The organism is Streptomyces sp. HM190 (genome assembly GCF_009857135.1).
Lineage (GTDB): Bacteria > Actinomycetota > Actinomycetes > Streptomycetales > Streptomycetaceae > Streptomyces > Streptomyces heilongjiangensis.
The window spans coordinates 4991858-5105743 of the sequence record NZ_CP047318.1 but is presented as its reverse complement, the minus strand read 5'-3'; the positions used below and the strand labels follow the sequence as shown (position 1 = coordinate 5105743).

The 113886-nt window shown below is 71.2% G+C and carries 99 protein-coding genes, 3 rRNA genes and 3 pseudogenes (2 of these 105 only partly in view); 39 read left to right on the top strand and 66 right to left on the bottom strand.

Annotation, left to right across the window (positions count from 1 at the left end; all coding sequences use genetic code 11):
• From mqnE to GSY65_RS21780, 3 genes are all read right to left on the bottom strand, one after another.
• Window positions 1–533 carry the beginning of an aminofutalosine synthase MqnE gene (gene mqnE, locus GSY65_RS21790; RefSeq protein WP_159771421.1) on the bottom strand. The gene continues 631 nt to the left of window position 1, outside the view, so only the first 533 of its 1164 coding nucleotides appear in the window; the start codon lies at window positions 531–533; the stop codon falls past the left edge of the window.
• A 60-nt stretch (window positions 534–593) separates the two neighbouring features.
• Complete coding sequence (locus GSY65_RS21785) at window positions 594–1049, bottom strand: Lrp/AsnC family transcriptional regulator (RefSeq protein WP_055513474.1); 456 nt, start codon at window positions 1047–1049, stop codon at window positions 594–596.
• Between the two features lie 89 nt (window positions 1050–1138).
• Window positions 1139–1882, bottom strand: coding sequence for a UbiX family flavin prenyltransferase (locus GSY65_RS21780; RefSeq protein WP_159771419.1), 744 nt, complete (start codon window positions 1880–1882; stop codon window positions 1139–1141).
• 90 nt (window positions 1883–1972) lie between these two features.
• On the opposite strand from GSY65_RS21780, the gene GSY65_RS21775 reads away from it, so the two are divergent.
• The gene (locus GSY65_RS21775; RefSeq protein WP_159771417.1) at window positions 1973–2596 is read left to right on the top strand and encodes a rhomboid family intramembrane serine protease; all 624 of its coding nucleotides are present in this window, start codon (window positions 1973–1975) and stop codon (window positions 2594–2596) included.
• Here GSY65_RS21775 and GSY65_RS21770 read toward each other — a convergent pair.
• The 3 genes and pseudogenes from GSY65_RS21770 to GSY65_RS21760 form a co-directional block, all read right to left on the bottom strand.
• Window positions 2586–3152: pseudogene (locus tag GSY65_RS21770) on the bottom strand (Uma2 family endonuclease). The gene GSY65_RS21775 and the pseudogene GSY65_RS21770 overlap by 11 nt on opposite strands.
• A gap of 47 nt (window positions 3153–3199) precedes the next feature.
• Window positions 3200–4102, bottom strand: a complete 903-nt coding sequence (mqnP, locus tag GSY65_RS21765; RefSeq protein WP_159771415.1) for a menaquinone biosynthesis prenyltransferase MqnP — start codon at window positions 4100–4102, stop codon at window positions 3200–3202.
• Complete coding sequence (locus GSY65_RS21760; RefSeq protein ID WP_159771413.1) at window positions 4099–5556, bottom strand: menaquinone biosynthesis decarboxylase; 1458 nt, start codon at window positions 5554–5556, stop codon at window positions 4099–4101. The genes mqnP and GSY65_RS21760 overlap by 4 nt, the downstream gene beginning before the upstream one ends.
• A 153-nt stretch (window positions 5557–5709) precedes the next feature.
• Here GSY65_RS21760 and GSY65_RS21755 point away from each other — a divergent pair, with 153 nt between their 5' ends.
• From GSY65_RS21755 to GSY65_RS21745, 3 genes are all read left to right on the top strand, one after another.
• A complete protein-coding gene (locus GSY65_RS21755; RefSeq protein WP_159771411.1) occupies window positions 5710–6105 on the top strand; it encodes a PLD nuclease N-terminal domain-containing protein in 396 nt (131 codons plus the stop codon).
• A 204-nt stretch (window positions 6106–6309) separates the two neighbouring features.
• A complete protein-coding gene (locus GSY65_RS21750; protein ID WP_159771409.1) occupies window positions 6310–6762 on the top strand; it encodes a nucleoside deaminase in 453 nt (150 codons plus the stop codon).
• 124 nt (window positions 6763–6886) lie between these two features.
• Entirely contained in the window at window positions 6887–7828 is a 942-nt protein-coding gene (locus GSY65_RS21745; protein WP_159776244.1) for an isopenicillin N synthase family dioxygenase, read from the top strand.
• Between the two features lie 231 nt (window positions 7829–8059).
• Here GSY65_RS21745 and GSY65_RS21740 read toward each other — a convergent pair whose 3' ends face one another.
• Window positions 8060–8548 (bottom strand): iron chaperone, encoded by a 489-nt coding sequence (locus tag GSY65_RS21740; protein ID WP_159771407.1) that lies wholly within the window; start codon window positions 8546–8548, stop codon window positions 8060–8062.
• Window positions 8549–8683: 135 nt separating this feature from the next.
• The gene (locus GSY65_RS21735) at window positions 8684–9322 is read right to left on the bottom strand and encodes a glyoxalase (RefSeq protein WP_159771405.1); all 639 of its coding nucleotides are present in this window, start codon (window positions 9320–9322) and stop codon (window positions 8684–8686) included.
• Between the two features lie 157 nt (window positions 9323–9479).
• On the opposite strand from GSY65_RS21735, the gene GSY65_RS21730 reads away from it, so the two are divergent.
• Both GSY65_RS21730 and GSY65_RS21725 read left to right on the top strand, forming a co-directional pair.
• Window positions 9480–10328, top strand: coding sequence for a hypothetical protein (locus GSY65_RS21730; RefSeq protein ID WP_236579958.1), 849 nt, complete (start codon window positions 9480–9482; stop codon window positions 10326–10328).
• A complete protein-coding gene (locus GSY65_RS21725) occupies window positions 10325–10699 on the top strand; it encodes a GntR family transcriptional regulator (RefSeq protein ID WP_159771403.1) in 375 nt (124 codons plus the stop codon). Before GSY65_RS21730 ends, GSY65_RS21725 begins: the two co-directional genes overlap by 4 nt.
• Before the next feature lie 65 nt (window positions 10700–10764).
• Here the strand turns inward: GSY65_RS21725 and GSY65_RS21720 are convergent, their stop codons facing one another.
• On the bottom strand, window positions 10765–11001 hold the full coding sequence (locus GSY65_RS21720) for a DUF7848 domain-containing protein (RefSeq protein WP_159771401.1): 237 nt from the start codon (window positions 10999–11001) through the stop codon (window positions 10765–10767).
• A gap of 178 nt (window positions 11002–11179) precedes the next feature.
• On the opposite strand from GSY65_RS21720, the gene GSY65_RS21715 reads away from it, so the two are divergent.
• Together GSY65_RS21715 and GSY65_RS34335 are read left to right on the top strand one after the other, a co-directional pair.
• Complete coding sequence (locus GSY65_RS21715; protein ID WP_159771398.1) at window positions 11180–11437, top strand: DUF397 domain-containing protein; 258 nt, start codon at window positions 11180–11182, stop codon at window positions 11435–11437.
• A 74-nt stretch (window positions 11438–11511) separates the two neighbouring features.
• Window positions 11512–12441 carry a hypothetical protein gene (locus GSY65_RS34335; protein ID WP_159771395.1) on the top strand — a complete coding sequence of 310 codons (930 nt, stop codon included), beginning with the start codon at window positions 11512–11514 and terminating at the stop codon, window positions 12439–12441.
• Window positions 12442–12577: 136 nt separating this feature from the next.
• Here the strand turns inward: GSY65_RS34335 and GSY65_RS21705 are convergent, their stop codons facing one another.
• From GSY65_RS21705 to GSY65_RS21695, 3 genes are all read right to left on the bottom strand, one after another.
• On the bottom strand, window positions 12578–12958 hold the full coding sequence (locus tag GSY65_RS21705) for a molybdenum ABC transporter substrate-binding protein (RefSeq protein WP_159771392.1): 381 nt from the start codon (window positions 12956–12958) through the stop codon (window positions 12578–12580).
• An 83-nt stretch (window positions 12959–13041) separates the two neighbouring features.
• Window positions 13042–13776 carry an adenylate/guanylate cyclase gene (locus GSY65_RS21700; RefSeq protein ID WP_159771389.1) on the bottom strand — a complete coding sequence of 245 codons (735 nt, stop codon included), beginning with the start codon at window positions 13774–13776 and terminating at the stop codon, window positions 13042–13044.
• A gap of 70 nt (window positions 13777–13846) precedes the next feature.
• A complete protein-coding gene (locus GSY65_RS21695) occupies window positions 13847–14524 on the bottom strand; it encodes a hypothetical protein (RefSeq protein ID WP_159771387.1) in 678 nt (225 codons plus the stop codon).
• A 120-nt stretch (window positions 14525–14644) separates the two neighbouring features.
• Here GSY65_RS21695 and GSY65_RS21690 point away from each other — a divergent pair, with 120 nt between their 5' ends.
• A complete protein-coding gene (locus GSY65_RS21690; RefSeq protein WP_159771385.1) occupies window positions 14645–15331 on the top strand; it encodes a Crp/Fnr family transcriptional regulator in 687 nt (228 codons plus the stop codon).
• 60 nt (window positions 15332–15391) lie between these two features.
• On the opposite strand, the gene ccsB is transcribed toward GSY65_RS21690, so the two are convergent.
• From ccsB to hemL, 7 genes are all read right to left on the bottom strand, one after another.
• A complete protein-coding gene (gene ccsB / locus GSY65_RS21685) occupies window positions 15392–16480 on the bottom strand; it encodes a c-type cytochrome biogenesis protein CcsB (protein WP_159771382.1) in 1089 nt (362 codons plus the stop codon).
• Window positions 16477–18210: a cytochrome c biogenesis protein ResB gene (resB, locus tag GSY65_RS21680; protein ID WP_159771379.1), complete on the bottom strand. Its 1734-nt coding sequence runs from the start codon at window positions 18208–18210 to the stop codon at window positions 16477–16479. The genes ccsB and resB overlap by 4 nt, the downstream gene beginning before the upstream one ends.
• A 4-nt stretch (window positions 18211–18214) precedes the next feature.
• Window positions 18215–19012 carry a cytochrome c biogenesis CcdA family protein gene (locus tag GSY65_RS21675; RefSeq protein ID WP_201452622.1) on the bottom strand — a complete coding sequence of 266 codons (798 nt, stop codon included), beginning with the start codon at window positions 19010–19012 and terminating at the stop codon, window positions 18215–18217.
• 1 nt (window position 19013) lies between these two features.
• The gene (locus tag GSY65_RS21670; RefSeq protein ID WP_201452621.1) at window positions 19014–19616 is read right to left on the bottom strand and encodes a TlpA family protein disulfide reductase; all 603 of its coding nucleotides are present in this window, start codon (window positions 19614–19616) and stop codon (window positions 19014–19016) included.
• Between the two features lie 76 nt (window positions 19617–19692).
• A complete protein-coding gene (locus tag GSY65_RS21665) occupies window positions 19693–20967 on the bottom strand; it encodes a hypothetical protein (protein ID WP_201452620.1) in 1275 nt (424 codons plus the stop codon).
• A 529-nt stretch (window positions 20968–21496) separates the two neighbouring features.
• Window positions 21497–22171: a histidine phosphatase family protein gene (locus GSY65_RS21660; protein ID WP_159771376.1), complete on the bottom strand. Its 675-nt coding sequence runs from the start codon at window positions 22169–22171 to the stop codon at window positions 21497–21499.
• On the bottom strand, window positions 22168–23487 hold the full coding sequence (gene hemL / locus GSY65_RS21655) for a glutamate-1-semialdehyde 2,1-aminomutase (protein WP_159771373.1): 1320 nt from the start codon (window positions 23485–23487) through the stop codon (window positions 22168–22170). The genes GSY65_RS21660 and hemL overlap by 4 nt, the downstream gene beginning before the upstream one ends.
• Before the next feature lie 1636 nt (window positions 23488–25123).
• On the opposite strand from hemL, the gene GSY65_RS21650 reads away from it, so the two are divergent.
• Window positions 25124–25561, top strand: coding sequence for a hypothetical protein (locus GSY65_RS21650; RefSeq protein ID WP_003974483.1), 438 nt, complete (start codon window positions 25124–25126; stop codon window positions 25559–25561).
• Window positions 25562–25628: 67 nt separating this feature from the next.
• On the opposite strand, the pseudogene GSY65_RS33935 reads toward GSY65_RS21650, so the two are convergent.
• A pseudogene (locus tag GSY65_RS33935) lies at window positions 25629–25829 on the bottom strand (site-specific integrase); the annotation flags it as partial.
• A 21-nt stretch (window positions 25830–25850) separates the two neighbouring features.
• Window positions 25851–26021 (bottom strand): hypothetical protein, encoded by a 171-nt coding sequence (locus tag GSY65_RS33365; RefSeq protein ID WP_201452619.1) that lies wholly within the window; start codon window positions 26019–26021, stop codon window positions 25851–25853.
• A 439-nt stretch (window positions 26022–26460) separates the two neighbouring features.
• On the opposite strand from GSY65_RS33365, the gene GSY65_RS21635 reads away from it, so the two are divergent.
• The 3 genes from GSY65_RS21635 to GSY65_RS21625 all read left to right on the top strand — a co-directional run bounded on the left by GSY65_RS21635 (window position 26461) and on the right by GSY65_RS21625 (window position 29108).
• Window positions 26461–26973 carry a DUF5994 family protein gene (locus GSY65_RS21635; protein ID WP_236579956.1) on the top strand — a complete coding sequence of 171 codons (513 nt, stop codon included), beginning with the start codon at window positions 26461–26463 and terminating at the stop codon, window positions 26971–26973.
• 134 nt (window positions 26974–27107) lie between these two features.
• Window positions 27108–28301 (top strand): PP2C family protein-serine/threonine phosphatase, encoded by a 1194-nt coding sequence (locus GSY65_RS21630; protein ID WP_159771370.1) that lies wholly within the window; start codon window positions 27108–27110, stop codon window positions 28299–28301.
• Between the two features lie 177 nt (window positions 28302–28478).
• Window positions 28479–29108: a hypothetical protein gene (locus tag GSY65_RS21625; protein ID WP_159771368.1), complete on the top strand. Its 630-nt coding sequence runs from the start codon at window positions 28479–28481 to the stop codon at window positions 29106–29108.
• A 202-nt stretch (window positions 29109–29310) separates the two neighbouring features.
• Here the strand turns inward: GSY65_RS21625 and GSY65_RS21620 are convergent, their stop codons facing one another.
• Complete coding sequence (locus tag GSY65_RS21620) at window positions 29311–30642, bottom strand: chloride channel protein (RefSeq protein WP_159771365.1); 1332 nt, start codon at window positions 30640–30642, stop codon at window positions 29311–29313.
• Window positions 30643–30808: 166 nt separating this feature from the next.
• Window positions 30809–31378 (bottom strand): potassium channel family protein, encoded by a 570-nt coding sequence (locus tag GSY65_RS21615; protein ID WP_159771362.1) that lies wholly within the window; start codon window positions 31376–31378, stop codon window positions 30809–30811.
• 425 nt (window positions 31379–31803) lie between these two features.
• Here GSY65_RS21615 and GSY65_RS21610 point away from each other — a divergent pair.
• Together GSY65_RS21610 and GSY65_RS21605 are read left to right on the top strand one after the other, a co-directional pair.
• Window positions 31804–32534, top strand: a pseudogene (locus GSY65_RS21610) (alpha/beta hydrolase).
• 156 nt (window positions 32535–32690) lie between these two features.
• Entirely contained in the window at window positions 32691–33086 is a 396-nt protein-coding gene (locus GSY65_RS21605) for a TOBE domain-containing protein (RefSeq protein WP_159771359.1), read from the top strand.
• A gap of 355 nt (window positions 33087–33441) precedes the next feature.
• Here the strand turns inward: GSY65_RS21605 and GSY65_RS21600 are convergent, their stop codons facing one another.
• Window positions 33442–33981 (bottom strand): ATP-binding protein, encoded by a 540-nt coding sequence (locus GSY65_RS21600; protein ID WP_159771356.1) that lies wholly within the window; start codon window positions 33979–33981, stop codon window positions 33442–33444.
• Window positions 33982–34399: 418 nt separating this feature from the next.
• Here GSY65_RS21600 and GSY65_RS21595 point away from each other — a divergent pair, with 418 nt between their 5' ends.
• On the top strand, window positions 34400–35167 hold the full coding sequence (locus tag GSY65_RS21595; RefSeq protein WP_159771353.1) for a transglutaminase domain-containing protein: 768 nt from the start codon (window positions 34400–34402) through the stop codon (window positions 35165–35167).
• 219 nt (window positions 35168–35386) lie between these two features.
• On the opposite strand, the gene GSY65_RS21590 is transcribed toward GSY65_RS21595, so the two are convergent.
• A complete protein-coding gene (locus GSY65_RS21590; protein ID WP_159771350.1) occupies window positions 35387–36877 on the bottom strand; it encodes a sensor histidine kinase in 1491 nt (496 codons plus the stop codon).
• Between the two features lie 11 nt (window positions 36878–36888).
• Window positions 36889–37647, bottom strand: coding sequence for a response regulator transcription factor (locus tag GSY65_RS21585; protein WP_159771347.1), 759 nt, complete (start codon window positions 37645–37647; stop codon window positions 36889–36891).
• A gap of 244 nt (window positions 37648–37891) precedes the next feature.
• On the opposite strand from GSY65_RS21585, the gene GSY65_RS21580 reads away from it, so the two are divergent.
• Window positions 37892–39196, top strand: coding sequence for a glycosyltransferase family 4 protein (locus GSY65_RS21580; RefSeq protein WP_159776236.1), 1305 nt, complete (start codon window positions 37892–37894; stop codon window positions 39194–39196).
• Window positions 39197–39299: 103 nt separating this feature from the next.
• Here the strand turns inward: GSY65_RS21580 and GSY65_RS21575 are convergent, their stop codons facing one another.
• Window positions 39300–40379 (bottom strand): LLM class flavin-dependent oxidoreductase, encoded by a 1080-nt coding sequence (locus tag GSY65_RS21575; RefSeq protein WP_201452818.1) that lies wholly within the window; start codon window positions 40377–40379, stop codon window positions 39300–39302.
• Between the two features lie 139 nt (window positions 40380–40518).
• Between GSY65_RS21575 and GSY65_RS21570 the strand changes: the two genes are divergently transcribed.
• The gene (locus GSY65_RS21570; RefSeq protein ID WP_159771341.1) at window positions 40519–41376 is read left to right on the top strand and encodes a helix-turn-helix domain-containing protein; all 858 of its coding nucleotides are present in this window, start codon (window positions 40519–40521) and stop codon (window positions 41374–41376) included.
• Here the strand turns inward: GSY65_RS21570 and GSY65_RS33360 are convergent, their stop codons facing one another.
• From GSY65_RS33360 to GSY65_RS21560, 3 genes are all read right to left on the bottom strand, one after another.
• Complete coding sequence (locus tag GSY65_RS33360) at window positions 41377–41532, bottom strand: hypothetical protein (RefSeq protein WP_201452618.1); 156 nt, start codon at window positions 41530–41532, stop codon at window positions 41377–41379. It lies immediately after the preceding gene.
• Window positions 41532–42308, bottom strand: a complete 777-nt coding sequence (locus GSY65_RS21565; protein ID WP_159771338.1) for an SDR family NAD(P)-dependent oxidoreductase — start codon at window positions 42306–42308, stop codon at window positions 41532–41534. The genes GSY65_RS33360 and GSY65_RS21565 overlap by 1 nt, the downstream gene beginning before the upstream one ends.
• A gap of 169 nt (window positions 42309–42477) precedes the next feature.
• Window positions 42478–43671 carry an RtcB family protein gene (locus GSY65_RS21560; protein ID WP_159771336.1) on the bottom strand — a complete coding sequence of 398 codons (1194 nt, stop codon included), beginning with the start codon at window positions 43669–43671 and terminating at the stop codon, window positions 42478–42480.
• 214 nt (window positions 43672–43885) lie between these two features.
• On the opposite strand from GSY65_RS21560, the gene GSY65_RS21555 reads away from it, so the two are divergent.
• The 3 genes from GSY65_RS21555 to GSY65_RS21545 all read left to right on the top strand — a co-directional run bounded on the left by GSY65_RS21555 (window position 43886) and on the right by GSY65_RS21545 (window position 47492).
• Complete coding sequence (locus tag GSY65_RS21555; protein ID WP_159771333.1) at window positions 43886–44740, top strand: DUF3558 domain-containing protein; 855 nt, start codon at window positions 43886–43888, stop codon at window positions 44738–44740.
• Window positions 44741–44882: 142 nt separating this feature from the next.
• A complete protein-coding gene (locus GSY65_RS21550) occupies window positions 44883–45875 on the top strand; it encodes a hypothetical protein (RefSeq protein ID WP_236579954.1) in 993 nt (330 codons plus the stop codon).
• A gap of 228 nt (window positions 45876–46103) precedes the next feature.
• Window positions 46104–47492 (top strand): DUF2637 domain-containing protein, encoded by a 1389-nt coding sequence (locus tag GSY65_RS21545; RefSeq protein WP_201452616.1) that lies wholly within the window; start codon window positions 46104–46106, stop codon window positions 47490–47492.
• A gap of 70 nt (window positions 47493–47562) precedes the next feature.
• On the opposite strand, the gene lysS is transcribed toward GSY65_RS21545, so the two are convergent.
• On the bottom strand, window positions 47563–49308 hold the full coding sequence (gene lysS, locus GSY65_RS21540) for a lysine--tRNA ligase (RefSeq protein WP_159771330.1): 1746 nt from the start codon (window positions 49306–49308) through the stop codon (window positions 47563–47565).
• A gap of 334 nt (window positions 49309–49642) precedes the next feature.
• Between lysS and argS the strand changes: the two genes are divergently transcribed.
• Together argS and GSY65_RS21530 are read left to right on the top strand one after the other, a co-directional pair.
• Window positions 49643–51430, top strand: coding sequence for an arginine--tRNA ligase (argS, locus tag GSY65_RS21535; RefSeq protein WP_159771327.1), 1788 nt, complete (start codon window positions 49643–49645; stop codon window positions 51428–51430).
• A 166-nt stretch (window positions 51431–51596) separates the two neighbouring features.
• Entirely contained in the window at window positions 51597–52427 is an 831-nt protein-coding gene (locus GSY65_RS21530; protein ID WP_159771324.1) for a DUF4253 domain-containing protein, read from the top strand.
• Between the two features lie 86 nt (window positions 52428–52513).
• On the opposite strand, the gene GSY65_RS21525 is transcribed toward GSY65_RS21530, so the two are convergent.
• The gene (locus GSY65_RS21525; RefSeq protein ID WP_159776230.1) at window positions 52514–53755 is read right to left on the bottom strand and encodes an aminotransferase-like domain-containing protein; all 1242 of its coding nucleotides are present in this window, start codon (window positions 53753–53755) and stop codon (window positions 52514–52516) included.
• A 186-nt stretch (window positions 53756–53941) separates the two neighbouring features.
• On the opposite strand from GSY65_RS21525, the gene GSY65_RS21520 reads away from it, so the two are divergent.
• On the top strand, window positions 53942–54874 hold the full coding sequence (locus tag GSY65_RS21520) for a phosphotransferase family protein (RefSeq protein WP_159771321.1): 933 nt from the start codon (window positions 53942–53944) through the stop codon (window positions 54872–54874).
• Window positions 54875–55070: 196 nt separating this feature from the next.
• Here the strand turns inward: GSY65_RS21520 and GSY65_RS21515 are convergent, their stop codons facing one another.
• Window positions 55071–56516, bottom strand: coding sequence for a helix-turn-helix domain-containing protein (locus tag GSY65_RS21515; protein ID WP_159771318.1), 1446 nt, complete (start codon window positions 56514–56516; stop codon window positions 55071–55073).
• A gap of 275 nt (window positions 56517–56791) precedes the next feature.
• On the opposite strand from GSY65_RS21515, the gene GSY65_RS21510 reads away from it, so the two are divergent.
• Window positions 56792–57604 carry a DUF4232 domain-containing protein gene (locus tag GSY65_RS21510; RefSeq protein ID WP_159771315.1) on the top strand — a complete coding sequence of 271 codons (813 nt, stop codon included), beginning with the start codon at window positions 56792–56794 and terminating at the stop codon, window positions 57602–57604.
• A gap of 188 nt (window positions 57605–57792) precedes the next feature.
• On the opposite strand, the gene hemB is transcribed toward GSY65_RS21510, so the two are convergent.
• Window positions 57793–58785, bottom strand: coding sequence for a porphobilinogen synthase (hemB, locus tag GSY65_RS21505; protein ID WP_159771312.1), 993 nt, complete (start codon window positions 58783–58785; stop codon window positions 57793–57795).
• 229 nt (window positions 58786–59014) lie between these two features.
• Here hemB and GSY65_RS21500 point away from each other — a divergent pair, with 229 nt between their 5' ends.
• Window positions 59015–60850: an APC family permease gene (locus GSY65_RS21500; RefSeq protein ID WP_159771309.1), complete on the top strand. Its 1836-nt coding sequence runs from the start codon at window positions 59015–59017 to the stop codon at window positions 60848–60850.
• On the opposite strand, the gene GSY65_RS21495 is transcribed toward GSY65_RS21500, so the two are convergent.
• The 3 genes from GSY65_RS21495 to GSY65_RS21485 are packed head-to-tail and all read right to left on the bottom strand — an operon-like array spanning window position 60834 to window position 64212.
• Window positions 60834–62759, bottom strand: coding sequence for a hypothetical protein (locus GSY65_RS21495; RefSeq protein WP_159771306.1), 1926 nt, complete (start codon window positions 62757–62759; stop codon window positions 60834–60836). The genes GSY65_RS21500 and GSY65_RS21495 overlap by 17 nt on opposite strands.
• The gene (locus GSY65_RS21490) at window positions 62756–63784 is read right to left on the bottom strand and encodes a hypothetical protein (RefSeq protein ID WP_159771303.1); all 1029 of its coding nucleotides are present in this window, start codon (window positions 63782–63784) and stop codon (window positions 62756–62758) included. Before GSY65_RS21490 ends, GSY65_RS21495 begins: the two co-directional genes overlap by 4 nt.
• Window positions 63785–63789: 5 nt before the next feature.
• Complete coding sequence (locus GSY65_RS21485; protein ID WP_159771300.1) at window positions 63790–64212, bottom strand: hypothetical protein; 423 nt, start codon at window positions 64210–64212, stop codon at window positions 63790–63792.
• 512 nt (window positions 64213–64724) lie between these two features.
• Here GSY65_RS21485 and GSY65_RS21480 point away from each other — a divergent pair.
• Together GSY65_RS21480 and GSY65_RS21475 are read left to right on the top strand one after the other, a co-directional pair.
• Window positions 64725–67277, top strand: coding sequence for a hypothetical protein (locus tag GSY65_RS21480; RefSeq protein WP_159771297.1), 2553 nt, complete (start codon window positions 64725–64727; stop codon window positions 67275–67277).
• The gene (locus GSY65_RS21475; RefSeq protein ID WP_159771294.1) at window positions 67274–68137 is read left to right on the top strand and encodes an immunity 49 family protein; all 864 of its coding nucleotides are present in this window, start codon (window positions 67274–67276) and stop codon (window positions 68135–68137) included. Before GSY65_RS21480 ends, GSY65_RS21475 begins: the two co-directional genes overlap by 4 nt.
• A 299-nt stretch (window positions 68138–68436) precedes the next feature.
• Here the strand turns inward: GSY65_RS21475 and GSY65_RS21470 are convergent, their stop codons facing one another.
• On the bottom strand, window positions 68437–68649 hold the full coding sequence (locus GSY65_RS21470) for a hypothetical protein (RefSeq protein ID WP_159771291.1): 213 nt from the start codon (window positions 68647–68649) through the stop codon (window positions 68437–68439).
• A gap of 43 nt (window positions 68650–68692) precedes the next feature.
• The gene (locus GSY65_RS21465; protein WP_159771288.1) at window positions 68693–69157 is read right to left on the bottom strand and encodes an ATP-binding protein; all 465 of its coding nucleotides are present in this window, start codon (window positions 69155–69157) and stop codon (window positions 68693–68695) included.
• A 163-nt stretch (window positions 69158–69320) separates the two neighbouring features.
• Here GSY65_RS21465 and GSY65_RS21460 point away from each other — a divergent pair, with 163 nt between their 5' ends.
• A complete protein-coding gene (locus tag GSY65_RS21460; RefSeq protein WP_201452615.1) occupies window positions 69321–70154 on the top strand; it encodes a helix-turn-helix domain-containing protein in 834 nt (277 codons plus the stop codon).
• Window positions 70151–70354, top strand: a complete 204-nt coding sequence (locus tag GSY65_RS21455) for a DUF397 domain-containing protein (RefSeq protein ID WP_159771285.1) — start codon at window positions 70151–70153, stop codon at window positions 70352–70354. The genes GSY65_RS21460 and GSY65_RS21455 overlap by 4 nt, the downstream gene beginning before the upstream one ends.
• 110 nt (window positions 70355–70464) lie before the next feature.
• On the opposite strand, the gene GSY65_RS21450 is transcribed toward GSY65_RS21455, so the two are convergent.
• The 5 genes from GSY65_RS21450 to GSY65_RS21430 form a co-directional block, all read right to left on the bottom strand.
• Entirely contained in the window at window positions 70465–72216 is a 1752-nt protein-coding gene (locus GSY65_RS21450) for a uroporphyrinogen-III synthase (protein WP_159771282.1), read from the bottom strand.
• Window positions 72213–73205, bottom strand: coding sequence for a hydroxymethylbilane synthase (gene hemC / locus GSY65_RS21445; RefSeq protein ID WP_159771280.1), 993 nt, complete (start codon window positions 73203–73205; stop codon window positions 72213–72215). Before hemC ends, GSY65_RS21450 begins: the two co-directional genes overlap by 4 nt.
• Window positions 73202–74926 carry a glutamyl-tRNA reductase gene (locus GSY65_RS21440; protein ID WP_159771277.1) on the bottom strand — a complete coding sequence of 575 codons (1725 nt, stop codon included), beginning with the start codon at window positions 74924–74926 and terminating at the stop codon, window positions 73202–73204. Before GSY65_RS21440 ends, hemC begins: the two co-directional genes overlap by 4 nt.
• Window positions 74923–75678 (bottom strand): redox-sensing transcriptional repressor Rex, encoded by a 756-nt coding sequence (locus GSY65_RS21435; RefSeq protein ID WP_159771274.1) that lies wholly within the window; start codon window positions 75676–75678, stop codon window positions 74923–74925. The genes GSY65_RS21440 and GSY65_RS21435 overlap by 4 nt, the downstream gene beginning before the upstream one ends.
• A gap of 317 nt (window positions 75679–75995) precedes the next feature.
• A complete protein-coding gene (locus GSY65_RS21430) occupies window positions 75996–76274 on the bottom strand; it encodes a glutaredoxin family protein (RefSeq protein ID WP_159771272.1) in 279 nt (92 codons plus the stop codon).
• 157 nt (window positions 76275–76431) lie between these two features.
• Between GSY65_RS21430 and GSY65_RS21425 the strand changes: the two genes are divergently transcribed.
• The 3 genes from GSY65_RS21425 (at window position 76432) to GSY65_RS21415 (ending at window position 80156) form a co-directional block, all read left to right on the top strand.
• Window positions 76432–77370, top strand: a complete 939-nt coding sequence (locus tag GSY65_RS21425; protein ID WP_159771269.1) for an HAD family hydrolase — start codon at window positions 76432–76434, stop codon at window positions 77368–77370.
• 413 nt (window positions 77371–77783) lie between these two features.
• On the top strand, window positions 77784–78614 hold the full coding sequence (locus GSY65_RS21420; protein ID WP_159771265.1) for an ECF subfamily RNA polymerase sigma factor, BldN family: 831 nt from the start codon (window positions 77784–77786) through the stop codon (window positions 78612–78614).
• Between the two features lie 306 nt (window positions 78615–78920).
• The gene (locus tag GSY65_RS21415) at window positions 78921–80156 is read left to right on the top strand and encodes a DUF5667 domain-containing protein (RefSeq protein WP_159771262.1); all 1236 of its coding nucleotides are present in this window, start codon (window positions 78921–78923) and stop codon (window positions 80154–80156) included.
• A gap of 109 nt (window positions 80157–80265) precedes the next feature.
• Here GSY65_RS21415 and GSY65_RS21410 read toward each other — a convergent pair whose 3' ends face one another.
• The 11 genes from GSY65_RS21410 to GSY65_RS21360 form a co-directional block, all read right to left on the bottom strand.
• Window positions 80266–81357, bottom strand: a complete 1092-nt coding sequence (locus GSY65_RS21410; protein ID WP_159771259.1) for a lysophospholipid acyltransferase family protein — start codon at window positions 81355–81357, stop codon at window positions 80266–80268.
• A gap of 14 nt (window positions 81358–81371) precedes the next feature.
• Window positions 81372–82439, bottom strand: a complete 1068-nt coding sequence (locus GSY65_RS21405; RefSeq protein WP_159771256.1) for an NAD-dependent epimerase/dehydratase family protein — start codon at window positions 82437–82439, stop codon at window positions 81372–81374.
• A gap of 280 nt (window positions 82440–82719) precedes the next feature.
• Complete coding sequence (locus GSY65_RS21400; RefSeq protein ID WP_003948845.1) at window positions 82720–82818, bottom strand: 30S ribosomal protein bS22; 99 nt, start codon at window positions 82816–82818, stop codon at window positions 82720–82722.
• A 168-nt stretch (window positions 82819–82986) separates the two neighbouring features.
• Window positions 82987–83199, bottom strand: coding sequence for a helix-turn-helix domain-containing protein (locus tag GSY65_RS21395; RefSeq protein ID WP_004984898.1), 213 nt, complete (start codon window positions 83197–83199; stop codon window positions 82987–82989).
• Window positions 83200–83328: 129 nt separating this feature from the next.
• Entirely contained in the window at window positions 83329–84144 is an 816-nt protein-coding gene (locus GSY65_RS21390) for a phosphatase (RefSeq protein ID WP_159771253.1), read from the bottom strand.
• 81 nt (window positions 84145–84225) lie between these two features.
• Window positions 84226–85398: an acetoin utilization protein AcuC gene (locus GSY65_RS21385; RefSeq protein WP_159771251.1), complete on the bottom strand. Its 1173-nt coding sequence runs from the start codon at window positions 85396–85398 to the stop codon at window positions 84226–84228.
• The gene (locus GSY65_RS21380; RefSeq protein ID WP_159771248.1) at window positions 85349–86569 is read right to left on the bottom strand and encodes an MFS transporter; all 1221 of its coding nucleotides are present in this window, start codon (window positions 86567–86569) and stop codon (window positions 85349–85351) included. The genes GSY65_RS21385 and GSY65_RS21380 overlap by 50 nt, the downstream gene beginning before the upstream one ends.
• Before the next feature lie 54 nt (window positions 86570–86623).
• The gene (locus tag GSY65_RS21375) at window positions 86624–87265 is read right to left on the bottom strand and encodes an HAD family hydrolase (RefSeq protein WP_159771245.1); all 642 of its coding nucleotides are present in this window, start codon (window positions 87263–87265) and stop codon (window positions 86624–86626) included.
• Between the two features lie 61 nt (window positions 87266–87326).
• Window positions 87327–87443: ribosomal RNA gene (gene rrf / locus GSY65_RS21370) — 5S ribosomal RNA — on the bottom strand.
• Between the two features lie 89 nt (window positions 87444–87532).
• A 23S ribosomal RNA gene (locus tag GSY65_RS21365) occupies window positions 87533–90656 on the bottom strand.
• Window positions 90657–90963: 307 nt separating this feature from the next.
• Window positions 90964–92490 (bottom strand): 16S ribosomal RNA (locus tag GSY65_RS21360).
• Together the 16S, 23S and 5S rRNA genes form the textbook arrangement of a ribosomal RNA operon.
• Before the next feature lie 820 nt (window positions 92491–93310).
• On the opposite strand from GSY65_RS21360, the gene trpS reads away from it, so the two are divergent.
• Window positions 93311–94306 carry a tryptophan--tRNA ligase gene (trpS, locus tag GSY65_RS21355; RefSeq protein WP_159771242.1) on the top strand — a complete coding sequence of 332 codons (996 nt, stop codon included), beginning with the start codon at window positions 93311–93313 and terminating at the stop codon, window positions 94304–94306.
• Window positions 94307–94372: 66 nt separating this feature from the next.
• On the opposite strand, the gene proC is transcribed toward trpS, so the two are convergent.
• The 6 genes from proC to GSY65_RS21325 all read right to left on the bottom strand — a co-directional run bounded on the left by proC (window position 94373) and on the right by GSY65_RS21325 (window position 99217).
• Entirely contained in the window at window positions 94373–95182 is an 810-nt protein-coding gene (gene proC, locus GSY65_RS21350; protein ID WP_159771240.1) for a pyrroline-5-carboxylate reductase, read from the bottom strand.
• Window positions 95183–95306: 124 nt separating this feature from the next.
• Window positions 95307–96113, bottom strand: coding sequence for an ABC transporter permease (locus tag GSY65_RS21345; protein ID WP_159771237.1), 807 nt, complete (start codon window positions 96111–96113; stop codon window positions 95307–95309).
• The gene (locus GSY65_RS21340) at window positions 96110–96964 is read right to left on the bottom strand and encodes an ABC transporter ATP-binding protein (RefSeq protein WP_159771235.1); all 855 of its coding nucleotides are present in this window, start codon (window positions 96962–96964) and stop codon (window positions 96110–96112) included. The genes GSY65_RS21345 and GSY65_RS21340 overlap by 4 nt, the downstream gene beginning before the upstream one ends.
• Before the next feature lie 194 nt (window positions 96965–97158).
• Window positions 97159–97956 carry a class I SAM-dependent methyltransferase gene (locus GSY65_RS21335; protein ID WP_159771232.1) on the bottom strand — a complete coding sequence of 266 codons (798 nt, stop codon included), beginning with the start codon at window positions 97954–97956 and terminating at the stop codon, window positions 97159–97161.
• Window positions 97957–98036: 80 nt separating this feature from the next.
• Window positions 98037–98543: an EamA/RhaT family transporter gene (locus GSY65_RS21330; RefSeq protein WP_159776226.1), complete on the bottom strand. Its 507-nt coding sequence runs from the start codon at window positions 98541–98543 to the stop codon at window positions 98037–98039.
• A gap of 335 nt (window positions 98544–98878) precedes the next feature.
• Window positions 98879–99217, bottom strand: a complete 339-nt coding sequence (locus GSY65_RS21325) for an SH3 domain-containing protein (RefSeq protein WP_159771230.1) — start codon at window positions 99215–99217, stop codon at window positions 98879–98881.
• Window positions 99218–99400: 183 nt separating this feature from the next.
• Here GSY65_RS21325 and GSY65_RS21320 point away from each other — a divergent pair, with 183 nt between their 5' ends.
• Window positions 99401–101590, top strand: a complete 2190-nt coding sequence (locus tag GSY65_RS21320; RefSeq protein ID WP_159771228.1) for a serine/threonine-protein kinase — start codon at window positions 99401–99403, stop codon at window positions 101588–101590.
• 175 nt (window positions 101591–101765) lie between these two features.
• Here GSY65_RS21320 and ilvD read toward each other — a convergent pair whose 3' ends face one another.
• The 4 genes from ilvD to GSY65_RS21300 all read right to left on the bottom strand — a co-directional run bounded on the left by ilvD (window position 101766) and on the right by GSY65_RS21300 (window position 106755).
• A complete protein-coding gene (gene ilvD, locus GSY65_RS21315) occupies window positions 101766–103619 on the bottom strand; it encodes a dihydroxy-acid dehydratase (protein WP_159771226.1) in 1854 nt (617 codons plus the stop codon).
• Between the two features lie 115 nt (window positions 103620–103734).
• Window positions 103735–104352, bottom strand: coding sequence for a TetR/AcrR family transcriptional regulator (locus tag GSY65_RS21310; RefSeq protein WP_159771224.1), 618 nt, complete (start codon window positions 104350–104352; stop codon window positions 103735–103737).
• Complete coding sequence (locus tag GSY65_RS21305) at window positions 104349–105170, bottom strand: sugar phosphate isomerase/epimerase family protein (RefSeq protein WP_159771222.1); 822 nt, start codon at window positions 105168–105170, stop codon at window positions 104349–104351. Before GSY65_RS21305 ends, GSY65_RS21310 begins: the two co-directional genes overlap by 4 nt.
• Window positions 105171–105822: 652 nt before the next feature.
• Window positions 105823–106755, bottom strand: a complete 933-nt coding sequence (locus tag GSY65_RS21300; protein ID WP_159771220.1) for a Ppx/GppA phosphatase family protein — start codon at window positions 106753–106755, stop codon at window positions 105823–105825.
• 71 nt (window positions 106756–106826) lie between these two features.
• Between GSY65_RS21300 and GSY65_RS21295 the strand changes: the two genes are divergently transcribed.
• Window positions 106827–107735, top strand: a complete 909-nt coding sequence (locus tag GSY65_RS21295; RefSeq protein ID WP_159771219.1) for a hypothetical protein — start codon at window positions 106827–106829, stop codon at window positions 107733–107735.
• Between the two features lie 83 nt (window positions 107736–107818).
• Here the strand turns inward: GSY65_RS21295 and GSY65_RS21290 are convergent, their stop codons facing one another.
• Complete coding sequence (locus GSY65_RS21290; protein ID WP_159771217.1) at window positions 107819–109513, bottom strand: BACON domain-containing protein; 1695 nt, start codon at window positions 109511–109513, stop codon at window positions 107819–107821.
• A gap of 246 nt (window positions 109514–109759) precedes the next feature.
• Between GSY65_RS21290 and GSY65_RS21285 the strand changes: the two genes are divergently transcribed.
• The 3 genes from GSY65_RS21285 to disA all read left to right on the top strand — a co-directional run.
• Complete coding sequence (locus GSY65_RS21285; protein WP_159771215.1) at window positions 109760–111139, top strand: alpha/beta hydrolase; 1380 nt, start codon at window positions 109760–109762, stop codon at window positions 111137–111139.
• 284 nt (window positions 111140–111423) lie between these two features.
• On the top strand, window positions 111424–112833 hold the full coding sequence (radA, locus tag GSY65_RS21280; protein ID WP_159771213.1) for a DNA repair protein RadA: 1410 nt from the start codon (window positions 111424–111426) through the stop codon (window positions 112831–112833).
• An 81-nt stretch (window positions 112834–112914) separates the two neighbouring features.
• A protein-coding gene (gene disA / locus GSY65_RS21275; RefSeq protein WP_159771210.1) for a DNA integrity scanning diadenylate cyclase DisA crosses the window boundary here: on the top strand, window positions 112915–113886 show its 5' portion. Its footprint extends 153 nt past the window's final position; only the first 972 of its 1125 coding nucleotides appear in the window; it begins with the start codon at window positions 112915–112917; its stop codon lies beyond the right edge, outside the window.

The following is a 113886-nucleotide window of genomic DNA, read 5'->3' as shown; positions in this document are numbered from 1 at the left end:
TCCGCGCCGCCGCCCGTGAGGGACTCCAGGCCCGCGTCGATCAGTTCGTCGAGGATCTCCGACGCGGACAGCCCGCTGATCGTCTCGAAGTGGTGGATCTCGGTGGCCGTGAAGGCCTTCAGCGAGACGTTCGGCAGGGCCGCCTTCAGCTCCCGCAGCGAGCGGGGGTAGTAGCGCCACGGCAGGTTCGGGTGCAGCCCGTTGACGATGTGGAGTTCCGTGAGGTTCTCCGACTCCATCGCCTTGGCGAGCTTCACCGCCTCCTCGATGCGCATCGTGTACGCGTCCTTCTCCCCCGGCTTGCGCTGGAAGGAGCAGTAGGCGCAGGAGGCCGTGCACACGTTGGTCATGTTGAGGTGGCGGTTGACGTTGAAGTGGACGACGTCGCCGTTCTTCCGCGTCCGCACCTCGTGTGCGAGCCCGCCCAGCCACGCCAGGTCGTCCGACTCGTACAGCGCGATGCCGTCCTCACGGGTCAGCCGCTCGCCGGAGCGGACCTTCTCCTCCAGCTCGCGCTTGAGCCCGACGTCCATGCCTCCGCCTTCCCTCAGTGTTCCCTCGATGACAACCCCGCCACCGTACTCCCCCGGGGTCTACTGCTCCTCGGGCAGCTCTCCCACCCTGTTCTCCCACTTCGTGGAGAGCACGATCGTGGTGCGGGTCCGGGAGACGCCCTTCGTGCCCGACAGCCGGCGGATCGTCTTCTCCAGGCCGTCGACGTCGGTGGCGCGCACCTTGAGCATGAACGAGTCGTCGCCTGCGATGAACCAGCAGTCCTCGATCTCGTCGAGGTCGCGGAGCCGGTTCGCCACGTCCTCGTGGTCGGCGGCGTCGGAGAGCGAGATCCCGATGAGCGCGATCACGCCGAGGCCGAGGGAGGCCGCGTCGACGGTGGCGCGATAGCCGGTGATGACACCGGCGGCCTCCAGCCGGTTGATGCGGTCGGTGACACTGGGTCCCGACAGGCCGACGAGGCGCCCCAGCTCCGCGTAGGAGGCCCGGCCGTTCTCCCTCAGGGCCTGGATGAGCTGCCTGTCCACCGCGTCCATGCGATCGGTTGCCTTCCGCTGAAGAGTTGCACTGAAGATTGCTCGGTGAGATGGGTGGTGCGCGTACGTGCGGGGTGAGCGGATGCCGCTCAGGTGACCGTGGGGGCCGTCGTGCCGGTGGTGCCGGTGGTGCCCGTGTCGCCCGTCCCGGAGGGGCGGGACCCTCCGATCTCGCCCTTCCAGCGCCGGTACAGGGTGTGCGGGACGCCCGCCGCGTCCAGTACCCGTCCGGCGACGAAGTCCACCAGGTCCTGGATGTGCGTGGCCCCCGCGTAGAAGGCCGGGGAGGCGGGCAGTACGGTCGCTCCCGCGTCGTCCAGGGTCACCAGGTGCCGCAGGGTCTGCCCGTTCAGCGGCGTCTCCCGTACGGCGACGACGAGCCGGCGCCGTTCCTTCAGGGTGACGCTCGCCGTCCGTTGCAGCAGGTCCTTGCTGAGCCCCAGGGCCACGCCCGCGACGCACGCCGTGGACGCGGGCACGATCAGCATGCCCTTGACGGGGTACGAGCCCGACGACGGTCCGGCGGCCAGGTCGCCGGCGCTCCAGTACCGGACGCGGTCGCCGTCGACGTCCACCGGGAACGTGCCGGGCTTGCCGTCGGCACCGCGTGACAGCCATTCCCGCAGGTCGTCACGCCAGTGCGCGTCCCGGAACGCGATGCCTGTCTCGTCCAGCAGGGTCAGCCGCGAGGCACGGGACACCACGAGGTCGACGCTTTCGCCTGCGGCGAGGAGCGCGCGCAGCACTGCGGCGGCGTATGGGGTGCCGGACGCGCCGGAGACCCCTACGATCCAAGGCGTACGCGCCGTCTCTCCTGGCTTGACTTGGTTCACGACACCGAGCCTATCCGGCGCCGCGGGGCGGGAACCGGTCAAGGGGGCACGGCCGTTTCCCTGAGGGGACGAGTTGAGTCGGGGGTTGACATGGCAGGTGGAGTGCACGGGGCGTCGAGCCCTGATCGGGAGTGGTCGCGCGGGGACCGCGCGAAGGCCGCCGCCAAGCTGATGGTGGGCTGGGTGGCCCTGCTGTGGATCCTCGAGGTGATCGACGTGGCCGGCGGGCACGCGCTGGACGGCTTCGGCATCATGCCGCGGTCGGTGCCCGAACTGGTCGACGTCGTGCCCGCGTCGTTCATCCACTTCGGCTTCGGCCATGTCGCGGCCAACAGCGTGCCGCTGCTGGTGCTCGGGTTCCTCGCGGCGCTGGGCGGGCTGCGGCGTTTCGCCGCGGTCTGCGCGCTGATCATCGTGGCGGACGGTCTGGGCGTGTGGCTGATATCCCCGGACCACACCAACACGGCGGGCGCCTCGGGCGTCGTCTTCGGGCTGTTCGGCTTCCTCGTCGCCAGCGGCTTCGTCGAGCGCCGCCTGCTGGGGGTCGGGGTGGGGGTGCTGGTCGCGGCGATCTGGGGCGGCGCGATCCTCGGCGGGATCGCCCCCACCGCGGCGGGCGTCAGCTGGCAGGGCCACCTGATCGGGTTGGTGACGGGGGTGGTGGCGGCGTTCCTGTTCCGGCGCCGCGAGCCCCGCGCGGCGCTCACCCCGTAGGGCGCGCCTTCGGGTCCACGGGCAGGCGGCCGGTGGCGATCGTGAGCTTGCCGAGAGGAAGGCCGACCGTCAGGTCGGGACCGTAGGGGATGGTGTCGCGGCCCTGGTATCCGTCGGGTCCGGGATTCCACATCGTGACGGCGTGGCCCTTGAGCGGATCCAGGATCACCTAGTGGGTGATGCCTCGGGACGCGTACCAGTGAGGCTTGATCTCGTAGTCGCGGCGGACGCTTTCCGGTGACACCACTTCTGCCACGAACTCGATCAGGTCGGCGGGATACGAAGTGCGGTTCTCCGCCTCCGCTGGGATGACCGCGATGTCCGGGCAGAACTCATTGGCGTCGTCGAAGGGGAACGCCACATCGCTGACCAGGGCCCAGTCCGGCGGAAGCTGCTCCTCCAGATTCGCCGACACCCGCAGGATGGTCTTCCCGTGGAACGGCCTGACCGGGTTCATCACGATGCTGCCCTCGACGATCTCCGTCAGATAGCCGGGGAACATGTCCTCCAGCCTGCTGAGCTGCGAGTGCAGGCGGTCGATGCCCGAGACGGTCACGCCGGCCTCCCTGGGGGTTCTGCACCCGACGGTGGGCCGCACCGTCTTCACACGGTCAGACCCCGAACCAGAAGATCGAGCAGCGCGCACACGAACAGGGCGATGCCGATGAAACCGTTGACGGAGAAGAACGCGCGGTTCAGCCGCGACAGGTCGTGCGGGCGCACGATCGTGTGCTCGTACACGAAGGCGGCTGCCACGATCAGCAGGCCCAGCCACAGGAAGGCTCCCGCGTCCGTCGCCAGCGCGTACCAGACGAACAACCCCGTCGTCAGGGCATGGCAGACGCGTGCCGCCCACACCGCCGCCGGGATGCCGAAGCGGGCCGGGACCGACAGGACGCCGGTCTCACGGTCGGAGTCGACGTCCTGGCAGGCGTAGATGAGGTCGAAACCGCCGATCCAGACGCCGACGGCCAGCCCCAGGATCACCGCGTCCCAGGACCACTCGCCGGTGATGGCGAGCCAGCCGCCGACCGGGCCCATGGCCTGGGCGAGGCCCAGGATGGCCTGGGGGTAGTTCGTGAAGCGTTTGCCGTAGGGGTAGACCACCATAGGGATCACGGCGACGGGGGCGAGCGCCAGGCAGAGGGGGTTCAGCAGCGCCGCCGCGCCGAGGAAGATCACCAGGGCGATCAGGGCGCCGGTCCAGGCGTGCTGGACCGAGACCGCGCCGGTCACCAGTTCGCGGTGGGCCGTGCGCGGGTTCCGCGCGTCGATCTCCCGGTCGATGATCCGGTTGGCGGCCATCGCGAACGTGCGCAGCCCGACCATGCAGACGGTGACCAGCAGCAGCCGCACCCAGTGGACGTTGCCGTCCAGCTGGAACATGGCGGTGAGCGCCGCGATGTACGCGAAGGGCAGCGCGAAGATCGAGTGCTCGATCATCACCAGCCGCAGGAACGCCTTCGTCCGGCCCGGCTGGGGGATCGCCGCGGAGGCGCTGGTCACAGGCCGTACTCCTTCCAGCGCCGGTCGACGAGCGCCGCCGTCGCCGGATCCGACTCGACCATGTCGGGCCAGCCGCCGTCGCGCGTGTAGCCCTCCTCGATCCACTTCCTCGTCGCGTCGATGCCGGCCTTGCCGCCCCAGAACTGCTGGTAGGAGGCGTGGTCGAGGTGGTCGACCGGGCCTTCGACCACCGTGAGGTCGCGGGCGTAGTCCGTGTTGCCGAGGGCCCGCCAGGCGACCTCGTGGAGGTCGTGGACGTCGCAGTCGGAGTCGACGACGACGATCAGCTTCGTCAGGGACATCATGTGGGCGCCCCAGATGGCGTGCATGACCTTCTGCGCGTGCTTCGGGTACTTCTTCTCGATCGAGACGATCGCGCAGTTGTGGAAGCCGCCGGCCTCGGGGAGGTGGTAGTCCACGATGTCCGGGACGATGATCTTGAGGAGGGGCAGGAAGAAGCGTTCCGTCGCGCGGCCCAGCGGGCCGTCCTCCGTCGGTGGGCGGCCGACGACGATCGACTGGAGCAGCGGGCGCTTGCGCATCGTCACGCAGTCGATCGTCAGCGCGGGGAAGGGCTCCTGCGGGGTGTAGAAGCCGGTGTGGTCGCCGAAGGGGCCCTCCGGGAGCGTCCTGCCGGGCTCCAGCCACCCCTCGATGACGACCTCGGCGTTCGCCGGCACCTGCAGCGGCACCGTCTTGCAGTCGACCATCTCGATCCGCTTGCCCGCGACGAACCCGGCGAACATGTACTCGTCGATGTCGCCGGGCAGCGGCGCGGTGGAGGCGTACGTCACGGCGGGCGGGCAGCCGAAGGCGATGGCGACCGGCAGCCGCTCACCGCGCCTGGCGGCCACCTGGTAGTGGTTGCGGCTGTCCTTGTGGATCTGCCAGTGCATGCCGATGGTGCGCTTGTCGTGGCGCTGGAGGCGGTACAGGCCGAGGTTGCGGACGCCGGTCTCGGGGTGCTTGGTGTGGGTGAGCCCGAGGTTGAAGAAGGAGCCGCCGTCCTTGGGCCACGTGAACAGCGCGGGCAGCTGCTCCAGGTCCACGTCGTCGCCCTGGAGCACGACCTCCTGCACGGGGGCGCTGTCCGCCTTCACCTTCCTCGGCGGCACGTGGGTCATCGCGCCGAGCTTCCCGAACGCCTCACGCACGCCCACGAAGCCCTGCGGCAGCTCCGGCTTGAGCAGGCCGCCGATCTTGTCGCTGATGTCGCCGTACGACTTCAGCCCGAGAGCCTTCAGCAGGCGGCGGTCGGTCCCGAAGACGTTCATCGCGAGCGGCATGCTCGACCCGCGGACGTTCTCGAAGAGGAGGGCGGGACCGCCGGCCTTGTTGACCCGGTCGACGATCTCGCCGACCTCCAGATACGGGTCGACCTCGGCCTTGATCCGCTTGAGATCGCCCTCCCGCTCCAGAGCGCGGAGCAGGGAGCGAAGATCGTCGTAAGCCATGGGATCCAGTATCCCCGAGGGGCTACCCTGACCCCGTCACGGGGCCCGGCGTAAGGTCGTGGCTTTCCGCCGCACAGGGTCGGCGCCGCACGGCCCGCCGGTCACCACCGGGTCCGGCGGACGGGCCCACCACCGCTTTCCAGGGGGCGTTCCATGCTCAGGGTGTTGATGTACCTCGTGCCGTTGGCGCTGACCATCTACGCGTTCATCGACTGCCTCAACACCCCCGAGGACGAGGCGAAGCACCTGCCCAAGATCGCCTGGGTGTTCATCATCCTGCTGTTCTGGATCGTCGGGCCGATCGCGTGGCTCGTCGCGGGGAAGCTGCGCCACGTCCCCGCGAACGGGCGCACGCCCTCCGAGTGGCACCGCGGGCAGCGCGCGCAGTACGTCGCCCCCGACGACAACCCCGAGTTCCTGAAGTCGCTCTCCGCGGAGAACAAGAAGGACGAGTCGCTCCTGAAGAGCTGGGAGGCGGACCTGCGGCGCCGCGAGGAGGAACTGAAGCGGCAGGAGAGGGAGAAGCGGGAGAAGGACGGCGAGGAGTAGGCGCGTCAGGTCGGTGTGACCGGGGGCGCGCGCCTGAAGGCCTCGGCCTCACCCTGGACGGTCCGAACCTCGGCCTCGGGCACGCTGAACCTCGACCTCGGGCCCCTGGGCACCCTGCTTCCGCCGTGATCCCCCTCCGCACAGGTGGCCCGCATACGTGGGCCCGCATACGTGGGCCGGCCCGTTCCGGGGCAGAGTGAGCGCATGGCTGAGGAAACGACGGCACGGGCGTGGCTGGCCACCGCGGTGGCGGAGGCGCGGGCCGGTCTCGCCGAGGGCGGCATCCCGATCGGCGCCGCGCTCTACGGCGCGGACGGCACCGTCCTCGGGCGGGGGCACAACCGCCGGGTCCAGGACGACGACCCGTCGATGCACGCGGAGACGGCCGCGTTCCGCGCGGCGGGCCGGCAGCGGACGTACCGCGGGACGACGATGGTGACGACGCTGTCGCCGTGCTGGTACTGCTCGGGGCTGGTACGGCAGTTCGGTATCGCGCGGGTGGTGATCGGCGAGGCCGAGACCTTCCACGGCGGTCACGACTGGCTCGCGGAGCACGGCGTGGAGATCGTCCTGCTCGACGACCCGGAGTGCGTGGCACTGATGCGCGACTTCATCGAGAGGAACCCGGCTCTGTGGAACGAGGACATCGGTGAGTAGCCCCGGCGAGCCCCACGGTCCCGACACCCCCGACGGGCCCTGCCGCCCCGGCAGCCCGCCCACCCCCAGCACCCCCCGCGCCCCCGGCGGCCCGCGCGTCCCCAGCAACCCGCGCGTCCCCACCATCGACCTGGCCCCCTGGTTCGACGGTGACGCGGAGGACCGGGCCCGTGTCGCGCGTACCGTCGACGCGGCCCTCCGGACCGCCGGGTTCCTCCTGGTGACCGGGCACGGCGTGGACCCGGCGCTGCGGACGCGCGTCCGGGAGGCGGCGCGGGCCTTCTTCACGCTGCCCGCGGAGCGCAAGAGGGCGTACGAGGTGAAGGTCGGCGGGCGGGGGTGGCTGGGCCCGGGGGCCGAGGCGAACGGCTACGCCGAGGGGACCGAGACCCCGCCGGACCTGAAGGAGTCGCTGACGTTCGCGACGCACGAGCCGTTCGAGGACCCGGTGGTCAACGCGGAGTGGTACCGGCCGAACGTCTGGCCGGCGGAGGTGCCGGAGCTGCGGCCGCTCTGCGAGGAGTACCTGGCGCGGATGGCCGGGCTGGAGCAGCAGCTGCTCACCCTGCTCGGCGACGCGCTCGGCCTCGAACGGGACTTCTTCGCCCGGCACATGAGCCATCCGACCTACGGCTTCAACATCAACTGGTATCCGGGCCGGGACGTCCTCGGCGACCCCGCTCCCGGCCAGTTCCGGATCGGCCCGCACACCGACTTCGGCACGGTCACGATCCTCGACCGGCAGGCCGGGAAGGGCGGGCTGCAGGTGTACACGGACGCGGGCGGCTGGGAGGACGCGCCCTACGATCCGGCGGCCCTCACCATCAACATCGGCGACCTGATGGCCCGGTGGACCGGTGACCGCTGGCGCTCCGGGCGGCACCGCGTGCTGCCGCCGCCCGCCGACGAGCCGGCCGAGGAGCTGATGTCGCTGGTCTACTTCGGTGAGTGCACGCCGGGCACGGTCGTCGAGTCGCTGCCCGCCCCGGTCGGACGGGTGGCGTACCCGCCGGTCGACTCGCACGTCTACCTGCGGGAGAAGCTCGACGCGATCACCGTGGGCTGACCGGGGCCACCGTCCCGCCCGGCCGCTTCGGCTCACGGGCGGGACGGGGCGTCCGGGATCCGGCGGGCCCGTCGGCGGCAGCTCGGCCGCCCGAGCCGGTGAGCCGGGACGTGGACCCATGGAACCAGCCGGAGATCAGAACAGGATCGGAGCACGATCGGAGGGGGATCAGAGCGGCGGCGGAAGGGGGACGGTGCTGGAGTCGTCCTGAGTCGTCCACCCCCGCCGGGCTCAGCGCACCGCCTTCTCGACGAGGGCGGTGATGACCTGTTCGTCGGCCGCGGTCAGCTCCTTCAGGGCGTAGGCGGTCGGCCACATCGTGCCGTCGTCGAGTGCCGCCTGGTCGCTGAAGCCGAGCGTGGCGTACCGCGTCTTGAACTTCTCCGCGCTCTGGAAGTGGCAGACGACCTTGCCGTCCCTGGCGTACGCGGGCATCCCGTACCAGAGCTTCGGCGTCAGCTCGGGAGCGGCGGCCTTGACGATCCGGTGGATGCGCTCGGCGAGGACCCGGTCCGCGTCCGGCATCTCGGCGATCTTCGCGAGCACGTCCTGCTCCGCCGCCGCCTCCTTCTCCGCGCGGGACGCACCGCGCCGCGCCGCCGCCTTCTTCTGCTCCTGCGCGTGCTCCTTCATCGCGGCCCGCTCCTCGGCGGTGAATCCGCTGTACTTCTCGTCGGTGGTCGTGCCGGAGTTCTCGGAGGAAGGCTTCGTGGACGGCATGGCGGTTTCCTTTCGTGCCAGGTGGGACTCGTGCCAGGTGGGACTCGTGCCAGGTGGGACTCGTGCCAGGTGGGAGAGGGCGGTGCCGGTACGCGGGGTGGGCGGTCAGGACGGCGAGGGGCCGAGCGGGGCGGGCTACGCGGCGGTCTCCCAGGCGAAGCCGTCCGGGTCGGTGAAGGTGTCGGCGGTGCCGCCGAGGACGACGCGGTGCGAGCCGGCGCCGTCGGCGGGGACGCCGAGGTCCTTGGCCAGGCCGCGGCGCTTGTACAGCGCCAGCTTGACGGGGCTGGACGCGCCGGAGGCGAACTCGGCGTACTTGCCGCCGAAGCTCTTGGCCACGGTCAGGCCCCGGTCGACATAGAACTGCCGGGTGGCCTTCACGTCCTCGACGCCGAGCAGGAGGACGACCTCGTCGATCTCGCGGGTGGCCGGGCCGGTGTCCTTCCTCGCCGAGGTGGCGATCTTCCAGATGGTCCCGTCGGGGGCCTGGACGACGCCGCCGTAGCCCCACAGCGACTTCGCGGCGGGCTTCAGCAGCGTGGCGCCCGCGTCCACGGCGGCGGCGACGAAGCCGTCGACGGTGGCCGGCCCGGACACCGTGAGCGCCAGGGTGAAGCCGCGGAACCCGGTGGAGGGCGCCTCGGACGCCCGCAGGCGGATGTACGCGTCCACGCCGAAGGCGGAGTAGAAGCGGCGGGCGGCGTCGACGTCGGCGACCTCAAGGGTGACGGACGCGAGGGACGTGCGGGCTGCGGTGGAAGCGGTGGTTGCCATGACCACCACGCTAGGGGCGGGGCGGTGCTCGTGGCTTCTCGAATCCTGACCGGTCCGGAACCAGGGCTCCGCGTCCGGTCAGGTGTTTGACACCAGGCGCCGGCCCGGCCATCTTGTATCTACTACTTGATACAAGATGATCCGGGGGGATCTCCACATGCTCGACAGCGTGCCGCTGCCGTACCGGCTGCTCGAACACGCCGACCACGTCGCCCGCTGGTCCGGGCTGGCCGTCGGCATCGTCGTGGCGCAGGCGGTCTCCACGCTGGGGGACGGCGACGTGGAGTTCGAGCAGCGTGTGGTGTTCTGCCTCACGGCCTTCGGCCTGTGCGCGGTGGCCGGTGTCCTGCTCGCCGACGCGCTGACCCTGCGCCCGCAGGAGGCTGTACGGACCGCGAGCCTCGCGCCCCGCCTGGTCAGAGACCATGTGCCGCCGCGCATGGGCCCTCTGATCGCCCTCCAGGGGGTCTCCCTCGTGGCACTGCTGGTGATCACCGCGGCCACGGCCGCCCTCGACTCCGGCGACGTCCTGAGCTGGGGGAACACCGTGCACATCACCTGCAACGGGATGCGCGCGAACCTCGGCCCGTGGCCCGGTCTCTCCTACGGCCTGCCGATGTTCGGCGCGCTCGCCGTAGCCACCCCCACCTGTGCCTGGGCGCTGCGCCGCATCGCCCACGGACCGGGCGAGGACCAGCAGCGCCGCGACCGCGCGTGGGCGGTCACCGGGGCCTGGGGCCTGCTGGTGTCGAGCCAGCAGCTGTACGCCGTGCTGATGGTCTCCGTCGCGCTGACGGAGACCGGCTGCGCCGGTGTGGTGGGCGTGCTCACCTTCTGGGTGTTCTACCCGCTGGCCCTGCTGAACCTGATCACCGTGGTCTGGTCCCTGGTCACCGTCGTGGCCCCGAGGGCGGTCGAGGACGAGAAGTCCCTCGACGACCCGGCGGCCATCGGCGCCACGGCGCCCCTCGACGACGAGCGCGCCGAGGGGACGCTCCACCGATGAACGATCCCGCCGTCCGCGTCGACACCACCAGCCAGGTACCGCCGTACGAGCAGATCCGCGCACAGCTGGCCGCGCTGATCCGCACCGGCCGGCTGGCCGAGGGCGAACGGCTGCCGACGGTACGCCAGCTCGCCGCCGACCTCGGCCTCGCGCCGGGCACGGTCGCCCGCGCCTACCGCGAGCTGGAGGCCGGTGCGCTGATCCGCACCCGCCGGGGCGCGGGCACCCGGGTCGCCCCTCTCCCCAGCGGGCCGCGCACCCACGACGCCGACCGGCTCACCACCCTCGCCCGCGACTTCACGTCGGCGGCGCGGGCGCTGGGCGCCGACACGGAGGACATCCTGACCGCCGTCCGCGACGCCCTGACGTGACGGCTTGGCGTGACGGCGTGACGGCGGGATGGCCCGGCCTGACGGCACGATGGCGCTACGGCGCGTCAGGGCGTCCCCTCGCGGGGCACGTCCTCCTGCTCCTCGAACACCGCGTAGTCGCCGAAGGTGCGGCGGTAGCGCCGGTGCCCCGTCTCCTGCGTGCGCCCGCGCAGCCACTCCTCCACGTCCTCCGGGCCGCTCCGCACACCCGACCCCGCGCCGCACTCCGTCTCGTCCCCCGACACGCACCGCGCCCCGCACTCGGGTTCCGCCGCCGGGTCCTGCGCGAGGACGTACGGCACGCACCGGAAGACCCGGCGGGGACGGGGGCGGCTCCGCCGTGGTCGCGCCGCTGGTGGTGGCGGAGCAGGACGGCGTACGCCCGTTATAGCCGTACCCGTGATGTGCTCAGGGCAGACATCCTGTCAGCTGACGAGTCCGCCGCCCTGATCAGCGACGCGATGGAGGGGTACGAGCAGCATGGACAGCTACGACCTGAGCGCGGCGATCTGGATCAAGAGCAGCTGCAGCGGCAACGACGGCGGCGACTGCCTGGAAGTGGCGACGTGGATCAAGAGCAGCCACAGCGGCGACAACGGCGGCGACTGCATCGAGATCGCCCCCGGTATCCCCGGCGTCGTCCCCGTCCGGGACAGCAAGAACCCTGACGGGCCCGTACTGATCATCAACCGGTCCGCCTGGGCGCACTTCGTGGACGTCGTCCCGACACTCCGGTAACACGAACGAACACTCTCCGCCCTACATCGAAACAACCGCCCCTTTCGCCACGGCTGTTGATACCCACAGCTGCTATGACGCACGCGAAGGATGAGCCGTTCGTGGTGCTGGCGGATGCCCGGGGTCCGGGCAAGAGCACGGCGCTGCGGGAGCTGCGGGACGCGTACGAGGGCCGTAGCCCCGTCGCGTTGATGGACGGCGAGGAGACACGGTTCGAGCGGCCGCCGCCGGGCCGCCCGGCCGAGTCGTGGTCGCCCGTCTACGAGGCGCTGTCGACGATCGCGGAGCAGCTCGCCGCGCCGGTGGCCGGGACGGGGCGCGTCGCGTTCCCCCGGCTGGCGTGCGGTCTGCTCGCCGTCGCGGCCGGTGGATGGAGTGACCGGGAGGCGGGCCGGCTGCGGGAGGAGGCCGAGCGGGCGCTGCTGCTGAGCGGCACGGGCGGTCCGCCGGGGAGACCGGCGGGCCGGTGGACGGGCAAGGTGGTCGCGCGGCTCGTGTCGTCCGTGTCGACGTCGGCGTCGGGGACGGGGACGGGGCCGGTGGTGGAGGCGATCGTCGAGGCGGCGCTGGAGGCGTTCACGGAGGGGATGTCGCCGTCGTACCGGCGGCTGCGCAGGGGCGCGGTCTGGTACCGGGACTACCCGTGCGCGGCCGGCAGCCCGAAGCTGGGGCTGGTCCTGCTGGCCCGGCACTTCCGGGCGGGCGGGGACGCGCGCGCCCACGCCGAGCGGCATCTCGTACGGGCGTTGCTCGCGGACCTGGGGGACGCGGGGGCCGGGGGCGGGCGGCCGGTGATCCTCATAGACAACGTGCAGGAGGCGGCGGGGCTGCGGGTGATGGAGTCGGTGCTGCGGGACCGGGCGGCCGGGATAGCCGACCGGGCCGTGTTCTACGCGGGGTTGCGGGGGCGGGACCACCCGGCGCTGCGGCACGCGACACGGACGAGCGACTGGGTGCCGGGGCGGGCGCCGTCGTCGCGGGCGCTGCTGGTGTCACTGCCGTAGCGGCACCACGGGGCGCGGGTTCCGCTCGTGCGGGTACGCGACGGTTCCCGCGCCCCCGTTCTCCATACCGAAGGCCGGTTCCCTGGACCCGCGCACAGGTGACCGGCCTTCTGACCGCGCGGTCGCGGCGTGAACGTCAACCGCTCGGAAAGGTCTGGCCGAGTCCCAGGGGGTGGCCGCACAGAGCGGCGATGCTCTGGGTGGAGTTGGAGAGTTCGTTCGTGTCCGTCTCGTCGGCGTCCGAGATGTCGTCGAGCCGCTCCGCGTCCGCCGAAAGGTCCTCGGGCCCCTCGTACCGCTCGGCGACGTCGGAGAGTTCCCCGGCGGCCCAGAACACCGGATCGCCGATCACTCCGCTGATTCCCGTGAGCCGCTCGCCCAGGGCGTCGTACTTGTCGCACACCTCCTTGCGGGACGTCGGTCCCGTCGCGCAGGAGGTGGCGGTCAGCGCGAGCAGCCCGGCCGCAGCGACGCACAGGGCCGTGCGCCGGACGCGTGCTGTCGGGTAGTACCTCATGCGGTCGTCCTCACTCGTCGTTCCCTTTCGTCCTCGTCCCAGGTCCTCGTTCTCGGTCGTCGTCCGGTCCGGCCCCGGCTCGCTCACCGCCCGCCGCGCCACCAAGGTGAGCGCGGCGGCGCGGTCATGTGGGTGTCCCGGCCGCTGATCACCGATCCGTCGAGGCGGAGGTCGCCCGCCGCGCGCAGGGACACCCCGTGCGGCGACTCGGCGTCGTCGTTCCGCGCCGCGGCCGCCTCCGCCACCCGGCGGGCGCACGCGTTGTCCCCGGCCACGTGGAGCCACGCTCGGGCCCGGGTCTCCTTCACCCGGACGGGCACGGCATGGAACGTCGTCGGGTCCACGCCCGGCAGACCGGCGCGCACGGAGGAGTCGCGGACGACGTCCGACACCAGCAGCGCGGTGTCGGAACGGGCCTCGTCGAGCGCCTGCCGCAGCACCTCGCCCTCGCAGAGCCGGAAGACGTGGTTGACGGCGTTGCCCGCGAAGCCGTGGCCGTCGGTGTGCACGGACCCGGCGTGCACGGCCATCCGCAGCCGCAGCAGCGGATCGGTGCGCCGGCGCTCCCCCAGCCCACGCTCCAGCCTGGGCATGACCTCGGTGAAGAGGGCATGGGTGAACACGGCGTGACGCATCACCACGAGGACGGCGTCGCCGCGGTCCTCGTGCGCGCACAGACGCCACAGTTCCTCGGAGAACGCCGCGCGCAGTTCGTCGTACAGATCCTGGCGGCTGCGCAGCTGCTCGCGGTCGCTGAGGGTGCTGAAACCCTTGATGTCGGCGAGGAGGAGCTGGGAGTGCTCGGGGTGGGCGGACATGGTGCCTCGGTCTCTCGTGCGGGTGCGGGTGACGGGGTGCGGGTGCCGGGACGGCGGACGTCTCGGCGGATCAGGAGGCGGGAAGCTTGAACGGGCCGCACTTCGCCTCCTGGTTCTGCGCGTCCACCAGGGAGAGGAAGACCCCGGCACCGCAGAGCTTGAACAGCCCGTAGTCGCTGGAGGCGAGCTGCCAGCGGCCTCCGGTCCACACGAGGCTGACGTAACCCTGGTCCCTGTCCTCCCAGCGGAGCTGTATGCGCGCTCCCCCGTCGGTCTTCTCCGGCTCGCCGAGTCCGACGTCGTCCACCTGTTCGCGGTAGGACGAGGACTTGGCGCCCAGGGCGGCGGACATCGTCGTGGCGCAGGCCCCGTCACCGGGCTGCGCGAGCCGGCACCATGCCTCGGTGTCCGCGACGCGCTCGGCGACACGAATCTGCTCCAGGGTGTCGCGGGCACCACCGAGACCTCGCTGGTTGACGACCGAGAGGTCGACCTCGGGGTCATCGGGCGTGAGCACCGCGGTGCCGACGCCGATCGTGCCGACGAGCACCGCGCACACCCCGACGGACAGCAAGGGGTTCGCCACGGCCCACTTCCTGACCTTGATGGCGACACTGTTGTCGATGTGGGTGTCGCGACCGCTCATGATCCCGCTGTTCACGATGTCGCCGCCCGCGTGAAGGCTGTTGCCGTGCGGCTCCTGACTCCGGCGTTCGTCGTCGCCCGGAGGGTCCTGCTGTCCTGACATTTGTCACACCTGTCTACTCATGTGCTCAACGTCCACATCAGAGCAGCAGGAAGCGGGTCGGATTGCGGCAACTACCGCATAAGAGCTGACAAGTTCGGGGGGACTGGGCAGACTTCGGCCGTGGAACACGAGACGTTCTGGAGCACCCTCGACGCTCGCGAACGCGAGGCGTTGCAGACGGCGGGCCGGGTGCCGAAGGAGCCGTACTTACCGGGTGACCAGCTCTTACGGCAGGACGAGGAGGCGGACAGGGCCGCGCTGATCATCACGGGTCGCTGCCGGGTCCTCTGGCAGGGCGAGGCCGGCCGTACGACGTATCTGGCCACCCGCCGGGACGGCGACCTCATCGGCGAGATGGCCCTGCTGGACGGCGGCCGACGGAACGCGACCGTGCGGGCGCTGACGAAGACGTACGTCCGCTGGTACTCACGTGAGGTGTTCGAGGGCCTGCTCACCCGCCACCGCGACATCATGCGGAAGCTCCTCAGGTCGGCCAACACCCGCCTGAAGGAGTCGGATCACCAGCAGATCGCCCTCACCTCGGCCCCGCCCCAGGTCCGGTTGGCCCGGCTGCTGCTGCGTCTCGCGGAGGCGGAGGGGACGACCGAGGAGCAGGGTACGGAGATCCGGGACGTGTCGCGGCAGGACCTCGGCGACTGGACCGGCATGGGCCGGGACGCGGCGGGCCGGGCGATCACCCGGCTCCGGGACCTGGGCCTGATCTGCCCCTCACGGGCGAGGCGCCGCATCGTGATCACCGATCTGGACGGCCTGCGGCGCCACGCGTTCGCTCCGCCGGACGACTGAGGCCGACCGGGCCGGGGCCCGGTCGGCCGTGGCGGTTCTCCCCGTCGCGCCCGGCGCGGGTCAGACGCCCGCGTAGGAGTGCTTGCCGCTGACGAAGATGTTGACGCCGTAGTAGTTGAACAGCCAGCAGGCGAAGGCGACGAGCGCGATGTACGCGGCCTTGCGGCCCTTCCAGCCGGCGGTGGCGCGGGCGTGCAGGTAGCAGGCGTAGGCGACCCAGGTGATGAACGACCAGGTCTCCTTGGGGTCCCAGCCCCAGTAGCGGCCCCACGCGTCGCCCGCCCAGATGGCGCCCGCGATGATCGTGAACGTCCACAGCGGGAAGACGGCGGCGTTGACGCGGTAAGAGAACTTGTCGAGGGACGCCGAGGCGGGCAGCCGCTCCATGACGGAGGTCGCGAACCGGCCCGGACGGCCGCCGCTCGCCACCTTGCTCTCGTACGAGTCCTTGAACAGGTACAGGATCGTGCCGACCGCGCCCACGTAGAACACGGCGCCGCAGAAGATCGCGGTGGAGACGTGGATGTACAGCCAGTACGAGTGGAGGGCGGGCACCAACTGGTCGCTGGCGGTGTACAGGACGGTGACGGCGAGACCGAGGTCGAGGAGGACCGTGGTGATCAGCGGCAGGCCCAGCCAGCGCACGTTCTTCTTCAGCGCGAGCAGCACGAGGTACACCCCGACGGCCACGGTGGAGAAGGTGATGTTGAACTCGTACATGTTGCCCCACGGCGCCCGCTGCACCGACAGGGCCCGCGCGAGCACACCGGCGGCCTCGACGGCCCACGCCAGCACCGTGAGGGACACGGCGATACGGCCGTACAGGTCGCCCTGCTCGTCGCCGCCGTGGGCGCCCGGCCCGTCCGGCACGTCCCGCGCGCCCGCGGCGGCCCGCACGACCACCTTGGGCCGCTCCAGCACGGAGGTGCCCCCGGCCGACTTCACGGTCACGGCGGGCGCGGCCGGCTTCTTCGCCGCGCCGTCCTGGGCGGTGAGCGCGGCGGCCGTCCGGCCCACCTTGCTGCGGCTGCCGAACAGCCATTCGGCGATGTACGCGAAGAAGGCCAGCGTGTACACGGCCATCGCGGAGTAGATCAGCGTGTTGCTGATGTTCGCGAGATTCTCGTTGGTCGCGGCGGCGAGAGTCACTTCTCAGCCCCTTCGGCAGTGACGACTGGGGGTTCGGAGTCGGAGTCGGAGTCGGGGTCCGTTTCCGGGTCCCGGTCCGGATCGGGGTCGTGGTCGGTGGCGGTGGGGGCCTCGTCGTGGATCACCCCGGCCAGGGCGCCCAACTCCTCCGGCACCTTCGCGGACTCGCTGCGGCCGAGGCCCGCCATCTCGACCACGGTCACCCCGTCGGGCCCGGCGACCGCGCGGACCCACACCCGGCGGCGCTGGATGAAGAGGGACCCGGCGAGACCGAGGATCGCGGCGATGGCGCCCGCGAGGGCCCAGCCGCTGCCGGGCTGCTGGGTCACCTGGAAGCCGGCCCACTCCTTGACCCCGTTGAACGTGATGGTGCCCGCCCCGTTCGGCAGGGTCATGGACTCGCCGATCTCCAGGTTCTCCCGCACCTGCGCGCCCTTGTCGTCGCGGAACGCCTTCAGCTTCGACTTGTCGAGCTGGTACACGCTCTGCGGGAGGCCCGCGTTGACCCTCAGGTCACCGTGGTACGGCGTCAGGTTCAGCCGCGGGTTCAGCAGCGCGGGGAACTGCGAGACGACCGCCGAGTCCTTGCCGCCGTACGTCGGGAGGAAGAACGCCTGGATACCGAGCTGGTCCCACTTGCCCTTGCCGTCGCGGTAGCCGTCCATCACCTTGATCGCGCCGGTGGAGGTGACGTTGGCGTCCAGCGGCAGCAGCGGCACCGCGTCCTCGTAGACGACCTTGCCCCGGCCGTCCTTGATGGTGATGACGGGCGCGTAGCCGTGGCTGACGAGGTAGACCTTGGAGTCGTCGATCTCCAGCGGCTTGTTGACCTCGATCCGCGTGGTCTTCTCCGCGCCGTCCGCGCCGACGGCGTAGTCGACGGTCGCCTCGAACACCCGCGGGGTGCCCCGGTTCGGCCCGGTGGCCTCGTAGGTGGCGCGGAAGTTCTTGAGGTCGAAGCTGAACGGGTTGAGGTCGTCGGCGGTGAAGAGGTTGCCGGACTTGAAGTCGTCGTACTGCGTGAGCGTGTTGGCGAAGCCGTCGCCCTCGACGATCAGCTTGTTGCCCTCGGACTTGTAGAGCTGGCCCCAGGCGAAGGCGACGAGCATCACGATCAGCGCCAGGTGGAAGGCCAGGTTGCCGGCCTCCCGGAGGTAGCCCTTCTCGGCGGCGACCGCGTCCCCGGCCACGTGCGCCCGGAACCGGCGCCGCTTCAGGGCCTTCAGCGCGACCTCGCGGACCTGTTCCGGGGTGGCCTCCGTGCGCCAGGTCGCGTACGCGGGCATGCGCGTCAGCCGCTTCGGCGCGCCCGGCGGGCGACCGCGGAGCTGGCCGACGAACTGCCAGGTGCGGGGCACGATGCAGCCGATGAGCGAGATGAACAGCAGGATGTAGATCGCGGAGAACCACACCGAGCTGTACACGTGGAACAGCCCGAGCTTCTCGTAGAGCGGCCCCAGGGTGTCGTGCCGGTCCATGAAGTCGGCGACGCGGGTCTCGTCCTGTCCGCTCTGCGGGATCAGCGAGCCGGGGATCGCCGCGAGCGACAGCAGGAACAGCAGCAGCAGCGCGACCCGCATGGAGGTCAGCTGCCGCCAGAACCAGCGGGCCCAGCCGATCACCCCCAGCTGGGGCACGTTGAGGGTGTCCTCCTGCGGGGCGGTGGACAGCCGCGAGCCGACGACGTCGAGGTCGCTGTCGTCGCGCTTGCCGGAGTCGGTCGTCGTCATTGGCTCAGATCCCAGGGGTGAAGCCGGTGGACCAGACCTGCATCTCCTGAACGATGCGGTCCCAGGCGCCGGTCAGCATGAGCACTCCGATGGTGATCATCATGCCGCCGCCGATGCGCAGCACCCACGCGTAGTGCCGCTTGACCCAGGCGAACGCGCCGAGGGCCTTGCGGAAGGCCACCGCGGCGAGCACGAAGGGCAGGCCCAGCCCCAGACAGTACGCCACCATCAGCAGCGCGCCGCGCACGGCGCTGCCCTCCTGCATCGCGAGGACGTTCACGGCGGCGAGGGTCGGGCCGATGCAGGGCACCCAACCTATGCCGAACAGCGCACCGAGGACGGGGGCGCCCACGAGGCCGGTGGCCGGCTTGGTGTGGAAGCGGAACTCGCGCTGGGTGAGCCAGGGCATCAGCCCCATGAAGAAGAGACCCATGAAGATCATGAGTCCGCCGAGCACCTTGGTCAGCACCTGCTGGTGCTCCAGCAGCGTCGTGCCGAAGTACCCGAACAGGGCACCGCTGGAGACGAACACCGCGGTGAACCCGAGCACGAACAGCCCGGCCCCGGCCGCCATCCGCCCCTTGCGGGCGTCCGCGAGGTCGGTGCCGCCGACGCCGGTGACGTACGACAGATAGCCGGGGACCAGGGGCAGGACACAGGGCGAGAAGAAGGAGACGAGACCGCCGAGCAGGGCGACCGGCAGCGCGAGCAGCAGGGCCCCGCTGGAGACGGTCTCGGTGAGGCCGGCGGCGCTGGTGGTGACGGCGGTGTTCAGCACGGTCGCGGTCGTCGTTCCCGGCACGTCACTTCTCCGCCAGGACAGGCTTGATCATCTTGCGCAGCAACTCCTCGGTGAGGGGCGTCTGCGCCCGCGCCGCGAGCTTGCCCTCCCGGTCGACGACGATCGTCGAGGGGATCAGCTGCGGGTTGAGCGTGCCCTTCTCGAACCGGAGCAGCAGCTTGCCCGTGGGGTCGTACAGGCTCGGGTAGGTGACCTTGAACTCTTCCTCGAAGGCCTGCGCGGGGCGGGTGCTGGTGTCGCGGGTGTTGATGCCGACGAACTGCACGCCCTGACCGGCGAGGTCCTTGGAGACCTCGACGAAGTTGGGCGCCTCGGCGCGGCACGGCGGGCACCAGGAGCCCCAGACGTTCAGGACGACGATCTTGCCCTTGTAGGCCGCGGCCACATCGAGTTCGCCCCCGTCGATGGTCCGGCCGGCGAGCTTGGGCGCGGTGTCCCGCTGCCCCTTCTTCACCGTCGCGATGCCGTCGGAGCCGGCCACGAAGCCGGTGCCGCCGCCACCACCCTCGATGCCCCCGCCCGAACAGGCGGACAGCACCAGCGCCAGGGCCGTGGCCCCGGCGGAGAGCAAAGCGGCACGACTGCGGCTCGTACGGACACTCATGTGAAAAGTTTCGCATGCCCGTTTCGTCGACCTGCGGCGGGGTCGAGCAGGCCGCCCGGCCGCGTGTCCACCGAGGTCAGGCGGTCGAACCGGCCTTCAGGAAGTCCTTCCAGCCCCCGGCCGGCTCCTGCCCGACCCCGAGGGTCCGGAGCTTGGCGAGGACCTCCGGCCGCTGCGCGTCCATCCAGTCGACGAACTGCCGGAAGGAGACGATCCGGATCTCGCCGTCCGCGGCCTTCTCCTTGGCCCGCGCGATGTGCTTGAGGGCGCCCTCGACGGCATCCATGTAGACCCCGCCGTTCCACTCCTCGAAGTGGTTCCCTATGAACAGCGGCGCCCGGTTCGTCTCGAACGCCCGCTGGAATCCGGCCACGTAGGCGCCGGTGGCCTGGGTGCGGTAGGCGGGGTGGTTGGCGGGCGGGGCCTGGGTGGAGTTCTGGGACTGGTTGTACATGATGTTGTAGTCCATCGACAGGACCTCGAAGCTGCGGCCCGGGAACGGCACGGACTGCAGCGGCAGGTCCCAGACTCCCTGCTTCTTCCGCGGCCAGACCTGGAGGCCGCCGGGCGAGGAGGAGTCGTAGCGCCAGCCCAGCTCACGCGCGGCGGGCAGCAGGTTCTGCTGGCCGAGCAGACACGGGGTGCGCCCGCCGACCAGTTCCTTCTCGTAGTCGAAGGGCAGCGGGTCCAGGTCGGTCCAGCCGCTGTTCGTCTTCCACTCCGTCACGAACGACTTGGCCTGCTCTATCTCGCTGCGCCACTGCTTGGGCGTCCACCGGGCGACCGAGCCGAAGCCGTCGCCGCAGAAGTGGCCGTTGAAGTGGGTGCCTATCTCGTGGCCGTCGAGCCACGCCGTCCGCAGGTGCCCCAGCGTCGACTTGATGTGCGCGTCGGTGAGGTAGCCGATGTCGGAGGCGCCCGGGGCGTTGTTCGGCGGGAGGTACCTGCGCTTCTTCGACTCGGGTAGGAGGTAGATCCCGGAGAGGAAGAACGTCATGTGGGCGCCGTGGTCCCGGCCCGCCTTGAGGAACCGCTCGAAGAGGCCGTTCCCGACGTCGCCGGCGCCGTCCCAGGAGAACACCACGAACTGCGGCGGGGCCTCGCCCGGCTCCAACGCGCGCGGCTTCTCCGGCTGGTTCGGCTGCCTGCCGGTACGGGCGGTGGAACCGTCCCCGATCGGCGTCACCTTCTTCTCGGGCTTCCCCTTGCCCTTGCCGCCGCCCCCGGACCCCCCGGAACCGCCGGCCCCGTGGGGCCCGCCCCCGAGCCCCGTGCCGCAGCCGGTCAGCCCCAGCCCGGCGGCGGCACCCGCCCCGAGCCCCAGCACTCCCCTGCGCGAGATGTGGCGCATGACGTCCCCCCCATGTTCCGGTCACGCCCCTCTCGGCGTGAAGCACACCGTTTGAGAGGTCAGGGGAATCGCCGGGGTTCCGGCGATCTGGCACATATTGCAGAGCCTTTGACCGAAAACGGTTGTATGCGCCCTTCGTACGCCGCACACCGAAGCGCACGCCGGGGGCACGGACGTAGGCAGCGCCCCCGAACAACAGAGCACGCCTCATAGGACAGACGTACGGACCGAAGGGTTCCTGTCGATCAAGACCAAGGAGCACGAAGGAGGACGCGAGGGGGTGGGTTCCGTCACCGCCACGGGCACCGCACGCTCGTCAGGGGCGCGCAGGACGACGGGGTCCGCGACCGCCTCAGGGCAACCGCACGCTTCTCAGGGGCGCACACAGGGCGATGGGTCCGTCCCCGCCACGGGCAACCGCACGCTTCTCAGGGGCGCGGGGAACTGCGCGACCAGCCGCGACGGCCCCGCAGTCACCCACGAACCTCAGTCACCCACCCACCCCGGCCCCCCGCCCCCAGCGGAGCGCTCACGCTCCGAAGGCCTTGTCCTTCCCCTTCACCGGCTTGGCCCCCGCCAGCAGATGCGGCGGCACCAGATCCCGCGCCGGCTCGCTGTACCCCACCGACACGATCTTGTCCCCCTGGTACGTGAACGTCGTCAGGGACGCGAGCGTGCACTGCCGCCGCCGCGGATCGTGCCACAGCCGCCGCCGCTCGACGTACGACCGGACGATCCAGATCGGCAGCTGGTGCGAGACGAGCACGGCCTCGTGACCGCGCGCCGCGTCCTTCGCCGCGTCCAGCGCCCCCATCATCCGGACGACCTGGTCGACGTACGGCTCACCCCACGACGGCCTGAACGGGTTCACCAGGTGCTTCCAGTTCTCCGGCCGCTTCAGCGCCCCGTCGCCGACCCCGAAGGTCTTGCCCTGGAAGACGTTGTCCGCCTCGATGAGCCGTGCGTCGGTCGCGAGGTCGAGGCCGTGCGCCTTCGCGATCGGCGTGGCCGTCTCCTGGGCCCGCTCCAGCGGCGACGCCCCGACGTGGGTGACGTCACGGGTGGCGAGGTGCTCGGCGACCCGTTCGGCCATCCGGCGCCCGAGGTCGGAGAGGTGGTACCCGGCGAGCCGCCCGTAGAGGATCCCGTCCGGGTTGGCGACCTCGCCGTGCCGCATCAGGTGGACGACGGTGATGTCACTCATGCTGCCGTGGCCTCCGCTGCCGCTCGCGCCGCCGCCGGGAGGGCGTCGGCGATTCTCTGGACCGCCTGCTCGTCGTGTGCGGTGGACACGAACCACGACTCGAACGACGACGGCGGCAGATAGACGCCCTGCGACAGCATCGAGTGGAAGAAGGCGTTGAACCGGAAGGACTCCTGTGTCCTGGCGTCCTCGTAGTTCCGTACCGGGCTGTCCGTGAAGAACACGGAGAACATGTTGGAGGCGTTCTGCAGCGTGTGCGCGACCCCCTCCTTGGTGAGCGCCTCCGTGACGAGCCCTTGGATCTGGAGGGACACCGCGTCCACGACGTCGTACGCCGCGTCGTCGAGCAGCCGCAGCTGCGCGAGCCCGGCGGCCGTGGCGACGGGGTTCCCGGAGAGCGTGCCCGCCTGGTAGACGGGCCCGGCGGGCGCGAGGTACGCCATCACGTCGGCCCGGCCACCGAAGGCCGCCGCGGGGAAACCGCCGCCCATGACCTTGCCGAAGGTCATCAGGTCGGGGACGACGCCGTCGATCCCGAACCAGCCGGCCCTGCTGGTGCGGAAGCCGGTCATGACCTCGTCGGAGACGTACAGGGCCCCGTTCTCGGCACAGACGTCCTTGAGTCCCTGGTTGAAGCCGGGCAGCGGCGGCACGACGCCCATGTTCCCCGGGGACGCCTCGGTGATCACGCACGCGATCTCGCCGGGGTGGGCGGCGAAGGCGGCGCGCACGGCGTCGAGGTCGTTGTAGGGGAGGACGATGGTGTCGCCGGCCTGGGCGCCGGTGACGCCGGGGGTGTCCGGCAGCGCGAACGTGGCGAGACCCGACCCGGCGGCGGCGAGCAGCGAGTCGACGTGGCCGTGGTAGCAGCCGGCGAACTTGACCACCTTGGTCCGGCCGGTGAAGCCGCGGGCGAGCCGGATCGCGGACATGGTGGCCTCGGTCCCGCTGGAGACCAGCCGCACCTGCTCCAGCGGCCCGACGCGGTCGACCATCTCCTCGGCGAGCGCGACCTCGCCCTCGCCGGGGGTACCGAAGGACGTGCCGCGCGAGACGGCCTCCTGAACGGCGGCGACGACCTCGGGACGGGAGTGACCGAGGATCATCGGTCCCCACGAGCACACGAGATCGACGTACTCGCGGCCGTCGGCGTCGGTCAGGTAGGGACCGGTACCGGACACCATGAACCGGGGCGTACCGCCCACGGCGCGGAAGGCGCGCACGGGAGAGTTCACGCCGCCGGGCGTGACGGCCGCCGCGCGCTCGAAAAGAGTCTGCGAAACTGGGGCTTCGTACGGATAGCTCACACAGGCCATGGTGTCAGAGGCTCCGAAGATCCCGCCGACTGGTGTTTGCGCGCACGTTTCGGCGGGCGGTCGCGGGGGAGGTCACTGACACGATGATCGGGTTGCGCGGCGGGGATCACGTGGCCCAGAAATGCGTTCGGGTGGAGATATGCATCGCGGTGGCGGACTGGGCGACGGGACCGGTGACCTCGGTCCTCGTCGTGCCCGGCGGGGAAGGCACCGGCGCGACGCGGAGGAGACTGCGGAGACCTCACGACAGGAACGAAGCGGGTCCGGCACGTCCGGATCGGCGACCGCGTCCGGCCCGTCCGGCACCGCGTCGGGCGGGAGCAGCGCGGGCGGACCGGCCGGACCGGCCGGATCAGGCGGCCCGAGCGCCGGCGGTGGACCGAGCGGACTGGGCGCGCTGAGCAGGCTGAGCGGACTGCGCCCCGGCGGAGCGGGCGGAACGGGCCGCCCCGCTGGATCGAACGGATCGGCTGGGCCGGGTGGATCGAGCGGTTCGACCGGGTCGAGCACGCCGGCCGGTGGGGCAGGTGCGGCCGGCCCGCTCGGCTCGACGGACACGCCTGGCACGACCGCCGGCCCGACCGGCGGGACCGGTCCGGTCGGCGCGGGTACGCCGTCGTCCGGCCGCGGCGGTGTGACCGGCCCCGGCACACAGGACGGCCCGAGCGACCCGAGTGGCCCCGGCGGCCACGGGGGTGGGCGCGGCCTGAGGGCTCGGGGCGGAGCCACGGGCGCCGAATCCGCGGACAACGGAACCGCGGGCCCCATAGGCCCCACAGGCGCCGCAGGTACCACGGGCCCCACAGGCCCCACCGGCCCCCTGCGCGGTCTGGGTCCCCTCGGTTCCCTCGGGGCGCTCGGCTCCCGGTTGCTCGGCGGGCAGGGGGCGCAGGGATCACCGGGCGCGCAGCCCGCGTCCGGCGCCCCGTCGGCGTCGGGCGGCGCGCAGCCGCCGTCGGGCCCCCCGTCGCAGCCCCCGCTCGACGGCATCCCGCACTCACCCCGGTCCTCCCAGTCCCCCGGCTCCTCCCAGTCCCCCGGCTTCCCTTACTCGTCCCGGTCCCCCCAGTCGCCTGCCGCGCCGTCGTCGCCCACGGGGTCGCCGGGGTCACAGCCCCCGTATCCTCCACGGGGCCCGCGGGGCGTGTACGGTCCGCAGGGTGCGCACGGCACGTACGGGACCCAGGACAGCGACGCGAACCCGGCCGACGGGTCCCTCGGCGTGCCCGGGCGGGACGGAGCGGACGACCCGCAGCAGGAGAGTTCACGCTTCCCGCGCCGCCGCCGCGCCGCACACAACGGTTCCGACCACTTCGAGGGTGTTTCCGACCGCACCGAGACCGGTCCTGACCGGCCGGAGAACGCCTCCGACCGACTCGGGCGCGGCGGTGCCGACCCGATCCAGGGCGGCGGCCCTGAGCGGATCGGGCGGCGCAGCCGTATGGAGGGTATGGACCGTATGGATCGCGCCGAGCATGTGGATCGTGTCAGTGGTGACGGAATGGATCAGACGGGCCAGACGGACCGGCCTGACGCCGTCGGCCGTGAGAGCCGTGCGGCGCGCAGGCGCCGTACCGACCGCCTCGACCAGGTGGTCAACCGGCTCCACACGGCCGGGAGCAGGAATGGTGGTCGGGTGGGGGTGACGTACAAGTACTTCGGCGCGCCCGACGGCGCGACCGCGGCCCGTGTCCCGATCTCGATGCGCCCCGAGGAACTCGGCGGCGACGAGCTGGGCATGAACGGCATGTTCACCAAGATCAAGCCGGAGACGATGGCCGCGATGGTGCTGACCGGCATCGAGGGCGTCCCCCTGCACAAGGTCCCGCCCCTGGAGCTGGTCGTCCTGCACCCCGACTACGCGGTCGTGAAGCTGCCGATGACCGTCGTGGACCCGCTGCGCGGCATCGGCGAGGAAGCGGTCGGCGCGGCGGCCTTCATCTGGTCCACGGTCCCGGACCGCGGCGGCCCGCGCGACGCGTTCAACGTGTACCAACTGCTGCACGAGTGGCAGGACTTCAGCCATCGGCTGCATGAGGCGGGGCATCAGCCTTATTGCCTTGTGTGGCCCTGAGCTGGGGTTTCTTGCGGATCGGGCGGGGTCTTCGGGCCTCGCCCTTTTGGGCGCCGGAGAGGGGCCGTCAGGCGGCCAGGGCACATTGAGGGCACATTGGTTTCGCTGGGGGCGCTGATGTGCCCTGGGTTGCGGCCGGGCCGCCGTCGTCTTCCGCTTCCGCCTCGGCTTCCGTTTCCGTGAAGGCGTCGTCGATCGCCTTGCGGGTGCAGGTCTCGCTGGACGGCAGCAGGTGCGTGTACGTCCGGAGCGTGAAGCCCGGGTCCGAAGTTTCCCGTGCACGTGATCGTTATGCCGCGAGGGCGTGCTGATGCCGCTGCCTGGTCTCGGTCGGGGTGAGGTAGCCGAGGGTCCGGTGCTCTCGCAGGCGGCGGTCGTAGAAGGTCTCGATCTCGATGAAGGAGAAGAGGCCCACCCGCACGTTCAGCACCGCGACATCGCCCGCTGCCTGCAACAGCATCTGCTCACAGACCTGCACTCCTCCCTCGGGATCACCCTGCCGCCCCCTGCCGAACAGGCACGACAAGCCGCCTTCTCGTCCTGGGGCCGGCAGAACATAGGGGAGCTCGTCGGGCTGCCTGGCTCCGTCGCCCCATGCGTGTTGACTCTGTCCCCCGGAGGGCAGCCCTCGGCACGCCGATGACATGGCAGAGGAGCGATGAGCGTGCGGTCGTACCGGCCGGGGCGGTCACGTGACCCGTCATCCGCCGTACCGAGGTACCTCCGCACGATGGCTGCCTGCTTCTCGGCGCGATGGCTGCGCACCACGCCACCCGCCACGGCTGGGAGTAGCGTGGCAGGTACCGAGAACTTTCCGGGCGCACGACCACGGCGGCGCCGTTCCCGGCGAGTGACTGACACGGGCAGCCGGAAGGCAGCGCCCGGAACAGGATCGCACGATGAACGCCCTCACAAAGCCCGCCGAAGGTACCGCGCGAGGTTACGGACACTCCTACCGGATGCCCATGCCCCGGCTGCGCCTCACGCCGGACGTCAGCCACGGCCCGCTGGACGGCGCATGGTGGCCACGCTGCGACGCACTCGAACTCGAATTGCCCGCGCTGGTCGGTTCCCTGGATCCGAGCAGCGGCACCGTCACCCGCGTGACGGTGGGGACCGCCGTCTGGCCCGATGCCCCGCAGGAGGTGATCGCGCCCGGCCACGTGATCGAGGTGGTCCTGACCGATTCCGCCGCCGAGGCGCATGCCATCACCGTGGACTGCGGCACCGTGGGACGCTGGGAACTGCTGGTGATCCCTCCGGATGAGCCGGCCGGAGTAGCCACCCGGCTGCTGACCGCCGCCGCCGACCCCGGGAACCCACTGTCGGCTCCGCGCCTGCTGGCACTCGCCGAGAGCGACCTCGACGGACAGGACGCCTGGGAGTCGGAAGGCGGAGCCGGACCGAGATGAGCAGCCCGACCCGGCCGACTCCGTGTGACCGGCAGGCCGGGCGTCCACGACCCCGTGATGGAGCCATGGCACCGACAGACCCTTCGTCATCCTGGCCCGCCCCCACACGAAGTGTGACCGCGGCTGGTGAGGGGATGACGGCAGTACAGCGTACGGACCGGTCCGAAAGCTTCGGGGAAGCTCTCCTGGGAACGGTCCTCGACAGCGCGCACGAACTGCCGCCCCATCTCATCGGTCCCCTGGTCGCCGACGTCGTGGAGCGGCTCGGTGGCCGCCGTCCGCAGGTGCTGTTGCAGGACTACGGCCAGCTGCTGCTCGTACCGCTGCCCGGTGAGGGCCTCGCCGGCGGGGAACCGCAGGTCATCGACGACTCCGACGCGGGTCGCTGCTTCCTGGACGCGGTCCCCGTGGAGGTGCCCGAGGAGGACGGCTTCCGGATCCACCTGCCCCTGCTGGACGGCGGTGACCAGGTAGGGGTCATGGCGGTGACGCTGGACAGCGTCGATGACGACGACCGCCGCCTGCTGCTCAGGATCTCCGGGTTGGTGGCCGACCTTCTGGTGACCAAGCACGGCTACTCCGACCTGTTCTTCGACGTCCGACGCGGTGAGGCGATGAGCGTCGCAGCGGAGATCCAGTGGTCACTGCTGCCACCGCTCGCGATGATCATGCCCCGGGTCGCCGTGGCCGGGATCCTGGAACCCGCCTACGACGTGGGCGGCGACAGCTTCGACTACGCGCTCAACCACGACGTCCTCCACGTGGCCATGATCGACGCGATGGGCCACGGACTGGACGCGGCCACGATGGCCACCGTGGCCATCGGCGCCTACCGCCACGCCCGCCGCGCCGGCATCGGACTGTCGGAGACCTACGCGTTCATGGACCGCGCCGTGGCCAGGCAATTCGGTCCCGAGCACTTCGTCACCGCGCAGATGATGCAGCTGGACACAACGACGGGACGGGTGCAGTGGGTCAACGCCGGACACCCGCCGCCGATCCTCGTCCGCGACCACCGCGTCGCACAGCGTCTGGCCGCCCCGACGACCCTCCCCGTCGGCCTCGGTGGTTCGGAGCCCCGGATCAGCGAGCTGGGGCTGGTGCCCGGGGACCGAGTCCTCTGCTTCACCGACGGAGTGGTCGAGGAGCACAAGAGAGGTGGTGAGGAGTTCGGGGAGGGCCAGCTGATCGACTGCGTGAACCAGCTGGAGAGGACCGGCCGCGGCATCCGGGCGGTGACGCGCTCCCTGTCCCACACGCTCAAGCAGGCACGGGGCGGACAGACCAGCGATGACGCAACCCTGCTCATGGTGGAATGGCGCGGCTGACCTCCCGCCCCCCGACACCGTAATTGAAGGCAGCTCTGACTGCATCCGCACTGCGACGCGTGCACGCCCATGTGGCGCTCTCACGGGCCCGGATGAACGGCCTGGCGTCCGCAGCGGCATTGCCGCCCATCCCGCATCGACGAGGAATCGACCCGCCAGCTCATCGCCTACCTGCGGATGGCGAAGGGGCCGAAGGCCGTCATGCTGGGCGGACGGATGGACCCCCTGGCGCGTTATGTCAAGGCCGTAGGCCATCTCAAGCAGGTCATCGAGGAAGTCCCCGGAACTGCCCTGCTACATACGGACCTCGCCGCGTTCGGTGCGCCGGCCTTCGGTGCCGCCTTCACAGCCTTCGGCGCCGGCAGCCGCTGCCGGCACATCATCGCCCCGGGCGGGAAAGCGCAGACCAACACGAGCATCCCCGTCCAGTCACCGCACGTCCTCTTCCCCGACCTGATGGCCTTCTTCCTCGGTGAGACGATCGCCGAGCGTTACGGTGGCGCTGAAGCTCCGCTCTGCTTCTGCTCGGCCTGCGCCGACAGGCTCGCACCGGACGCCTTCACAAGCAACCGCGGCGAGCTTCCCGCCGCAGCGGCGCCCCACAACGTTGCGGTCCTCATGGAGTGGCTGCGCGCAAACGGTGTCGACCGTGAGAACCAGCGGGACAAGTTCCCGCAGGTCAACACACGCTTCACTGAGAAACCCCAGGTCAGCGTCCACCACCCCCACTCGCTGCACGAGTGGCAGGACTTCAGCCATCGGCTGCATGAGGCGGGGCATCAGCCGTACTGCCTGGTGTGGCCGTGAGCCGGGGTTTCGGGTGGGGTTCTGGCCCAGCCCTCGTCATGGGCCGAGAGGCGGGCGGGCGAACGGGCGGTGACTACGCGCCGGTTCCACCGGGGGCGCTGACGTGCCCCCGGTTGCCGGGCCGGTCGTCCTCGTCGTTCGTCTCGGCTTCCGTGATGGCGTCGTCGGTTCACGGGTGCTCGTGGCCTGGCCGGCGGACCGGCTACGGTCGGGCCGGTTCAGGGGCAGGAGGAGGGGTGAGCCAGGCCGTCGCGACGTACGAGACCACGACCGCGACGATCACCAGCGGCATGACGGTGAGCCCCTCCGCCCCGATCAGCAGGGTCGCGAGCAGGACGGAGACCAGCGGAAGTCGCAGCATCGCCGCGCTCATCGCTCCGATCCCCATCGCGAAGCCCGCGACCAGGCTCAGCCCCGGCAGGTGCGAGAGCAGGATGCCGACCGCAGCTCCCACGAACATCGCGGGGAAGATCGGGCCTCCCCTGAAACTGCTGAGCGACACGGAGTAGGCCAGCCCCTTGCACAACACCAGCAGCAACAACGCTCCCACCGTATACGCGTCGTTGTGCCTGAGGAGTGGATCCAACGCCGTCTGCCCGGAGTACAGCACGTCGGTCGCTGGTTTCCCGGTGCTCTCGGCGTAGGCGATCGCCAGGCCCGCCACGACCAGGCCCATGAGCACCGTGGCCGGCACCCGTCGCCGCTCGACGTGCGTCCTCAGCAGGACGGCGAGCCGGCGGATCCCCACGCCCGCGAAGGCGACCGACAGACCGATGACCAGAGCCCAGCCGAACTCCGCCGCTGTCGGGGGCGAGGCCTTGGGGACGTCGTGCAGTGCCAGGGAGTAGGTGCCCAGCCCGGACCAGTTTCCCAGTCCGACGAAGATGAGCGCGCCGATACCCGATGCCAACAAGCCGGGCACCAGCACCAGCGTCATCATCGCCCCACCCAGCCCGGACGCCTCCATCAGCAGGAACGCTCCGAGCAGGGGGGATCCCAGGAGGGAGCTGACGGCCGCGAAACTGCCCGCCGCGCCCAACACCGCGCTCACCTGCTCCGGGGGGTCGCGTTTGACCATGCGCACGGCGCCGGCGGCGAGTCCCGCGCCGAGCGCCAGCAGAGGGGCCTCGGGCCCGAGGACCGCGGCGAAGCAGAGCGTCGCCAGGGCAGCGAGGAAGACGCCGGGCAGCTCGATGGGGGTGGGCACGCGGGTGGTCTTGAACCCGGCCGTCGGTTCGTGGCCGCCCTGTCCCGGCAGGTACTGGATCGCCAGTCCCGCGAGCAGTCCCCCGACGGCGAGCAGCGGCAACGGCCACCACACGGGGGTTCCCTCGAAACCCAGCGCCTCGGGCAGATCCGTGTAGATCAGTGGCTGGACCTCGCCGACCAGCGCCAGGAAGCCGAACGCCGCCGCCGACACCGGCGCTCCGATCAGCGCGGCCAGCGCCAGGAGCACCAGGTACTCGCGGCTCCGGAGAAGAGTCTGCGGGTCCAGGGGCGACGCGGCCCCGGATCCGGCTTCGGCGACCGGCATCGCATTGCCTCCTCGCGAACGCGGACCTGGTCGGTGGTCTCACCAGCCGCATGAAGCGCACCTGGAACGCCCTGCCACCTGATGCGAGAGGCGTGGTTCCGAGCCTGGCACGCCGTTCCCCCGCAGGCATGCCGGTGCCGCCCAAGGAGGTGACGCCACCGGCTCCTCACTCGTCGCCCACAGCCCCCGGGGACTCGCCGGAGCCGGCCGCCCGGGCTTCCTCCGCGACGCGGACGGCGCCGAGGAGGATCCGCGCGACCATTCCCACCAGGACCACGTCGGCCAGCATCTGGATCATGGTCAGGATGCGTGCCGTCTCCGTGACCGGGACGATGTCCCCGAAGCCGACCGTGGCGAACACCGTGACGGTGAAGTACAGGGCGTTGGTGCGCCCGAACACCTCCGAGAACGAGTCGGACCGGTTCTGGGACAGGATCACGTAGGCCGCCGCGAAGATGATCAGGAAGGTCGGCCCGGCGGTGGCGAGGGTCTCGCCGGCACGCAGCCGAGGATAGTCGGACCGTTTGATCATCCGGATCTGCCAGGCGAGCGCGCCGGTGAACAGCACGAGACTGACGGCCAGCGCGATCGCCGTACCGAGGTCGAGCCCCTTGTCCAGCGGCAGCAGGTAGTAGACGACGACCGACAGGACCACCGTCACCGAGGATCGGGCCAGCGAAAGCAGCAGTCGACGGCGCGGGACGCGGAAGGGCTCGGCCTGCCGGGGTCTGTTCATGACGTCACCAGGTGCGCAGGTAGGTCGTGCTCATGCAGGTCTCGGGTCTGTCCGGGCTCGTTCGGGCGTTACGTCCGCAGAGCCTCCCACTATCACGGCTGGGGACTCCGAAAACGCTCTGGACGCCCTCCGGAGCGACTCCGGCCACCCTTTCGGAGGGACGTCTCAGCAGGGTCGGCGGGGCGGACAGGGGCGGCGGGGCAGGCGCGGCGGGGCGGCAGGGTGGGCAGGAAAACCCTTGGGCCGTCCGGGGAGGACGCTGCTACGTTCCCTGAGGCCGTGCGAGAGAACGAGGAGGTGGTACCCGTGAACGCTGTATCGACATGGGTGCTCCCCTCCCGGGTCACGGTCGGACGACAGGTCGTCCGGGAGCGCCGTTTAGCGCACTCCCGAAAGGCACGACCATGCACGACAAAGACACGACCGTGCACGTCACGTCCGAACAGCGCCTCGACGACGGTGTCCTCGAACGCGAGTTCATCCTCGGCGGGATCCCCGGCACCCTGTGGACGCCCGGGTCCGCCGAGTCCGCAGCGCCGGTCCCGCTGATCCTGACGGCCCACAACAACGGCCTGCCCAGGAGCGACGCCCGGCTGGTGGCCCGGGCGCGGACATCCGCAGCGTACGGCCACGCGGTGGCCACCATCGACGCCGCCGGATGCGGCAGCAGGCCCCATACCGCCTCCGACGAGCTGGCGCGCGCCGACCTCCGGCGGGCGATGCGGGCCGGTGAGCCGGTCGACGAGATCTTCGAGTCCCTCGTCGGCCCGCTGGTCGAGGGGGCGGTCCCGGAGTGGCGGACCACCCTGGACGCCCTCCTCGCGCTGCCCGGGATCGGCGGCCCGGTGGGGTACTCGGGGTGGGCGGCCCTCGGCATCCGGCTGGCCGTGGCCGAGCCCCGGATCAGGGCCGCCTCGTTCTTCGCCGGGGGGTACGTGCCCTGTGCCCAGCGCGAGGAGGCGCGGCTGGTCACCGTTCCGCTGCTGCTCCTGCTGCAGTGGGACGACGAGGGGAACCCCGGCAGCGGGCCCTGGACCTGTTCGACGCCTTCGGCTCGCGCGAGAAGACGCTGCACGCCAACCTGGGCGGGCACACCGGCACCCCGTGGTTCGAACTGGACGACGCGAACCGCTTCTTCGGCCGCCATCTGAGGTGACGCCGGTCCGGCCCCGTACCTGCGGGGGTCGTTCCGGGGGCGGCTGGAGAGACGGTTCCGGCCAAGTTCCGCGACGCGTGGGGGCGTTGGTGAAGCCGACCGCGATGTGTCACGGAGAGCCGGGCGCCGAGGCCGACCGGCGCCTATCTTGACCCCATGCAGTCCTACACGATCGGTCAGGCCGCGCGGTTGCTCGGGGTGAGCCCCGACACCGCGCGGCGGTGGGCGGACGCGGGCCGGGTGGCGACCCGGCGCGACGACAGCGGGCGTCGGCTCGTGGACGGCCGGGATCTCGCGGCGTTCTCCGTGGAACTGGCCGCGGACGCCGCCGCCGAGGACGACGTCCCGTACACCTCCGCCCGCAACGCGTTCCCCGGCATCGTCACCGCCGTCAAGCTCGGCGACGTGGCCGCGCAGGTGGAGATCCAGGCCGGGCCGCACCGCCTGGTCTCCCTCCTGACGCGGGAGGCCGTCGAGGAGCTGGGCCTGGAGGTCGGCATGGAGGCCACCGCCCGCGTGAAGTCCACGAACGTCCACATCGACCGGACCTGAGCCGACGGGTTCCCCCGTCACCGACTCCCGCACCGCACCGGTCCCCTCGCCCGCCCGCCACCGCTCAACACGTCTCCCGGTACGGCAGGTCCGGCAGGCACGTCCTCCGCTCCTGCTCGGTCAGCCCCCCCGGCGCGGGCGCAGCCGCGTTCGGCGAGGCGGGCCGGGGTGAGGTCGTACCTCTGGAGAGGCCTGTGCGCGGCGGACGCGTACAGGGTGTCGCCGTCCGGGCCGAAGGCGGGGGCGAGGAGGGTGACCTCCCCGCTGAACGCCATGAGGTCGACGCACGGCGCCAGGTACCGCAGGACGGCCGGGATCCCGCCGTCCGGGCCTTCACCGGGCCTTCACCGGGTCATCATCGACACGGTCCGGCGGCGGGGCGGCACGTCTTGGTGCTTGCCGCAAGGTCGAACCAGACCGCCTTGCCGTCGGGATGGACCAGGCCGCCGGCACAGGGGAGGGCTGCGGCCGTTCCCCAGTGCCCCTCGGTGAGGGCGTCCACGAGGTACAGGCCGCGCCCGCCCTCCTCCCACCCCTCGGGGGTCAGGTCCCGCATCACCGGGGGACTCTCGTCACCGTCGTAGACGATCACCCGGACCCGCCAGCTCTCCACCGCCAGCCACAGGACCGACCCTTCGCCCTTGGCGTGCACACAGGCGTTCGTGACCAGCTCGGAGGTGCACAGGGCAGCCGCGTCCACGAGGTCGTCCAGGCCGAGGGCGCGCAGCACCGTGGCGACGAAGTCGCGGGCGATGAGGGGGGAGGTGTCCAGCGGCGGACAGAACAGCGTGTAGGTCGTCGCCGCGGGTGAGATCCAGGGGGTGACGGACGAGGGCCTGGCGGACGGGGGCCGGGGAGAGGGAACGGCGGGGAGGTTCGGGTCGGTATCGGGCATGGCTGACCAACTCCATCGCGACGAGAAAGGGAGGGCGTGGGTCCCTACCGCGTCTGGCTCCTCCTCGGGTGTCGACGGCCCGGGGCGCGCTTTCAACGGGCGGTACTCAGGGGCGAACTGCGGGATCGTTGCGCTTTGTACATCAGTCGAGCACTCTCCGTGAGCGCAGGAACGACCGTAGTCGGCATATTTGCACCGCCGCAATGGGGTCGCTGGAAGTACTACGAAAGCGCGGCGGGGTGCCGGGGCAGGGCCCGGGGGGCGCGGGCGGGACACCCGCCCCACGGGAGGGGGACCGGCGCGGCCGCGGGCACGCCCCGTGTGAGGATGGACGCAGGGCATGCCGGGTACGGGGTACGGGCGGGGCCCGTACGGGGAACGGCGGAACAGCGGGACACGCGGGGAGACGGGGACGGACATGACCAGTCGGTTGCTCATGGAGTACGGCGCGCGAAACAAGCGGGCCGGGGCGCCGGTACGGGGCGCGGACGACGTCCGTGGATCCACGCGGGCCACGCCCGTCCTGGACCACGACGACCCGCTGGTGCGGGCGATCGCGGGCCGGGTGGTGAGCGAGGCGACCCCGCGGGAGGCGCTGCGCGCCGCGCACCGGATCATCGCGCGGAACGTGCGGCCCGTGTACTCGGTCGAGGACCGGCGTCGGGTGTCCCGGACGCTGCGGCTGGGGCGCGGCTCGTGCAGTCAGCGGATGGCGGCGCTGGAGGCGGTCGCCCGTGCCGTCCGGGTGCGCACGAGGGTCCGCGGACTGCTCGTCGACGGCGCGTTCTGGTATCCGCGCTTCCCGCGGCTGAAGCCGTTCGTGCCGGCGCAGGTCCTGCTGGCCTGGCCGGAGTTCCGGGTCGACGGCGCGTGGCTGCCGATCGGCCAACTGTTCACGGGGCCCGCCGCGGGCCGCCACTACGCCAACGACGGCGGGGAGACCCTCTTCGACGCGGTGGCCCGCACCGGCATCGACTGGGACGGCGGTCCGCGCGCCGGCGCGAACGCCTGCGCCGCCGACGAGGGCTCCTGCGACCTGTCCGCCCAGGTCGTCGCGGACCTCGGCCACTTCGACGACCGCGACACCCTCTTCGACCGTCACGGCCAGACCCTCTGCCGCACGGCCCGCACCCTGACCGAGCCCGTCCTCGGCCGCTGGACCCCGTCCACCCGCACCCCGCCCTGAGCCCTCGGGGGCCGGCCGCCCCGCCGGCCTGACGCACGGCGCACGCTCGCCGCCCCGGCCTGACCCACGGCCCACGCTCGCCGCCCCGGCCTGACCCACGGCCCACGCTCGCCCCGGCCGCCGCCGAGACCCGCCTCCCGCCGACGGTCCGTCAGCTGCCGGTACGCCAGTCGTCGTTACATCAGTCGCCGGTACGTCAGTACGTCAGTCGCCCGCACGTCAGTCGCCGGTCCCCCGCACCGTGAAGCCGATCACGAGGCCGCCGCCGTCCCGTCGGAAGGCGAACGGGGTGCCGCCGTGGGCCGCCGCCACCGCGCGGACGATGGACAGGCCGAGGCCGGAGCCGGGCAGGCTGCGGGCGTCGGCGGCACGGTAGAAGCGGTCAAAGATGCGTTCGAGGTCGCAGTCGGCGACGCCGGGACCCCGGTCCAGGACCTCCACCCGGACCACCTCCGGCCCCACGCCCTGGCCCGCCTCGTCGAGGCCGACGAGGTCACCGCCGCACCGCACCGGCCCCCGCGCGACCACCATCTCGATCGCCCCGGTCCCGGTCCGGTCGAACTTCGCGGCGTTCTCCACCAGGTTGGACACGGCCCGCTGCAACGCCCCCGCCCGCCCCTCGACGGTCGTGTCGCCCTCGACCCGTACGCCGATCTCCCGGCCGGTGCGCCGCCGCGCGGTCGCCGCGACGTCCTCGGCTATGTCCGCGAGCTGCACCCGCTGTGCCGGCTCGGTGCTCGACTGCCCGGCGGCGAGGTCCACCAGCTCGTTGACCAGGTCGGTCAGTTCGCGGGCCTCCTGGGCGAGGTCGTCGACCAGTTCCTCCCGCACCCGGGCGGGCAGTTCGTCGATGCGTCGCAGCAGCGAGATGTTCGTCCGCAAGGAGGTCAGCGGTGTCCGCAGCTCGTGCCCCGCGTCCTGCACCAGCCGCCGCTGGTCCTCCTCCGACTGGGCCAGCCGCACCAGCATCCGGTCGAAGGAACGCCCGAGGCGCCCCACCTCGTCCCGCCCCGCGACCGGCACCTGGATCCCCAGGTGCCCCGTCCTCGCCACGTCCTCCGCCGCCCCGGCCAGCTGCACCAGACGCCGGGTCTGCCGCCGCGCCAGCCACCACCCGAACAACCCCGCCGAGACGACGACACCCGACACGAACAGCAGGGTCCGCTGCTGCAACTCCCGCAGCAGGTCCTCCGTGTCACTGAACTCCTGGGCCACCTGCACGGCCCCGCGGCCCCCGCCGAGCGCGACGGTCGCCACCCGGTACCGGCCGCCGCCCACCTCGACCCCGCCGTGCTCGACCACCGTCCCGGCGAACCGCGCCCCCGCGACACGGCGGTCGGCGGCCCACACGGGCAGCGCGGGGTCGCCCTTGTCGAGGACCTGCCCCTCGGGGCCGAGGACCTGGACGTCCGTACGGCCGGAGCGGATCAGGTCGTCACGGGGGCCGCCGCTGTCCGAGGGCGCGAAGTCCACCGGCCCCAGCCGGTCCTGCTCCACCAGCTCCCGCAGATCACGGACCACCTCGGCGAACACGGTCTGCTGGTCCACCCGCACCAGCCGCGCCGCCGCGCTGTAGCTGAGGATCCCGACGAGCACGGTGACCACGCACGCCACCGCTACGAACGACACGGTGAACGTCGCCCGCAGCGACGGCACCGGACGCAGCCGGGCCGGCACCCGCGACAGCAGCCGGACGAGACGCGGTGGCACCGCCCGCCGCCTCAGTCTTCCCGCAGCGTGTACCCCACACCCCGCACGGTGTGGATCAGCGCGGGCGCCCCGGGCTCGTCGAGCTTGCGCCGCAGATAGCCCACGTACACGGCGAGGTTCTTGGAGCCGGGCCCGAAGTCGTAGCCCCAGATGCGGTCGTAGATGGTGGCGTGGTCGAGGACGATGCCCGCGTTGCGCACGAGCAGTTCCAGCAGGTCGAACTCGGTCCGCGTCAGCTCCAGCTCCCGCGACCCCCGCCACGCCCGCCGCGCCTGCACGTCCATCCGCACCCCGGCGGCCGACACCAGCCCGGGGTCCGGCGCGGCACCCGCGGCACCCGCAGGACCCGGCGCGGCCGGGCCCGACGCCTCCGGGGACGGCTTCCCGGCGAGGTCAGCGGCGTTGCCGGTCCGGCGCAGCAGCGCGCGCAGCCGGGCGAAGACCTCCTCCACGTCGAACGGCTTGACGACGTAGTCGTCCGCGCCGGCGTCGAGCCCGGCGATCCGGTCGGCGGTCTCCACCAGCGCGGTGAGCATCAGGATCGGCGTCCGGTCGCCCTCGGCGCGCAGCACCCGGCACACCTGGAGACCGTCTATGCCGGGCATCATCACGTCGAGGACGAGCACGTCGGGCTGCCTGCGGTGCGCCTGCGCCAGCGCCTCGACGCCGTCGGCGACCGCCGTCACCTCGTAGCCCTCCAGCGTCAGCGCCCGCTCCAGGGCATGGCGGATGGCGCGGTCGTCCTCGGCGAGCAGCACGTTCTGGGGCACCCCACCAGTCTGCCAAGGTCACGGCCGCCCACCACCTCGCCGAGTGCGCCCGCGCACCCCTTCTTACCGGCCTCTCACCCCGACCACACGGCCGGCTCACCCCGCCGCAGGACGGTGTTCGTGAGACACCGGCCCGCAAGGGAACCCGGGCGGAGCGGGTGGATGCAGTAAAAAGGGTCCGAACCCGCCCCAATTCTCCGATACATCGCCAATACCGTCGGGAAGGTAGTGCATGAGCCGCCGGATGAAGATCGTGTTCCTGCTGCACAACGCGTACGCCATCGGCGGCACCGTCCGAACGACCCTCAATCTGGCATCGGCACTCGCGGACCACCACGACGTGGAGATCGCGTCGATGTCCCGCCACCGCGACGAACCCCGCTTCACGGTCGACCCCCGGATCACCCTCGTGCCCCTGGTCGACATCCGCGCGAACAGCGCCGACCTGCGCGATCCGGCCCAGATGCAGCCCGCCGTCGACTTCCCGGCCGCCGACAAGCGCCACCGCCAGTACAGCCGCCTCACCGACCGCCGCGTCCGCGCCTACCTGGCCGGCTGCGACGCCGACGTCGTCATCGGCACCCGCCCCGGCCTCAACGTGTACGTCTCCCGCTTCGCGCCCCGCCGCGCCCTGCGCATCGGCCAGGAACACCTGCGGCACGACGCCCACTCCAAGCAGCTGCGCACGGTCCTCGCCCGCCACTACCGCGCCCTCGACGCGGTCGTCACGACCACGGCCGCCGACGCCGAGGTGTACCGCGCGCGGATGAAGCTGCCGGGCGTGCGGGTGATGTCCGTGCCCAACATCGTCCCCGCGCCCGGCATCGCCCCCTCGGACGGCACCGCCCCCGTCGTCGCCGCCGCCGGACGCCTCGCCCGCGGCAAGCGCTTCGACCTCCTGCTGGAGGCGTTCGCCAAGGTCGCCGCGAAGGAACCCGACTGGGAGCTGCGCATCTACGGCGGCGGCAAGCAGAAGGACCGGCTGCAGACCCTGATCGAGGAGCTGGACCTCGCCGGCCGCGCCCATCTGATGGGCCCGCACACCCCCATCGAGGACGAGTTCGCCCGCGCCTCCCTCGTCGTCAGCGCCTCCGACGCCGAGTCCTTCGGCATGACCCTCGTCGAGGCCATGCGCTGCGGCGTCCCCGTGGTCAGCACCGACTGCCCGCTCGGCCCCGCCGAGATCATCACCGACGGCGTCGACGGCCGCCTCGTCCCCGTCGACGACCCGCACGCCCTCGCCGACGCCGTCCTCGGCCTCATCACCGACGCCGCCCTGCGCCGTGCCATGGGCCGGGCGGCTCTGAAGTCGGCCCACCGCTACGATCCGGCCCCGATCGTGACGCGGTACGAGGAGCTGTTCGCGGAACTCCGCGCGACCCGGCTCCGGCGCACCTGGGAGAGCTGGACGACGAGGGCGGGCGCCTGGCTGCACCGCGGGGCCGCCGCGGGGAGGCGGGCGGCCCTGTCGTCGTGGCGGGGCGCGCGCCCGTCCCCGGTACGCCTGAGCCGCGCGGCCGCGGGCGGCCACGGCCGACGCGCGGCCTGAACCGCACCGCGCACCCCCGGCGGCCCTCGGCCCGTGGCGCGGCGGCGCCCCTCAGCCCTCGGCCCCGGCGGCGCCCCTCGGCCCTCGGCCCCGGCGGCGCCCCTCAGCCCTTGGCCCCGGCGGTGGTCAGCGTCCTGTGGGTCGGCGCGTCCGGGACACCGGCCGGCCGGCCCTTCGCGAACTCCTCCCGCAGCACCGGCACGACCTCCTCGCCCAGCATGTCGATCTGCTCCAGCACCGTCTTCAGCGGCAGTCCGGCGTGGTCGACGAGGAACAACTGGCGCTGGTAGTCGCCCGCGTACTCACGGAAGGCCAGCGTCTTCTCGATCACCTGCTGCGGCGACCCGACCGTCAGCGGCGTCTGCTCGGCGAAGTCCTCCAGGGACGGCCCGTTGCCGTAGACCGGCGCCACGTCGAAGTACGGGCGGAACTCCCGTACCGCGTCCTGGGAGTTCTTCCTCATGAACACGTGTCCGCCGAGACCGACGATCGCCTGCTCCGGCGTGCCGTGCCCGTGGTGGGCGTACCGCTCCCGGTACAGCTCCACCATCCGCCGGGTGTGCTCGGCCGGCCAGAAGATGTTGTTGTGGAAGAAGCCGTCACCGTAGAACGCGGCCTGCTCGGCGATCTCGGGTGAACGGATCGACCCGTGCCAGACGAACGGCGGCACCCCGTCCAGCGGCCGCGGCGTGGACGTGAAACTCTGCAGCGGCGTGCGGAACTTGCCCGCCCAGTTGACGACGTCCTCGCGCCACAGCCGGTGCAGCAGGGCGTAGTTCTCGATGGCGAGGTTGATGCCCTGGCGGATGTCCTGCCCGAACCACGGGTAGACCGGCGCGGTGTTGCCGCGCCCCAGCATCAGGTCCACCCGGCCGTCGGCCAGGTGCTGGAGCATCGCGAAGTCCTCGGCGATCTTCACCGGGTCGTTGGTGGTGATGAGGGTGGTCGCGGTGGAGAGGATCAGCCGCTCGGTGCGGGCGGCGATCCAGCCCAGCATGGTGGTGGGCGACGACGGCACGAACGGCGGGTTGTGGTGCTCACCGGTGGCGAAGACGTCGAGCCCGACCTCCTCCGCCTTCAGTGCGATCTCGACCATCGCCTTGATGCGCTCGCGCTCGGTCGGTGTACGGCCCGTCGTGGGGTCCGGCGTCACGTCACCGACGCTGAAGATCCCGAACTGCATCATCGTTGCCACCCTCTCAGGTTGTTTATGATTCAACCATACCGCCAAACAGGTGCTCCACCTCCACTATTCCGCCGGCTCCCGGCACGGCCTCCCCGCGCGCCCGCAGAATGTCAGTCCCCGTCCCTACCCTCTCCCCATGGCCGCCCCACGCCGTGACACCCGAGGGATCGTGGACGCCGCGGAACTCTTCACGCGCGTCCGCTTCCGCCGCCGCGCCCCCGCCGCACCGATCCGCCCCTACCTGGAGCACTACTGGCTGATCGACTGGGACCTGCCCGAGCCGTACGTCTCCCAGGTCGTCCCGCACCCCTCGGTCAACATCGTCTTCCAGCGGTACGAGGGACAGGCCCCCTTCGCCGAGGTCTCCGGCGTCGGACTCGGCCTCTTCACGCAGAAACTGGAGGGCAGGGGCCGGGTCTGCGGCATCCAGTTCCGGCCCGGCGGCTTCCGCCCCTTCGCCCCCGGCACCCCCGCGTCCGACTGGACCGGCCGCCGCGTACGGCTCCCCGAGGTGTTCCCGGACGCCGACCCCGACACCGTCCTCGCTCCCGACGACGAGGACGCCCGCGTCGCCGCCCTGGACGCGTTCCTCCTGGGACTCGGCCCCCGCCCCGATCCGCAGGCCGACCTCGCCATGACCCTCGTCGACCGCGTACGCACCGACCGCGCCATCCGCCGCGTCACCGACTTCGCGCGCGCCGAGGGCATCTCCGTACGGCTCCTGCAACGCCTCTTCGCCGCGTACGTCGGCGTCGGCCCCAAGTGGGTCATCCTCCGCTACCGCATCCACGAGGCCCTGGAACGCGCCGAGGCCGAACGCGCGGTCGACTGGGCCGCACTCGCCGCCGACCTCGGCTACGCGGACCAGGCCCACCTCGTGCGCGACTTCACGGCCACGGTGGGCGTCCCGCCGACGGCGTACGCGGAGGCGGTGGCCCGTCCTCGGCCAGTCCGTGAACCCGTCAGGCCCCCCGCGCCGCCCGACCCCGCCTGATCACCCGGCGTGCATGACCGCGTAGATCATCACGAACGCCACGAGGTGGATACCGAAGAGGAAGTACGCGAGGTACCACCACACATACCGCTCGTTCTTCTTCTCCTCGGCGAGCCGGCGCCGCTCGGAGTCGAGGTCCCGCTGCTCGGGCGGCATCACAGCTCCCGGTGGACCTTGGTGTTCGACGCCTGGGCGCGGGGGCGCAGCACCAGCAGGTCGACGTTGACATGGCTGGGCCGGGTGACCGCCCAGGTGATCGTGTCGGCCACGTCGTCGGCCGTCAGCGGCTCCGCGACCCCCTCGTACACCCGCGCCGCCTTCGCCTCGTCGCCACCGAACCGGGTCAGGGCGAACTCCTCGGTCCGCACCATGCCCGGCGCGATCTCGATCACCCGCACCGGCGTCCCCACGATCTCCAGCCGCAGCGTCTCGGCGAGGACGTGCGCCCCGTGCTTGGCGGCGACATAGCCCGCGCCGCCCTCGTACGTCCCGTGCCCCGCCGTCGACGACACCACGACCACCGTGCCGTCACCGCTCGCGGTCAGCGCGGGCAGCAGCGCCTGGGTGACGTTGAGGGTGCCGATGACGTTCGTCTCGTACATCTGCCGCCAGTCGGCGGGGTCGCCGGTGGCCACCGGGTCGGCGCCGAGCGCGCCGCCCGCGTTGTTCACCAGCACGCCGATCGTCCGGAACGCCGTCGCGAACTCGTCCACGGCCGCGCGGTCCGTGACGTCCAGCGCGTACGCCGTGGCCCGGCCGCCCGCCGCGTCGATCTCCTCCGCCAGCGCCTCGATCCGGTCCTTGCGGCGCGCCGTCAGCACCACGCGGTACCCCGCCTCGGCGAGCCGCCGCGCCGTGGCGGCGCCGATACCACTGCTCGCACCCGTGACGACGGCGATACGGGAGGCGGCGGACGGTGCGGCGGTGGCCATGAGCTGCTCCTGATGCACGACGACTGAGTGGCCCGGCCAGGATAGGCATGCGGCACGACGACGAGACGCCCCGGAGGGCGAACCGGACCACCGGCCACCGGCTGCGCTTCACCGACTGCGCCTCCACCGACCGGAGTTCCTCAGCCGGCTCGGCCCGCCGCCCCCTCGTTCACCCCTTGACGCAGACGACCTGCTTCAGCTTCGCCACGACCTCGACCAGGTCCCGCTGCTGGTCGATGACCTGCTCGATCGGCTTGTAGGCGCCCGGGATCTCGTCGACGACACCGGAGTCCTTGCGGCACTCCACGCCCCGTGTCTGCTCCTCCAGGTCCTTGGTCGAGAAGCGGCGCTTGGCCGCGTTGCGGCTCATGCGCCGCCCCGCGCCGTGGGACGCCGAGTTGAACGCCTTCTCGTTGCCGAGGCCCTTCACGATGTACGAACCGGTGCCCATGGAGCCGGGGATGATCCCGTAGTCGCCGGAGCCTGCACGGATCGCGCCCTTGCGGGTCACGAGAAGGTCCATGCCGTCGTAGCGCTCCTCGGCCACGTAGTTGTGGTGCGCGCTGATCTCGGGCTCGAAGGTCGGCTTCGCCTTCCGGAACTCCTTGCGGACGACTTCCTTGAAGAGCGCCATCATGATCGAGCGGTTGTACCGCGCGTACTCCTGCGCCCAGAACAGGTCGTTGCGGTACGCCGCCATCTGCGGGGTGTCCGCGACGAAGACGGCGAGGTCGCGGTCGACCAGGCCCTGGTTGTGCGGCAGCTTCTGGGCCACGCCGATGTGGTGCTCCGCGAGTTCCTTGCCGATGTTGCGGGAACCGGAGTGCAGCATGAGCCAGACAGAGCCGGTCGAATCGGTACAAAGTTCAACGAAGTGGTTTCCGCTGCCCAGCGTTCCGAGCTGCTTCCGCGCCCGCTCATGACGGAACTTGACCGCTTCCGCCACGCCGTCGAAGCGCCCCCAGAAGCCGTCCCACCCGGCCGAAGCGAAGCCGTACAGCTGCCCCGGGTCGACGGGCTCGTCGTGCATCCCCCGCCCCACCGGAATCGCCTGTTCGATCCTCGACCGCAGGCGGGAGAGGTCGCCCGGCAGGTCGTTGGCGGTCAGGGACGTCTTCACCGCGGACATGCCGCAGCCGATGTCCACTCCCACCGCCGCGGGGCACACCGCGCCCTGCATCGCGATGACCGACCCGACGGTCGCGCCCTTCCCGTAGTGGACGTCCGGCATGACGGCCAGCCCCTTGATCCAGGGGAGGGTCGCGACGTTGCGGAGCTGCTGGAGGGCGACGTCCTCCACCGACGCGGGGTCGGTCCACATCCGGATCGGCACCTTCGCGCCCGGAATCTCTACATACGACATATCGACCTCATCCCCCGTCATTCCTGCAAAAGTCCCAGAACGCAAAACCGGCGCCAAGGTCAACGAAAGGGATGCCGGACCGGCGTCCGCGGCAGTGCGTGCGATACACATGGTGCCCGGGGGTCACCCCCGGTCGGCAAGTGAAATACGCACAGGCCACAGGACAGAACCGCCCAGGCGTCCCCCAGGGACCCCGTCGAGAGGAGCCCCCACGGTGCAGCGGAAGGCGTACGTACCCGGCGTCGCCGTGCTCCTCGCGGCAGCGCTGACCGCGTGCACGGGATCGGGCGACGACGGCACCACGGACGACCCGCGCCCCGGTGAGGTCACCGCGTCCGCCTCGACCGCGCAGCCCGGCCGCTACGACACGCTCCCCGAAGCCTGCGGCTCCATCGACGACGACACCCTCGAAGCCCTCCTCCCCGGCCTCAAGCAACTCCCGGACGCGGAGCAGCGCGAGGAGGCGTACGAGGGGCGGGCGACGCTCACCTACGACACGGACCGGAAGGCCGGCTGCCGCTGGAAGGTGGAGTCGCCGACCGCCACCGACTACCTGTTCGTCGACTTCGAGCGCGTGGTGTCGTTCAGCGGCGCGGTCAGCGACGACAGCAAGGCGCAGGAGGTGTACGGCGGCAAGGTGGCGGCCGCGGACCTCCCGGAGCCGTCGCCGAGCACGACCGAGGGGGAGGCCGACGGCGACTCGTCGGCGAACCCGTCGCAGAGCGCCGCGCCTTCCGACTCCGCCACGTCCTCCGCATCCCCCAAGTCGCCCGATTCATCTGGTTCTTCCGGTTCTTCCGATCTGTCGGGTCCCGTCACCGCGTCCTCCGCTCCGGCCTCCCTCCAGCCCCGCACGCTCGACGGTCTCGGGGACGAGGCGTTCCTGGACGACGCGCTCGGGACGAGCCGGCAGCGCACCGTGACTGTGGTGTTCCGCACGTCGAACGTGATCGTGACGGTCGAGTACGAGGAGCAGCCGGCGACGACGACGGACGTGCCGGACAGCGAGGAAATGCAGGACAAGGCCCGGAATCTGGCCGAGTTGCTCGCGGAGGCGTTCGACGAGTGAGCGGTTGCCGGGGGTGCGGCGGGCGGCCCGCTCAACCCCCTGATGCAGGACCGCGCTTCCTCCTCACCGCGTACCGTGGCCCCTCGGACCCGATCCGAGCGCAGGAACCACGAGCGTGATGAACGTCATGAGTGAAGGAACCATGCAACGAGCCGCAGAGTCAGGTCAGCGTCAGCAGCAGTCGCGTACCGCGCGGGGTACGGGCGTCGTCCGTGCCGGGCGTCCGGGGCGGGCACGGGTGCTCGTCGGCGCCGCTGTCGTCCCGGTGATGCTGCTGGCGGTCGGCTGTTCGTCGGACTCCGGCTCCGACGGTGCGTCGGGGGACGAGCCGTCGGCGTCGCCGACCTCGGCGCCGGCGAAGTCGGCGACGCCGGAGGTGGTCGAGGCGGCGTACGCGGTGCTGCCGGACGCGTGCGAGGTGTTCGCGTCCAAGACGCTGAAGTCGCTGGTCCCGCAGGGCGCGAAGTCGGGGAAGGCGATCAACACGGCCGAGGAGAACGTGACCGGCGACTGCCGCTGGACCAGTCTCGACAACAACGGTGTGGACGGTTCGCAGTACCGCTGGCTGAGCGTGTCGCTGCACCTGCTGGCCTCGGACGCGGCGAACGGTCCCGGTGAGGACCGGGCGCACGAGGCGTTCGAGTCGAAGGTGACCGCCGCGAAGGCGGTGGACGGGGCGAAGAACGTCAAGACGGAGCCGGTGACGGGTACGGGCGACGAGGCGACGGCGGTGCGCTACGACCTGAAGAAGGACGGCGACACGTTCAAGCAGCAGACGATCGTGGTGCGCACGGAGAACGTGGTCGTCACGCTCGACTACCACGGCGCCGGTCTGGCCGGTGACAAGACCCCGGACCCGGCGGCGCTGCTGAAGTCGGCGAAGTCCGCGGCGAAGGAGGTCGTGGAGGCGGTCGAGGACGCGAACGACGGCGACGGCGGCGGGTCGTCCCCGTCGGCGGGCGCGTCGAAGTCGCCGTCCAAGTCCGCGTCGAAGGCGCCGTCGAAGGAAGCCACGAAGGCGGCGGGCTCGGGGTCCGGCTCGGACCTGGGCACCGGTTCCGACGCCGACGCCGATTCCGACTCCGGTTCCAAGAGCTCGACGAGCGGCTCGTCGGCCACGAAGACCTCGCGGTAGCGGGCGCGCGCGACCGGTCGGCACCGGGCCGTTCCAGCCGAGGCGGTCCAGCCGGGGCGGCGTAGTGCCCAACTCGTAATGCGCGGCGGGTGACGCCCGCCCCCACCAGGGATTTCGTCCGGGCCCGGTCCGCTCGTGGGCCGGGCCCGAGGCGGACCGGCAACCCGTTTGCCGTACATATGTGCCACCCTGTTGCGCGCAACAACACGCAAGGGGAGGGGAGTACGGGTGGCCGCGCCAATGCAGCTGACTCGAATGCACCGGGTTCTCATCGGCGTGGTCGTGTTCGGCGCCGTCATCATCGCCGGGATCGGCTTCGCGGGTTCCTATGCGGCGGTGCGGGAACTGGCCCTCCAGAAGGGCTTCGGGAACTTCTCCTACGTCTTCCCGATCGGTATCGACGCGGGCATCTGTGTCCTGCTGGCCCTGGACCTGCTGCTGACCTGGATCCGCATCCCCTTCCCCCTGCTGCGTCAGACGGCGTGGCTGCTGACGGCGGCGACGATCGCGTTCAACGGCGCGGCGGCGTGGCCGGATCCGCTGGGTGTGGGGATGCACGCGGTGATCCCGGTGCTGTTCGTGGTGTCGGTGGAGGCGGCGCGGCACGCGATCGGCCGTATCGCCGACATCACCGCGGACAAGCACATGGAGGGCGTGCGGCTGACGCGCTGGCTGCTCTCGCCGATCCCCACGTTCCTTCTCTGGCGCCGGATGAAGCTGTGGGAGCTGCGCTCCTACGACCAGGTGATCAAGCTGGAGCAGGAACGTCTCGTCTACCAGGCCCGCCTGCGCTCCCGCTTCGGCCGGGCCTGGCGCCGCAAGGCCCCGGTGGAGTCCCTGATGCCGCTGCGGCTGGCCCGCTACGGCGTGCCGCTGGCGGACACGGCCCCGGCGGGTCTGGCGGCGGCCGGCATCGAGCCCGCCCTGCTGCCGCCGGCGGCGCAGGTCGAGGTCGGCCCGGCCACGGCGGATCGTGCCGCGGACGCGCCCCGGGCGGGGGTGGCCGCGCCGGCCGCCGAGCAGCGCCCGCAGCTGGAGAGCGTCCCCGCGCAGCAGCGGCCGGAGCGCCCCGCGTACGCGCAGCAGGAGTACGCCGAGCAGGAACCGCCGCCCGATGAGAGCCCCTGGCTCCACGCCCGCCATCCGCAGGAGGTCCCCTACCAGGGCGGTTACGACCCGTCGTACGACCCGGAGGAGGAGTACGAGCGGTGGTACGAGGAGCAGGTCCCCGAGCAGTACCAGGAGGACCAGTACCCGGCCGAGCAGTACCCGGCGGCGTACCCGCCCGAGCGGTTCCGGCAGCGGTTCGAGGAGCCGGAGGCGCCGGAGGAGGAGCCCTCGCCGGAGGAGACCGGCAGTTTCCCGATTCCGGCGGGTCCGGGCCGCACCCGTGAGCTGGGTGAGGGCGGCGGTACTCCGGAGCCGGACGAGGAGGCGTACTACCAGGTCTTCAAGCAGTCGATAAGCCCTGGCAGCGGTTACCCGACCCCCCGTGAGTTCAGCGACAACATCGAGATGACCTACGGCGTCACCGTTCTGGACGCCGAGGCCAAGCGCATGGTGCTGCGGTTCCAGAACCGCCACACCGCGGAGCTGGAGGACGACCACATCGCGTGAGCGGCGTGAGACGCGAGGAGGGGGCGCCCGGTGGTGATCACCGGGCGCCCCCTCCTGCTGTGTACGGTCCCTACTCCCCGAGCAGTGCCCGTACCCGGTCCTGGCCCACCGCGAGGAGCAGCGTGGGCAGGCGCGGGCCGGTGTCGCGGCCGACGAGCAGGTGGTAGAGCAGCGCGAAGAACGACCGCTGGGCGGTCTTGATCTCCGGCGGGAGCTCCTTGGGCGTGGCGTCCGCGGAGAACCCGGCCTGGACCTTGGGCACGCCGTAGACGAGGTGCGTGAGTCCGTCCAGGGACCAGTGGTCGGCGAGCCCGTCGAGCAGCAGCCTGAGGGAGCCCTGGGCCTGCTCGTCGAGGGACTTCAGCAGCTCGGCGTCGGGTTCGTCGCGCACGATGGTCCGCTGGTCGGCGGGGACGTGCGTGTTGATCCAGGCCTCGGCCTTGTCGAGGCGGGGCCGTACGGCGTCGAGGGAGGACAGCGGGTCGGTGGGGTCCAGCTCGCTGAGGATGCGCAGGGTCTGGTCCTCGGCGCCCGCGGTGATGTCGGCGACGGACGCGAGGGTCCGGTACGGCATCGGGCGGGGCGTGCGGGGCAGCTCACCGGCGGCGGTGCGCACGGCGCGGGAGTGGGCGGCGACGTCGGCCGGCAGCGCGGAGCCGTCGGTGACCTTCGCGTCGAGCTTGTCCCACTCGTCGTAGAGGCGCTGGATCTCCTGGTCGAAGGCGATCTTGAAGGACTGGTTGGGGCGGCGGCGGGCGTAGAGCCAGCGCAGGAGCTGCGGCTCCATGATCTTCAGCGCGTCGGCGGGGGTGGGCACGCCGCCCTTGGACGACGACATCTTGGCCATGCCGCTGATGCCGACGAAGGCGTACATCGGGCCGATGGGCTGCCGGCCGCCGAAGATCCCGACGATCTGCCCGCCGACCTGGAAGGACGAACCCGGGGACGAGTGGTCGACGCCGCTGGGCTCGAAGACGACGCCCTCGTACGCCCAGCGCATCGGCCAGTCGACCTTCCAGACGAGCTTGCCGCGGTTGAACTCGTTCAGCGCGACGGTCTCGGCGAAGCCGCAGGCGGTGCAGGTGTAGGACAGCTCGGTGGTGTCGTCGTCGTAGGCGGTGACGGTGGTGAGGTCCTTCTCGCACTGACCGCAGAAGGGCTTGTACGGGAAGTACCCGGCGGAGCCGGAGCTGCCGTCGTCCTCTGCGGCGGCGCCGGAGCCCTCGGCGGCCTGCAGCTCCGCCTCGTCCACCGGCTTCTGCGACTGCGGCTTCTTGGCCGGGTCCTTCTTGGTGCGGTACTGGGCGAGGATCGCGTCGATGTCGCCGCGGTGCTTCATGGCGTGCAGGATCTGCTCGCGGTACGCGCCGGAGGTGTACTGCTCGGTCTGGCTGATGCCGTCGAACTCGACGCCCATCTCGGCGAGCGCGTCGACCATCGCGGCCTTGAAGTGCTCGGCCCAGTTGGGGTGGGCGGAGCCGCGGGGGGCCGGGACGGAGGTGAGGGGCTTGCCGATGTGCTCGGCCCAGGTGCCGTCGACGCCGTCGACGCCGTTGGGGACCTTGCGGAAACGGTCGTAGTCGTCCCAGGAGATCAGGTGCCGGACCTGGTGACCGCGCCGGCGGATCTCGTCGGCGACGAGGTGCGGCGTCATCACCTCGCGCAGGTTGCCCAGGTGGATGGGGCCGGACGGGGAGAGCCCGGACGCGACGACGACCGGTTTGCCCGGGGCCCGACGCTCCGACTCCTCGATGACCTCATCCGCGAAACGGGAGACCCAGTCGGTGGTCTCGGTGCTCTGAGCCACGATCGGCACGTCCTCTTTTTCTGAGTGTTCTCCGGGGCCGACCGGTACGGTCCCCGGCCGACAGGGCCCATTCTCCCAGCTCTGGCCTTAACCACGAAACCGCGTTTCGAGGGGGCCGGGCGCCATGTGGCCCGGGGGTGCGAGTTCGTCGGCGGCTGCGGGTGGTGTGCGGTTTCTCGCGCGGTTCCCCGCGCCCCTGGGGGCATGGGCGTGCGGCCCGGCCTTCATCGGGCGGCCCCGCGCTGCGAGGCGCCCCTCCCCCGCTCAGCACGAAAAACCCCTTTACCCCCGTGGGATACTGAACGACATCCATCCGTACCCCGAGGAGAACGGCTCCCCTCTCATGGCCCCGGTCACGTCCCTCACCGCCTCCGTCCACCAGCGCCTCGCGACCGCCCTCTCGGCCACCCTGCCGGAGGCCCCCGCGGACCCGCTGCTGCGACGCAGCGACCGGGCGGACTTCCAGGCCAACGGCATCCTCGCCCTGGCGAAGAAGGCCAAGGCGAACCCGCGGGAGCTGGCGACACAGGTCGTCGCGAAGGTCGAGTCGGGGGTGGCCGCCGATCTGATCAAGGAGATCGAGGTCTCGGGTCCCGGCTTCCTCAACATCACCCTCACCGACGCGGCGATCACCCGTAACCTCGCGGAGCGCTACGCGGACGAGGCCCGCCTCGGCGTGCCGCTCGCGGAGCACCCCGGTACGACGGTCATCGACTACGCCCAGCCGAACGTGGCGAAGGAGATGCACGTCGGTCATCTCCGTTCCGCGGTGATCGGTGACGCGGTCGTCCAGATCCTGGAGTTCACCGGCGAGAACGTGGTCCGCAGGCACCACATCGGCGACTGGGGCACCCAGTTCGGCATGCTGATCCAGTACCTGCTGGAACACCCGCACGAGCTGGACCACAAGGCGGACGGCGAGGACACGGCGGTCTCCGGCGAGGAGGCCATGTCGAACCTGAACCGCCTGTACAAGGCGTCGCGGGCGCTGTTCGACTCCGACGAGGAGTTCAGGACGCGGGCCCGGCGCCGGGTGGTCGACCTCCAGGCGGGCGAGCCGGAGACGCTCGCGCTGTGGCAGCGGTTCGTGGACGAGTCGAAGATCTACTTCTACTCGGTCTTCGAGAAGCTGGACATGGAGATCCGGGACCCGGACATCGTCGGCGAGTCGGGCTACAACGACATGCTGGACGAGACGTGCCGGCTGCTGGAGGAGTCGGGCGTCGCGGTCCGCTCCGAGGGCGCGCTCTGTGTCTTCTTCGACGACATCAAGGGCCCGGACGGCAACCTGGTCCCGCTGATCGTGCAGAAGTCGGACGGCGGCTACGGCTACGCGGCGACCGACCTGTCCGCGATCCGCGACCGGGTCTTCCACCAGAAGGCGAACACGCTGCTGTACGTCGTGGACGCCCGGCAGTCGCTGCACTTCAAGATGGTCTTCGAGACGGCGCGCCGGGCGGGCTGGCTGAACGACGACGTGAAGGCGCACCAGCTGGCGTTCGGCACGGTCCTCGGCAAGGACGGCAAGCCGTTCAAGACCCGTGAGGGCGAGACGGTCCGGCTGGAGGACCTGCTCGACGAGGCGGTGCAGCGGGCGACGGCCGTGGTCCGGGAGAAGGCCGGGAAGGTGGGCCTGGCCGAGCAGGAGATCGTCGAGAACGGCCGGTACGTGGGCATCGGCGCGGTGAAGTACGCCGACCTGTCGACGTCCGCCGTACGGGACTACAAGTTCGACCTGGACCAGATGGTGTCGCTGAACGGCGACACGTCGGTGTACCTGCAGTACGCGTACGCCCGTATCCAGTCGATCCTGCGGAAGGCGGGCGAGACCCGTCCGGCCGCGCACCCGGAGCTGGAGCTGGCCCCGGCGGAGCGGGCGCTGGGTCTGCACCTGGACCAGTTCGGCGAGACGATCGCCGAGGTCGCCGAGGGGTACGAGCCGCACAAGCTGGCCGCGTACCTGTTCAAGCTGGCGACGCTGCTGACGACGTTCTACGACCAGTGCCACGTGCTGTCCCCGGACAACGCGCCCGAGGTCGTGGAGAACCGGCTGTTCCTGATCGACCTGACGGCCCGCACCCTGCACCGCGGCATGGCCCTGCTCGGCATCCGGACCCCGGAACGCCTCTGATCCGGACCCCGGAACGACTCTGATCCGGACCCCGGAACGACTCTGATCCGACCGGGCGCCTCCGCCCGCACCGGGTCTCTTGGGGCACTGCCCTCAGGGGCACGGCGGGGCGGTGGTGCGCGGGGCCCGGGGGCCCGTTGTCAGTGTCCGGTCCTACAGTCGCGGCATGGCGACACTTCCCAATCCGCTGCCCCTGCTCGCGACGGACCCGACCGGCCGCTCCCTCGGGCTGGAACGGCCCCTTCCGCCGGGGCGGTTGACCGGCACGACGGACGCGGGGCCATGGCACGAGCCGCTGTTGTGGTACGCGGACGTGCCGGCCGTGCCCGGCACCTGGGCGGCGGTGCGGCCCGCCCTGCGCACGGCCGGTCTGCTCCCGGTGCTGCTGGACGTCGGGGACGGCCAGGGCGGCCCGGAGGGGTGGGAACTGATGCCGGGTGAGATGTCGTACCCCGGGGACCACGACCCCGAGGAGGTCCTCGCGGAGCTCTGGACCACCGTCACGCCGGACACCGACGCGGCCGGGGGCGAGGCGGGCGCCGGTGACTGGCCGGGGCTCGCGGGAACCGCCGGTCCGGCCGCCGAGGGCCCCGACCCGGACGCCCTCGCCGCCGAGGTCGCCGACTCGCTCGTGGCCGGCCGCGCGCGCCTGGGGGAACCCCGCCTCGCGCTGGTCCCGGCCCGCCGCAGCGCCGACGTCCCGGCGGCCATCGGCTGGGGCGGCCCGTTGAACCACGAGAACGACGTGGCCCGGCTGTGCGCGGTCCTGCGCTCCTGGGAGGACCGCTTCGGCGTACGTGTCGTCGCCCTCGGCTTCGCCCACCTCGTCGTGTCCGTGGCCGCCCCGCCCGCCACCGAGACCGAGGCCCGGCATCTCGCCGCCGAGCACCTCGCGTTCTGCCCCGACACGATCCGGCAGGGCCCGTACGAGATGTCCCGCGACACGTACGCGAAGACGCTGGTCGGGGCCGACCGGTGGACGTTCTGGTGGGACTGAGGGAACCGTCCCCGCGGGCGGGTGGGGACTGCGCGAGCCTCCCCACCCGCACCCGCCGAACGAGCAACGAGCAACGAGCCCCCGGGCTACCGGACGCCCCCCAGCCCCTCCGCCAACCCCTCCCCCAGCCTCCGCAGCCCTTCCCGGATCTCCCCCGGCCCCTGCGTCACGAAGCACAACCGCATCGTCGAACGGTCGGGTTCGCCCGCGTAGAAGGGCGCCCCCGGCACGTACGCGACGTCATGCCCGACCACCCGCGGCAGCAGTGCCGTCGTGTCGTAGCCGGCGGGCAGGCGCGCCCAGAGGAACATGCCGCCCTCGGGGCGGTTCCAGACGGAGCCCTCCGGCAGGGCGCCCGCGAGCCCGGCGAGCATCGCGTCGCGGCGCTCACGGTACGCCGCCGCGACGCGGCCCACGTGGGCGTCGAGGTCCCGGTCGGCCAGGTAGCGCGCCGCGGCGAGCTGGTTGACGGTCGGGGTGTGCAGGTCGGCCGCCTGCTTGGCGACCGCGCAGGCCCGCCGCAGCGGGGCCGGTGCCCGCAGCCAGCCGAGCCGCATGCCGGGCGCCATCACCTTGGAGAAGGAGCCGAGCAGCGCCGTACGGTCCTCGGCACCGGGACAGGCGGCGATCCACGGCACCCGCTCCCCCTCGAAGCGGAGTTCACCGTACGGGTCGTCCTCGACGATCCACAGTCCGTGCCGGGCGGCGACGGCGGCGACGGCCGCGCGCCGTTCGGCCGGCAGGGTGCGCCCGGTGGGGTTCTGGAAGGTGGGCACGGTGTAGAAGAGCTTGGGCCGGGTCCGCGTGACCAGTTCGGCCAGCGCGTCGGGGTCGACGCCGTCCCCGTCGCCGGGGACCGCCAGCACCCGGGCCCCCGCGAGCCGGAACGCCTGGAGCGCGGCCAGGTAGCAGGGGTCCTCGACGAGGACGACGTCGCCCGGTTCGAGGAGCGCGGTGGCGAGCAGCGACAGCGCCTGCTGCGAACCGGTGGTGACGAGCAGCCCGTCGGGGTCGGTGGGCAGCCCGCGCGCGCCGTACCGGGCGGCGAGCGCCTCGCGGAGCACCGGCTCGCCCTCGGTCGTCGCGTACTGCAGCGCGCGTCCGGCCGCATGGGCGAGCACGTCCCGGTAGGCCGCCGCCATCCCCTCGATGTCGAACAGCTCCGGGGCGGGCAGACCGCCCGCGAAGTTGACGACTTCGGGCCGTGAGGTGACGGCGAGGATGTCCCGTACGGGGGAACCCCCGACGGTGGTGACGCGCCCGGCGAGGGCCGGCACGGGCGCCGCTGCGGCCCCCTCCCACCCGGTGCGCACTTCGCCCGGAACCATCGAACCCCCGACAAATCCCGCGTCGTTCATGACCCGTGCAGCATCCACAGCGCCCACCCCACACCCGTAGTGGCATATTCAGGGCGGTTCCACCCCCGCCCACCGCTCACTCTAGAGAGATGCATGCCCCTTACATTCACCGGTTTCGCCATGCGGACGCGCCCCCGTACCCCCTAGGCTGCGCGCATGCTGCCCAGCGTGGACACGAACGACGAACTCGAAGAAGTCGTCGGTGACGAGGCACTGCTGCGACCGGCCGCGCAGGATCTCTGTGCTCAACTCGGTCTCGCAGGCGCGCGAATCGTGCGATTCCCCGAGGGTTCGTTGCCGGTGTACGCGGTCGGCGACTCCCTCGTCCTGAAGCTCTATCCCGGTTTCGAGGCGTCGGAAGCCGTACGGGAGGCCCGGCTGCTGTCCCACCTGTGGGGGCGGCTGCCGATCCCCACCCCCCGGTTGCAGGCAGCCGACCAGTACAAGAACGGCTGGCGCTACGTCCTGATGTCCCGGCTGCCCGGCGAGGACCTCAACGAGGCGTGGCCGCGCGTCCCGAGGGCGGACCAGGAGCGGATCGTCGCGGAGACCGCCGAGTGCCTGGCCGCCCTGCACGCCCTGGATCCGGGCCCGGTGTCCACCGTGGTCGGTCCGCCCGACTGGTCGCGGTTCCTGGCCGGTCAGCGGGCGTCCGCGGTCGAGCAGCACGCCGCCGGGGGCCTGCCGGAACCGTGGCTGGAACAGATCCCCGACTTCCTGCGCTCGGTGCCGCTGCCCGCCCCGGCCCGGCCGGTGCTGCTCCACACCGAGCTGATGCGCGAGCACCTCACCGTCGACCCGCACGACGGCTGGCGCCTGACCGGACTGTTCGACTTCGAGCCCGCCATGATCGGCGCTCCGGCGTACGACTTCGTCAGCGTCGGCCTGTTCCTGACCGCCGCCGACCCGACCCTCCTCAAGGTCTTCTACGAGGCGTACGGTCAACCCCCGTTCGATCCGCGGGAACTGATGGCGTACACCCTCCTGCACGTCTACAGCGACCTGAACTGGTACCTGCGCCGGCTCCCGGCCCCGCCCCGCAACGACCTCGACGCCCTGGCGGAGACCTGGTTCGGCACGGGGGGCTGAGCCGAACGGAGGCGGTGGGGCGGGCGGCCGCCGGCCCTTCCCGCCGGTGGCCGCGTACACGTTGAGCCCGCGTCGGTGACGTCGTCGGTGTCCCGGTGGCGGACCTTGTCGATGTCGTCCAGCGCGGCGAGCGTGTGCGGCTCCAGCGCGGGAGGCGGCGGCGCGCCCTCGTCGAACCGCCCCCCGCCCGGTCGGTTCAGCTGTCGCCGCCGAGCGTCGTGCCCTCCCTCACCCACGTCTTCCCGTTCAGCGGGTACTCGTAGGCCGGGCGCCCGTTGTTGCCGCTGGTGCGGAACGGCTTGCCGTCGTCCCCCACCGTCAGCGTGCCGCTGCGGGAGCCGGAGGTCCACTTGACCTCCAGGTACCAGCTGACGTCGTAGACCGACGCGTCGGCCTCGACGAAGTACACCTCCGGGTCGGACTCGCTGACGGAGTAGGGGAAGTCCCTGCTCCCGGCCGCGGGGCTGACGACGGGCCGCGCGGCGTCGAGGGCGACCGTGAACGACCGGGTCGGCACCCCGGCCCCGCACCCGACACCGGGGTACCCCATGACGTAGTCGTTCCACGGCAGGGGCTGCCGTTTGGCGACCGTGCGGACCGTGAGGCTGTTCACGACGACCGTCTCCTCGCCGGTGCCCTGGACGGTGAGCGTCAGGTACTGCCCGCCCGACGAGACCGCCCCGTTCCTCGCCACCCAGGAGGCCGCGTCCTGCTCCGACGGCGGCTCGTCGACGTCCGTGGGCGGCCGGTTCACCAGGTACCGCTGGGAGCACGGGCTCTCCCAGGTGTACGGCTCCGCCTTCACGGACAGCGGCGGGTCGAGGGACGCGGAGTCGCCGCCGCCCGCGCCGGAACCCGTCGGGGAGGCCGCACCGGCGGACGCGGGCGCCCCCTTGCCGTCGCCCTGCGCTTCCCTGCCGTCCTTCGCGCCCCTGCCGTCCTTCGCGCCCTTCCCGTCCGGCTCTTCGCTCCCGGAGGGCGAGGGCGAGGTGGTGGACGACGGTGGGGAGTCCTTCTCCCGCCCCGCCACGTCACCGGCGGGCGCGTCCGCGAGGGAGCGGCGACCGCCGTCACCCCCGGGCTCGTCCGACGGCAGGCTCACCGCGAGCGTGACGGCACCGACCAGGGCGGCGACGGCCACAGCCGCGACCAGGGCGACCCGGGCCCGCCCCCGCGGACGGGGCACCGCACGGAGCGGCGGGGCGTCCGGCCCGCCCTCGACGACCCCACTCTGGACGACCCCGTCCTCGACGACCGTCTCCTCGGCCCTCGCGGCCCCGGCGGCCCCGGCGGACACGGCGGCTTCGGACGGGGGCACGGCCTCCGTCGACGCCTGCGTCGGCTCCTCCGCCGGCTCGTCCGCCGGAACCGGCGTTCCCTGCGCGACCGGGTCGCCGCCCTTGCGTCCGCGCGTCGCGTCCGCGAGCACCCACTTGCGGTGCAGCTCGACCAGTTCTGCGGGGGTGGCCCTGCAGAGGCGGGCCAGCCGCTCCACGGGCGCGTAGTCCGTCGGTACGGCGTCCCCGTTGCAGTACCGGTGCAGCGTCGACGTACTCATGTGGAGCCGCTTGGCGAGCGCCCCGTAGCTCAGCCCGGAGCGCTCCTTCAACTCCCGCAGTTGTTCCGCGAATCCAGCCGCCATGCCGTTCCCGGCACCGCTCCCCGACACGTTCTCTCCGTCCCCTCACGTCACCGGCGTCCCGTTCCGCGTTCCAGGGAAGGGATGTTCGCCCAGGTCACAGGCGTCGGGAGCATTCCAGCGTCCCTGATCGTCCGCCGGATGTGGCGGCCGGGACGGATCACCCCGCACGCTCTGGTCATCCAAACACGCCGCTCCCGAAAGTCCGGTAGAGCGGCGCGCGTTCGACCACTGGTTCTCAGCCTGCTCCACCGGCTTTGTCCGAAAGGGACTCCGTCATGCGTACGTACCGCACCGCCCGCACCGCCCGCGTCTCCCGCCGCTCCCGTCTGCTCGTCGGGGCGGCCGGAGCGGCCCTCGCGGCGCTCTCCCTCACCGCGTGCGGCGACGGCACGGGCACGAAGGACGAGGGCTCCGCGCACCCCTCGCTGTCGGCTGCGGAGGGCTCCCGGCAGACGGACGCGGACAAGGGCACGGACAGCGGCGCTCGCACCGGTGCCGGCACCGGCACCGGCACCGGCGGCACCAAGACGTCCCCGGACGGGCGGACGGACGCCGAGAACTCCGCGGCCGGGGGCCCGCAGGGCGGCCGGAGCGCGGGTCAGGGCAAGGGCGCCGTGGACCAGGCGTCACGGAAGGGCGGAGACCCGTTCGACCCCGCGAACCGGGTGACCTGCAACGGGTCGAACACCGCCGTGACCATGCAGCCGGTCGCCCGCCCCCTCAACCACATGCTCATCACGGTCAAGAACACCGGCTCGAAGGTCTGCGACCTGTACTACTACCCGACCGTCCGCTTCGACCAGGTGCAGTGGGCCCCGCGGATCGTGGAGGAGTCCCAGCCGCAGGCCGTGGTGACCCTCGCGCCCGGTGAGTCCGGCTACGCGGGCGTCCTGCTCTCCGCCGCCGACGGCAGCGGGGAGAACGGCGCCACCGCCAGGAAGGTCACCATCCGCTTCCAGGGCAGGAACCCGGGCAGCGACGGCGGCGCCACCGCGTCCCCGTCCCTCCCCGCCAAGGGCGTCCACTACGACAGCACCCTGGCCGTCACCTACTGGCAGTCGACGATCGACGACGCCCTCATGTACTGACGCGGCGACAGCTCACAGCGCACGGCTCACGAACAGCGAACAACGCGTCGCGCAGCACAAGTCACGCGTCGCGCATCGCAGGGCGCCGGTCACTGATCACCAGCCACTGCGCCCCCGGACGCCGAGCGGCCCCGGCCGACGCGCGTCGCGTCGGCCGGGGCCGCCCCACCGCTGCGGGACTCCGTCCCTCAGCGCACCATCCGGGCGGCCTCGACGGCCCAGTAGGTGAGGATGTTCTGCGCGCCGGCCCGCTTGATGCCGGTCAGCGTCTCCAGGATCGCCCGCTCCCGGTCGATCCAGCCCTTCTCGGCGGCGGCCTCGACCATCGAGTACTCACCGGAGATCTGGTACGCGGCGACCGGCACGTCCACGGCGTCCGCGACCTTGGCCACGATGTCGAGGTAGGGGCCGGCCGGCTTCACCATCACCATGTCGGCGCCCTCCTCCAGGTCGAGGGCCAACTCCCGCAGCGACTCGCGGACGTTGGCGGGGTCCTGCTGGTAGGTCTTGCGGTCCCCCCGGAGCGAGGAGGCGACGGCCTCGCGGAAGGGCCCGTAGAACGCGGACGCGTACTTCGCGGTGTAGGCGAGGATCGCCACGTCCTCCCGCCCGATCTGGTCGAGGGCGTCACGGATCACGCCGATCTGGCCGTCCATCATGCCGCTGGGCCCGACCACGTGCGCACCGGCGTCGGCCTGCACCTGCGCCATCTCGGCGTACCGCTCCAGCGTGGCGTCGTTGTCGACACGGCCCTCGGCGTCCAGCACCCCGCAGTGCCCGTGGTCCGTGGTCTCGTCGAGGCACAGGTCCGACATCACCAGCAGTTCGTCACCGACCTCGGCGCGTACGTCGCGGAGCGCGACCTGGAGGATCCCGTCCGGGTCCGTGCCCGGTGTGCCCAGGGCGTCCTTCTTGGCGTCCTCCGGCACCCCGAACAGCATGATCCCGGAGACCCCGGCCTCGACGGCCTCGACAGCGGCCTTCTTCAGACTGTCGCGCGTGTGCTGCACGACCCCCGGCATCGCGGCGATCGGCACCGGCTCGCCGACCCCCTCCCGGACGAACGCGGGAAGGATGAAGTCCGCCGGGTGCAGCCGCGTCTCGGCGACCATCCGGCGCATCACGGGGGAGGTGCGCAGCCGCCGCGGCCGCGTACCGGGAAAGGATCCGTACGTCGACATGCCTCTACGCTACGCCCGCCCCGGTACCCCCTTTACCGACGTACCGTCGGCGCCGCCGCCGCTCCGCCCGGTGACGATCGGCGGCCCGCGCGGTAACGATCGGCGCCCCGCACGGTAACGATCCGTGCCCCCGCGCGATGACGATCGCGGCATTCCGCTCACCCGGTGTGTCCACGCGTGCGTAACCTGCGAGGAGGGCACTTCGTGCCGGTACTCAGGTCAGAGGGGGATGACGTTGGGTCGTACGGGGGAGCGGGACCTCGCGTGTGAGAACACGGCGGAGGCCGCGGACGAGCGACGCCGTCTGTCCACGCTCGACCTGGTCGGCCTGGCCGCCGGGGGTGTGGTGGGCTCCGGGTGGCTGCTGGCGGCGGGGCCCGCCTTCTGGGGGCTCGGCGCGGACGCCATATGGGGGTGGGTGGCCGGCGGGGCGCTGATGCTGCTGATCGCCGCCGTGATGGTCGAACTGGGCATCGCCGTCCCCAAGACCGGCGGGCTGATCTTCCTGCCGCTCCAGGCCGCCGGGCCGCTCGTCGCCACCGTCGTGGCCACCGGCCTGTGGATCGTCTACGCGGCGAACCCGGCGAGCGAGGCGGCGGCCATGGTCCGCGGGCTGGCGTACGCGTACCCGTGGCTGCTGGAGAACGGGAACCAGCTGGCGCAGGCCGGCGGACTCGACCGGAGCGTGCCCCGGCCCTACGACCTGTCGACCAGCGGTCTGCTGTGCGCGGTGGCGTTCCTGGCGCTGATCATGGCCGTCAACCTGCTGCCGCAGCGCCGGCTGATCCGGCTGAACCTCGTCGTCACCGTGGTGAAGGTGCTGATCCCGGTGCTGATCGTCGTCTGCCTGTGGCGCTACGCGCTCGACACCGCGCACACCTGTGCGCCGGAGGACGTCTGGTACCTCAGCGGGCGGGAGAACAGCAGGGCGGCGCTCCAGGAGCGGGCCGGACGCCCGGAGCTCCAGCACTTCCTGTACATGGTGCTGGGCGGCAGCATCATCTACGCGTACATCGGCTTCCAGGCCCCGCTGGACTTCGCGGGCAACGTCAAGCGGCGCGGCCGGGGCGAGGCCGCCCGGCTGCGGTGGGCGGTGTACGGCACCCTCGTCGGCGCGTTCGTGCTGTACACGGCGCTCCAGTGGGTCTTCGGCGGGCTCTGCGGTGAGCTGACCGGCAACATGCTGGCGTCCCCGTACGCCCAGTTCGCCACGGCCCTGGGCGGGATGTGGCTGGTCTGGCTGATCCGGCTGAACGCGGTGCTGTCCCCCATGGGATCCGGGATCGTCTTCACCCACGCCCTGACCCGCGAGGTCGCCGCCCTCAGCCGCGCCCACCTCACCCACCGGGGGCTGCAGACGGCCCGGCGGGCGTCGTTCCGGTTCCGGGGGGCCGAGATCGACGCGTTCTGGATGATCCTGCTGGTCAACTTCACCATCGGCCTGGTGATGCTGCTGCTGGTCAGGGGCAGCTGGGAGGACCTGGTCGCGCTCAACAGCGTGCCCGCGCTGGTGGTGTACGCCATGCCGGGCGTGGTCCTGGTGGCGTTGAAGCCGCCGGGGTTCCCGGGCGCCCGCCGGGTGCTGCACCTGGTGCTCTCCTCCACCGCGTTCGTCGCGATCGCCGTGGTGATCCACGAGGCCGGGTGGGGCAAGGTGTGGCGGGGTATGGCGGCCGTGGCGGTGGGCTCGGCCCTGCTGCTCGGGCTGCCCCGGCTGGCCCGGCTCGACCTGCCCTTCCTGGGACGTCTGCTGCGCCGCTACGACGCCCGGGACCACGTCTCCCGCTTCGCGCGTCCCGACGACCCCGCCCGACGGCCGGCGCTGCTCTTCCTCACCCATCTGGCGGTGCTCGTGCTGTGCACCGGGGTGCGGGACGCCCTGGACGAGAGGTTCAGGGACGTGGGCCTGGTGACCCTGCCCGTGGCCGCCCTTTCCGCGGCCGTCCTCTTCCCCCTGCTGGTCACGGCCTGCCGCCGCTACATGAACGCCGTGCCGCCGACCCTGCCCGGTCCCCGGCGCGAGAGGGAGCCGGAGCCCAAGGCAGCGGTCACCGCAAGGACTTGATGACCCACTCCGCCGCCTCGCGCCGCCCGGCGTCCCGCAGCGCGGTCACCGCGTCGTCGCGGTGACCGACGTCGGACCAGCGGCCCACGGTGGCGCGCAGCAGCAGTTCCGCGTCCGGCAGCGGCAGCGCGAGGACCCCGCCGACGACCTCGACCACATCGGCCGGGGTCACCAACTGCTCGTTCTCCAGGAGCCGTTCGAGCAGGGTCCAGGCGACCTTGTGCAGCCCGGCGCGGTGCAGCCGGCCTGAGATGTCGGCGACGAGTGCGGCGTCGACCGTCAACGCGTGTGTGGGGTCGGACAGTTCACGGCACGCGGCGCGCACGGCGACGGGGTACCGGGCGACATGCAGGGCGCGCAGGCAGTCCACGAACCGGTCGCGGTCGGCGTCCGGCCGCATCACGGCCATGGCGAGCCGGCGCCCCAGCGTGTCGGCGGCGCGGGTCCGGTCCCCGCTGCGGACGATCCGCCCCAGCAGGGTCACCAGGTCGGCGCCGGACCGCCCCTCCTCATGGACGGCGGCCACCTGGCGCAGCATCCGGGAACACTGCGGGTCGGCGTCCTCCACCGACAGCCACTCGTCCAGCCGCGTCAACTCCTCCACCGTACGGGGCACCACCACCCCCGAGCCCTCGGCACCCGCCGCCGGACCACCGGCACGCGCCGCGGAAACACCGGCACGCGCCGCGGAATCGGCGGCGCCCGCCGCGGAATCTTCAGTACCCGCGGCGGAGTTGTCACGCCCCAACGCACCATCATGGGTACGCGACGCACCATCATGGGGACCGGCCGCACCATCGTGGGGATGGGCCGCCGCGTCGTGGGGACCGGCCGCCAAGCCCTCGGCACCCGCCACGATGTCCGCCAGCAGCTCACGGGTCGTGCGCGTCAGGGCGGGCTCCTTGTGCCAGAACGTCACCATCACGGCCAGCTCCTGCACGTTCGTGCGCGCGGCGGCGTACCGCCGTACCAGGGCGCACTTGGCGGGGGACGCCGAGTCGCCCCTGGCGAGCAGCGCGCACAGCTTGACCACGTGGCGGGGCTGCGCGGTGCGGCCGATGTGCTCGGCGAGAGCGTCGTGTCCGGCGCCGCGCCGGGCGATCAGCCGCGCCACCAGTTCCCTGGTGCGCTGCACCTCCGTGGCGTCGGAGCCGTTCAGCCGCTCGTCGACCCAGCGTTCCAGGACCCGCCCGACGGGGCTGAGGTGCTGGAAGGCGCCCGCGAGGTCGGCCATCTCCTCGTCCTCCTCGGCCGCCCCGCCTGCACCGCCTGCCTCGGCCGCCCCGTCCGGCCCGGCGGCGCCCGGCGGGCTGTCGGCGATCGCCCGCAGGGTCAGCCCGAGAAGCCGGTCGGCCTCGCGGTGGCAGCCCTCGTCGCGCAGCGCGGTGTGCAGCAGCGCCTTGTCGAGGTTGGTGCGACCGGAGCCGGGGCTCGCGAACACCTGCACCGTGCGCTGGGCGAGGATCGGCCGCCGCCGCTCCAGGACCCGCACGAACACCGCCACGTCGAACGCGGTGCGCTGGCAGGCCACGTCGTGCACGATGCTCGCGGTGATCGGGGCGCGCTCGCCGCCCGACTCCGCCTCGTACTGCATCAGCGCCAGCTCGGCCGCCTCGCCGACCGGCCGGGACAGGGCCGCCGTCGCCATCAGCATCACGGCGTCCCGCCCGTCGAAGTGGTCGGCGAGCCGGACCAGTTCGTCGACGGGGCGGCGCAGCGCGAAGGCGTGCAGGGCCCGCATGGCCATGGCCTCGCGGTGCTCCTCCCGCATCCGGCTCAGGATGCCCACGAACTGGGCGACCTGGATCCGTGTCACCCAGGCGTACGCCTCGTTGAGCGACTCGGCGAGGTCCGGCTGGAACAGGTGCTCGGTCCGGCGGCCGGTCCCCCGGCCGTGCGTGCCGCTCATCCGCCGCCCAGCATCGCGGGTTCGATCTCGCCCCAGTACCGGACGAAGTCGACCGGGTCGGGCAGGAGTTCGGCGGCCCGCCGGTCCACCCGGTGGGCCAGTTCACGGCTCTGCTCGTCGCCCGCCTTCAGCCGGACGACGACCCGGCCCGCGAGGTCGGGGCGGCGCATCAGGTCGGGAAGGTTGCGCTCCCCGTTGAGGAGCAGCTCACGGACCCAGCCGTCCACGGTGTCGAGGACGCGTGCCCGGGGCCGTCGGCCCTTGGCGTGGTTGGTGAACAGGGTGGCCGCCTCGGAGGCGTCGTTCAGCAGCATCCGGGGCGCGTGGTGGACCCCGCAGCCCTGCATGCTCTCGTCGATCCCGGCGCGGAGCGCCCCGAGCGTGAGGTCGTCGGGGTGGTCGGGCATGCCCTCGCCGAGGACGTTCAGCAGGTGCCCGCTGAAGGGGGTGCAGGTGTCGAGGGGGCTCGGGAGGTTGGCGCAGGCGTCGGCCCAGGCGTTGTGGACGGTGCCGCCGACCGCCGTGAGGACGCAGGTGCCCTGGTGGCGGGTGCCGAGGGCACCCGGCAGCACGGACTCGGCACCCAGGTGGGGCAGCATGTTGGAGTAGCAGCAGTCGGCGATCAGTACCTTGAGGCCGGCCCGGCTCTTCCTGATCGCCCGGTACACGTACCAGGCGGACAGCCAGGTCCAGGGTTCGTTGATCCGGGACGAGCCGACCGCGAAGTGCACCTGGCCGCCGGGCACGTCCTGCCAGTAGGCGCCGTGCCCGACGTACACCACGAGCAGGGTGTCCTGGGGGCCCTCCCCGGCGGCGGCCGCGTCGTGGAGGGCGCGCATCACCCCGTCCGCGGTCCGGGTCCGCTCCGGCGCGAGGACCGGGTCCCCGGCATCCGCGCCCCACTGCGGGTCCCGTGCCAGCGCCGCCCCGTACGCGCGGGCGCTCGCCTCGATCGTCGGATACCCGTCTATACCGGAGTCGTCGTCGTACGACCCGACGCCGATCACCAGGGCACGCGAGGCCATGCCCGTCAGCTCCCTTCGGGGGTGGCGGGCCCCACGGCACCACCGGCGTCGTCACCGGGACGCTGCGGCGGCGCGGGGTCCTGCGGCGGATCGGGCGTGCCCGTACCCCCAGCGCCCTCTGGCGTCTGCGTCTGCGTCTGCGTCTGCGTCTGCGTCTGGACGATGATGGTGACCGTCGGCGGGTCGAGCCGCCGCCCCCGCCAGGTGTCGACCGCCCGCTGCGCGGCGACCCCCATGGCGGCTCCCACCGCGCCCTCCAGCAGCGCCTCCAGCAGCGAGTAGGCGAGGTCGCCGCCCAGCGTGCCCTTCTGCCCGACCCTCTCCAGCCGCCAGTCGAGCCCCGTCTCCCGCCCCAGCTCCTCCAGGAGCTCCTGGGGCTCGTCCAGCCCGACCGGCCCCTCGACCTTCACCGAGATCATCGCTGTCATGCTCCCGTGCCTCCCCCGTCGGCCCGCGCGGTACACGTCCACTCTGCCAGCGCGAACACCACCTCCGCGAGGGCGAACTGACGCACGCCCCGACCTTCTCACGCCCCCTGGACGCCGCCTCCTCGCGTACGGGTGCCTTCCTCGCCCCTGACGACCCGCGAAGGGCTTCCCGCCGGGCGCTCAGACCGCCCGCCCGGAGACGGCTTCCACCTCGGCGGTACGACGGTCGCGCTCGGCCCGGCAGTCCCGGCACCATGTGCCCGCCGGCTGGCGGAAGCTCATCGGGACGGAGCACTGCGCGAAGTCCTTGAGGGTCGCGGGTGGGGCCGGGTACCCCCGAGGGGCAGGCTTTGGCCAGAAGTGCATGGGATCGCGATCGCAATTTTGGTACAAATGATCGACTGACTGCTCCTCACACGTTCATACGTCGGAGCGTCAGACGTGCGGTCAGGGGCCCCACTTGAGGGCAGTGACCTGCGAACGAATCCGCGAGGGCGTCCACGGGGGTAGGCGTGAGCGAGGACAGGCCCGTTGTCTCGGCCGAGATACCGGAGTTCACCGGGAATCTGGAGCAACTGGAGACCGACGCCGGGGACATCGCGTTCGACGGCATGGCGATCGGTGCGGCGGGTCTGCTGATCGACGCCAACTTCAACCTGCTGGAACCTTTCTACAAGGCCCCCGAGGCCGACCAGCTCTTCGCGACGACGGCGCCGGTCGCGTCGGCCGGCAACGACCTGCACACCGAGCTGGGCACGGTCTCCAAGGCACTGCTCGACTACGCGGCCGAGGTCCGCCCCCTGGTCGACCGGCTCAACACGCTCCGCGAGGAGGCGGCGGCGTTCGAACGGCGCGTCGCGGACGACGACGACTGGGTGGCGGACGGCGACCTCATCGACGAGAACACGGCCCGCCGCAACGCGGTGAACGCGGCCTGGTCCGCCTTCCAGGCCGCCGAGCGGGCCTGCCACAACAAGATCGTCGCACTGGTCGGCGGGGATCCGCTCGTCGTCGACGACGGCTCCGGCAAAGAGAACATGTACGGCTACCGGGGCGAGGACCTCAACAATGCCGGAGGTCTGCCGTGGGGGGACCCTGTCGAGGAGTCCAACCCCTGGTACTACTTCCACGAGCACGCCTGGGACTTCACGGTCGGCTTCGTCGTGGACGGCGTGTGGGGCACGATCAAGGGCCTGGGCACACTGGTCGGCTTCAACGGCTGGGACGCGGCCGGACAGGCCTGGGTCGGCCTCGGCAAGCTCGCCACCGGCGTCCTGATCACGGGAACGCCGCTCGGCGCCGCGTACTGGCTGACCCCGGCCGACAGACTCCCCTCATGGCTGCGTGACTCCCGTACGGCGGTCGTGGAGACCGGCAAGGCCCTCATCGCGTACGACGAGTGGGGCAAGAACCCCTCACGCGCCGCCGGGGCCGTCACCTTCAACGTCCTCACCACCGTTTTCACGGGTGGGACGGGAGGCGCGGTGGCGGCGACCGGCAAGGCCGGTGCGATCGCGAAGGCCCTCTCCTTCGCGGGCAGGGCGGGGCGGATCGTCGACCCGATGACGTACATCGCGAAGGGCATCGGCGGGACCGCCGTGAAGATCGGTGACGTCATGGCCGGGCTGCGGGGGATCACGAACGGCACGCACATCAGGCTCGGCGAAGGCACGTATCGGATAGCCGACACCCCGAACATCGCCGACGATCTCCCCGCCGGTCTCACGCCCGAGAACTCCGTCCGCATGACCACCCCCGAGGGCGAGGTCGTCTACCTCGACACCAAGACCCTGGTCATGCACAACGCGGACGGGACGGTACGGGAGTCCTTGGACGCCATCCGGCACGAACGGACGGCGGAGCAGCGCGCCGGGGAGACCGTCGGGCGAGGGGAGCCCACGCGGGAGCCGGCGGGCGTACGGGAGACCACGGCAGTCGGGTCCCGCGTGGGGGACGGTGCCGAGGCAGTCGGCCGTGGGGGAGACGGCATCACCACGGGCGGCGGGCGGGGCGGCAACGGACTGCCACACCAGTCAGGTGGTTTGGGCGGGTCCGGCTGGCTCGACGGTCTGGGGCGATCCGGTGACGAGACGGGGGGACTCGGCGACGAGGCGGCCGCAGGCGGCAGGACGGACGAAGGAGCCGCTGGCGGAGGCGAGCCGCATCCGGGACGTGCCGACCCGTCGGACCCGCGTGCCGTCATGCAACGGCACGTGGACCTCGCCAACAACGATCCGCGCTGGTTCAAGGACCATTACCGCTCCAACGGTTACCGCAGGTCCGCCTCGGTCGAGGTGTTCGGACAGCGTCTGCCCATTCTGGTCCGCGATCCGGCGGACCCCGCCAAGTGGATCTCCAAGAGCGATCTTCCGCCCGCGATCCAGGCACGCTACCTGGACCCCAATCCGCACGGGACGGGGGTCCGGACGAGTGTCGACAGCGGTGTGCTGGAACGTCTCGACGAATGGGCGGCCTCGCGCCGCGACGCCATCGTGGCCGACAAGGCGGCCGAGAAGACGCTGACCGCCGCCGAGAAGGAGTACCTGAAGCACCGAACCGCCGAGGCGGAGGCGGCGATGGACGCCGCCGAGGCCGCGCACTCCCCGTTGCACGGCGACATGCTCAAGCAGAGCGAGTTGTTCGGTGAGCGGGTCGCGGAGTACCACGCCATACCGGAGCGCTATCCGGGAGCACGGCGCGTGGACGACGGGGCCTTCGGGAACAACCGGTTCGATCAGATCTATCAGAAACCGGACGGAAGCTTTGTTGTCGTTGAGGCCAAGGGGTCACTCAAGGCAAGAATCGGCGAACGTACAAGCTATCTCGGCAACAGAGTCCAGCAGGGAACTCGAGAATACTTCGAAACAATCCTGGACCAAATGCAGGAAAGGGCAAGAAAAGCGAAAGATGCCGAGGAAATGAAGCTTGCGAGAGATCTCCGGAAGGCTCTCGTCAGGGATAGGGTGGATTACGTACTGGTCAAGGCGGACGCCACACCGGACGGCAAATATGCTGGCTACGACATGGAGCAGTTCAACATCAGTAATCCCGGGAGCAGCCGATGACCACACACGTGCCGCGCGAGGACGAACCACCCTCCGAGGATCCGACGAGCTTCATCGAGTCAAGTGATCGGGGCCTGCTTGAGGATGTCGAGGAACTTTCAGAGTATCCCGAGGGCTTCGGCCTGACCTTCAGCAGTGCGTTGAGCGCCGCGCAGTTGCACTGTCTCCACGATCCCACCGCCGACAAGTCCGAGACCTGGGAAGCCTGGGTGGCGGCGATGCAGGTCGGCTCCGCCCTGTTCGCGGCGGCCACGACCGCGGAGGAATCGGTGGAGTGCCAGATTGCGCATGAGAAGCGCACGATTCCGGCCATCGGCGCGCAGCATTTCACCGACGCGGGAAACTGGATTAGTGCGTTCTGGCTGGCGATCGTCTGCCGTGACCAGGAACGGATGACGCGGCTCTGCGACGTGCCGATCGATCTGCTGCGCGCCTCCGGCGCGGTGTACGACGAGTACGTTTACCACTGGGTCGACGCGTTGCAGGCCTACTGGATGGAACGCCCCGACCTCGGCGACAAGTTCACCGCGGCCTTCCATGGCACCGACCCGGACCGGCTCCGGGTCGCTCCCCGCGAGCTGATGCTGAAGCTCCTCTATCCACCGCTCGACCTGTTCCTGCAGTTCCTCAAGCGTGACGAGGAGCAGTTCAACGCCACACTCGTCCAGGCGCTACGGCTGCACAAGGAGTACTGGAACGCGGACAAGGACCGACGGGAGTCCATCAGCGGAACCGTCGCCCTCGGCCCCCTCGCGGTCGCCTGCCTCGCCTACGACGCGGGCATGCCCATCAATGTCGAGTCCGAGTACCTCCCCAAGCACCTGCTGGAGCGTTCCTGGGTGGGCGAGTTCGAGACGTGATGCCCACCCGAGGCGCTGTCAGGGCGGCTTCGTTCGGAGACGAGGTCGACTGTGAGCCGACCGTTGGCGACACCGCCAACCAGGCGCGAAATCGTCAGAGCTTCGTCTTCCGGCAGCCGGCTCAGGGATACCCTCACCAGTTTTCCGGACCTGCTGAGAAGCAGATCGGGAATCTCGTCCTCGTAGAACCGGATCTGGCCGATAACGCCTTCCGTAGCGGAGTGGAATGCCAACACTTCGATCAAGGCGTCGATCTGCGCCATGGATTCGGCATGCACTTCTTGACGGACCGTCAAGGCTCAGCCCTGGTCCGTTCTGATCAGCTCGCCGACCAGGACACCGCCGATGCGCCTGGCGGGACCGCGGGCGGCCCAGACGGGGTGGTCGTCGGACTCGTCGGCCAGACCGTCACCATCCTCATGGCCGAGGTGTCGGCGCAACTCGGAGAGCACCGCGTCCGGCACCGTAGCCGCCAGGTTCAGGGAGACGTCGACTGCGCAGAGGTCGGCCATACGGTCAGAGTACTGACGCCGCTGACGCCCCACCGAAGCTACTTCAGCGCCTGAGATCCAGCTCGGCCCAGACGGTCTTGGACGGCACCGGCCCGGCCACGACACCCCACCGATCCGCCAGCTCCTCCACGAGCCACAGCCCGTAGCCGCCTTCGGCCGGGGCGCCACCGGCCACCGGCGCACGCACGGGCAGACGATCACCCCGGGAGTCGGTCACTTCGATACGCAGCACGCCGGGCGGAGTGACTTCGAGCGCGAGGCGAAAGCTCCGGCCGAGGACCCGGCCATGGGAGGCCGCGTTGGCGGCGAGCTCGGCGACGACGAGCCGCGCGGGATCCAACGGCAGCCCCCACGAGCGCAGTTGCTCCGTGGCCAGAAGTCTGGCCAGGCGGGCTCCGCGACGCGTGGCGGACAGCGGTACCGAGAACCGGTGGGGCGGGTCGGCAACGGCGGCGGGCGCGGAGGGCGCGGTAACGGAACTGCTGGTTCGGGTGATCCGATCGCTCATGTCACACAGAGTGGTTGCGCGTGCATAGCCTGTGAAGGGACGGCGCCCGTGCGGAGAGTGGCTGTCCGGGTGCGTGCCGACCGTTGTCCGGGCCGCACCGGGGTGACGCGACGCGGGCGACGGAGTTGGGCGAGTGGTGGCGTGACGGAAGGCGGCGGACGACGTGGGCGACTGGGACGCGGGGCCGGAGGACGACGAGGCCGGGGCGGTGATGAAGACGGTTGCCCGCCAGCTGAAGCTGTGGCGCGAGGCGGCGGGTCTCACCCAGGCGGAGTTCGGGGCGGCGATCGGGTACGGGGAGGAGCAGGTCTCCTCGGTGGAGCGGGGGCGGCGGATCCCCCGGCCGGAGTACCTGGACCGGGCGGACGGGGCGCTGGGCGCGAACGGCAAGATCATCGCGATGAAGCGGGACTTGGCGGAGGTCCGGTATCCGAAGAAGGTGCGGGACGTGAAGCGACTGGAGGCCGAGGCCGTCGAGATCTGCTCCTACAACAACTCGGTCATCGACGGGCTGCTTCAGACAGAGGAGTACGCCCGCGCGGTGTTCGGCTCACGACGGCCGCCCTTCAAGGAGGACGAGCTGGAGCAGAGGGTCGCCGCGCGCCTGGCACGACAGGAAATCATCGAGAGCCCCACAACCCTTCCCGTTCTCAGCTTTGTCCAGTGCGAGTCGACACTGCGACGCCCCTACGGGGGCAAGATGGTGATGCGCAGGCAGCTCCAACGGCTCTTGCACCTGGGGGAGTTGCGGAACGTCGACGTACAGGTAATGCCGCTGGGACGTGAGGGAAACGCCGGGGTCGACGGCCCGTTCCGAGTGCTCAGACTCAACGACGGCTCCACCGTGGGTTACAACGAAGTCCAGCTCATCAGCCGTGCGATCACCGAGCCGAAACTTGTTCAGATCCTCGATATCCGCTATGGGACCATCCGGTCACAGGCTCTCACGCCCCACGAGTCGCTGGCCTTCATCGAGAAACTGCTGGGAGACACATGATCCGCAAGCCCGACGGGAACGAGACGTCGCTGGAGTGGATAAAGAGCAGCCACAGCGGCGCCGACACTCCCTCCTGCCTCGAAGTCGCCACCACCCCCGCCACCATCCTCGTCCGCGACTCGAAGAACCCCCGAGGCCCCCGCCTCGCCCTCACCCCCACCGCCTGGGCGACGTTCCTCCCCTACGCCTCCGGCCACTGACAGCGCGACCGCGGAAGACACACAAGACGGCGGGGCGGCGGTCCCAAGACCCGCCGCCCCTCCCGTACGACCCGTACGACCCGTACGCCCCGCACGACCGGCCAACCCGCTCAGGTCGTGCTGCGCCTCCGCCGTGCCCCCGGCCGCCGCTCGCTCGGCCGCGTCACGGGATCGCCCGCCTCGACCGCGGCCGCGCGCCGCCGCATCCCGAAGTCCGCGAGCGCCTCGGCCAGCTTGTGCACGGACGGCTCGGGAGCCATCACGTCCACCCGCAGCCCGTGCTCCTCGGCGGTCTTCGCCGTCGCGGGCCCGATACAGGCGATCACCGTCACGTTGTGCGGCTTGCCGGCGATGCCGACCAGGTTCCGCACCGTGGACGACGACGTGAACAGCACGGCGTCGAAGCCACCGCCCTTGATCGCCTCACGGGTCTCCGCCGGCGGCGGCGAGGCCCGCACGGTCCGGTAGGCGGTCACGTCGTCGACCTCCCACCCGAGTTCGATCAGCCCGGCGACCAGCGTCTCGGTGGCGATGTCGGCCCGCGGCAGGAACACCCGGTCGATCGGGTCGAAGACGGGGTCGTACGGCGGCCAGTCCTCCAGCAGCCCGGCCGCGGACTGCTCACCGCTCGGCACGAGGTCCGGCTTCACACCGAAGGCGACGAGCGCCCTGGCGGTCTGCTCGCCCACCGCGGCGACCTTGATCCCCGCGAAGGCACGGGCGTCGAGCCCGTACTCCTCGAACTTCTCCCGCACGGCCTTGACCGCGTTCACCGAGGTGAAGGCGATCCACTCGTACCGCCCGGTCACCAGGCCCTTGACCGCGCGCTCCATCTGCTGCGGGGTGCGCGGCGGCTCGACGGCGATCGTCGGCACCTCGTGCGGCACGGCCCCGTAGGACCGCAGCTGGTCGGAGAGCGAGGCGGCCTGCTCCTTGGTGCGCGGCACCAGGACCCGCCAGCCGAACAGCGGCTTGCTCTCGAACCACGACAACTGGTCGCGCTGGGCCGCGGCGGAACGCTCACCGACCACGGCTATCACCGGCCGGCCGCCCTCCGGCGAGGGCAGCACCTTGGCCTGCTTCAGCACCTGCGCGATCGTGCCGAGCGTGGCGGTCCAGGTCCGCTGCCGGGTCGTCGTACCGGCGACGGTGACGGTCAGCGGCGTGTCGGGCTTGCGGCCGGCCGCGACCAGTTCGCCGGCGGCGGCGGCCACGGTCTCCAGCGTCGCCGAGACCACCACGGTCCCGTCGGACGCGCCGACCTCCGTCCAGCACCGCTCGGACGCCGTGCGCGCGTCCACGAAGCGCACGTCCGCGCCCTGCGCGTCCCGCAGCGGCACACCCGCGTAGGCGGGCACGCCCACGGCGGCCGCCACACCGGGCACCACCTCGAACGGCACGCCCGCGGCGGCGCACGCCAGCATCTCGCCGGTGGCGTAGGTGTCCAGGCCGGGGTCCCCGGACACCGCACGGACGACCCGCTTGCCGCCCCGCGCAGCCTCCATGACAAGATGTGCCGCATCCCGCACAGCGGGTGCACCAACGGTTGTCGACGCGCCGTCAACAACCGTCAGCTGAGGCGTGCCTGTGCCCGAAAACGTATCCGCTGAAGTAGCCGCGGAAGAGGCCGAGGACGTCACGGCAGCGGGCGACGGCGGGCCCGTGTCGGTGTCCAGTACGGCGACGCCCGGACGGGCATGCGCGCGCACCACGTCGAGCACGTCGTGCTCGGCGACGAGGACGTCCGCGTTCGCCAGCGCCTCCACGGCGCGCAGGGTCAGAAGTCCCGGATCCCCGGGTCCGGCACCGAGGAAGGTGACGTGACCGTGGTCCGGACCGGCGGAAAGGGTGGTGGGGCTCAATGTGCTCGCTCCCCCATCAGACCGGCCGCGCCCTTGGCGAGCATCTCGGCCGCGAGTTCACGGCCGAGCGCCATTGCCTGGTCGTACGTCCCGGGCACGGGACCGGTGGTGGACAGCTGCACCAGCGTCGAGCCGTCGGTGGTGCCGACGACGCCGCGCAGGCGCATCTCCTTGACAGTCTGCCCGTCGGCCAGAAGGTCGGCGAACGCGCCCACAGGTGCGCTGCAACCGGCCTCCAGGGCGGCGAGCAGGGACCGCTCGGCGGTCACGGCGGCCCGTGTGTACGGGTCGTCGAGTTCGCCGAGCGCGGCGACCAGCGAGGCGTTGTCCGCGCCGCATTCGATCGCCAGTGCCCCCTGGCCGGGGGCGGGCAGAACGGTGTCGACCGACAGGAAGTCGGTCACCTCGTCGATCCGGCCGATCCGGTTCAGTCCGGCGGCGGCCAGCACGACGGCGTCCAGCTCACCCTTCCGCACGTATCCGATCCGGGTGTCTACGTTCCCGCGGATCGGCACCGTCTCGATCGTCAGGCCGTGGCTGCGCGCGTACGCGTTCAGCTGGGCCATCCGCCGCGGCGAGCCGGTGCCCACGCGGGCGCCCTCCGGCAGCTGGGCGAAGGTGAGGCCGTCACGGGCGACCAGCACGTCCCGCGCGTCCTCGCGCACCGGCACGGCGGCCAGTGCCAGCTCGGCGGGCTGCGCGGTCGGCAGATCCTTGAGCGAGTGCACGGCGAAGTCGACGTCGCCGCGCAGCAGCGCCTCCCGCAGCGCGGCGACGAAGACGCCCGTGCCACCGATCTGCGCCAGGTGCTCGCGCGAGACGTCGCCGTACGTCGTGATCTCCACGAGCTCGACGGGCCGCCCGGTCACCTGCCGGACCGCGTCCGCCACCAGCCCGGACTGGGCCAGGGCGAGCTTGCTCCGCCTGGTCCCGAGCCGCAGCGTCCCACCAGCCGGCCGCTGGGGCGCCTCACGTGCCTGCTCACTCATGATCGCCCTCGGTTCTCGGCGTTCTCTTGGCTGTCATCGGCCCGGGACACGGCGGCGACCGTCTCCTGGTCCAGGTCGAACAGGGTCCGCAGCGCGTCCGCGTACCCGGCGCCGCCGGGTTCGGCCGCGAGCTGCTTGACCCGTACGGTCGGCGCGTGCAGCAGCTTGTCGACGACGCGCCGCACGGTCTGGGTGATCTCGCCGCGGTGCCGGTCGTCGAGGCCGGGCAGCCGGCCCTCCAGGCGGGCGATCTCGCTCGCGACGACATCGGCGGCCATGGCGCGCAGCGCCACGACGGTGGGGGTGATGTGCGCGGCCCGCTGGGCGGCGCCGAAGGCGGCCACCTCGTCCGAAACGATCCTCCGCACCATGTCCACGTCGGCGGCCATCGGCGCGTCGGCGGACGCCTCGGCGAGGGACTCGATGTCGACCAGGCGGATGCCGGGCAGCCGGTGCGCGGCCGCGTCGATGTCCCGCGGCATGGCCAGGTCCAGCAGCGCGAGCACGGGCTCGGGCCGGGGCGCCTCGGCGACCGGCTCGGGCCGGCGCAGTTCGGTGATCCGGCCGGTGACGGCGAAGGTCGCGGCGAGCGCGGCGATCAGCTCGGCGTCGGCGGCGGGCGTACGGCGGGCGGCGGTGCGCCGGTCGACGGTCGCGTTGTCGACCCAGGCCGCGTGCTGCTCCAGCGTCGCCGCGTCCATCCCGGCGACCGCGGCCTCGCCGTGCACGGAGAAGCCGCCGCCCTGGACGGCGGGGAGGTCGAGCGGGCAGTCGTCGTCGGTGCCCGGCGACATCGGCGGCAGCACGGGCCGTATGTCGTCCCGCGCGTCCGCGCGGTGGTCGTGTCCGGCGGCGGCCGTGCCCGCGGGCACCCGTCCCTCGATGGCGGCGGCGACGGCGTCGGCGGTCAGGACCAGGCCCGTCGCACCGGTGCAGGAGACGACGACATCGGCACGTGTCAGCTCGGAAGGCACCGATTCCATCGGTACCGCGCGGGCCAGCACGTCCGTTTCGCCCTTTTCGCCCTGCTCGCCGAGGATCTGCGCGAGCCGCTCGGCCCGGTCGTACGTCCGGTTGGCGACCACGATCTCGGCGACTCCGGCCCGCGCCAGCGTCGCGGCGGCCAGCGACGACATCGACCCGGCGCCGATCACGACGGCCCGCTTGCCCCGGGCCCACGCCTCGACGGCGCCACCGGCGGTGAACTGCTCCAGACCGAAGGTCACCAGCGACTGCCCGGCCCGGTCGATCCCGGTCTCGGAGTGCGCCCGCTTGCCGACCCTGAGGGCCTGCTGGAACAGGTCGTTCAGCAGCCGCCCGGCGGTGTGCAGCTCCTGCGCACGGGCCAGCGAGTCCTTGATCTGGCCGAGGATCTGCCCCTCGCCGACGACCATGGAGTCCAGCCCGCAGGCCACCGAGAACAGATGGTGGACGGCCCGGTCCTCGTAGTGCACGTACAGGTACGGCGTCAGCTCGTCGAGCCCCACCCCGCCGTGCTGGGCGAGCAGCGTGGACAGCTCGGCCACACCGGCGTGGAACTTGTCCACGTCGGCGTACAGCTCGATGCGGTTGCAGGTGGCGAGCACGGCGGCCTCGGCGGCCGGCTCGGCGGCGACCGTGTCCTGGAGCAACTTGACCTGCGCGTCCAGGGACAGCGCGGCCCGCTCCAGCACACTCACCGGAGCGCTGCGGTGACTCAGCCCGACGACCAGGAGACTCATGCCGGCATCACGGCGGGGACATCCCCGTCGGGTCCCTTCCCGGACTCCTTGGGAGCCAGCGGTACGGCCCCGGGCTCACCCGCGGCCTCCTCGCCGGCCTTGCGCTGCTCGTGGAAGGCGAGGATCTGCAGCTCGATCGAGAGATCGACCTTGCGCACGTCGACACCGTCCGGCACGGACAGCACGGTGGGCGCGAAGTTCAGGATGGAGGTGACCCCGGCGGCGACGAGCCGGTCGCACACCTGCTGGGCGGCGCCGGCGGGCGTCGCGATCACACCGATGGAGACGCCGTTGTCGTCGATGATCTTTTCCAGCTCGTCCGTGTGCTGGACCGGGATGCCCGCGACCGGCTTGCCCGCCATCGCCGGGTCGGCGTCTATCAGCGCGGCGACCCGGAACCCACGGGAGGCGAACCCGCCGTAGTTGGCCAGGGCGGCGCCGAGGTTACCGATACCGACGATCACGACCGGCCAGTCCTGCGTGAGACCCAGCTCACGGGAGATCTGGTAGACGAGGTACTCGACGTCGTAGCCGACGCCCCGCGTCCCGTACGAGCCCAGGTACGAGAAGTCCTTGCGGAGCTTCGCGGAGTTGACCCCCGCCGCGGCCGCCAGTTCCTCGGATGAAACGGTGGGTACCGAGCGCTCCGACAGCGCGGTCAGGGCACGGAGGTACAGCGGAAGCCTGGCGACGGTGGCCTCGGGAATCCCTCGGCTGCGGGTCGCCGGTCGGTGAGTTCGGCCAGTTGCCACGGTGCTCCTGCGGGTAGAGCGGGGCTGCGGGCGGTCATGCGTCCCCAGACCGCCCCGTGCAAAGCAGGCTATGTCTTTGTGAACGCGTGCACAAAGATGGTGTCCGATTTGCCCGGCCAACGTGACCGGGGTCACGCGCGCTCGACGGGCGCGCGTGGAACCGACACCCACGTGCCTTCGTTCCTCACGCGACACCCAGCCCGGCGCCTTGCTCCACGGGGGCAAAACCGCACACTCTCCTCACGAATCCCGCCCCCGAGACCAATCAGCCCGTCGATCCTAAGCGACTTTCTGGACCACTTGGACTGGTCGGTCAGTCACATCTGTGTAAGGGCTTTGCGCAGACGCGCCTCGTCCACCCGCCAGAACGTGTGCTGCGCGCCGTCCACCAGCACGACCGGGATCTGCTCCCAGTACGCGCGGTGCAGCTCCTCGTCCTGGGTGATGTCCTGCTTCTCCCAGGGCACCCCGAGCTCCCCGCACACCTTCTCGATCACCGACTGCGCGTCGTCGCACAGATGACACCCTGGCTTGCCGATCAGTGTGACGATTCGCTCCCCCGGCTCACGCGACCGTCTCCGAAACATGGCACTCATGCCGCCATTGTCGCAGCGCCGGACGCGCCGCCTCCGCCTCCGTCACCCACCCGGACACGCCGCGCGGACCGCTCTTTTAACGACGCGTCGCGGAGAGTTCACATCGTGCGAACCTCTCGACTCCGGAACCGCCGAACGGACTGGCTATGCTCACGACATGGCCGCACTAGGATGGCTCACTCCTCGTAGGCGCTCCGCCACGGCACGGAGTGTGTTGGCAGGCGAGGCCTCAGCCGAGGCCGCGCGCAAGTCCTCCCGGGAACTGGAGGACATCGCTCCCGCGCCCGACACCCCTGCCGCCGAGCCGGAGTTCCCGGTCCTCGGCGACGAGAAGGCCGCCGCCTTCTTCGACCTCGACAACACGGTCATGCAGGGCGCGTCGCTGTTCCACTTCGGCCGGGGCCTGTACAAGCGGAAGTTCTTCGAGACCCGCGACCTCGCCCGATTCGCCTGGCAGCAGGCATGGTTCCGGCTCGCGGGCTCCGAGGACCCCGAGCACATGCAGGACGCCCAGAACTCCGCGCTCTCCATCGTCAAGGGTCACCGCGTCGCCGAACTGACCATCATCGGCGAGGAGATCTACGACGAGTACATGGCCGAGCGCATCTGGCCGGGCACCCGCGCCCTCGCCCAGGCCCACCTCGACGCCGGCCAGAAGGTGTGGCTGGTGACGGCCGCACCCGTGGAGATCGCCCAGGTGATCGCCCGCCGCCTCGGCCTGACCGGGGCGCTCGGCACGGTCGCCGAGTCGGTCGACGGCGTCTACACCGGCAAGCTGGTCGGCGAGCCGCTGCACGGCCCCGCGAAGGCGGAGGCCGTCCGCGCCCTGGCCGCCGCCGAGGGCCTGGACCTCTCCCGCTGCGCCGCCTACAGCGACAGCCACAACGACATCCCGATGCTGTCCCTGGTCGGCCACCCCTACGCGATCAACCCGGACTCCAAGCTCCGCAAGCACGCCCGCTCCATGGACTGGCGGCTGCGCGACTACCGCACCGCCCGCAAGGCGGCCAAGGTCGGCCTCCCGGCCGCGGCCGGGGTGGGCGCGGTGGCCGGCGGCACGGCCGCCGCGATCGCGCTGCACCGCCGCCGCCGCTGATCCGTCCGATCACCCACGTCACTCACACCTTTTTTCGACCGCACTTCTTTCGAACGCCGGAAGGGCCGGGACGCCGGCCCCTCCGGCGTTCGGCGTTCCCGCACGGCGATCCGCATTCCGGCTCTCCTACCCCCCTCGCGCGCCCCTCAGTCACCCCGTGCGCACCCGACCACAACACGCCCCGCACCCAGACGGAACACGAACCCAATCGATCAACAACCGATCACACACAGGCACTTGAGCAGCCGTCAATCGGTAACGGAAGCGACGTAATCGATGATTTGAGCAACTGGGTGTAGCAGTGCCTGCACGAAGCGTTATTCTCCTCAAACGCAAACCGGTACCCCTCCGTCGCTACGACGGGTGAATGGTTCCGCACTGCACGTGATGGAAGCTCTGCCTCTGGGAGTCCCGTGTACCCACACGTCGGGGTTGACGCCTCGGGCCTGGCTACGCTGCGCGCGACAGTCAACAACCTGTTGCGCGGCTTCGTCCCCACCGCGTACGCCGTCCCCGCCCTCGCCTCCGCCGCCGCGCCCGTAGGCCCGTGCTACGCACTCGCCGACGGCATTGAACAGGGGTCGGCGCGCAGCGCCGTCGTCGGGGGGCGGAGGTCGGGTGACGGGCGGGAAGTGGGCAGACGAGCCCGTTCGGGATCCACCGCCACCACCACCCGGCGTCCCGCCGCGGACAGCGACAGCGCCCGCATGATGGACCTCGTCGAACGCGCCCAGTCCGGCGAGGCCGACGCCTTCGGCCGCCTGTACGACCAGTACAGCGACACCGTCTACCGCTACATCTACTACCGCGTGGGCGGCAAGGCGACCGCGGAGGACCTCACCAGTGAGACGTTCCTGCGCGCCCTACGCCGCATCGGGACGTTCACCTGGCAGGGCCGCGACTTCGGCGCCTGGCTGGTCACCATCGCCCGCAACCTCGTCGCCGACCACTTCAAGTCCAGCCGCTTCCGGCTGGAGGTCACCACCGGCGAGATGCTCGACGCCAACGAGGTCGAGCGCTCCCCCGAGGACTCCGTCCTGGAGTCCCTCTCCAACGCCGCCCTCCTGGAGGCCGTACGCCGCCTCAACCCCCAGCAGCAGGAGTGCGTCACCCTCCGCTTCCTCCAGGGCCTCTCCGTCGCCGAGACCGCCCGCGTCATGGGCAAGAACGAGGGTGCGATCAAGACCCTCCAGTACCGCGCGGTCCGCACCCTCGCCCGCCTGCTGCCGGACGACGCCCGCTGACCCGCCCGCCCCGGCAGGGCCCACCCGGCGAACCAGCGCCGACCCCGCGCCGAGCCCGCACCGAGCCCCGCGTCCGGACACGCTCGGCTACCTCCAACTCACGCTCGGTCGCCTTCCGTTGACTTCTTCGCCGGTTCATCCGCCGTCCGTAACCCAAGTGCCGCACCACTCGTTGAGCGGGATACAGGCTCCCTGTGGTCACGGCCCGGCCGACATCGATCACTCGATCGTGTGCATCGGTCCGGGGCGTGCAACCCTCAGGACCCCCTGGGGAGTCGACCGTCATGACGAGAGGAGGTGCCGCCAGTGATCGCGAACGTATCGGCGCACCGGCGGGCGAACGCCTTCGCCCAGGCCCTGGAGGAGCTGTCCGACCAGGGCACGGCGGCCGAGCAGCCCGAGGGATCGGCACCGGCCCCGGCAGCGGAACAGACCGATCAGGGACGCCTGCTGACCCTGGCGACCGGTCTCGGCGAGCTGCCCAAGCCGGAGCTTGACCCCGAGGTCAAAGTGGTCCAGCGCGCCCAACTGGTGGCCGCGATGGAAGCCATGCTGCGGGACGGCACGCTGGCCGGGCGCGAGGCGAAGGACTCTTCGGTGCCCGAGCAGCGATCCGGCAAGGCGCGGGGCGCCCACCGGGCGAGCCCGCTGGGCAAACTGCGACCACGTTCACGGCTGACGAAGGGCCTCGCCGCAGGCGGGCTCAGCGTCGGAGTCGCCGCGGGAGCCTTCGGCGGGGTGGCCGCCGCCAGCTCGGACGCCCTTCCCGGCGACTCGCTCTACGGCCTCAAGCGCGGCATCGAGGACGTCAAGCTCACCCTGGCCGACGACACCGACGACCGGGGCCGGCTCTATCTGGACCAGGCGTCCACCCGGCTCAGCGAGGCCCGCCGGCTCATGGAGCGCGGCCGCGGCGGACACCTCGACCACGAGTCCCTGGGCGACGTCCGCCGGGCCCTCACCGGCATGAAGCACGACGCCGCCGAGGGCCACCGCCTGCTGCACGAGGCCTACCAGCGCGACCCTGGCTCCCTCGGCCCGATCCAGGCCCTGTCGGCCTTCTCCCGGTCCCACCGGGACGCATGGGGCGCCCTGCGCGAGCGGCTGCCCGTCCAGCTCGGGGACGTCAGCCAGCAGGTGTCCTCGGTCTTCGACGCCATAGACGAAGAGGTCGCCCCGCACCGTTCACTGCTGCCGCAGCCCCCCGCACCGGACGGCGACGACAAGCAGCGGCGCTCCCCGGGCTCCCGCGCCCCCGGCTCGGCCGACTCCGGCCGTCCGGCGCCCAGCGAAAGCGGCGGCGGCACCGCGGGCAGCCAGGACAGCGACGGCAAGCCCGACCCGTCCGCGTCGGACAGCGGCGGCGAGAGCCTCGTCGGCGGCGCCACCGGCGGCCTGCTCGACCCGCCCCAGGAGGGCACCTCCAGCACCTCCCCGTCCACCGGCAGGAGCACCCCGCCCCAGGACCCCGAGGTCACCCTCCCGCCCCTCCTCCCGGGCCTCCTGCCCGGCCTGGGCATCAACGGCGACACCTCGGACTGACCACCCGGCACGACGACGGGGCGCCCTTCGCTCGAAGGGCGCCCCGTCGTCGTACGTCCCCGTCACACGCCGGCCGGTGCGGCGGGCCGCGCGCACCGGCCGGCGTGCCTCAGAAGAACACCGACCGCCGCTGCACCAGCAGCTTGTACAGGGTGTGCTGGATCTGCTCCCGCACCTGGTCCGTCAGGTTGAACATCAGCATCGGGTCCTCCGCGGCCTCCGGCGGGTAGCCGTCGGTCGGGATGGGCTCACCGAACTGGATGGTCCACTTGGTGGGCAGCGGGATCGCGCCGAGCGGGCCGAGCCAGGGGAACGTCGGCGTGATCGGGAAGTACGGGAAGCCCAGGAGACGGGCGATCGTCCGGGAGTTTCCGATCATCGGATAGATCTCCTCCGCGCCCACGATCGAGCACGGGATGATCGGCGTGCCCGCGCGCAGCGCGGTGGAGACGAAGCCGCCTCGCCCGAACCGCTGGAGCTTGTAGCGCTCCCCGAAGGGCTTGCCGAGGCCCTTGAAGCCCTCCGGCATGACCCCGACCAGCTCGCCCTGCTGCAGCAGCCGCGAGGCGTCCTCCGCGCACGCCAGGGTGTGCCCCAGCTTGCGGGCCAGCTCGTTCACCACCGGCAGCATGAAGACCAGGTCCGCCGCGAGCAGCCGCAGATGGCGCCCGGCGGGGTGGTTGTCGTGCACGGCGACCTGCATCATCAGGCCGTCCATCGGGAGCGTCCCGGAGTGGTTGGCGACGATCAGGGCGCCCCCCTCCGCCGGGATGTTCCCGATGCCCTTCACCTCGACCCGGAAGTACTTCTCGTACAGCGGCCGCAGCAGCGACATCAGCACCTGGTCGGTGAGTTCGGCGTCGTAGCCGAAGTCGTCGACCTCGTAGTCCCCGGTGAGCCGCTTGCGCAGGAAGGCGAGACCGCTCGCGATCCGTCGCTCCAGCGCACCGCCGTCCACTGCCCCGTCCAGTGCCCCGGCGGCCTCCTGGGACGGCTCCGGCTTCTCCCGTGTCACAGGAACATCCTCCGTGCTGCCCGCCAGTCCGGGGAGGGCCTGGACCTCACCGGATTCCCGGGCGTCGCGGACGACCGCGTTCTCGCCCGTGCGCCGGCTCCCCGCGTTCCGGCGGCGCGACGGGCGCTGCGCGGCGCCCCCACGGGTCCGGTCGTCGTCGAACGGAATGACCTTGGCATCCGCCATCGTTGATGCGCTCCTCAGTTGGCGCTCTGCGTCGGGGTGCGGCCGCCGCCCGGAGCGGGCACCGCGAGTGCGGCGAGCCGGTCCACGGCTCCCGCGACGGCCTCGGGGGGCAGCAGGCCGGGTCCCCTGCCGCGCGCGAAGTCCGCGAAGGTCTCCGCGGTCGTGCACCGGGCCCGGTAGCCGAGCGTCTCGCGCATCTGGTTCGTGGACACGACCCGGCCGTGGGTCAGCAGCCGCAGCTGCTCCGGCGAGAAATCCGTCACCCCCAGCGTACGGACCATCGAGCCGACCCAGGCGACCGCCGGCATCAGCAACGGCACCGTCGGCCGGCCGAGCCGCCGCGCGCACTGCGACAGCAGCAGGACCCCGTCGCCGGCGATGTTGAACGTGCCGCTGTTGAGGGTGCCGCGCGCCGGCTCGTGCGAGGCGATCCGCAGCACCTCGATCACGTCGTCCTCGTGCACGAACTGCAGCCGCGGGTCGTAGCCCAGCACGGTCGGCAGCACCGGCAGCGAGAAGTACGAGGCGAGCGGCGAATCGGCGCTCGGCCCGAGGATGTTGGCGAACCGCAGCACGCACACGGCCACGTCGGGCCTGCGGCGCGCGAAGCCCCGCACATAGCCCTCGACCTCGACGGTGTCCTTCGCGAAGCCGCCGCTCGGCAGGGACTTGGGCGGCATGGTCTCGGTGAACACGGCCGGGTCGCGGGGCGCGGAGCCGTAGACGTTGGTACTGGACTTCACGACCAGACGCTTGATCAGCGGGGACTTCTGGCAGGCACCGAGCAGCTGCATGGTGCCGATGACGTTGGTCTCCTTGAGCGTGGTCCGGCCGCCGCTGCCCAGGGGGGTGCCCGTGACGTCCAGGTGCACCACGGTGTCGACGTTGTGCTCGGCCAGCACGCGGGCGATGGCGGGATGGCGGATGTCGGCCTGCACGAAGTCCGCGCCGCCCAGATGGTGCTCCGGCGGCACCGCGTCCACCGCGATGACGCGGTCCACGTCCGGGTCACGCTGGATCCGACGTACGAACCGGCCGCCCAGCTGACGGGCCACCCCGGTCACGAGCACGACCTTCCCCAAGATCAGCGCCTTCCTTCCCAACGTCGGCGCCCGTAGGCGTATCCCTGCTCGTCTCGTCCCTGTGCCGCGTTCCCCGTGTGCGGCCACGTTAGCGGGTTGTTGTTGCGCTGTGATGACTGCGACCCCGCCAACGACCGGCAAAAACACCGAGACCCCCCACCGGAGTCCGGTGAGGGGTCTCAGCAACGCGCTCTCCACAGCGCTCGCACAAGCGTGCAAGGCGTACGGCGCCCGTACGGGACGGGCGTCCGCCGGGCCCCGTCTCAGGGGCCTGGCCGCCCTACTTCTTGTTGCGACGCTGAACGCGGGTGCGCTTGAGCAGCTTGCGGTGCTTCTTCTTCGCCATCCGCTTGCGCCGCTTCTTGATAACAGAGCCCACGACTACCCTCGCTCACTTCTCATCACTCGGTGTTTGGGCGCCATGGGCCCATACGACCTACGAGGGGCCAGCCTACCCGTCCGAGCGCTGAGGTCGTAATCGAGGGGGAGCCAGGGGTATCCGGGACCCCCCGCGGGGCATCCGGGAGCCCCCTGGACCCGATGACCGTCAGGCAGTCTCCACCCCCACGTAGCTCTCGCGGAGGTACTCGTGAACCGCTTGCTCCGGCACCCGGAAGGACCTGCCCACCCGGATCGCCGGCAGATGACCGCTGTGCACCAAGCGGTACACGGTCATCTTCGACACTCGCATCACCGAGGCGACTTCCGCCACGGTCAGGAACTGAACCTCGTTCAGAGGCCTCTCGCCAGCTGCAGCCATGACACACCTGAACCTTCCGCACTCGACGGCCACCGGCTTCCCCTTCCGGTGACTCTTCGTCGCTGCGTGCTCACTCCCCAATGTAGGGGCGGGTGATGCGAGTGGGGAAGAGGGGATGCCATCGGCGGCCTACGGTGACAGACACGCCCGATTGAGTACGTAGCGGGTCAGCGGTCGGTAGTAACCGGACCGCACACCGTCATCAAGGGGCACCACGACGGACACCCGCCCCTCGGCCTCCCCCACGAAGGGCGCCGGATCGTCCGTATCGGCCAGCCCGATCGCCTCGAACCCCAGCTGACCTGCCCCGCACACCCACCCGTGGTCCCCGACGACAAGTTCCGGGAGCGGCCCGCCACCCTCCGCGGCGGCCGCCAGAACGGTCCGGACCGGCAGCGGCGAATGCGTGTGCACGCCGGTCGCACAACGGGAGCGCGAAGCGGTCGCCTCCCGGACGACGGAGACACCTCGTACGTAGTCGAGGGCGTACGTGCGTAGACCGAACCGGGTCGTTATGTCGACACGTCTACCCGTCGCTGGGGTGAGGACCTCACATCCCGCCGCCGACAAAGCGTCCGCGAGAGCGCCGTAGAAGCCGAGCAGCCGATGCGGGTGACCGGTGCCGAGAAGCACCGGCCCACCACGGCGAGCGACCGCCGCGAGCCGCTCCGCGAACCGGTCCAGCGCCGCCAGGGTGCGCCGCGGGTCGATCACATCCTGCCCGGTCGTGCACCCCGGGTCGGCCGAAACGCCGCACTTCTGGGCCATCAGACCGAGCACATCCCGCTGCCGCCAGGCCATTTCGGGATCAAGCCCGATCAGGAAGCGGGGGTCGCGGGCCGCGAACAACCGGTAGCTGCGCAGGCTCGACTCCCGTGAGGTGGCCACCCTCCCGGCCAGCCCGGCCGCCACCAGATGAGCCCGCAACGCCCCCGCACTCCGCACCCCCCGATGCTGACGCACCCGTCCCGCGCCACCACCGCGTTCCGCGGCCGAACCACACCGTTGGCCTAACCGCCGCCGCCCCTACGGCAGCAGCCCGCGCAGCGGGAAGACCGCCTTGCGCGTCGCCAGTACGGCCTGGTCCAGCCGGTCCGCGGGGTCGTACCCGGCCTCCCAGCCGGCCCACTCGACGGGCCACCGCCCGTCGGTCATCCGCACCGGCGCCAACTGCCGCGTCCGGGCGAAGACCTGCTGCCGCCACTCCTCGGGGATCATGGTCTCCGGCGCGATCTCCCGCCCGGCCACGATCCCGACGAGATGCGTCCACGACCGCGGCACGACGTCGACCACCGCGTATCCGCCGCCGCCGAGCGCGACCCACCGGCCCTCGGCGTGCTCGTGCGCCAGGTCGTGCAGCGCCACCTGCACCGCCCGCTGCGCGTCCAGTGACACCGCGAGATGCGCCAGCGGGTCCTCGAAGTGGGTGTCGGCGCCGTGCTGGGTGACGAGGACCTGCGGCCGGAACTCGGCGAGCAGTTCGGGTACCACCGAGTGGAACGCCCGCAGCCAGCCCGCGTCCCCGGTCCCGGCCGGCAGCGCGACGTTCACGGCCGACCCGGGGGCCGTGTCCGCTCCCGTCTCCTCCGGCCAGCCGGTCTGCGGGAACAGCGTCCGGGGGTGCTCGTGCAGCGAGATCGTCAGGACCCGCGGGTCCTCCCAGAACGCGGCCTGGACCCCGTCACCGTGGTGCACGTCCACGTCCACGTAGGCGACCCGCTCGGCGCCCAGTTCCAGCAGCCGGGCGATGGCGAGCGAGGCGTCGTTGTAGATGCAGAACCCGGAGGCGCCGCCCGGCATGGCGTGGTGCAGACCGCCCGCGAAGTTCACGGCGTGCAGCGCGTCGCCGCGCCACACGGCCTCCGCCGCCCCCACCGACTGTCCGGCGATCAGCGCGGACACCTCGTGCATCCCGGCGAACGCCGGATCGTCCATGGTGCCGAGCCCGTACGAGCCGTCGGCGCCACCGGGGTCGGCGGACGCGGCCCGCACCGCCGCCACGTAGTCCTCCCGGTGCACGAGCCGCAGGGTCGACTCCCCCGCCGGCTTCGCCGAGACGACGTCCATCTCCCGGTCGAGCCCGAAGGCGTTCACGAGACTCCGGGTCAACGCGAGCCGGACCGGATCCATCGGATGGTCCGGGCCGAAGTCATAGCCCGTTACTGCCTCGTCCCACATCAGCTGTGCGCGGCCGCTCATGCCCGCCACCGTATCGGTCCGGTTCCGCCTCGAACGACCGGGCGTACACCAGTGTCACCAGCACCAGGGCCATCGGCACGAGCATCGCCCCGCGATAGCTCCAGGCGTCGCCCAACGCCCCCACCAACGGGGAACCGATCAGAAAACCCACGTAGTTGAAGATGTTCAACCGCGCCACGGCCGCGTCCGAAGCCCCGGGGAACAGCCGCCCCGCCGCCGCGAACGTCTGCGGGACGAGCACGCACAGCCCGAGCCCCAGCAGCGTGAACCCGAGCATCCCCACCCAGGCGCCCGGCGCCCCCGCCACCACCGCGAACCCGGCGGCCGCGATCACCGCACCGGCCCGTACCACGGCCGCGGCCCCGAACCGCCGCACCCCGAAGTCCCCGATGGACCGCCCCAGCAACGTGGTGACCATGTAGACGTTGTACGGAACGGTCGCCATCTCGTCGGAGCTGCCGAGGACGTCCTGCAGGTACTTGGCGCTCCAGTTGGAGACGGTCGAGTCGCCGATGTACGCGAAGCACATCACCAGACACAGCGGCAGCAGCAGCGAGAAGGCCACGCGTCCGCCCGCGGTACCGGTGTCCCCGGCGGCCTCGTCCCCGGGCCTGCCCCCGTCGACGTACCACCGGCTCCCGACCAGCGCGGCCGGCAGCAGCACGAGGACCACCGGCAGGTACGACACCAGCAGCGGCAGATCCCAGTGCGCTCCCACCCACGCCAGCGAGGCCCCGGATATCCCGCCCAGGCTGTACACGGCGTGGAACCCGAGCATGATGCTGCGGCCGTACGACCGCTGCAGGCTCACCCCGAGCATGTTCATCGAGGCGTCGAGCGCCCCGACCGCCAGCCCGAACGCGGCCAGCGAGATCCCGAGCTCGACCATGTGCTCGCCGGCTCCCACGCCCAGCAGCGCCAGGAGCACGACGGGCTGCGAGCACCGCAGCACCTGGCTCGCCGGGATCTTCTTCACCAGTTGCTCGGTGCAGACGCTGCCGACACCGGCCAGTACCGGCACCGCGGCGAGGAAGGCCGGCAGCAGCGCGTCGGAGACCCCGTACCGGTCCTGGATGGCCGGAATCCGCGTCACGAGCAGTGCGAAGGCGACGCCTTGGGCGAAGAAGCTGAACGCCAACGCGGCCCGGCCGCGCCGCAGCACATCTGTCATGGCGGAACAGTAGGGGTCGCCTGCTACTCATGGGTAGAGGAAGTTGAAGATTGCTCAACTAAGCAGGGAGAGCAGCTCCGCCATGTCCGAGAAGTGCCCTTGGACCCCGGGCAGCTTCTCCGCCGGTGTCATCGCCGTGAACCCGTACACGTCCATGCCGGCCGCGACTCCCGCCCGGACGCCGAGCGGGCTGTCCTCGACGACCGCGCACCGTTCCGGCGCGACTCCCATCCGCTCGGCCGCGTGGAGGAAGAGATCGGGTGCCGGCTTGCCCCGCCCCACGTCCTGCGCGCTGAACACCAGCCCGTCCCCGAACCACCGGTCGAGCCCCGTCGTCCGGTGCCCCACCCGGATCCGCTCGTGGCTCCCGGACGACGCCACGCAGTACGGCACCCCCTGCGCCACCAGCTGCTCCAGCACGTCGAAGACCCCGGCGATCGGCTTCAGTTCCTGCTCGAACGCCGCGAACACCCGCGTGTGGAAGACCTCGTCGAAGTCCTCGGGCAGCCGCCGCCCCGTCCGCTCGTGGATCAGCTCGTGAACGCGGTGCATGGCGGAGCCCATGTAGTCGCGGACGGACTCCTCGTACGAGGTGGGGTGCCCGATCTCGGTCAGGTAGGCGGCGAGGTGCCGGTTGGAGATGGGCTCACTGTCGACGAGCACACCGTCGTTGTCGAAGATCACGAGGTCATACATACATCGAGCCTAAACGCAGAAAGCCCCCGCCGGTTTCCCGGCAGGGGCTTTCTCAACAATTGTTCGGCGGCGTCCTACTCTCCCACAGGGTCCCCCCTGCAGTACCATCGGCGCTGTGAGGCTTAGCTTCCGGGTTCGGAATGTAACCGGGCGTTTCCCTCACGCTATGACCACCGAAACACTATGAAACAATCAACCGCACCACGCTCTGTGACAAACGCGGGGTTGTTCGTGGTTTCAGAACCAACACAGTGGACGCGAGCAACTGAGGACAAGCCCTCGGCCTATTAGTACCGGTCACCTCCACACGTTACCGTGCTTCCAGATCCGGCCTATCAACCCAGTCGTCTACTGGGAGCCTTACCCCATCAAGTGGGTGGGAGTCCTCATCTCGAAGCAGGCTTCCCGCTTAGATGCTTTCAGCGGTTATCCCTCCCGAACGTAGCCAACCAGCCATGCCCTTGGCAGAACAACTGGCACACCAGAGGTTCGTCCGTCCCGGTCCTCTCGTACTAGGGACAGCCCTTCTCAAGACTCCTACGCGCACAGCGGATAGGGACCGAACTGTCTCACGACGTTCTAAACCCAGCTCGCGTACCGCTTTAATGGGCGAACAGCCCAACCCTTGGGACCGACTCCAGCCCCAGGATGCGACGAGCCGACATCGAGGTGCCAAACCATCCCGTCGATATGGACTCTTGGGGAAGATCAGCCTGTTATCCCCGGGGTACCTTTTATCCGTTGAGCGACGGCGCTTCCACAAGCCACCGCCGGATCACTAGTCCCGACTTTCGTCCCTGCTCGACCCGTCGGTCTCACAGTCAAGCTCCCTTGTGCACTTACACTCACCACCTGATTGCCAACCAGGCTGAGGGAACCTTTGGGCGCCTCCGTTACCCTTTAGGAGGCAACCGCCCCAGTTAAACTACCCATCAGACACTGTCCCCGATCCGGATCACGGACCCGGGTTAGACATCCAGCACGACCAGACTGGTATTTCAACGACGACTCCCCCTGAACTGGCGTCCAGAGTTCACAGTCTCCCAGCTATCCTACACAAGCCGAACCGAACACCAATATCAAACTGTAGTAAAGGTCCCGGGGTCTTTCCGTCCTGCTGCGCGAAACGAGCATCTTTACTCGTAGTGCAATTTCACCGGGCCTATGGTTGAGACAGTCGAGAAGTCGTTACGCCATTCGTGCAGGTCGGAACTTACCCGACAAGGAATTTCGCTACCTTAGGATGGTTATAGTTACCACCGCCGTTTACTGGCGCTTAAGTTCTCAGCTTCGCCCACCCGAAAGTGAGCTAACCGGTCCCCTTAACGTTCCAGCACCGGGCAGGCGTCAGTCCGTATACATCGCCTTACGGCTTCGCACGGACCTGTGTTTTTAGTAAACAGTCGCTTCTCGCTGGTCTCTGCGGCCACCCCCAGCTCACCGAGTAAATCGGATCACCAAGCGTGGCCCCCCTTCTCCCGAAGTTACGGGGGCATTTTGCCGAGTTCCTTAACCATAGTTCACCCGAACGCCTCGGTATTCTCTACCAGACCACCTGAGTCGGTTTAGGGTACGGGCCGCCATGAAACTCGCTAGAGGCTTTTCTCGACAGCATAGGATCATCCACTTCACCACAATCGGCTCGGCATCAGGTCTCAGACTACATGCCAGGCGGATTTACCTACCCGACGTCCTACACCCTTACCCCGGGACAACCACCGCCCGGGATGGACTACCTTCCTGCGTCACCCCATCACTCACCTACTACAAGTCTGGTTCGTCGGCTCCACCACTCCCCTTCACCCGAAGGCTCCGGGGCGGCTTCACGGACTTAGCATCGCCTGGTTCGATGTTTGACGCTTCACAGCGGGTACCGGAATATCAACCGGTTATCCATCGACTACGCCTGTCGGCCTCGCCTTAGGTCCCGACTTACCCTGGGCAGATCAGCTTGACCCAGGAACCCTTGGTCAATCGGCGCAAACGTTTCTCACGTTTGTATCGCTACTCATGCCTGCATTCTCACTCGTCAACCGTCCACAACTCGCTTACACGGCTGCTTCACCCGGCAGACGACGCTCCCCTACCCATCACGATCCCCGTTGGGGGTACATATCGCAATGACACGACTTCGGCGGTACGCTTGAGCCCCGCTACATTGTCGGCGCGGAATCACTAGACCAGTGAGCTATTACGCACTCTTTCAAGGGTGGCTGCTTCTAAGCCAACCTCCTGGTTGTCTCTGCGACTCCACATCCTTTCCCACTTAGCGTACGCTTAGGGGCCTTAGTCGATGCTCTGGGCTGTTTCCCTCTCGACCATGGAGCTTATCCCCCACAGTCTCACTGCCGCGCTCTCACTTACCGGCATTCGGAGTTTGGCTAAGGTCAGTAACCCGGTAGGGCCCATCGCCTATCCAGTGCTCTACCTCCGGCAAGAAACACACGACGCTGCACCTAAATGCATTTCGGGGAGAACCAGCTATCACGGAGTTTGATTGGCCTTTCACCCCTAACCACAGGTCATCCCCCAGGTTTTCAACCCTGGTGGGTTCGGTCCTCCACGAAGTCTTACCTCCGCTTCAACCTGCCCATGGCTAGATCACTCCGCTTCGGGTCTTGAGCGTGCTACTCAAACGCCCTGTTCGGACTCGCTTTCCCTACGGCTACCCCACCCGGGTTAACCTCGCAACACACCGCAAACTCGCAGGCTCATTCTTCAAAAGGCACGCAGTCACGACGTTGAGTGCAAGCACTCAACGCGACGCTCCCACGGCTTGTAGGCACACGGTTTCAGGTACTATTTCACTCCCCTCCCGGGGTACTTTTCACCATTCCCTCACGGTACTATCCGCTATCGGTCACCAGGGAATATTTAGGCTTAGCGGGTGGTCCCGCCAGATTCACACGGGATTTCTCGGGCCCCGTGCTACTTGGGTGTCTCTCAAACGAGCCGCTGATGTTTCAGCTACGGGGGTCTTACCCTCTACGCCGGACCTTTCGCATGTCCTTCGCCTACATCAACGGTTTCTGACTCGCCTCACAGCCGGCAGACTGTGAAAGAGAGATCCCACAACCCCGTATACGCAACCCCTGCCGGGTCTCACACGCATACGGTTTGGCCTCATCCAGTTTCGCTCGCCACTACTCCCGGAATCACGGTTGTTTTCTCTTCCTGCGGGTACTGAGATGTTTCACTTCCCCGCGTTCCCTCCACTTGCCCTATGTGTTCAGGCAAGGGTGACAGCCCATGACGACTGCCGGGTTTCCCCATTCGGACACCCCCGGATCAAAGCCTGGTTGACGACTCCCCGGGGCCTATCGTGGCCTCCCACGTCCTTCATCGGTTCCTGGTGCCAAGGCATCCACCGTGCGCCCTTAAAAACTTGGCCACAGATGCTCGCGTCCACTGTGCAGTTCTCAAACAACGACCAACCACCCACCACCCCGAACCACCCGGTTCGAGTTCACTGGGGCCGGCACCGAAGGGCGACCATCACGGCCGCACCCTCAGACACCCAACAGCGTGCCCGACACGATCAGTCGATGAGCTTCGCGTTCCACGCCGAAGCAGTACTAGCGCTCTCATCCATCCCGACCGTGCCGAATAATCAACGTTCCACCCATGAGCGTCCAGCATCAGACATTCGCTGATGTTCTGGCGTCTGGACCCCCCGAAAGAGGCCAGGTGCTCCTTAGAAAGGAGGTGATCCAGCCGCACCTTCCGGTACGGCTACCTTGTTACGACTTCGTCCCAATCGCCAGTCCCACCTTCGACAGCTCCCTCCCACAAGGGGTTGGGCCACCGGCTTCGGGTGTTACCGACTTTCGTGACGTGACGGGCGGTGTGTACAAGGCCCGGGAACGTATTCACCGCAGCACTGCTGATCTGCGATTACTAGCAACTCCGACTTCATGGGGTCGAGTTGCAGACCCCAATCCGAACTGAGACAGGCTTTTTGAGATTCGCTCCGCCTCACGGCTTCGCAGCTCATTGTACCTGCCATTGTAGCACGTGTGCAGCCCAAGACATAAGGGGCATGATGACTTGACGTCGTCCCCACCTTCCTCCGAGTTGACCCCGGCAGTCTCCTGTGAGTCCCCATCACCCCGAAAGGCATGCTGGCAACACAGAACAAGGGTTGCGCTCGTTGCGGGACTTAACCCAACATCTCACGACACGAGCTGACGACAGCCATGCACCACCTGTACACCGACCACAAGGGGGCACCCATCTCTGGATGTTTCCGGTGTATGTCAAGCCTTGGTAAGGTTCTTCGCGTTGCGTCGAATTAAGCCACATGCTCCGCTGCTTGTGCGGGCCCCCGTCAATTCCTTTGAGTTTTAGCCTTGCGGCCGTACTCCCCAGGCGGGGAACTTAATGCGTTAGCTGCGGCACCGACGACGTGGAATGTCGCCAACACCTAGTTCCCACCGTTTACGGCGTGGACTACCAGGGTATCTAATCCTGTTCGCTCCCCACGCTTTCGCTCCTCAGCGTCAGTAATGGCCCAGAGATCCGCCTTCGCCACCGGTGTTCCTCCTGATATCTGCGCATTTCACCGCTACACCAGGAATTCCGATCTCCCCTACCACACTCTAGTCTGCCCGTATCGAATGCAGACCCGGGGTTAAGCCCCGGGCTTTCACATCCGACGCGACAGACCGCCTACGAGCTCTTTACGCCCAATAATTCCGGACAACGCTCGCGCCCTACGTATTACCGCGGCTGCTGGCACGTAGTTAGCCGGCGCTTCTTCTGCAGGTACCGTCACTCTCGCTTCTTCCCTGCTGAAAGAGGTTTACAACCCGAAGGCCGTCATCCCTCACGCGGCGTCGCTGCATCAGGCTTTCGCCCATTGTGCAATATTCCCCACTGCTGCCTCCCGTAGGAGTCTGGGCCGTGTCTCAGTCCCAGTGTGGCCGGTCGCCCTCTCAGGCCGGCTACCCGTCGTCGCCTTGGTGAGCCGTTACCTCACCAACAAGCTGATAGGCCGCGGGCTCATCCTTCACCGCCGGAGCTTTCCACGCACATCGGATGCCCGAGCGCGTCGTATCCGGTATTAGACCCCGTTTCCAGGGCTTGTCCCAGAGTGAAGGGCAGATTGCCCACGTGTTACTCACCCGTTCGCCACTAATCCACCCCGAAGGGCTTCATCGTTCGACTTGCATGTGTTAAGCACGCCGCCAGCGTTCGTCCTGAGCCAGGATCAAACTCTCCGTGAATGTTTACCGGTCATCCGGTGCACACACACGAGAGCGGAACCACCGGAGGAATGATCCGATGGTTCACAGCGTCCTCGCTGTGTTTATTTCAAAGGAACCTCGCCCCGACCAACCGGCCGGAGACGGGGTATCAACATATCTGGCGTTGATTTTTGGCACGCTGTTGAGTTCTCAAGGAACGGACGCTTCCTTTGTACTCACCCGAGCAACTTCTCGGGCTTTCCTCCGGGCGCTTCCCTTTGGTCTTGCGTTTCCGACTCTATCAGATCCTTTTCCGATCCGATTTCCTCGGTGCTTTCCAGGTTCCCGCTTTCGCGTTTCCCTTTCCGGCGGTTCTGACTCTACCAGATCCTTTCGGGCCTGATTCCCAGTCAGCGGGATTTGTCTTTGCGGCTGTTGGGCCGTTCCGACGAGTGAGACTTTAGCGGATTCCCGGCCCCCGAGCTAATCGGGGGCTGCGTCCATTCGAACGCGGATTCCTCATTCTGCACGTACGCACGCCAATGGCACGACGACGGATCGTCGATTGCTGGTGTTTACCTGCGGAATGGCTGTCCGGGGACCGACCGGAGTCGGCGCTCACGTCGGACAACCCGGAGAACAGTACGGACGGGCGCAGGGCGTGTCAACTCGCTGCGGGAACGGTGCCCGCCGCGTAGCCTGACCCGCATGACTACGCGTACGTGTCACCAGCAGTGGTGGGCCGCCTGACGGCGGCCGCGCTCACGTACGCACTCGACGGCCGCCGCCCCCGGCGGCCGTTCTCGTTTCTCCCTCCAGGGGCGGCCGGTGGCGGTGGTTCCGACCAGGAGGATGAGAGATGACGCGGGTCTTCAGCGGGATCAAGCCGACCGGGCATCTGACGCTCGGGAACTACCTGGGCGCCGTCCGGCGGTGGGCCGAGGTCGATCAGCACCGGACGGACGCCCTGTTCTGTGTGGTCGACATGCACGCGTTGACCGTGGACCACGATCCGGCACGGGTGCGCAGGCTCAGCCGGCAGGCGGCGACGCTGCTGCTGGCGTCCGGGCTGGATCCGGAACGGTGCACGGTCTTCGTGCAGAGTCAGGTCGACGAGCACGCGCGGCTGTCGTACGTGCTGGAGTGTGTGGCCACCGACGGTGAGGCGCGGCGGATGATCCAGTACAAGGAGAAGGCCGTACGGGAGCGGGACCGGGGTGGGAGTGTCCGGCTGTCGCTGCTGACGTATCCGGTGCTGATGGCGGCGGACATCCTGGCGTACGGCACCGACGAGGTGCCTGTCGGCGACGACCAGACGCAGCACGTGGAGCTGGCACGGGATCTGGCGGTGCGGTTCAACCAGCGCTACGGGCAGGCGTTCGTGGTGCCGCGGGCGACGCATCCCGAGGTCGGGGCCAGGGTCATGAACCTGCAGGAGCCGACGTCGAAGATGGGGAAGACCGACGACGTGGGGCCGGGCATCGTCTATCTGCTGGACGAGCCGGACGTGGTACGGAAGAAGATCATGCGGGCCGTGACGGACAGCGGGCGCGATGTCGTCCACGACCGGGTGGCGCGGCCGGGGCTCGCCAACCTGCTGGAGATCCTCGCCGCCTGCGAAGGCGGGGACCCCGGGGAGCTGAGCGGTGCGTACAGGTCGTACGGAGCGTTGAAGAAGGACACCGCGGAGGCCGTGGTCGAACTGCTCAGGCCCGTACAGCGCAGGCACAAGGAGTTGTGCGCCGATCCCGCGTACGTGGACGGGGTGTTGCGGTCGGGGGCGGAGAAGGCCAGGGGGATGGCGCGGCCGAGGGTGGACGCGGCGTACCGGGCCATCGGTTTGTCGGCCGGTTGACCGTGGTGCCGGGGGTGTGACGGCGGGGTCCCGCCCCCGGCGCTGCGGCTCCGGCGATCGGCCGGGTCAGCTGTTGCCGGAGGCCAGTTCGCGGCTGCGGTCGCGAGCGGCCTCCAGCGCGGCGATCAACGCGGCGCGGACGCCGTGGTTCTCGAGTTCGCGGATGGCGCTGATCGTGGTGCCTGCCGGGGAGGTGACGTTCTCGCGGAGCTTGACGGGGTGTTCGCCGCTGTCGCGGAGCATCGTGGCCGCGCCGATGGCGGACTGGACGATGAGGTCGTGGGCCTTGTCGCGGGGCAGCCCGAGCAGGATGCCGGCGTCGGTCATGGCCTCGACCAGGTAGAAGAAGTACGCAGGGCCCGAGCCGGAGAGGGCGGTGCAGGCGTCCTGCTGGGACTCGGGGACGCGGAGGGTCTTGCCCACGGCGCCGAAGATCTCGTCGGCGTGCGCGAGGTCGGCCTCGCTCGCGTGGCTGCCGGCGGAGATGACGGACATGGCCTCGTCGACGAGGGCGGGCGTGTTCGTCATGACCCGGACGACCGGGGTGCCCGCCGCCAGGCGCTCCTCGAAGAAGGAGGTGGGGATGCCTGCCGCGCCGCTGATGACCAGGCGGTCGGCGGGGGTGTGCGGGGCGAGTTCGTCGAGGAGGGCGGCCATGTCCTGGGGCTTGACCGTCAGGATCAGGGTGTCGGCCGTCTTCGCGGCCTCGGCGTTGGTGACCGGGGTGACGCCGTAACGGGTGCGGAGTTCCTCGGCGCGCTCGGCGCGGCGGGCGGTGACCAGGAGGTCCGCGGGGGCCCAGCCGGCTCGGATCATGCCGCTGAGCAGGGCCTCGCCGATCTTTCCGGTGCCGAGGACTGCGACTTTCTGGGTCATGGTGCGGGTGCCCTCCAGGGGTGCGTCGTCCTGGGGGCCATCCTCCCATCGGGGGTGCGGGTCCGGGGGGCGTGTCCGGTGGGCGGGACGCGGGACGCGGGGGCCGCCGGGACCGCGGAGGGGATCACCTCGTCCGGCGCCTCAGGGTGGCGGCTCCCAGGATCAGGACCAGGAGGGCGCAGCCGGCGACGATCGAGGCGTCCCGGACGAAGGCGGCCGTCATGTCGGTGTGGCGGAGGACCTCGTTCATGGCGTCGACGGCGTAGGACATGGGGAGGGCGTCGGAGATCGCTTCGAGTGCGGGGTGCATGTTGGCGCGGGCGGTGAACAGGCCGCAGAGGAGGAGCTGGGGGAAGATCACGGCCGGCATGAACTGGACGGCCTGGAACTCGGAGGAGGCGAAGGCCGAGACGAAGAGGCCGAGGGCGGTGCCGAGGAGGGCGTCGAGGAGGGCGACGAGGAGCAGCAGCCAGGGCGAGCCGGTGACGTCCAGGTCGAGGAACCAGACGGCCAGGCCGGTGGCGAGGGCGGACTGGATGATCGCGAGGGTGCCGAAGGCGAGGGCGTAGCCGGCGATGAGGTCGCCCTTGCCGAGGGGCATGGCGAGGAGGCGTTCGAGGGTGCCGGAGGTGCGTTCGCGGAGGGTCGCGATGGAGGTCACCAGGAACATGGTGATCAGCGGGAAGATGCCGAGGAGCGAGGCGCCGATGGAGTCGAAGACGCGTGGGCTGCCGTCGAAGACGTAGCGCAGCAGGAACAGCATCAGGCACGGGACGAGCAGCATCAGGGCGATCGTGCGGGCGTCGTGGCCGAGCTGGCGGAGGACTCGGGTGGCCGTGGCCGTCGTACGGAAGTAGGAGAGTGCCCTCGGGTGGGGTGCGGCGGTGGTGGCGTCACGCGGCGCGTTCGGGGTGGGGAGCGTGGGGGTCATCGGTTCCGTTCCTTCTGGGGTGAGGCTGTCGTGGCGGCCTCGTCGACCAGGTGCAGGAAGGCCGCTTCGACCGTGTCGGTGTGCGTGCGGGTGCGGAGGGCCTCGGGGGTGTCGTCGGCGAGGATCTCGCCCTCGCGCATCAGGAGCAGGCGGTGGCAGCGCTCGGCCTCGTCCATGACGTGCGACGAGATCAGGAGGGTGGCCCGGCGGTCGGCGGCAAGGGAGTGGAAGAGGTCCCAGAGGTCGCGGCGGAGCACCGGGTCCAGGCCGACCGTGGGTTCGTCGAGGACCAGGAGTTCGGGGGTGCCGAGGAGGGCGACGGCCAGGGAGACACGGCTGCGCTGGCCGCCGGAGAGGGTGCCGGCGAGGGCGTCGGCGTGGCTGGTGAGGTCCACGTCGGCGATGGCGCGGGCGACGTTGTCGTGCCGGCGGTCGGCGGCGGCGCGGCCCGGGTCGAGGATCGCGGCGAAGTAGTGGAGGTTCTGGCGGACGCTCAGGTCGTCGTAGACGGAGGGTGCCTGGGTGACGTAGCCGATGCGGGAGCGGAGGGTGGGGGCGCCCGCCGGGTGGCCCAGGACCTGGAGGGTGCCGGTGACCTTGTCCTGGGTGCCGACGATCGAGCGCATCAAGGTCGACTTGCCGCAGCCGGAGGGGCCGAGGAGGCCGGTGATCTGACCCTGCGGGACGTCGAAGTCGAGGCCGCGCAGCACCGTGCGGGGGCCTCGGACGACGGTGAGGTTCTCGGCGTGGATGGCGGGGGCGGACTGCGTGCCCGGGGCCGGGGGGCTCGCGTTGTCTGTCGCGGGGTCGGGGGGCGGGGACGCCGACTTCCCGGGCGGGTAATTCATCATGCGATGAATAGTGCTCCGGGTGGGTACGGGCGTCAAGGCGCTCGGAGGGCGCGTCGGGCATGAAGCAGGGGGACGACGGGCGGCGGATGGTGGGCGGCAGGCGTCAGGCGGCGGGTGACCGTGGGCAGGGGCGGACGGCGGGCAGCGGGCAGCGGACGGCCGGCGAGGGGCGGCGGGCGGCGGGTGACCGTGGGTCAGGGGCGGGTGGCTACCAGGAGGTCCACGTCGTAGGTCTCCTCGATCCGCTCGTCGGGGAAGAGGGCCCGGAGGCGGGCTCGTTCCTCGGTGACGAAGGTGGTCCGGGTGGCCTCGTCCAGCACCAGGAAGCCCGAGTGGCTCGCGATGTTGGCGAGGTGGGTGTCCAGGGAGACCCGGCGGCTCCAGCGGATCCGGCGGCGGGCGCAGTCCAGCAGGCCGGCGGTGGCCTCCAGCGCGGCGGGGGCACCGGTGGTGCCGGTCTGCTCCATGGCACCGGTCTGCCCCATGGGCGCGTCGGCGTCCGGGCCGAGGAAGCGGCGGATACGGGCGGCGGCGTCGGCGATCCAGGGGACGTCGAGGGCGTCGGTGTTCCACCACAGGGCGAGGGCGCCGCCGGGCCGCAGTACGCGGAGGGCTTCCGGGACCGAGCGGGTGGGGTCGGTCCAGTGCCAGGACTGGGCGTAGGTGAGGAAGTCGACGGAGGCCGTGGCGAGGGGGAGGGCGTCGCCGTCGCCCCGGACGAGGGGGATGCCGGGGTGGGTGCGGCGGAACTGCGCGGCCATGCCGGGGCCGGGCTCGACCGCGAGGACATGGGCCCCACGGGCATGGAGGAGCGCGGTGGAGATGCCGATGCCTGCTCCCACGTCGACGGTGGTCGAGCCGGAGAACGGGCGGCCTGCCAGGTCCTCGACGGTGGGGAGGAGGGCGGGGGGATAGGAGGGGCGGCTCGCCGCGTACTGGGCCGCCGCCCTGTTGAAGGAGTGGGCTCGGGACCCACGTCGGGGGGTGTCCATGGGGACATGGTGGTGGTTCCGGGGCGGTTCGAGGAGGGGGCGTCCACGCCCCCCGCACGCCGCGAAGGGCTTGTCCTGGCTCAGCCCCGCGGGCGGCGCTTGGCGGGATTGCCGGTTCGTCTGCTGGTGCGGCGGGTGTACTGGGCCAGGGCTGCCTCGTGGGTCCGGCGGTGGAGGGACTCGCCGGGGGCCTCCTTGAGGGAGCGGAGGAAGTAGGCGGCGAGGGAGCCGATGAAGCCGATGGTGAGGAGGCCGCGCAGGGACGACTGGCGGTCCGGGTCCGGGCGCCGGGTGAACGAGCCCCAGGTGTGGCCGAAGGCCAGGGCGCTGCACACGGCGAACATGACGACGACCGTGATCGAGACGAAGCCGCCGACCGCCGCCAGTCGCAGGCCCTCGTAGGCGAGGCGCAGGACGAGGCAGGAGGCCGCAACGGCGGCGAGCGAGCCGAGGGAGACGGTCACGCGGCGGGCGGTGTAGTTGCCGTCGTGGTTCAGCCAGGTCGTCCCGAAGAACCGGATGGGTTCGGGGAGGGGGCCCTTGGGCGTGGTGGGGGCCTTGGCGGCCGCCGGGGGCGTGGAGGCCACGGACGCCTTTGCGGGCTGCGGCTTCGCCCCGGTTCCGGTCTGCTGGTCGCTCACGGGTCGATTATCGCTCCGGTGCGCGCGGCGGCCACGGGCCGGGGTGCCGGCGGCCACGGCCGGTGCGCTCCGGGCCCGCGTCGGTACGCTCCGGGCCCGCGTCGGTGCACTCCGAGGCCGTAGGCCCGTGCGCTCCGAGGCCGCGAGCCGTCGCGCTCCAGGGCCGTTCCAGGGCCACGGCCGGTGCGCTCCGCACACCACGCCACACGGGTCGCCCCCGCCCGGTCCGCGGGCGGGGGCGACCCTCTCGTCTCGTGGCGGTTGCCGTTGAGGCGGGTCGGTCAGCCGCAGCGCCCGGCCACGTAGCCGTCGGCGCCGGTGTAGACGTAGGCGTCGGAGATGTAGTCGCCGTCGCCGATGTTGTCCCAGATGTTGGTGGTGCCGTAGGGGCCGGAGATGGTCTGGCCCGGGGTCTGGCAGAAGATCGGGACCCTGGCGCCCTCGGGGAGGACGCGGACGATGCCGTAGCTGGTGCTCGGGCCGCTGCGGACGTTGAGGCGGACGCCGGGGGCGACCGAGTAGTAGCGGACGGCCGCCGCCACCGTCGCGGCGGTCGCGGCCGTGGCCGTCGGCTCCCCCTCGCCGTCGCCCGTGGTCTCTTCGACGTGGTCGATGGTCATACGAAATCTCCCCCCGTTTCACCCCATGACAGCCATGGGGACCCTTTGATACCCCTGAATCAAGACACGCACACCTGTGCTTCGTTCGCACGTGGAGGCCAGCAAGCCGCCTCTGTGTCGTACGTGTCATCGACTAGGCTCCGTGCGTCGCGCGAGCGGCCGGAACAGCACGGGGGTGTGCCCATGGCGCCACAGCGGGACACCGGTTCGGGAGCGGAAGCGGAACTTCCCGAGTACGCCGGTCAGTACCGCCTGGAGTCATGCCTCGGGTCCGGCGGCATGGGGGTCGTCCACCTGGCCACCTCGACCTCCGGGCTGCGGCTCGCGGTGAAGGTGGTGCACGCCGAGTTCGCCAAGGACCCCGAGTTCAGGGGGCGGTTCAGACAGGAGGTCGCCGCCGCGCGGCAGGTGAGCGGCGCGTTCACGGCACCGGTCGTCGATGCCGACACCGACAGCGCCCGGCCCTGGATGGCCACCCTCTTCATTCCCGGTCCGACGCTCGCCGAGCACGTCAAGCGGAACGGGCCCATGCCGCCGGGGCAGTTGCGCCGGCTGATGGCGGGGCTCGCCGAGGCGCTGCGGGACATCCACCGGGCGGGCGTGGTCCACCGGGACCTCAAGCCCAGCAACGTGCTTCTCGCCGAGGACGGTCCCAAAGTCATCGACTTCGGGATCTCACGCCCCAAGGACAGCGAACTGCGCACCGAGACGGGCAAGTTGATCGGCACGCCGCCGTTCATGGCGCCGGAGCAGTTCCGGCGGCCGAGAGAGGTCGGTCCGGCCGCCGACATCTTCGCCCTCGGCTCGGTGACCGTCCATGCGGCGACCGGGCGCGGGCCCTTCGACTCCGACAGTCCGTACGTCGTCGCCTACCAGGTGGTCCACGACGAGCCGGACCTCACCGGCGTACCGGAGAACCTCGCCCCGCTCGTGCGGGACTGCCTCGCCAAGGAGCCCGAGGACCGGCCCACGGCGGACGAGCTGATGCACCGGCTGCGGTCCGTGGCCGCCTCGTACGACACCCAGGCGTTCATACCGGCCCAGCGCGAGAAGGGGCCGGGGCCGGGCGGGGAGCGCGCCGTGCGGGATTCACCGGCCGAGAAGACCTCCACGGGCCCGGACGGTACGACCGCGGGCGAGAGGGACGGCGGGCAGGCGGACGCCGCCCCGGGGCGGGGTGAGGCGGGTCGGCCGCGCCGGCGGGTCCTCGTCGTCGCCACCGCGCTGGTGCTGGTCGCGGGCGGGGTCCTCGGCTCGGTGCGGTTGCTCGGCGACGACGGGGACACGGCCGCCGACGGTACGGCCACGCCCCGGGCCACCGTGGCCGCCGCCCCCGCGCTCGAGGCGTGGGCGACGAGGCCGGCGCCGAAGAAGTCCGGGGCGCCGCAGTGCGCGTACGGGGCGGGGGCGCTGGTGTGCGCGCAGCCGGGGCTGGTGTCCGCGTTGGATCCGGCCGACGGCCGGGTGCTGTGGCGGCACCCCGTCACCGGCGACACCAGTGAACCGCCCGTCGTGTCGGGCGGTCTGGTGCACGTCTCGACGGACGGCGGCGGACGGTCGCAGGCCCTCGACCCGGAGACCGGCGAGGTCCGCTGGGAACGGGACCTCACGGCGTACGGCGGCCGCCGGTTCGTGGGCGGTGTGCTCCTGCTGACCTCGGCCGACGGCACCGTCACCGGCCTGGACGGCGCGACCGGCGACACGCTGTGGAGCCGTGCCGTCCCCGGGCAGCGGGAGGCGTACTTCACCTCGTTCGGCGGGGGCGGGCCGGCCTATGTGGCGAGCGTCACCGGCACGGGGACGGGGGCGCGGACGCGGGTCACCGCGGTGGATCCCGAGACCGGGGACGTGGAGTGGGACGCGCGGCTGGACGGTGATCTGAAGCCGGTGGGGGCGAGTGGCAGCGCCCTGTTCCTGCTGGCCGGCGGCGGGGTGTACGGCGACACGGTCGGTGTCGTCCGCCACGACCCCGCGTCCGGGACTACGGACCGGCTCACGCTGCCCGTGCGGCTGGAGCAGGCACTCGCCGTCGTGCGGGGCGACCGCGTCTGTCTGCTGGGCATCGGCGGTGCGCTCGTGACCGTCGACATGAAGGCGGGCAGGCAACTGTGGCGGGCCGAGACGGGGGTGGCGCAGGGCTCGGCGCCCGTGACCGACGGCCGGTACGTGTACTTCACCACGGCGGACGGCCGGCTGCTCGCGCTCGACGCGCGCGAGGGCCGGCTCGCCGGGCAGACTCCCCCACGGCTCGGCGACACCGACCGGGTCGTCGCCGCGCTGCCCACGCCGGTCGTCGCCGACGGACGGGTCCTCGCGGGCGCCCCCGACGGCACGGTGTTCGCGGTGGACGCGGGCGCCCCGGCCGGCTGGTGACCACCCGGCGGACGTGACCGCGGCGGGCCCGGGGGGGTACGTGGCCGGTGGCCGGACCCGCGGTGGACCGGACGCACGGAGGGCCGGACGCACGGAGGGCCGCCGCCGGGGTTCCCTCCCGGCGGCGGCCCAGCGTCCTGGATCCGTGGGGCCTTGGGGCCTTGGGGCCTTGGGGTCAGCCCAGCTTGGAGACGTCGCGCACGGCGCCCTTGTCGGCGCTGGTGGCCATCGCGGCGTACGCCTTCAGCGCGGCGGAGACCTTCCGCTCGCGGTTCCTGGGGGCGTAGACGCCGTTCAGGGCCTGCTCGCGGCGGGCCAGTTCGGCGTCGTCGACGAGGAGTTCGATCGTGCGGTTCGGGATGTCGATGCGGATGCGGTCGCCGTCCTCGACGAGGGCGATCGTGCCGCCGGCGGCCGCCTCGGGCGAGGCGTGGCCGATCGACAGGCCCGACGTGCCGCCGGAGAAGCGGCCGTCGGTGATCAGCGCGCAGGTCTTCCCGAGGCCGCGACCCTTGAGGTACGAGGTCGGGTAGAGCATCTCCTGCATACCGGGGCCGCCCTTGGGGCCCTCGTAGCGGATGACGACGACGTCGCCTTCCTTGATCTCCTTCAGCAGGATCTTCTGGACGGCCTCCTCCTGCGACTCGCAGACGACCGCCGGGCCCTCGAACGTCCAGATCGACTCGTCGACACCGGCCGTCTTCACCACGCAGCCGTCGACCGCGAGGTTGCCCTTCAGCACGGCGAGGCCGCCGTCCTTGGAGTAGGCGTGCTCGGCGGAGCGGATGCAGCCGTTCTCGGCGTCGTCGTCGAGGGAGTCCCAGCGCTCCGACTGGGAGAACGCCTCGGCGGAGCGGACGCAGCCGGGGGCCGCGTGCCACAGCTCGACCGCCTCGGGCGAGGGGGAGCCGCCGCGCACGTCCCAGGTCTTCAGCCAGTCGGCGAGGGAGGCGCTGTGGACGGAGTTCACGTCCTCGTTGAGCAGGCCCGCGCGGTGCAGTTCGCCCAGCAGGGCGGGGATGCCGCCGGCGCGGTGCACGTCCTCCATGTAGTACGTGCGGTTCTTCGCGACGTTGGGCGCGACCTTCGCCAGGCAGGGCACACGGCGGGAGACCGCGTCGATCTCGTTCAGGCCGAAGGGGACTCCCGCCTCCTGGGCGGCGGCCAGCAGGTGCAGGATCGTGTTGGTGGAGCCGCCCATGGCGATGTCGAGGGCCATGGCGTTCTCGAAGGCCGCGAACGAGGCGATGGAGCGCGGGAGGACCGTCTCGTCGTCCTGCTCGTAGTAGCGGCGGGTGATGTCCATGACCGTGTTGGCCGCGTCGACGTAGAGCTGCTTGCGGGCCGTGTGGGTGGCCAGGACCGAGCCGTTGCCCGGGAGGGACAGGCCGATGGCCTCGGTCAGGCAGTTCATCGAGTTGGCGGTGAACATGCCGGAACAGGAACCGCAGGTCGGACAGGCGTTCTCCTCGATGCGGAGGATGTCCTCGTCCGAGATCTTGTCGTTCACGGCGTCGGAGATCGCGTCGACCAGGTCGAGCGTGCGGACCGTGCCGTCGACGAGGGTGGCCCGGCCGGACTCCATGGGGCCGCCGGAGACGAAGACCGTGGGGATGTTGAGCCGCAGGGCGGCGTTCAGCATGCCCGGGGTGATCTTGTCGCAGTTGGAGATGCAGATCAGGGCGTCCGCGCAGTGGGCCTCGACCATGTACTCCACGCTGTCCGCGATCAGGTCGCGGGAGGGCAGGGAGTACAGCATGCCGCCGTGACCCATGGCGATGCCGTCGTCGACGGCGATCGTGTTGAACTCGCGGGGGATGCCGCCGGCCTCGCGGATCGCCTCGCTGACGATCCGGCCCACCGGCTGGAGGTGGGTGTGGCCGGGCACGAACTCGGTGAAGGAGTTGGCGACCGCGATGATCGGCTTGCGGCCGATGTCCGCGCCCGGTACACCGGAGGCCCGCATAAGGGCGCGGGCGCCCGCCATGTTGCGGCCGTGGGTGACTGTGCGGGACCTCAGCTCGGGCATCGTCGCTCGCCTCGCTCCTTCGGAGAGTTATGACTGAAGTCGAGCGTACGCCGGTTATCCAGTGGGCGGACACATCGTCCGGATGACGGGACGGGCGTCTCGGTTTCCGGTGTCCTCAGGGGGATGCCGTCAGGTGGGCCTGCACGACGGGAGCCACTCGTCTGATGATCTGCTCGGGGTCCGCCGACGCCAGGGGCTCGACCTTGATCACGTAGCGGACCATCGCGATCCCCACCAGCTGCGCCGCCGCCAGCTCGGCGCGCAGTTCCGCGTCCGGGGTGTCCAGCCGGCCGGCGATACGGCGGAGCACCTGGGTGGCGATGATCCGCCGGAACACGGCGGCGGCGGTGTCGTTGTTCACGGCCGACCGCACGATCGCGAGCAGGGGCGCACGGGTCGCGGGGTTCTCCCAGACGCCGAAGAAGAAGCGGGTGAGCCGTTCGCCGACGGCGTCGAGGGGGCCGTCCTCGACGGCTCTGGGCGCCTCGACCGCCGGGGCGAAGGAGAGCGTGATGGCCGCCTCGAACACCTGCTCCTTCGTGCCGAAGTAGTGGTGCACGAGCGCCGAGTCCACCCCGGCGGCCTTGGCGATCCCCCGGACCGACGTCTTGTCGTAGCCCCGCTCGGAGAACTCCTCGCGGGCCGCGGCGAGGATGCGGTCGCGGGCGGCGGGAGCGTCGGCCGCTTCGGTACGAGGGGGCCGTCCCCGGCGGCGCGGGGTGGCCGACGTCACGGCCGCGGGACCTTCGCGGAGGAGGCGAGGTGCAGCCGGGTGAACGCGAGGGCCTCGGCGAGGTCGGCCTCGCGCTCGGCGCCCGACATGGCCCGGCGGGTGTTGACCTCGATCACGACGTGGCCGTCGAAACCGGAGCGGGCGAGCCCTTCCAGCAGCGCGGCGCAGGGCTGGGTGCCGCGGCCCGGCACGAGGTGCTCGTCCTTGGCGGAGCCCCGGCCGTCGGCCATGTGGACGTGGCCGAGGCGGTCGCCCATGCGGTCGACCATCTCCAGCGCGTCGACGCGGGAGGTCGCGGCGTGGCTGAGGTCGATCGTGAAGTGCCGGTAGTCGTCCTTGGTCACGTCCCAGTCGGGGGCGTAGGCGAGCATCTCGCGGTCGCGGTAACGCCAGGGGTACATGTTCTCGACGGCGAACCGTACGTCCGTCTCGCCCGCCATGCGCCAGATGCCGGTGACGAAGTCGCGCGCGTACTGGCGCTGCCAGCGGAACGGGGGGTGCACGACGACCGTGCTCGCGCCGAGCTTCTCGGCGGCCGCCTGGGCGCGCTGGAGCTTCACCCACGGGTCGGTGGACCACACCCGCTGGGTGATGAGCAGACAGGGGGCGTGGACGGCGAGGATGGGGATCTGGTGGTAGTCGGAGAGGCGGCGCAGGGCCTCCATGTCCTGGCTGACCGGGTCGGTCCAGACCATGACCTCGACGCCGTCGTAGCCGAGGCGCGCGGCGATCTCGAAGGCCGTCGCCGTGGACTCCGGGTAGACGGAGGCCGTGGACAGGGCGACCTTCGCGTCCGGGATCCGCACCACTTCTGCCACGCAGCACAGCCTAAGGGGTGGGCTTCGCCGTGGGGGGCAGGGGCGGGTTGTCGGCCGGGAGCGGGTGGGCTTCACCACGGGGGGCCGGGGCGGGTTGTCGGCCGGGAGCGGGTGGCCCTCAGCATGGGGGGCCGGGGCGGGTTGTCGGGCGGGAGCGGGTGGCCCTCACCACGACACGGCGGAACGGAGCGGGACGCGACCGGCGCGGGCCTGCCGTGGGCCGTGGGGCCATTGGTCCGGCGGGGTGTCATGGGGCCTTGGGGCCGGCGGGGCCGTGGGGCCGACGGGGGCTTCGCGGTGGCTGGGCGGCGGGGCCGTGGGACCACCGGGCCTTCGCGGTGGCTGGGCCACGGGTCCTGCGCGGTCGCAGGGCCACGGGTCCGACGAGCCGCCAGGTCGTGGGACCACCGGGCCACCGCCGTCGCAGGCCACACAACCGCCGGGACGCTGGACCACCGGACCCCCGCGGACACCGGGCCACCGCCACCGCCACCGCCACCGCGGGCCACAGAACAGTGCGGGTCGCTGGACCGCCGACCCGCAGGACCGCCGGACCCCCGCGACCACAGAACCGCCGACCGCAGGGCCCCGCGCCGCTCCCGCGTCCCTCGAAGGCCCGCGGCCCGCGGCCCCCGGTCCGGGGAAGGGGCCCCTACGTCGGGCCCATGTGGTCCAGGCGGCGCAGGATGACGCCTTCGCGGAGGGCCCAGGGGCACACCTCCAGGGTCTCCACCTCGAAGAGGTCCATGGCGCCCTCGGCCACCAGCGCCCCGGCGAGGAGCTGGTTCGCGCGGCCCTCGGAGACGCCGGGGAGGGCTGCTCGCTGGGCGGTGGTCATCCCGGCCAGCTTGGGGACCCAGGACTCCAGCGCCTGGCGCCTGAGGTCGCGCTGGACGTAGAGGCCCTCGGTGGAGCGGGCGGCGCCGCCGATACGGGCGAGCTGCTTGAAGGTCTTGGAGGTGGCGACCACGTGGTCGGGGGCGCCGAATCGGCTGAACTCGCCGACCGTGCGGGCGATCTGGGCGCGGACGTGGCGGCGCAGCGCGCGGACGTCGTCCGGGGCGGGCGGGTCGCCCGGGAGCCAGCCGGCGGTGAGGCGGCCGGCGCCGAGCGGCAGGGAGACGGCCGCGTCGGGCTCCTCGTCGATGCCGTAGGCGATCTCCAGGGAGCCGCCGCCGATGTCGAGGACGAGCAGTTTGCCCGCGGACCAGCCGAACCAGCGGCGGACGGCGAGGAAGGTCAGCCGGGCCTCCTCCGCGCCGGTGAGCACCTGGAGTTCGACCCCAGTCTCGTCCTTGACGCGGGCGAGGACGTCGTCGGCGTTGCTGGCCTCGCGCACGGCGGAGGTGGCGAAGGGGAGCATCTCCTCGACGCCCTTGTCCTCGGCCGCCTGGAGTGCGTCGTGGACGACGGCTATGAGTTTGTCGACCCCGTCGTGGCCTATGGCGCCGTCCTCGTCGAGGAGCTGGGCGAGGCGCAGTTCCGCCTTGTGCGAGTGCGCGGGCAGGGGGCGCGCGCCCGGGTGCGCGTCCACCACCAGCAGATGCACCGTGTTCGATCCCACGTCGAGGACACCGAGTCTCATGGACGGAACGCTACTGCCAGAGAGGCCGTGCGCCGTCCTCCGCGCGGGCTTCGGCGCCGTACCCTGGACGGGTGCCAAAGACGAAAAAGGCAAAGGCCGACAAGTCGGCAGTGGCGGCCGCGGCGGACGCCGGGTCTTCGCGGGCGAGGGCGGCGACCAAACCCCCGAAACCGCGGAAGGGCTCTCCGGAGCCCGACGAGAAGGGGCTCGATTTCGCGCGCGCCTGGGTGGAGTTCCCTGATCCGGCGGACGAGGAACAGGTCTTCCGCTGCGATCTGACGTGGCTGACGTCCCGCTGGAACTGCGTCTTCGGCAGTGGCTGCCAGGGCATCCAGGCGGGGCGCGCGGACGACGGTTGCTGCACCCTGGGCGCGCACTTCTCGGACGAGGACGACGAGAAGCGGGTCGCCGAACATGTGGCGAGGCTCACGCCCGAGATCTGGCAGTTCCACGACGTGGGCACCCGGACCGGGTGGGTCTCCGAGGACGAGGACGGGGAGCGGCAGACCCGGCCGTACAAGGGCTCGTGCATCTTCCAGAACCGTCCGGGTTTCGCCGGCGGGGCGGGCTGCTCGCTGCACATCCTGGCCCTGCGCGAGGGGCGCGAGCCGTTGGAGACGAAGCCGGACGTGTGCTGGCAGCTGCCGGTCCGGCGCACCTACGACTGGATCGACCGGCCCGACGACACCCGGGTGCTGCAGGTGTCGATCGGCGAGTACGACCGGCGCGGCTGGGGTCCCGGCGGCCATGACCTGCACTGGTGGTGCACGTCGGCGACGTCGGCGCACGGCGCGGGTGATCCGGTGTACGTGTCGTACCGGCCGGAGCTGATCGAGCTGATGGGCAAGGCCGCGTACGACCGGCTGGTGGAACTGTGCGAGGAGCGGTTGGCGTCCCGGCTGCCGCTGGTGGCGCCGCATCCGGCGGATCCGGTGAGGCCGGTGGATCCGCAGCGTCTCGTGGACCCGGTGGTGCCGTAGGCCGGCCCGGTCGGCACCGGCCTCCCGCGTCCCGCGTTCCGCCCCCCGCCTCCGGCGTCTCGTGGCGTCCCCCGCCCGCGGCCTCAGGGCGCGGGCGGGGGATCGCCGCCGCCGTCGCCCGGCGGGGGCGGGTCGGCGGGACCCGTGGGGGCCTGGTCGGTGGGGGTCGGAGTCGGTTCCGGCTGGGTGGGGCCGGTGGGCGTGGGCTCCGGGTCGGGCTGCGGGGGCGGCGCGGTGGGCCTCGGCGAGCCGGGGTCCGGGACGGGTGCGGTCGGGCGGGGGTCGTCCGGGCGCGTGGGGACCGGCCCGTAGCCCTCGATGGTGACCACGGTGCCCGCGGGGGCGAGCGTGACCTGCGCGGTCCAGTGCCCGGCGGGTTCCCTCAGCTGGTCCACGTACACCTTGATCGTCAGCGACGCGCCGGGTTTCAGGGTTCCCGAGGAGTGGCTGAGGTAGAGCCAGTCGGCGCCGGTGCGGGCGGACCAGGCGACGGGGGAGTCGCCGGTCGCGCGCAGGGTGATGAGGGTGGTCTCGCCGTGGTTGCGGGCGGTCACGGCGAGCGCGCCGCCGCCCTTGCCGCGGGTGACCTCCACGGAGACGTCGTCCGAGTCGCGCCCGCCCCGGCGGGCGCCGGGTTCGGCCCTGGCGCTGCCGGCGTTCTCGTACGCGCCGGAACCGTCACCGACGGTGCCGTCGCCGTCGCCCTGTTCCTCGCCGGAGGCGACCGACCGGCCGTCGACGCCCTCCCCGATGAGGGGGGCGCCCCGGTAGGCGGCCCAGAGGGCGAGGACGGGGGCGGCGACGACGGTGGCGACGACCGTGGTGGTGACGGCACGCGCGCGGAACCGGTCGCGGCGGGCGGCGCGGTCCCTGGGGTCCATGGGGAAGCCGCGGCGGTCGAAACGCGGGGCACGGGCGCGGGTGAGGTGGCCCATCGCGCCGTACAGGGCCGCGCGCGGCGCTTCGAGGACGGGCAGTGCGGCGGGGGTGACGCTGGTGCCGGGCCAGCGGCCGGGGACGGCGCGCTCGGCGGCGCGGCGGCAGACGGGGCAGTCGTCGACGTGCCGGACGAGCTCGCGGCGCAGAGCGGCGCTGAGGACGAGCTGCTGGTCGCCGGCGAGGAGGGCGACGCGGGGGCAGGCGCCGGTCTCCACGACGGCGAGGGCGGCGCGGGTGCGCTCCACCTCGCAGGCGGCGGAGGAGAGCAGTTCGCGTGCGGCGGCCGCGTCGGTGCCGAGGACGTCGGCGACCTCCTGGGCGGTGAGCTGGTGGCGGACAGCCAGTTCGAGCGCCTCACGCTGCTCGGGGGTGGTGCCGGCGGCCTCCGGCCAGGCGAGCCGGGCGAGTTCGCGCCGCCGTCGGCGCTCCTCCTCCTCGGACAGGTGCGGCGCGGCGGCCCGTACGCCGTGCTGGGGCTCCGCGCCGAGCGGGGCGCGGCGGCCCTGGGCGTGTGCGCCGGGGCGCGTCTGCCGGGTCTCGGCGAGCTTGCGCAGACAGGACCAGCGCGCCAGCGCGTACAGCCAGGAACGGCGCCGCTCCTCACTGTCCGGGCCCCGGCGGCGCTCGGCGAGGGCGAGGGCGTCCCCCAGGGCGGCGATCGCCAGGTCGTGGTCGCACAGCACCGACATGCAGTAGGTGAACAGACCGTCCAGGTACGGCTCGTAGCGCGCGGGCGGGCGCTGCGCCACCGCGCGCGCCGCAGCCCGATCGCGCGCCTCGCTGTGCGCCCGGTGGGCGCCGGCGGTGCGGGTCGAGGTCTCCGGACTGATGCTCATCATTCGTGGACGGTAGGCGTCCGGAAGCAGCACCTTCTCGCCACTTGAGCACTTTTACTCCGTACGGGTGAAACGATCCCTCATAAGGGGACAGGAACACGGGTCCCGCGGGGCACTGGCCGAATGTTGTGCACTTTGTTGACCGTCACAAGAAAACAGCCCTACATTCCTTCCGGGGTCGAGCCGCCCCCGAGTACGAGCGTGCACCGCCCCCGTCCCCCCCTCGCGCCGACAGGAGCCCCACCTCTCATGGCCGTACGCAGTCGCCGCTCCACCCGCACCCTCACCGCCCTGGCCACGGTCGTCGTCCTCTCCGCGACCAGTGCCTCCGTCTCGACCGCCGCTCCCCGGGCTGCCACCGGTTCCGTCGAACGCCTCTCCGGCACCCTGCCCGACGGCGCCGCCTGGATAGCCGACGTGCCGGAGAACTGGAACGGCACGCTGATCGTGTTCAGTCACGGCTTCGGCGTCACGACGCCCCAGAACGCCCCCCGCGAGGCCGTCCGCCTGCGCCTCCTCGAAGAGGGCTACGCCCTCACCGGCTCCTCCTACGACACCAGCGAGACCCTCTGGGCCCTGGAGAGCGCGGAGCGCGACCAGGTCGCGACGATCAGGGAGGTCACCGAGCGGATCGGCGAACCCGATCGCACGCTGTCCGTCGGCCAGTCCATGGGCGGCCTGGTCAACGCCCGTCTCGCCCGCTCCGGCGCCGGCGGCATCGACGGTGCGCTGGGGCTGTGCGGGCTCGTGGCCGGCGCGAACGACCTGCACGCCTACCAGCTGGACGCCGAGTACACGATCGCCCGCCTGCTGCTGCCGGACACCCCGGTGAAGCTGGTGGGCTTCGCCTCCGAGGCCGAGGGCGCCGCCAGCGGCCGCCTGCTGACCGACGCGGTGGCCGCCGCGCAGAAGACCCCCGAGGGCCGTGCGCGTGTCGCCCTCGCCGCGGCGTACCTGAACCTGCCGACGTGGGCCGTCGGCAAGGACCGCCCCGCCGCGGGCGACCACGACGAGCAGCAGGCCCAGCAGGCCTCGTGGCTCCTCCAGGGCGTCCTCGACCGGGTCGTGCCGGCCCGCTTCCACGTCGAGAAGGCCCTCGGCGGCAACAACTCCGGCAACAGGGGCATCGACTACGCGCGCGTGCTGGCGACCTCCCGGCACGCGCCCCTGGTCAAGGCGCTCTACCGGAAGGCGGGCCTCGATCTGCGGGCCGACCTGCGGAACCTGACCGCGCACGCCGACATCGCCGCCGACCCGGCCGCGGTGGCCGCCGGCCGGCGCACGTCCTCCGCCGGACAGGGCCTCGCCGTGCCCCTCCTCGACATCCACACCACCGCCGACGACCTCGTCCCCACCGAGCAGCAGTCCCGCTTCGCCGCGCGGCTCCGCGCCTCCGGGGACGCCGCGCTCCACCGCCAGGCGTACGTGGAACGCCAGGGCCACTGCAACTTCACCACGGCCGAGACGGTGGCCGCCCTCCACGCGGTCGAGTCCCGCCTGGACAAGGGCCACTGGGGAGCGACGGCCACCGCGGGCGCCCTCCAGACGGCCGCACTGGCCCTGGACCTGGACGGCGCGGCATACGTCCCGCACCGCCCGGCCCCCCTGACCATCGGCCGCCCCCTGTAGCCCCACCACCGCCTGACTGCGGGCGGACCACAGAAGAAGCCGCGCCCCCCGGGCGGCCGAGGCCCTCACGGCGGATCGGCCGCCCTTGGCCAGGAGGGCTCCGTCCCCCTGAGCGGCCGACGCCCGGCGGGCAAGCCGCTCACGAACGCAAGAAGCCCTCCGGGCGGCCGACGCCCCACGCCGATCGGCCGCCCACGGACGGAAGGGCCGTGTCCAACGCACCACAGGAGCCCCGGAACGCAGGCTCCCCCTGCGTTGTCAGTGGCCTCCGCTACGGTTCCTGCATGGCTGCCCGTACCAAGTCCACGAAAGACCGCCCCTCCTACCGCTGCACGGAATGCGGCTGGCAGACGGCGAAGTGGCTGGGCCGCTGCCCCGAGTGCCAGGCCTGGGGCACGGTCGAGGAGTACGGCACCCCCGCCGTCCGCACCACCACCCCCGGCCGGGTCACGACCTCCGCCCTCCCCATCGGCCAGGTCGACGGCCGCCAGGCCACCGCCCGCCCCACCGGCGTCCCCGAGCTGGACCGCGTACTCGGCGGCGGTCTCGTCCCCGGCGCGGTCGTCCTCGTCGCGGGCGAACCCGGCGTCGGCAAGTCCACCCTCCTCCTCGACGTGGCCGCGAAGTCCGCCAGCGCCGAGCGCCCCACGCTCTACGTCACCGGCGAGGAGTCCGCGAGCCAGGTCCGCCTCCGGGCCGACCGCATCGACGCCCTTCACGACCACCTCTATCTCGCCGCCGAGACCGATCTGGCCGCCGTTCTCGGCCACTTGGACGCCGTCAAGCCCGGCCTGCTCATCCTCGACTCGGTCCAGACGGTCGCCTCCCCGGAGATCGACGGCGCCCCCGGCGGCATGGCCCAGGTCCGCGAGGTCGCGGGGGCGCTGATCCGCGCCTCGAAGGAACGCGGCATGGCGACCCTGCTCGTGGGCCACGTCACCAAGGACGGCGCGATCGCGGGCCCCCGCCTCCTGGAGCACCTCGTCGACGTCGTGCTGCACTTCGAGGGCGACCGCCACGCCCGTCTCCGTCTCGTACGCGGCATCAAGAACCGCTACGGCGCCACGGACGAGGTCGGCTGCTTCGAGCTGCACGACGAGGGCATCACCGGCCTCGCCGACCCCAGCGGCCTCTTCCTCACCCGCCGCGACGAGCCCGTGCCCGGCACCTGCCTCACCGTCACCCTGGAGGGGCGCCGCCCCCTCGTCGCCGAAGTGCAGTCGCTCACGGTCGACTCCCAGCTGCCCTCCCCCCGCCGCACCACCTCCGGCCTGGAGACGTCACGCGTGTCGATGGTCCTGGCCGTGCTGGAACAGCGTGGCCGGATCGCCGCCCTGGGCAAGAGGGACATCTACTCCGCGACGGTGGGCGGCGTGAAGCTGTCCGAGCCCGCCGCGGACCTCGCGATCGCGCTCGCCCTGGCGTCCGCGGCGAGCGACACCCCGCTGCCCAAGAACCTGGTGGCGATCGGCGAGGTGGGTCTGGCCGGCGAGGTCAGAAGGGTCACCGGTGTGCAGCGCCGCCTCGCGGAGGCGCACCGCCTCGGCTTCACGCACGCGCTCGTTCCGTCCGATCCGGGCAAGGTGCCTCCCGGTATGAAGGTGCTGGAAGTGGCGGACATCGGGGACGCGCTGCGGGTGCTGCCCCGATCCCGTCGTCGAGAGGCCCCACAGGACGGCGAGGACCGCCGGTAGACTTTGCCCAGGTCTCGCCCGTCCGTACGAACCACGTGTGCGAAACGGGAGCGCCCCAGAACCTGCGACCGGAGGAGTGCAGTGGCAGCCAACGACCGGGCAGCAGCTCCCGGAAAGTCCGGTGGGAGCTCCGGTGCCGATGGCCTGATGCGCGCCTCACTGAGCGCCGTGGCCCCGGGCACGGCCCTGCGCGACGGGCTTGAGCGCATTCTCCGCGGCAACACCGGCGGACTCATCGTGCTCGGTTCCGACAAGACCGTCGAGGCGATGTGTACGGGCGGGTTCGTCCTGGATGTCGAGTTCACGGCGACGCGGCTGCGGGAGCTGTGCAAGCTGGACGGCGGCATCGTCCTCTCCTCTGACCTGTCGAAGATCCTGCGCGCGGGTGTCCAACTGGTCCCGGACCCGACGATCCCGACGGAGGAGACCGGCACCCGGCACCGCACCGCCGACCGCGTGAGCAAACAGGTCGGGTACCCGGTGGTCTCCGTCTCGCAGTCGATGCGCCTCATCGCGCTGTACGTCGACGGGCAGCGCCGTGTCCTGGAGGACTCGGCGGCGATCCTCTCCCGCGCCAACCAGGCCCTGGCGACCCTGGAGCGGTACAAGCTCCGCCTGGACGAGGTCGCGGGAACGTTGTCAGCGCTGGAGATCGAGGACCTGGTGACGGTCCGGGACGTGTCGGCGGTGGCCCAGCGTCTGGAGATGGTCCGGCGCATCGCGACCGAGATCGCCGAGTACGTCGTCGAACTGGGCACGGACGGCCGCCTGCTGGCCCTCCAGCTGGACGAGCTCATCGCGGGCGTGGAGCCGGAGCGCGAGCTGGTGGTCCGGGACTACGTCCCCGAGCCCACGGCCAAGCGTTCCCGTACGGTCGACGAGGCGCTGTACGAGCTGGACGCCCTCTCCCACGCCGAGCTCCTCGAACTGCCCACGGTGGCCAGGGCCCTGGGCTACACGGGCTCCCCCGAGGGCATGGACTCGGCGGTCTCCCCGCGTGGCTTCCGCCTCCTGGCGAAGGTCCCCCGGCTGCCCGGCGCCATCATCGACCGC

Coding starts and splice junctions, on each gene's coding strand:
- GSY65_RS21740 (WP_159771407.1), bottom strand. CDS start 8,548: ATGCCGTCCACGAAGCCTTCCTCCGAGAACTCCGGCACGACCACCGAC.
- GSY65_RS21580 (WP_159776236.1), top strand. CDS start 37,892: ATGAAGATCGTGTTCCTGCTGCACAACGCGTACGCCATCGGCGGCACC.
- GSY65_RS21670 (WP_201452621.1), bottom strand. CDS start 19,616: ATGAGTGTCCGTACGAGCCGCAGTCGTGCCGCTTTGCTCTCCGCCGGG.
- GSY65_RS21325 (WP_159771230.1), bottom strand. CDS start 99,217: ATGACCATCGACCACGTCGAAGAGACCACGGGCGACGGCGAGGGGGAG.
- trpS (WP_159771242.1), top strand. CDS start 93,311: ATGACGCGGGTCTTCAGCGGGATCAAGCCGACCGGGCATCTGACGCTC.
- GSY65_RS21395 (WP_004984898.1), bottom strand. CDS start 83,199: ATGGCTGCAGCTGGCGAGAGGCCTCTGAACGAGGTTCAGTTCCTGACC.
- GSY65_RS21430 (WP_159771272.1), bottom strand. CDS start 76,274: ATGAGTGCCATGTTTCGGAGACGGTCGCGTGAGCCGGGGGAGCGAATC.
- hemB (WP_159771312.1), bottom strand. CDS start 58,785: ATGTCGACGTACGGATCCTTTCCCGGTACGCGGCCGCGGCGGCTGCGC.
- GSY65_RS21520 (WP_159771321.1), top strand. CDS start 53,942: ATGCTGCCCAGCGTGGACACGAACGACGAACTCGAAGAAGTCGTCGGT.
- GSY65_RS21625 (WP_159771368.1), top strand. CDS start 28,479: ATGGCGAAGGGGCCGAAGGCCGTCATGCTGGGCGGACGGATGGACCCC.
- GSY65_RS21440 (WP_159771277.1), bottom strand. CDS start 74,926: ATGAGTCTCCTGGTCGTCGGGCTGAGTCACCGCAGCGCTCCGGTGAGT.
- GSY65_RS21285 (WP_159771215.1), top strand. CDS start 109,760: ATGGCCGTACGCAGTCGCCGCTCCACCCGCACCCTCACCGCCCTGGCC.
- GSY65_RS21495 (WP_159771306.1), bottom strand. CDS start 62,759: ATGAGCGGCACGCACGGCCGGGGGACCGGCCGCCGGACCGAGCACCTG.
- GSY65_RS21605 (WP_159771359.1), top strand. CDS start 32,691: ATGCAGTCCTACACGATCGGTCAGGCCGCGCGGTTGCTCGGGGTGAGC.
- GSY65_RS21575 (WP_201452818.1), bottom strand. CDS start 40,379: ATGCAGTTCGGGATCTTCAGCGTCGGTGACGTGACGCCGGACCCCACG.
- GSY65_RS21410 (WP_159771259.1), bottom strand. CDS start 81,357: ATGGCGGATGCCAAGGTCATTCCGTTCGACGACGACCGGACCCGTGGG.
- GSY65_RS21525 (WP_159776230.1), bottom strand. CDS start 53,755: ATGGTTCCGGGCGAAGTGCGCACCGGGTGGGAGGGGGCCGCAGCGGCG.
- GSY65_RS21455 (WP_159771285.1), top strand. CDS start 70,151: ATGATCCGCAAGCCCGACGGGAACGAGACGTCGCTGGAGTGGATAAAG.
- GSY65_RS21620 (WP_159771365.1), bottom strand. CDS start 30,642: ATGCCGGTCGCCGAAGCCGGATCCGGGGCCGCGTCGCCCCTGGACCCG.
- GSY65_RS21425 (WP_159771269.1), top strand. CDS start 76,432: ATGGCCGCACTAGGATGGCTCACTCCTCGTAGGCGCTCCGCCACGGCA.
- GSY65_RS21735 (WP_159771405.1), bottom strand. CDS start 9,322: ATGGCAACCACCGCTTCCACCGCAGCCCGCACGTCCCTCGCGTCCGTC.
- GSY65_RS21335 (WP_159771232.1), bottom strand. CDS start 97,956: ATGGACACCCCCCGACGTGGGTCCCGAGCCCACTCCTTCAACAGGGCG.
- GSY65_RS21665 (WP_201452620.1), bottom strand. CDS start 20,967: ATGCGCCACATCTCGCGCAGGGGAGTGCTGGGGCTCGGGGCGGGTGCC.
- GSY65_RS21465 (WP_159771288.1), bottom strand. CDS start 69,157: ATGAGCGATCGGATCACCCGAACCAGCAGTTCCGTTACCGCGCCCTCC.
- GSY65_RS21775 (WP_159771417.1), top strand. CDS start 1,973: ATGGCAGGTGGAGTGCACGGGGCGTCGAGCCCTGATCGGGAGTGGTCG.
- GSY65_RS21785 (WP_055513474.1), bottom strand. CDS start 1,049: ATGGACGCGGTGGACAGGCAGCTCATCCAGGCCCTGAGGGAGAACGGC.
- GSY65_RS21345 (WP_159771237.1), bottom strand. CDS start 96,113: ATGACCCCCACGCTCCCCACCCCGAACGCGCCGCGTGACGCCACCACC.
- GSY65_RS21300 (WP_159771220.1), bottom strand. CDS start 106,755: ATGAGACTCGGTGTCCTCGACGTGGGATCGAACACGGTGCATCTGCTG.
- resB (WP_159771379.1), bottom strand. CDS start 18,210: ATGACGACGACCGACTCCGGCAAGCGCGACGACAGCGACCTCGACGTC.
- GSY65_RS21380 (WP_159771248.1), bottom strand. CDS start 86,569: ATGACAGATGTGCTGCGGCGCGGCCGGGCCGCGTTGGCGTTCAGCTTC.
- GSY65_RS21340 (WP_159771235.1), bottom strand. CDS start 96,964: ATGATGAATTACCCGCCCGGGAAGTCGGCGTCCCCGCCCCCCGACCCC.
- ilvD (WP_159771226.1), bottom strand. CDS start 103,619: ATGCCCGAGCTGAGGTCCCGCACAGTCACCCACGGCCGCAACATGGCG.
- GSY65_RS21515 (WP_159771318.1), bottom strand. CDS start 56,516: ATGGCGGCTGGATTCGCGGAACAACTGCGGGAGTTGAAGGAGCGCTCC.
- GSY65_RS21700 (WP_159771389.1), bottom strand. CDS start 13,776: ATGTCCGCCCACCCCGAGCACTCCCAGCTCCTCCTCGCCGACATCAAG.
- GSY65_RS21730 (WP_236579958.1), top strand. CDS start 9,480: ATGCTCGACAGCGTGCCGCTGCCGTACCGGCTGCTCGAACACGCCGAC.
- GSY65_RS21560 (WP_159771336.1), bottom strand. CDS start 43,671: ATGTCGTATGTAGAGATTCCGGGCGCGAAGGTGCCGATCCGGATGTGG.
- GSY65_RS21530 (WP_159771324.1), top strand. CDS start 51,597: ATGGCGACACTTCCCAATCCGCTGCCCCTGCTCGCGACGGACCCGACC.
- GSY65_RS21705 (WP_159771392.1), bottom strand. CDS start 12,958: ATGAGGTACTACCCGACAGCACGCGTCCGGCGCACGGCCCTGTGCGTC.
- GSY65_RS21565 (WP_159771338.1), bottom strand. CDS start 42,308: ATGGCCACCGCCGCACCGTCCGCCGCCTCCCGTATCGCCGTCGTCACG.
- GSY65_RS21715 (WP_159771398.1), top strand. CDS start 11,180: ATGGACAGCTACGACCTGAGCGCGGCGATCTGGATCAAGAGCAGCTGC.
- GSY65_RS21615 (WP_159771362.1), bottom strand. CDS start 31,378: ATGAACAGACCCCGGCAGGCCGAGCCCTTCCGCGTCCCGCGCCGTCGA.
- GSY65_RS21475 (WP_159771294.1), top strand. CDS start 67,274: ATGACCACACACGTGCCGCGCGAGGACGAACCACCCTCCGAGGATCCG.
- GSY65_RS21595 (WP_159771353.1), top strand. CDS start 34,400: ATGACCAGTCGGTTGCTCATGGAGTACGGCGCGCGAAACAAGCGGGCC.
- GSY65_RS21510 (WP_159771315.1), top strand. CDS start 56,792: ATGCGTACGTACCGCACCGCCCGCACCGCCCGCGTCTCCCGCCGCTCC.
- GSY65_RS21695 (WP_159771387.1), bottom strand. CDS start 14,524: ATGTCAGGACAGCAGGACCCTCCGGGCGACGACGAACGCCGGAGTCAG.
- radA (WP_159771213.1), top strand. CDS start 111,424: ATGGCTGCCCGTACCAAGTCCACGAAAGACCGCCCCTCCTACCGCTGC.
- GSY65_RS33365 (WP_201452619.1), bottom strand. CDS start 26,021: ATGCTGTTGCAGGCAGCGGGCGATGTCGCGGTGCTGAACGTGCGGGTG.
- GSY65_RS21320 (WP_159771228.1), top strand. CDS start 99,401: ATGGCGCCACAGCGGGACACCGGTTCGGGAGCGGAAGCGGAACTTCCC.
- proC (WP_159771240.1), bottom strand. CDS start 95,182: ATGACCCAGAAAGTCGCAGTCCTCGGCACCGGAAAGATCGGCGAGGCC.
- GSY65_RS21755 (WP_159771411.1), top strand. CDS start 5,710: ATGCTCAGGGTGTTGATGTACCTCGTGCCGTTGGCGCTGACCATCTAC.
- GSY65_RS21600 (WP_159771356.1), bottom strand. CDS start 33,981: ATGCCCGATACCGACCCGAACCTCCCCGCCGTTCCCTCTCCCCGGCCC.
- hemC (WP_159771280.1), bottom strand. CDS start 73,205: ATGAGTGAGCAGGCACGTGAGGCGCCCCAGCGGCCGGCTGGTGGGACG.
- GSY65_RS21490 (WP_159771303.1), bottom strand. CDS start 63,784: ATGGCCTCGCGTGCCCTGGTGATCGGCGTCGGGTCGTACGACGACGAC.
- hemL (WP_159771373.1), bottom strand. CDS start 23,487: ATGGCCTGTGTGAGCTATCCGTACGAAGCCCCAGTTTCGCAGACTCTT.
- GSY65_RS21375 (WP_159771245.1), bottom strand. CDS start 87,265: ATGTATGACCTCGTGATCTTCGACAACGACGGTGTGCTCGTCGACAGT.
- argS (WP_159771327.1), top strand. CDS start 49,643: ATGGCCCCGGTCACGTCCCTCACCGCCTCCGTCCACCAGCGCCTCGCG.
- GSY65_RS21660 (WP_159771376.1), bottom strand. CDS start 22,171: ATGAGTGACATCACCGTCGTCCACCTGATGCGGCACGGCGAGGTCGCC.
- GSY65_RS21760 (WP_159771413.1), bottom strand. CDS start 5,556: ATGGCTTACGACGATCTTCGCTCCCTGCTCCGCGCTCTGGAGCGGGAG.
- GSY65_RS33360 (WP_201452618.1), bottom strand. CDS start 41,532: ATGCCGCCCGAGCAGCGGGACCTCGACTCCGAGCGGCGCCGGCTCGCC.
- GSY65_RS21635 (WP_236579956.1), top strand. CDS start 26,461: ATGAACGCCCTCACAAAGCCCGCCGAAGGTACCGCGCGAGGTTACGGA.
- GSY65_RS21500 (WP_159771309.1), top strand. CDS start 59,015: ATGACGTTGGGTCGTACGGGGGAGCGGGACCTCGCGTGTGAGAACACG.
- GSY65_RS34335 (WP_159771395.1), top strand. CDS start 11,512: ATGACGCACGCGAAGGATGAGCCGTTCGTGGTGCTGGCGGATGCCCGG.
- GSY65_RS21750 (WP_159771409.1), top strand. CDS start 6,310: ATGGCTGAGGAAACGACGGCACGGGCGTGGCTGGCCACCGCGGTGGCG.
- GSY65_RS21290 (WP_159771217.1), bottom strand. CDS start 109,513: ATGATGAGCATCAGTCCGGAGACCTCGACCCGCACCGCCGGCGCCCAC.
- GSY65_RS21570 (WP_159771341.1), top strand. CDS start 40,519: ATGGCCGCCCCACGCCGTGACACCCGAGGGATCGTGGACGCCGCGGAA.
- GSY65_RS21550 (WP_236579954.1), top strand. CDS start 44,883: ATGCAACGAGCCGCAGAGTCAGGTCAGCGTCAGCAGCAGTCGCGTACC.
- GSY65_RS21485 (WP_159771300.1), bottom strand. CDS start 64,212: ATGACAGCGATGATCTCGGTGAAGGTCGAGGGGCCGGTCGGGCTGGAC.
- GSY65_RS21470 (WP_159771291.1), bottom strand. CDS start 68,649: ATGGCCGACCTCTGCGCAGTCGACGTCTCCCTGAACCTGGCGGCTACG.
- GSY65_RS21385 (WP_159771251.1), bottom strand. CDS start 85,398: ATGAGCGGCCGCGCACAGCTGATGTGGGACGAGGCAGTAACGGGCTAT.
- GSY65_RS21630 (WP_159771370.1), top strand. CDS start 27,108: ATGACGGCAGTACAGCGTACGGACCGGTCCGAAAGCTTCGGGGAAGCT.
- GSY65_RS21725 (WP_159771403.1), top strand. CDS start 10,325: ATGAACGATCCCGCCGTCCGCGTCGACACCACCAGCCAGGTACCGCCG.